Below are 114,405 nucleotides of genomic sequence, written 5' to 3' on the forward strand. Positions count from 1 at the left end.
TGTTGTTTGATTTACTTTTGACTCTGTTATCTAGTTTTGAAGGAATAACATTCCTTTATATGTCTGGTAATGATGGCGAAGAGGCCACACCCGTTCCCATTCCGAACACGGAAGTTAAGCTCTTCAGCGCCGATGGTAGTTGGGGGTTTCCCCCTGTGAGAGTAGGACGTTGCCAGGCAACACAAAGATCAGCGATTGCGCTGGTCTTTTTTTGTTTTGTCCGTTATGAATGGCAAATGCATACCAGATTAGAGTGGAAAATTTGGTTTAAGGGAAGAGAGGCAGGGTATATATCCTATAGTATCTTTTTTTATAAAGGAATGCCCTTTAGAATAAAGTTTATTTTCGTGTTTTATATTGCCTATATATTGGAAAAAATAGAGATAAGAACAAGCACCTAAGTTGCAAATCGGTGTTTTTTCTCATATAATTAAAGTCAAATATAGTCAAAGTCAGTATGTGATTTTCTTTACCTTAAGTCAGATTGGAGGAGGGAAGATGAAGAATATATCTGACATAATTGAAAACTACTTAAAAAGCGTACTAAATCAAAGCGAGAAGGATATTGTCATGATAAAGCGGAGTGAAATTGCCGATAAATTTCAATGTGTTCCTTCTCAAATCAATTATGTCATTAACACCAGATTTACGACTGAAAAAGGATATGTTGTCGAGAGCAAACGCGGAGGCGGCGGTTATATTAGAATTACAAAGGTTCATTTATATGACCATGCCCATGTGATTGATCAGCTACTCGACTTAATCGATCAGAAACTTCCACAGCAAATAGCTGAAAATATGATATATAGACTTGTTGAAGAGGAGATCATCAGTCGAAGGGAAGCAAAAATTATGCTGAGCGTCATTGACCGTTCTGTCATAATGATCGAACTGCCCCATCGTGATGAATTGCGTGCAAGAGTCATGAAGGCCATGCTCACAAGTTTAAAGTATCAATAATATAGTAAGAGGTGACTCGGAATGCTTTGTCAGGAGTGCAAACAAAATCCGGCGACCCACCATTTTAGAAAGATTATTAATGGGGAAAAAAAAGAGGTCTATTTATGTGATCAATGTTCACAGGAAAAAAGTGAGATGTTTATGTTGAGCGGCAATCCATATTTTTCATTAAATAGCCTTTTAGCCGGGTTATTAAATATAGAACCAGCTTATCCAAATGCACAACAGAATGCTTTTGCAAACAGTGTTGATGATATTCGGTGCGATCATTGCCAAATGAGCTATAAAGAATTTGCCCGTATAGGCCGCTTTGGATGCTCACATTGCTACACTTCTTTTGAAAAGCAATTAGAGCCAATCCTTAAACGATTGCATGGCGGGAACTCTACTCATGTCGGTAAAATACCTGAAAGAATCGGCGGAGGCATTTCATTAAGAAAGCGAATTAATCATTTAAAGGCAGATTTGCAGGAAAGCATCCAAAAAGAGGAATTTGAAAAAGCTGCTGTAATCCGTGATGAGATCCGCGCCCTTGAAAAAGAAAACGGCGATTCTAAAGAAGGGGAGGATCGCGAATGAGCCTAAAACATTTCATCGATAATGCTTTGAGTTCGTGGATGGATGAAACAGGACCTGAAGCTGATATCGTATTAAGCAGCCGAATTCGCCTTGCCAGAAATTTAACGGATTATGTATTTCCAACTTTATTGAAACAGGAAGAGGGAAATGCAGTTGTCCGTGAAATTGAAAAACAATTATTCTCCTTACACGATAAAGAAGGATTCGAATTTATAAAAATGGCCGATATTCAGCCGCTGGAAAAGCATATTCTTGTTGAAAAGCATGCAATCAGCCCTTTGTTGGCCGAGGATTCTCCATATGGTGCATGCCTGATTTCCCAAGATGAAAAAATGAGCATCATGATAAATGAAGAGGACCATATACGGATTCAATGTATGCTATCCGGCTTGCAATTAAATGAAGCCTTAAAGCTGGCTAATGAATTGGATGACCAGATTGAAGACCGGCTTGATTATGCATTTGATGAGAAAAGAGGATATTTGACCAGCTGCCCTACAAATACAGGAACAGGTTTACGGGCATCCGTTATGATGCATTTACCTGGTCTTGTCTTAACCCAGCAAATGAAAAATATTGTCCCAGCTATCAATCAGCTTGGTTTAGTTGTAAGGGGCATATATGGGGAAGGCAGTGAAGCGTTGGGCGACATATTCCAAATCTCAAACCAAATTACACTTGGTAAATCCGAGATAGATATAGTTGAAGACCTAAAAAGTGTTGTGGTACAAATAATCACTCAAGAAAGATTGGCCCGTGAAGCATTAGTGAAGACATCAAACATACAATTAGAAGATAGAGTCTACAGATCATGGGGCGTTTTAACAAACGCCAGAATGATTGATTTAAAAGAAGCAGCCAGATGTCTTTCGGATGTTAGATTGGGCATAGATTTAGGGTATATCCCTAATGTGTCAACCACCATCCTTAATGAATTGATGATTTTGACGCAGCCTGGTTTTCTGCAGCAATACGCTGGAGGAGAGATGAAGGCAGAGGAAAGAGACCAACGCCGAGCCTCATTCATAAGAGAACGGCTTAATATGGAAAAAGATAAAGCATAAGGAGGCTATATATATGATGTTCGGAAGATTTACTGAAAGAGCCCAAAAGGTATTGGCATTAGCACAGGAAGAAGCAATCCGTTTAGGTCATAACAATATTGGAACTGAACATATTTTATTAGGACTTGTGCGTGAAGGAGATGGCATCGCTGCCAAAGCTTTGTACGCTTTGGGTCTTGGAGCTGATAAAATCCAAAAAGAAGTGGAAAATCTAATCGGAAAAGGGCAGGAAACGGCACAAACGATCCATTATACGCCACGTGCGAAGAAAGTCATCGAACTTTCCATGGATGAAGCACGCAAGCTTGGCCATTCCTATGTAGGAACAGAACATATCTTGCTTGGGTTAATCCGTGAAGGAGAAGGAGTTGCCGCGAGAGTACTTAATAATTTGGGAGTAAGTTTAAACAAAGCCCGCCAACAAGTTCTACAGCTGTTGGGAAGCAATGAATCCGCCGGACACCAAGGAAATACAACTTCTGCAGCAAGCACGCCTACCTTGGATAGCCTTGCTCGTGATTTGACAGTAACTGCCCGTGAAGGAAGCTTGGATCCGGTAATTGGAAGAAGCAAAGAAATCCAACGTGTTATCGAAGTGCTTAGCCGCCGTACAAAGAATAATCCTGTTTTGATTGGTGAGCCTGGCGTCGGTAAAACCGCAATTGCTGAAGGGCTTGCACAACAAATCGTCAATAATGAAGTGCCGGAAATCCTGCGCGACAAGCGGGTGATGACACTTGATATGGGTACTGTTGTTGCAGGCACGAAGTATCGTGGCGAATTTGAGGACCGATTGAAAAAAGTGATGGATGAAATTCGGGCAGCCGGAAATATTATTCTTTTCATAGACGAGTTGCATACTTTGATTGGCGCAGGAGGAGCAGAGGGTGCCATAGATGCATCCAATATACTGAAACCATCTTTAGCACGCGGCGAACTTCAATGCATTGGTGCCACTACATTGGATGAATACCGTAAATATATAGAAAAGGATGCAGCTTTGGAACGACGCTTCCAGCCAATCCAGGTGGATGAACCGTCTGTTGATGAATCCATCCAGATCCTTCAGGGCCTCCGTGACCGCTATGAGGCTCACCACCGCGTATCTATTACGGATGAAGCAATTGAAGCTGCTGTCAAAATGTCTGACCGGTATATATCCGATCGCTTTTTACCGGATAAAGCAATTGATTTAATCGATGAGGCGGGTTCAAAAGTGCGTCTTCGTTCTTATACCACTCCGCCAAATCTAAAAGAGCTTGAAGTGAAGCTTGAGGAGGTTAGGAAGGAGAAGGATGCGGCTGTCCAAAGCCAGGAGTTCGAAAAAGCAGCTTCCCTTCGCGATTCGGAGCAGCGTTTACGTGAGAAACTTGAAAATACGAAAAAAACATGGAAAGAGCAGCAAGGGAAAGAAAACAGTGAAGTGACAGTGGATGATATTGCGACTGTGGTATCCAATTGGACCGGAGTTCCAGTCACTAAATTAGCTCAAACAGAAACGGAAAAATTACTTAAAATGGAGGAAATTCTTCATGAGCGCGTCATCGGCCAAGATGAAGCCGTTAAGGCTGTTGCTAAGGCTGTGCGCCGTGCACGGGCTGGGCTGAAAGATCCGAAGCGTCCGGTTGGATCCTTTATTTTCTTAGGACCAACAGGTGTAGGTAAGACAGAGCTTGCAAGAGCATTGGCAGAATCTATGTTCGGTGACGAGGATGCTATGATTCGCGTAGATATGTCCGAATATATGGAGAAACATTCTACATCCAGACTGGTTGGTTCACCTCCAGGTTATGTAGGGTACGACGAGGGCGGCCAATTAACAGAGAAAGTTAGAAGAAAACCGTATTCTGTTGTTTTGCTGGATGAAATTGAAAAAGCGCATCCGGATGTGTTCAATATCCTATTACAAGTGCTGGAAGATGGGCGCTTGACTGATTCTAAAGGAAGAACTGTTGATTTCCGAAATACAATCTTAATTATGACTTCCAATGTTGGGGCTTCTGCTTTGAAGAACAACAAATATGTCGGCTTCAATGTACAGGAAGATACAGAAGCTGATTATAAGGATATGAAAGGAAAAGTGATGGAAGAATTGAAAAAAGCCTTCCGTCCGGAATTCCTGAATAGAATTGATGAAATGATTGTTTTCCATGCATTGGAGAAGAAACATTTGCAGGAAATCGTGGTCTTAATGGCGAACCAACTATTGAAACGGTTGAAGGAACAAGAAGTGTATGTTGAACTTTCTGATGCAGCCATTGCTAAAATTGCCGAAGAAGGCTATGACCCTGAATATGGGGCACGTCCATTGCGTCGCGCATTGCAAAAACATGTGGAAGATAAGCTCTCTGAAGAATTGTTAATGGGCAATATCCAGAAAGGCCAACACATTAAAATCGATTTCGCTGATGGCGAATTTCAAGTTAAGCCTGTCGAGGTAGCTTCCTTGAGTAAATAAGCTTGTACATCGGCACAGAGCTTTAACGGCTCTGTGCCTCTTTTTACATAGAATATAGAATAAGGAATCGGCCTGTCATTAGGTTGACTGACATCTAAAATTGTGTAAACTTAATCTTATTTTAAGAAAACTTTCCTATACTAGTATGGGAAAGTAAATAATGGAACTTACTATATTTTTTTATTCATAGATGAAATAGACTAGTTGAAAAGGGGGGAGAACTGTTGGCAAAGAAGAAAACAAAATTTATTTGCCAATCCTGCGGCTATGAATCGGCAAAGTGGATGGGCAAATGCCCAGGATGCGGCGAATGGAATAAGATGACGGAAGAAGTGGAATTCGTCAAGCCGGCCCGAAAAGGAGCCTTTACACATAGCGATGCCGGCGGGAGCACTGTACGTGTAAAAGCGGCACCAATCACTTCCATACAAACATCACACGAGACTCGTATGAAGACAGATTTAAATGAGCTTAATCGAGCTTTGGGCGGTGGGATTGTCTATGGTTCCCTTGTGTTGATTGGAGGAGATCCTGGCATTGGGAAATCGACGCTATTGTTGCAGGTGTCGGCGCAATTGGCCCAAAAGGAACAAAAGGTCCTTTATGTATCAGGCGAAGAATCCGTAAAGCAAACGAAGCTGCGCGCCGATCGTTTAGGCACGGTTTCCGAGCATTTGTACGTTTTTTCTGAGACCGATATGGATTTCATAGAACAAGCTATCGAAGAAGTCCAACCTAATCTAGTGGTGATCGACTCCATTCAGACTGTGTTCCAGCCGGAGGTAACATCTGCGCCGGGAAGTGTTTCCCAAGTGCGCGAATGTACCGCTACATTAATGAGAATTGCTAAAACAAAGGGTATAGCCATTTTCATCGTTGGTCATGTTACAAAAGAAGGCAATATAGCAGGCCCTCGATTGCTTGAGCATATGGTGGACACGGTTCTTTACTTTGAAGGTGAAAGACACCATACGTACCGAATTGTAAGAGCGGTAAAAAACCGATTTGGCAGCACGAATGAGATGGGGATCTTCGAAATGAAGGAACATGGGCTGGAGGAAGTAGAGAATCCATCTGAAATTTTCCTAGAGGAGCGTTCACAGGGCGCTGCAGGCAGCACGGTGGTTGCTTCAATGGAAGGTACACGGCCTGTACTGGTAGAAATACAGGCTTTGATTGCGCCGACTAGCTTCGGAAATCCCCGCCGAATGGCAACCGGAATCGATTATAACAGGGTGCCGCTTCTAATGGCAGTACTGGAGAAGCGAGTAGGGCTCCTGTTGCAGAACCAGGATGCTTACCTAAAAGTAGCTGGAGGCGTTAAATTGGATGAACCGGCCATTGACTTAGCGATTGCGGTATCAATTGCATCCAGTTTCAGGGACCAGCCGACAAAGCAGACGGATTGTATTATTGGTGAGGTTGGTTTAACAGGAGAAGTTAGACGGGTATCTAGAATAGAGCAACGTGTCCAAGAAGCTGCTAAGCTTGGGTTCGAACGCATTATTCTGCCAGAAAATAATATTGGAGGCTGGAAGGTGCCAGAGGGTGTGGAGATTGTTGGAGTTTCCACGGTAGCCGACGCGCTTCGGGCAGCGTTAGGAGGTTAAAGATGAGCGAAAAAAGGGCTGATAAAACAAAATCTGAAATATTGCAGCTTGTATCTCCCGGTACGCCCTTACGTGATGGAATAGACAATGTCCTAAGAGCGAATACAGGCGGTTTGATCGTTGTAGGCTTCAATGAGAAGATGAAGACCATCGTAGAGGGCGGATTTAAGATCGGTTGCCCCTATTCTCCAAGTTCTCTATATGAGCTAGCCAAGATGGATGGAGCAATCATCCTGAATGAAGCAGCGGATAAAATTCTGCTCGCAAACGCTCAATTGGTACCGGATACTACTTTTTCATCAAGTGAAACGGGCATGAGGCACCGCACGGCTGAACGGGTGGCCAAGGAAACAAAGGCACTGGTTATCGCCATTTCCCAACGGAGAAATATCATTACCGTTTATCAGGGCAATTTCCGTTATTCACTGAAGGACATGGGCGTCATTCTGACAAAAGCGAACCAGGCTGTCCAAACACTTGAAAAGTATAAGGTTGTCCTTCACCAAAGCATCAGCGGACTCGGTTTGATGGAGTTCGAGGAATCAGTCACTTATTCCGATGTTATTCGCGTTTTACATCGTTTCATTATGTTCATACGCATCAAGAACGAGTTGCTTGCCTATTTAACCGAGCTTGGCGTAGAAGGCCGCCTGATCAGGCTGCAAATGAATGAGGTGATCTCTTCTCTCGAGGAAGAAGGGGAATTGATTATAGAAGATTATATGTGCCCTGAAGACCAAAATGCCAAGGATATTGTTCAAAAGCTGCACGAACTTTCCCAACAGCAATTGATTGAGGATAATACGATCTTGAAGGCCCTGGGTTATAATGGATATGTCCAGCTGGATGAAGTCATTTTTCCAAGAGGCTATCGATTGCTCCATAAAATTCCGCGCCTGCCAGCTTTGATCATTGAAAATCTTGTGCAATCTTTTGAAAATTTCACGGCCATCATGAATGCTTCTGTTGAAGAATTGGATGATGTAGAAGGAATCGGTGAGGTAAGGGCGAAAAAGATAAGAGAAGGCTTGAGGATGCTCAAGAACCATCTCCATGCAGAAAGAATGATGTAACACAGAGTTAACAATCGTTTCTATTCTGTGACAAATCCCCATCAATTCAGTTTGGCCGCTTTAATACGTATATAATGAGAATGAAAGGGAGGTGAAGGGATGTTAAAACGAATTATACAAGCATGTTTCATTATATTTGGTGGAACGTTAGGGATGTTCCTCATTCCTAAATTATTAATACTAATAAATGCTGATGATATCAATTATATTAACAATCCTTATGTAACAGCTATTTTAGGTGCAATCATATTTTATATTTTTACTTTTTGGACAATCGATTATGTCGTTAATTTTGTAAAATGGATTGAAGAAAGATTGGTGAAAGCCCCCATTACCGATTTGATTTTTGGTAGCTTAGGGCTAATTGTCGGCTTATTTGTAGCCTTTTTGATCAGCTTTGCTATATCCTCTATTTCTTGGCCGATTGTGAATACAATTGCGCCTATCCTAATCACGCTTTTATTTGGCTATTTAGGATTCCAGGTCGGGTTTAAAAAACGTGATGAACTCCTTGGCTTGATTCGTGCAGGCAAGAAGAAAAACGCTGTAGAGGAAGATAAGGCAGAGGAACCTGAACATACACCTTCGACGTATAAGATTCTTGATACAAGCGTTATTATAGATGGAAGAATTGCGGATATTTGCCAAACAGGCTTTATTGAAGGCACTTTGGTCATCCCTCAATTCGTTTTGGAAGAGCTGCAGCATATTGCCGATTCCTCTGATGCATTGAAGAGAAACAGAGGGAGACGAGGCTTGGATATACTCAACCGCATTCAAAAGGAACTGGCTGTTAAAGTCCAATTCTATGAAGGCGATTTTGAAGATATCCAGGAAGTGGACAGTAAATTGATTAAGTTGTCTAAAGTCATGAACGGTGTACTTGTAACCAATGACTTTAATCTAAATAAAGTGTGTGAATTCCAAAACGTACCTGTTCTGAATATCAATGATTTGGCGAATGCCATCAAACCGGTTGTCATTCCCGGTGAAGAGATGAATGTTCTTGTCATTAAGGACGGTAAGGAGCAAAATCAGGGTGTCGCCTATTTGGATGATGGCACGATGATTGTAGTTGAAGAGGGGCGCAATTATATCGGCAAGCAAATTGATGTTATTGTTACCAGTGTTCTTCAGACATCGGCAGGCAGAATGATTTTTGCCAAGCCTAAATTGCTTGAAAAAGCATTATAAACTATAGGTATCCAGAGATAGGCGGACTTTATATGAAGATATAGTCCGTCATTTCTCTGTTTAAGGGTACAGACATAAAGAAAGATGGGAAAGAAAAGTGACTAGTATTTCTTATGACGTTATCGTGCTTGCGGCAGGGCAAGGAAAAAGAATGAATGCCGGTAAAAATAAGGTGTTTTTAGAATTGGACGGGATACCCCTTATTATCCGTACTCTCGATGTCTTTGCTAAAGATTTGCGCTGCAGCCGCATTATCTTGCCGATTAATCCGACTGAACAGCCTCTATTCGAGGAAATGATAGCCGGCTATGAGCTAGAAGGGCGCATTGAATTTACAGCAGGAGGCAAAGAGAGGCAGAATAGTGTTTTCAGTGGATTGCAGCAAATACCTCGGGAAGAGGGGAAAATCGTTCTTGTCCACGATGGGGCAAGGCCTTTTGTATCCAGTGCCACAATAGATGCACTGCTGGCTGAAGTAAAAGAAAGCGGGGGTGCTATCCCCGGGGTGCGGGTCAAGGACACAATTAAAAAGGTGACCGACGGCCGGATTGAAGAAACGGTCGAACGTGCGAATCTTTGGGCCGTTCATACTCCACAAGCCTTTCAATATGATATTCTGAGAAAAGCGCATGAGCAAGCAGAGGCTGATTCTTATTTGGGAACGGATGATGCAAGCCTTGTTGAAAGATTGGGATTACCTGTTTCAATGGTGGAGGACGAGTATACAAATATTAAAATCACTACACCTGAAGATTTGGATGTAGCAATGGCCATCTGTAGAAGACATAAATAAGGACAAAGGAGAATAAAGAAATGTATCGAATTGGACAAGGTTTTGACGTACATCAATTGGTGGAAGGCAGACCATTGATAATGGGCGGGATTACAATTCCATTTGAAAAGGGATTGCTCGGGCATTCAGATGCAGACGTTCTTTTGCATACTGTTGCCGATGCATGCCTTGGGGCAATTGGCGAAGGAGATATCGGCAAGCATTTTCCTGATACAGATCCGTCATTTAAAGATGCTGATTCTGCTATATTAATGGAACACGTTTGGAAAATCGTAAAGGATAAGGGGTATGAATTAGGTAATATAGATTGCACGATTATCGCCCAGCGTCCGAAAATGCTTCCGTACATACCTGAGATAAGAGAAAAAATTGCGCAATTATTGGAAGCTGATGTCGCCGATGTCAACGTAAAGGCAACGACGACTGAAAAGCTTGGATTTGCAGGCCGTGAAGAGGGCATAGCCGCCCAAGTGGCCGTTTTGCTCAAGAAAATATAGGAAGCAGGATGCGGCTCTCTTTTTTCCTCTAGCCTGTAGTGGTAAAATGATAAGATATGTATGAACTAATTAAGAAAAACAGTATTCATTGCTTAGGAGGCATTTAGAATGAGCAATCAAATAAGGGTCCGTTATGCACCGAGTCCAACTGGGCACTTGCACATCGGGAACGCTCGGACGGCATTATTCAATTATTTATTCGCACGACACAAAGGCGGGAAATTTATTATCCGCATTGAGGATACAGACCAAAAGAGAAATATTGCTGACGGTGAAGAAAGCCAATTGAAGTATTTGAAATGGCTTGGAATGGATTGGGATGAAAGTGTGGATTGTCCTGGAGAGTATGGACCGTACAGACAATCTGAACGGAACGATATTTACCGTAAATATTACAACGAACTATTGGAAAAAGACCTTGCCTATAAATGCTATTGTACGGAAGAGGAGCTTGAAGCGGAGCGTGAAGAACAAATGTCACGCGGCGAAACTCCGAAGTACTCTGGCAAATGCCGCCATTTGACAGCGGAAGATCGTGAAAAGCTTGAAAGTGAAGGGCGTAAGCCTAGCATCCGCTTTGCAGTGCCGGAAGGAAAGACATTTACATTCAATGATATGGTTAAAGGAGACGTTTCCTTCGAATCGGACGGAATTGGCGACCATGTAATTGTTAAGAAAGATGGCATTCCAACGTATAACTTCGCTGTTACAGTAGATGATTATTTAATGGAGATTTCCCATGTGCTGCGCGGAGATGACCATATTTCCAATACGCCTAAGCAATTAATGATTTATGAAGCTCTAGGCTGGGAACCGCCCGTCTTTGGCCACATGACGTTAATCGTAAACGAAAGCCGCAAGAAGCTAAGTAAACGCGATGAGTCCATCATCCAATTTATAGAGCAATACGCGGAATTAGGCTATTTACCGGAAGCTATTTTTAACTTCATAGCCTTATTAGGCTGGGCGCCAGGTGGAGAAGAAGAATTGTTTACAAAAGAACAATTTATTGAACTGTTTGACGAAAACCGTTTATCTAAATCGCCGGCATTATTCGACACTAATAAGTTAACGTGGATGAATAATCAGTACATGAAAAATATTGATATTGATCGCCTTACTGATTTATCATTGCCACATTTAATAAAAGCTGGGCGCATCACTGAACCTGTAACAGAAGAAAAAATGAAATGGGTCCATGACTTATTGGCTTTATACCAAGAAAAAATGAGCTTTGGCGCCGAGATTGTCCCATTATCTGAAGTGATCTTTAAAGATGAAATTGAATTCGACGATGAAAGCAAAGAAATTATCGGAGAAGAACAGGTTCCTGAAGTTTTGTCCGCTTTCCTTGAAGAGTTGAATGCTCTTGAAGAATTTGAGGCAGCAGGTATTAAAGCCGCTATGAAAGCTGTACAGAAAAAGACAGGCCACAAAGGCAAAAAGTTGTTTATGCCGATCCGTGTAGCCGTTACCGGACAGATGCATGGCCCTGACCTTCCTCAAGCGATCGCTTTAATTGGCAAGGAAAAAATAAAAAATCGTTTAGCAAGTATTTTAGATTAACAAAAAGTATAAAATGTAATATAGTAATAATTAATTATGTATATGAAGCGTTGATGGAGAGAAGTACAAGAATGAGGCTTTTAAGAGAGAACCACCGCTGGCTGAAAGTGGTTTAAGCTTCTTCATTTTTGGAAATGCACTCTGGAGCCTTATGCCGAACTTCCAGTAGGTATAAGCGGTCTCATACCGTTATAATGACAAGTTGGGAAAAGATAGCCATTTGGCATCTATCCAAACAGAGTGGAACCGCGCGGGAATAAAGCGTCTCTGTCATTAGACAGAGACGCTTTTTATATACAGAAAAAAAGTATTTTGATATAAGTTTATGTGTGTAACAGGGGGAAAGGTGCATTGGTAAATTATGCATTTGAGATGGGGGGATTCAAATGTTTAGGGTTTTAAAAGAGGATATAGACGTTATATTTGATCAAGATCCAGCCGCAAGAAGCTATATTGAAGTGATACTCACGTATGCCGGGCTTCATGCTATCTGGTCACACCGGCTCGCACATTTTTTCTACAAGAAGAAGCTATACTTCATTGCGCGGTCCATTTCGCAGATCAGCCGTTTTTTTACAGGGATTGAGATACATCCAGGTGCTAAAATCGGACGAAAGTTTTTTATTGACCATGGAATGGGAGTTGTGGTTGGAGAAACGTGCGAAATTGGGGACAATGTGACGGTTTATCAAGGAGTTACACTGGGCGGAACCGGGAAAGAAAAAGGGAAACGCCATCCGACAATCGAGAATAACGTGTTGATTGCTACAGGTGCAAAAGTACTCGGGTCTATTGTAGTCGGGGAAAATTCGAAGATTGGCGCCGGTTCGGTCGTCTTGAAAGAGGTGCCTCCTAATTCTACGGTCGTAGGCATACCGGGAAAGGTCGTTATCCGCGATGGCGTGAAATTAAAGAAAGATTTGAACCATTGCGATCTGCCCGATCCTACCGGGGACCGCTTCAAGAAACTGGAGAAAGAATTGGAACGAATGAAAACGGAAATAGATAGCTTGAAGAAGGAAAGGAGTCAAAGAAATGACTATCAAAATTTATAATACATTGACTCGTCAAAAAGAGGAGTTCATTCCTTTGGAAGAAGGAAAGGTAAAAATGTATGTGTGCGGACCAACCGTATACAACTTTATCCATATTGGGAACGCCCGTCCGCCTATTGTGTTTGATACTGTCCGCAATTATTTGAAATACCGAGGATATGATGTGAAGTATGTATCGAATTTCACGGATGTAGATGATAAGTTGATCCGGGTTGCAAATGAACTGGGTACAGATGTACCGACTGTGGCACAGCGCTTTATTGATGCTTATTTCGAAGATGTCCATGCGCTTGGGTGCCACTCTGCCGATATACATCCACGGGTAACAGAAAGCATGGATATTATCATTGAGTTCATTCAAACCTTAATTGATAAAGGGTATGCTTATGAATCAGAAGGGGATGTGTATTACCGTACACGCAAGTTTGATGGGTACGGGAAATTATCGCATCAATCGATTGATGAGCTGCGTGCAGGTGCACGGATTGAAGTAGGCGACAAAAAGCAAGATCCACTTGATTTTGTCCTTTGGAAGAGTGCAAAAGAAGGAGAAATCTTTTGGGAAAGCCCATGGGGCAAAGGCCGTCCAGGCTGGCATATTGAATGCTCGGCGATGGCTAAGAAATATTTAGGTGAAAGCATTGATATTCATGCAGGTGGGCAGGATTTATCATTCCCTCACCACGAAAATGAAATTGCCCAATCTGAAGCTTATACAGGTAAGCCTTTTGCGAAGTATTGGATGCATAATGGCTATATTAATATAGATAATGAAAAAATGTCTAAGTCCTTGGGCAATTTTGTCTTGGTACATGATATTATTAAACACCATAATCCACAGGTACTGCGTTTCTTCATGCTGTCTGTCCATTACAGACATCCGATCAACTACAGCGAAGCATTGCTTGAGAATGCAGCTACTGCATTGGATCGTTTGAAGACTTCTTATCATAATTTGCAGCACCGCTTGGATACAGCGACTGACCTTACAGATACAAATGAAGAATGGCTGACAAAAATCGACGAAATCCACAAACAATTTATTATTGAAATGGATGATGATTTTAATACGGCAAATGCTATTTCTTTATTATTTGAACTATCAAAGCAGGCTAATTATTATTTGATGGAGTCGCATACACATGCAGATGTATTGAACGCTTTTATCGATGAGTTCAAAGTGCTGTTCACTGTCCTTGGTTTATCGCTTGACGAGGAGCAACTGCTTGACGAAGAAATCGAGCAATTGATCGAGGAGCGCAACCAGGCGAGAAAAGACCGCAATTTTGCACGCTCAGATGAAATACGCGATGAATTGAAGGCACAGAACATCATCCTCGAAGACACGCCTCAAGGTACAAGATGGAAAAGAGGATGAGCATGGCCGAATACAAACAAATTAAACCGATGGAGCTAAATAGCTTAGCTTTGGCGTACATGGGGGATGCTGTATATGAAAAATATATACGGCATCACCTTCTCTTAAAGGGAGGGGTAAAGCCAAACCAATTGCATCGGGAGTCGACGCGCTTTGTTTCGGCAAAAGCACAGAGCAAAGTCATTCATTTTTTTTTGGACGAGGCATTGCTTTCTGAAGAAGAAGAAGGCGTTGTTAGAAGAGGAAGAAATGCCAAATCGGGCTCAGTCCCTAAAAATACAGATGTCCAAACATACAATTATTCGACAGCATTCGAGGCGCTGATCGGTTATCTGTATTTAAGCGACCGAAATGAACGTATGGAAGAACTGATCCAAAAAAGCATTGAATATACGGAAGAACTAATAGAGAAGAGGTGAGACGCTTCATGAGTGAAGAATTTATTATTGGAAGGAACCCCGTAATTGAGGCGTTAAAGTCGGAGCGGGACATTAATAAGATATGGATAGCGGAAGGTTCGCAAAAGGGATCGATGGGCCAAGTCATTAATTTGGCCAAGGAAAAAAAGGTCATGACACAAATCGTGCCTAAAAAGAAAATCGACGGAATGGTGGAAGGCATCCATCAGGGTGTTGTGGCAGCTGTGGCAGCCTACCAATATGCAGACCTGGAAGATCTATTTGCCCTTGCAGAAAAGCGGAATGAGTCCCCTTTCTTTTTGATATTGGATGAGCTGGAAGACCCGCATAACTTGGGATCGATTATGAGAACGGCCGATGCAACGGGAGCGCATGGAATCATTATTCCTAAACGCCGATCTGTAGGCTTAACAGCAACTGTTGCTAAAGCTTCGACCGGGGCGATTGAATACATCCCTGTGGCGCGGGTGACAAACCTGGCCCAAACGATAGAAAAGCTGAAAGAGCGGGGCTTATGGATTGTAGGCACAGATGCTAAGGGCAGTGATGATTACCGCAATTTAGATGGAAATATGTCTGTAGGCATTATCATTGGAAGCGAAGGAAAAGGGATGGGCAGATTACTGAAGGATAAATGTGACTTCCTTGTCCATATGCCAATGGTGGGTAAAGTAACATCGCTGAACGCATCTGTAGCAGCAAGCCTTTTGATGTATGAAGTATACCGAAAGCGACATCCACTGGGTCGATGAGTGATGAAAAATATCCTGTTAGTGGATGGCTATAATATAATCGGGGCTTGGCCGGAATTGAAACGTCTAAAGGAACGGGATTTATCGGCTGCGCGTGATCGACTAATAGAAATCATGGCTGAATATAAAGCTTATACGGGCTATCAGGTGATTGTGGTTTTCGATGCTTATTTTGTCCAGGGCTTGGAAAGGAAGTTCAACAACTATAAGATCGATATTATTTACACGAAAGAAAATGAAACGGCGGATGAGCGGATTGAGCGGATGGCGATCGAGCTGAATAATATCAAGACGCAAATTCATGTCGCTACATCGGATTTTACGGAGCAGTGGGCTATTTTTGGCCAGGGGGCGCTCCGGAAATCTGCCCGTGAATTATTGAATGAATGCCAGCATATTGAAAGAGAGGTAACTAAAGAAGTCAGAGGACAGACTGATAGAAAGCCAACCTCACGTATTCCCTTATCTGAAGAAGTGGCCGAAAAATTCGAAAAATGGCGAAGAGGGCAATTTTGACATATTGACTACAAAAATTTTCCTGCTGTATAATAACGGTATCTTTGTTTCGGTCAGGGGGTTAAAGATGGCTGCAGATTATGGACATAAGGTAAGCGAGAAGTATTTACTGCTTGAAGATGATGCACTGGTGGAACTTGTTCATAAGGGTGAAAGCGAAGCTTTGGAATTCCTTATCCATAAATACAGGAATTTTGTGCGTGCAAAAGCCCGAACGTATTTTTTGATCGGCGCGGATAAGGAAGATATCGTTCAAGAAGGAATGATTGGACTATATAAAGCCATAAGGGATTTCAGGGAGGATAAATTAACTTCCTTTAAAGCATTTGCCGAACTATGCATTACAAGACAAATCATTACCGCTATAAAAACAGCTACAAGACAGAAACATATTCCGTTGAATTCTTATGTGTCATTGGACAAGCCCATCTATGATGAAGAATCAGACCGTACCCTACTGGATGTGATTATCGGGGCTAAAGTTATGAATCCAGAGGAGCTGATCATCAACCAGGAAGAGTTTGATGATATTGAAATGAAAATGGCGGAATTGCTTAGCGACCTTGAACGAAAAGTGTTGGCTCTTTATTTGGACGGGCAGTCCTATCAGGAGATTTCGGAGGAATTAAATCGCCACGTTAAATCGATTGATAATGCCCTTCAGAGAGTGAAGAGAAAACTTGAACGTTATTTGGAAATCCGGGAAATTTCTTTATAGCTTAGGATGTTCGAAAGCCTCTATAACACCTTCCAAAAATTTCAAAGTGCCACATTGTCCCGTTGACATTACTAGATTTGCATGATAAGGTTTTATGGACATATTTTTAATATAAGCAGGTGACTGACATTGAGAAGCAAAGTAATCCTTGCTTGTAAAGACTGTGGTTCAAGAAACTACTCGACTGTGAGCAATACCGCGTCTAAGGCAGAGCGTCTTGAGATCAAGAAATTTTGCAAAACATGTAATGCTCATACTCTTCACAAAGAAACAAAATAATTATTAGATAAATCAGATGCACTTATTTTAGCTGGAGGTTAGGAACATGCGACGCATAACCGATTTTTTTCGCGGCGTAGTACGCGAAATGAAGAAGGTAAGCTGGCCTAAGAGAAAAGAGCTTACTAGTTACACAATCATTGTTCTAACTACTGTTATCCTCATGAGCTTATTCTTTACTGTCATTGACCTTGGAATTTCAGAGTTAATTCGATGGGTGGATAAATAATCCTATTAACATTCATATTTTCCAATGAATAAGTTATTCGTAAAAGTGACATAATAGTGATAGAATAGAATGGATAAAAAAGCCCGGTTAGCGGCTTTTTTAATTTGGAAAAAAATAGATATACTAACGGTTTAGAAGTGCATGATTCAGATAATGCAAGATAGGGAGGGAAGGACATTTCGTCCTAACGAATGGAAAAGAATTGGTATGTTGTACACACTTATTCCGGATATGAAAATAAAGTAAAAGCAAACTTAGAAAAACGGGTGGAATCCATGGGGATGCAAGATAAAATCTTCCGTGTGGTCGTGCCTGAAGAAGAAGAAACAGAAATCAAAAACGGCAAAAAAAAGGTCGTTAAGAAAAAAGTATTCCCAGGCTATGTATTGGTTGAAATTATCATGACAGATGATTCATGGTATGTTGTCCGCAATACGCCGGGTGTTACAGGCTTCGTCGGTTCATCAGGCGGCGGCTCCAAACCGACCCCGCTATTGCCTGAAGAAGTTGTAAACTTGCTGAAACAAATGGGCATGGAAGAAAAACGTTTCGATGTCGACTTCGAATTGGGTGAATCAGTGACAATCAAGGAAGGTCCGTTTGCTTCCCATTCGGGTACGATTGAAGAACTTGATCCTGACAAAGCGAAAGTTAAAGTATTGGTTAATATGTTCGGAAGAGATACGAAAGTGGAATTGGATTTTACACAGGTAGAAAAATTATAATCCAAAAAAACTTGAAATGCGGCCGGATAAATGATAAAATTTCCTAGGTCAGTATGTCTCAATGTTTAGAGACCTGAACATTTGTTTAGTTCTTTATTCGATATATAAAGAATTCTATGAGTGGGAGGGGAACGAGCCCCTATTACCACATCACGGACTTTAAGGAGGTGTGTCTCGTGGCTAAAAAAGTTATTAAGATTGTAAAACTTCAGATCCCTGCAGCTAAAGCTAATCCAGCTCCACCAGTTGGACCGGCACTAGGTCAAGCAGGTGTTAATATCATGGGTTTCTGTAAAGAGTTCAACGCTCGTACTGCAGAACAAGCTGGTCTTATCATTCCTGTTGAAATTACGGTTTTCGAAGACCGTTCATTTACATTCATTACGAAAACTCCACCTGCTGCTGTATTGCTTAAGAAAGCGGCTGGTATCGAGTCAGGTTCTGGTGAACCGAATCGTAAGAAGGTTGCAACAGTTAAACGCGACAAAGTGCGTGAGATTGCTGAATCAAAAATGCCTGATCTAAACGCTGCAAACGTTGAGTCTGCAATGCGTATGGTTGAAGGTACTGCACGTAGCATGGGTATTGTCATTGAAGACTAATCCTTGCAAATAAGTTAGACGTTTCTACGGGGTTGCGAAGTTCATAAGACTATTCGCAACCTTTTTCGTGGGAGGTAATACCGTTAAAACCACATTATTAGGAGGATTTAAAATGGCTAAGAAAAGTAAAAAATATGCAGAAGCTATTAAGCTTGTTGACCGTTCAAAAGCTTACTCTGTTACAGAGGCAATTGAACTTGTTAAAAAAACAAATTTCACTAAATTCGATGCAACAGTTGAAGTTGCTTTCCGTTTAGGCGTTGACCCTAAGAAAGCTGACCAACAAATCCGTGGAGCAGTTGTTCTTCCAAACGGAACTGGTAAAACTCAACGTGTATTAGTATTCGCTAAAGGTGAAAAAGCAAAAGAAGCAGAAGCTGCTGGAGCTGACTACGTAGGCGATACTGATTACATCAACAAAATCCAACAAGGTTGGTTCGAGTTCGACGTAATCGTTGCTACACCTGACATGATGGGTGAAGTTGGTAAATTGGGCCGCGTATTGGGACCAAAAGGTTTAATGCCAAACCCTAAAACAGGTACAGTTTCATTCGACGTTACTAAAGCTGTTAATGAAATCAAAGCTGGTAAAGTTGAATACCGTGTAGATAAAACGGGTAACGTACATGTGCCTATCGGTAAAGTATCTTTCGAAGACAGCAAGCTAGTTGAAAACTTCACTGCTATCTACGAAACAATCGTGAAAGTTAAGCCATCAGCTGCTAAAGGAACTTACATCCAAAACCTAACTGTAACTTCTACAATGGGACCTGGTGTTAAAGTTGACACAGCTACTTTCACAGCTACTAAAAACTAATTTTAAAAAAGAATTGACTTTCTGCTGAAGACTGTTATATAATTCTTTTTGTTGAAAAATGAATACCATTTGTACCATAGACAGCAGGGGCTAATAAAGCTTAATCTTCCTGCCGAGGTAATTTCGATATATATAGTCTTTGACTATGACTTGGAATTTACTGCCCTCACGTCTGCTTGATTTGAGGGTTTTCTTTTTGACCGGTATAAATGTGTTTCGAGCAAATATACAGGAGGTGTAAAACATGAGTAGTGCTATTGAAGCAAAAAAACAAATCGTGCAAGAAATTGCCGATAAAATGAAATCTAGTAAATCAACAATCGTTGTTGACTACCGTGGACTTAACGTTGCTGAAGTAACTGAACTTCGTAAACAACTTCGTGAAGCGGGTGTAGAATTCAAAGTTTACAAAAACTCACTTTCTCGTCTAGCAGCGGATTCACTTGAGCTTAGCGAATTGAACGCAGCTTTAACTGGTCCGAACGCAATCGCATTCTCTAACGAAGATGTAGTTGCACCTGCTAAAATCCTTAATGATTTCGCTAAGAAACACGAAGCGTTGGAAATTAAGGCTGGTGTTATTGAAGGTAACGTATCAACTCAAGAAGAAGTTAAAGCTCTTGCTGAACTTCCATCACGCGAAGGTCTTCTTTCTATGTTGCTTAGCGTACTTCAAGCTCCAATCCGCAATCTTGCACTTGCTACTAAAGCAGTTGCAGATCAAAAAGAGGAACAAGGCGCTTAATTGTTGCATTGTAACTTAAACTGTTTTGACCATAAATCTAATTAAACATTTCAAGGAGGAACAATATAATGACTAAAGAACAAATCATTGAAGCAGTTAAAAATATGACTGTTTTAGAACTTAATGACCTTGTAAAAGCAATCGAAGAAGAGTTTGGTGTAACTGCTGCTGCTCCTGTAGCTATGATGGGTGGAGCTGCTGGTGGAGACGCTGCTGCTGAGAAAACTGAATTCGACGTAGTTCTAGCATCTGCTGGAGACCAAAAAATCAAAGTTATCAAGGTTGTTCGTGAAATCACTGGCCTTGGACTTAAAGAAGCAAAAGAAATCGTTGATAACGCTCCTAAAGCACTTAAAGAAGGTGCTTCTAAAGAGGAAGCTGAAGAAATCAAAGCTAAACTTGAAGAAGTTGGAGCTAACGTTGAAGTTAAGTAATGTTGCTTAAAAAAAGCTCGCTGGTCACAGCGAGCTTTTTTTGCCTTAATAGGCATTAGACTGTTAAAATGAATAACAGTTATCCTCAAATGGATACTTCTTCTATAAAAAGACTTCGATTATATTCCTTTCATAAAGGAGGGTGCCCTATGACGAATCACTATTATTCCAAGAATCCGAATGCCGATAGCAACCCGGTATTTTGGGAATTTACGTTAAGAGGAAAGGCTTTCAAGTTCAAGACGGATAACGGCGTTTTTTCAAAAAAAGAAGTAGACTTCGGATCAAGAGTCATGATCGAAGCATTTACTGAGCCCACAATTCCGGGCCCAATCCTTGATGTCGGCTGCGGTTATGGTCCAATTGGTTTAAGTATAGGATATTCATTCCCGGACCGGACGATTGAAATGGTGGATGTAAACGAGAGAGCAATTGAGTTGGCGAAAGAAAATGCGGCCAACAATCATATTTCGAACACCACTGTTTATGAAAGTAACGTTTTCTCGAATGTAAAAGGGACTTCATACGCGGCAATAATGACCAATCCGCCAATCCGTGCAGGAAAAAAGATTGTCCATGAAATACTTGAAAAAAGCTACGGCCATTTATCGCCAGGTGGCGAACTGTGGGTAGTCATCCAAAAGAAACAGGGTGCGCCATCTGCAATGGAAAAGATGGAAACTGTATTTGGGAATGTGGAAGTAGCCTGCAAGAAAAAAGGTTATTACATTCTTGTATCTAAAAAAAATTGACTCTAAAATAGTGCTATGTTAATATTATAAAATGCATATATATGATTTCCGCATGGATTCTTTTTGAAACCACGTATAAATACGGAATTAGCGGGAAAGATATATAAAATAATAGTTCGTTTTTTGTGAATCGTGGTTTTAATTTAATATAAAACCATTTTCTTTTTGTCCAATGAAACATTCTATGGATTATTGGATGATAGATCCTTATAACGCTTGATTTGAGGGGTGAATCTGTTGACAGGTCAACTTGTTCAGTATGGACGACACCGCCAGCGCAGAAGTTATGCACGCATTAGCGAGGTGCTAGAATTACCAAATCTTATTGAAATCCAAACAGCTTCTTACCAAAATTTCTTGGATGAAGGATTAAGAGAAATGTTTAAAGATATTTCTCCAATCGAGGATTTCACAGGAAACCTTTCGCTGGAATTTATTGATTACAGTTTAGGAGATCCAAAATACTCTGTTGAAGAGTCAAAAGAGCGCGATGTAACATACTCAGCGCCTCTACGGGTTAAAGTCCGTCTTGTTAATAAAGAAACAGGGGAAGTAAAAGACCAGGATGTATTCATGGGCGATTTCCCATTAATGACGGAAACAGGTACATTCGTTGTGAACGGGGCGGAACGTGTTATCGTTTCCCAGCTAGTGCGTTCTCCAAGTGTGTACTTCAGCAAGAAAATCGACAAAAATGGTAAAAAAGGCTTTACTGCAACTGTTATTCCAAACCGTGGTGCATGGCTGGAATATGAAACAGATGCAAAAGATGTTGTGTATGTAAGAATCGATCGTACAAGAAAACTTCCTGTAACGGTACTTCTACGTGCACTAGGTTTTGGTTCAGACCAAGAAATTCTTGATATCGTTGGAGACAATGAATATCTTCGCAATACGCTTGAGAAGGACAACACTGAAAGCACTGAAAAAGCTCTTATCGAAATCTATGAACGTCTAAGACCAGGCGAGCCGCCAACGGTTGAAAATGCTAAGAGTCTTTTGGTATCGCGTTTCTTCGATCCGAAGCGTTATGACTTAGCAAATGTAGGACGCTATAAAATAAATAAAAAGCTTCATATTAAAAACAGACTGTTCAACCAACGTATCGCTGAAACTTTGGTAGATCCTGAAACAGGTGAAATCCTAGTTGAAAAAGGTACATTATTGGACAGACGTACACTTGACCGCATTCTTCCTTTCTTGGAAGAAGGAATCGGCTTCAAGACATTAAGACCTTTCGGCGGAGTTGTGGAAGATGATGTACTAGTTCAGTCCATCAAAATCTATTCCGCTACCGAAACAGAAGGCGATAAAGAAATCAATGTTATTGGTAACGCCAATGTGACAGAAGAGATTAAGAATATCACTCCTGCCGACATCATTGCATCCATTTCATATTTCTTTGACCTGTTGCATCAAGTAGGGGATACAGATGATATCGACCACTTAGGTAACCGTCGTCTGCGTTCAGTTGGAGAGTTGTTGCAAAACCAATTCCGTATCGGGCTTTCCCGTATGGAACGTGTAGTTCGTGAAAGAATGTCCATTCAGGATACGAACACAATCACTCCACAACAATTGATCAATATTCGTCCTGTCATTGCATCTATTAAAGAGTTCTTCGGAAGCTCTCAATTATCGCAATTCATGGACCAAACAAACCCATTGGCAGAATTGACCCACAAACGCCGTCTATCAGCATTGGGACCTGGTGGTTTAACACGTGAACGCGCTGGCTTTGAAGTGCGTGACGTTCACTATTCCCACTATGGCCGCATGTGTCCGATTGAAACGCCAGAGGGACCGAATATCGGATTAATCAACTCTCTATCCAGCTTTGCGAAAGTAAACCGCTTTGGCTTTATAGAGACTCCTTATAGAAAAGTAGATCCGGAAACAGGAAAAGTAACCAGCCATATTGATTACTTGACTGCCGATGAAGAAGATAACTACGTAGTAGCGCAAGCGAATGTACTTCTTTCAGACGAGGGTGCCTTCATCGAGGATGAAGTAGTAGCCCGTTTCCGTGGTGAAAACACTGTAGTTCCGCATGATCGCGTCGACTACATGGATGTATCGCCTAAACAAGTTGTATCAGCAGCGACAGCATGTATTCCTTTCCTGGAAAACGATGACTCCAACCGTGCCCTAATGGGAGCGAACATGCAACGTCAAGCTGTACCTTTGATCCAGCCTCAAGCTCCACTTGTTGGTACAGGTATGGAATATGTTTCTGCGAAAGACTCCGGCGCTGCAATCATTTGTAAGCATGAGGGTATTGTGGAACATGTTGAAGCACGCGAAGTTTGGGTGCGCCGCATTACCAACGTAGATGGACAGGAAGTCAAAGGCAACCTTGATAAATACCGACTGTTGAAATTCAAACGTTCAAACCAAGGTATGTGCTATAACCAACGTCCGATTGTTGCAGTGGGCAACCGTGTAACAAAAGGGGAAATCCTTGCTGATGGACCTTCTATGGAACTTGGCGAATTAGCTCTTGGCCGCAACGTATTGGTTGGATTCATGACATGGGATGGCTACAACTATGAGGATGCCATCATCATGAGTGAGCGCCTTGTTAAAGACGATGTGTACACATCCATCCATATTGAAGAATATGAATCAGAGTCCCGCGACACGAAGCTTGGACCTGAAGAAATTACACGCGATATCCCGAACGTAGGTGAAGATGCGCTTAGAAACCTTGACGAGCGCGGAATCATCCGTATCGGTGCTGAAGTGAAAGATGGAGACTTGCTTGTAGGTAAAGTAACACCTAAAGGGGTTACAGAACTGACTGCAGAAGAACGTCTGCTTCATGCCATTTTCGGTGAAAAAGCACGTGAAGTCCGCGATACTTCATTAAGAGTACCTCATGGCGGCGGCGGAATCGTCCTTGATGTGAAGGTATTCAACCGTGAAGATGGCGATGAGCTTCCACCAGGAGTAAATCAACTGGTTCGTGCTTATATCGTTCAAAAACGTAAAATCCATGAAGGCGATAAGATGGCCGGACGACATGGTAATAAAGGTGTTATCTCCCGTATTCTACCGGAAGAAGATATGCCTTACCTGCCAGACGGCACACCAATCGATATCATGTTGAACCCATTGGGCGTACCTTCCCGTATGAACATCGGACAGGTGCTGGAACTGCACCTTGGAATGGCTGCCCGTCAGCTTGGAATCCATGTTGCATCACCAGTATTCGATGGAGCGACTGAGGAAGACGTTTGGGAAACAATCGAAGAATCAGGCATGGCCAGAGACGCCAAAACTGTATTGTATGACGGAAGAACGGGTGAACCATTCGATAACCGTGTATCAGTTGGTATCATGTATATGATCAAACTTGCCCACATGGTTGACGATAAGTTGCATGCACGTTCAACTGGACCATACTCACTTGTAACTCAGCAACCACTTGGCGGTAAAGCTCAGTTCGGTGGACAGCGTTTCGGTGAGATGGAGGTATGGGCACTCGAAGCATACGGTGCTGCTTACACTCTACAAGAAATCCTTACAGTCAAATCCGATGACGTGGTTGGCCGTGTGAAAACATACGAGGCAATCGTCAAAGGTGAGAATGTACCAGAGCCTGGCGTTCCAGAATCATTCAAAGTATTAATCAAAGAATTACAATCCCTGGGCTTAGATGTGAAAATCATGTCCAGTGATGATAAAGAAATCGAAATGCGCGATATGGAAGATGACGAAGAAGCCAATCAATCCGAAGCGCTGTCACTTGAGTCAGATGCAAAAGTAGAAACTGTTGAAGAAACAGAAGTTAATACTACAAAGTAATCTATTCTTCCAAGAGCCTGAGCGAAAAGGGTAAAACCTGGAATCTAAAAGGGAGGTCGGCCCCTTGCTGGATGTAAATAATTTTGAGTATATGAAAATAGGTCTAGCATCACCGGATAAGATCCGTTCTTGGTCTTTCGGTGAAGTGAAAAAACCAGAAACAATTAACTATCGTACGTTAAAACCTGAGAAAGACGGTTTATTCTGTGAGCGCATTTTCGGTCCTACTAAGGACTGGGAATGTCATTGCGGAAAGTACAAACGTGTTAGATATAAAGGCGTAGTCTGCGATCGTTGTGGAGTAGAAGTAACGAGAGCAAAAGTTCGCCGTGAACGTATGGGCCATATTGAATTGGCAGCACCTGTCTCTCATATATGGTACTTTAAAGGAATTCCTAGCCGCATGGGACTTGTCCTTGACATGTCACCGCGTGCACTTGAAGAAGTTATCTACTTTGCATCGTATGTAGTAACGGATACTGGTGCTACTTCTCTTGAGAAGAAGCAACTTCTTTCTGAGAAAGAGTACAGAAGCTACCGTGAAAAATACGGCAATAAGTTCCAAGCTTCCATGGGAGCTGAAGCAATCCGTAAGCTTCTTCAAGATATCAACACGGAAAAAGAAGTGGATATGCTGAAAGAAGAGCTTAAAACAGCACAAGGACAACGCCGTACGCGTGCAATTAAGCGTCTTGAAGTACTTGAAGCATTCCGTAATTCAGGCAATGAACCATCATGGATGATTTTAGAAGTTCTTCCGGTTATTCCACCGGAATTGCGACCAATGGTTCAACTTGATGGCGGACGTTTCGCCACTTCGGATTTAAACGATCTATATCGCCGTGTGATCAACCGTAACAACCGTTTAAAACGTTTATTGGACCTTGGTGCTCCAAGCATTATCGTACAAAACGAAAAACGTATGCTTCAAGAAGCTGTCGATGCGTTGATCGATAACGGCCGTCGCGGCAGACCGGTCACTGGACCAGGTAACCGCCCATTGAAATCTTTGTCGCACATGCTTAAAGGGAAACAAGGCCGTTTCCGCCAAAACCTATTAGGTAAACGTGTTGACTACTCTGGCCGTTCTGTTATTGTCGTAGGCCCTAACTTAAAAATGTACCAATGTGGTCTTCCTAAAGAAATGGCTATCGAATTATTCAAGCCATTTGTTATGAAAGAACTAGTTGGCAGAGGCCTTGCGCATAACATTAAATCTGCCAAACGTAAAATTGAACGCCTTCAACCTGAAGTGTGGGATGTTTTAGAAGAAGTCATTAAGGAGCATCCAGTTCTTTTGAACCGTGCCCCTACATTGCATAGATTGGGTATCCAAGCATTCGAACCAACATTAGTAGAAGGCCGTGCCATCCGTCTTCATCCGTTAGTATGTACAGCTTACAACGCTGACTTCGACGGTGACCAAATGGCCGTGCACGTTCCTTTATCAGCTGAAGCGCAAGCAGAAGCAAGATTGCTTATGTTGGCTGCACAGAATATCTTGAACCCTAAAGATGGTAAACCGGTAGTAACACCTTCACAGGATATGGTTTTAGGTAACTATTACCTGACTCTTGAGCGTGAAGGAGCCGTTGGTGAAGGTATGGTATTCAACGACACAAGCGAAGCATTATTAGCATACCAAAATGGTTATGTTCATTTGCACTCACGTGTAGCTGTAGCTGCTGCATCATTGAATAACCCGACATTTACCGAAGAACAAAACAAACAACTTCTAATTACGACAGTAGGTAAATTGGTATTCAACGAAATTCTGCCTAAGACTTTCCCGTATATCAATGAACCGACTAAAGAAAACTTGGAAGTGAAAACACCTGAGCGTTTCTTTATTGAAAAAGGAGCCAATGTTATTGAAGCGATCAAAGCGCAAGAAATCATTGACCCATTCAAGAAGAAAATTCTTGGAAATATCATTGCGGAAGTGTTCAAACGTTTCAAGATTACAGAAACGTCCAAAATGCTTGATCGCATGAAGGACCTAGGATTCAAGTATTCCACTAAAGCTGGTATCACTGTTGGTGTTGCCGATATCGTGGTACTTGAAGAGAAGACTGATATCATCCATGAAGCTCAGCATAAAGTGGATAACGTATTGAAACAATTCAGACGTGGTTTGATTACGGAAGATGAGCGTTATGATCGTGTTATCTCAATCTGGAGTGCCGCTAAAGATGAAATTCAAGCGAAACTGATGAAATCATTGGATCGCCGAAACCCAATCTTTATGATGAGTGATTCCGGAGCCCGTGGTAACGCATCTAACTTTACGCAGCTTGCTGGTATGCGTGGTCTGATGGCCAACCCGGCTGGCCGTATCATTGAATTGCCAATCAAATCAAGTTTCCGTGAAGGTCTAACGGTACTTGAATACTTCATCTCTACTCACGGAGCGCGTAAAGGTCTTGCCGATACAGCCCTTAAGACAGCTGACTCAGGTTACCTGACTCGTCGTCTTGTAGACGTTGCGCAAGATGTTATCGTCCGCGATGATGATTGTGGAACTGACCGTGGACTTCTTATCACTGCTCTTAAAGATGGTACTGAAATCATCGAGAGCCTTGAGGAACGTCTGATTGGCCGATATGCAAGAAAATCAATCAAACATCCTGAAACAGGTGAAGTGATTGTTCCAGAAAATGGCTTAATAACAGAAGATCTTGCTCTTTATATCGAAAGTGTCGGTGTAGAAGAAGTTTGGATCCGTTCTGCATTCACATGTAACACTCGCCATGGTGTATGTAAGAAATGTTATGGCCGTAACTTGGCGACAGGCCAAGAAGTTGAAGTTGGTGAAGCAGTCGGTATTATTGCTGCTCAATCCATCGGTGAACCAGGTACTCAGTTAACAATGCGTACGTTCCATACAGGTGGGGTTGCCGGGGATGACATCACTCAAGGTCTTCCGCGTATCCAAGAAATTTTCGAAGCGCGTAACCCGAAAGGTCTATCGCATATTTCTGAAATTGACGGGGTAGTTATAGCCATAAATGAAGCAAAAGACAAACAACAAGAAATCGTTGTACAAGGAGAAGTGGAAACACGCTCTTACACGGTTCCATATACAGCCCGCCTGAAAGTCGGCGTTAACTCGCCTGTTGAGCGCGGACACGAATTGACAGAGGGTTCAATCGACCCTAAAGAACTATTGAAAGTAAAAGATACTCTTGCAGTCCAAGAATATCTGCTTAAAGAAGTTCAAAAAGTTTACCGTATGCAGGGTGTTGAAATTGGTGATAAGCATATCGAGGTAATGGTACGACAAATGCTTCGTAAAATCCGCGTTATCGACGCTGGAGATACAGAAGTATTGCCTGGCACATTATTGGATATCCATCAATTCACTGATGCCAATACTGCAGCACTCCTTAGCGGCAGAACTCCGGCTACCGGCCGACCAGTACTGCTTGGTATCACTAAGGCTTCCCTTGAAACAGATTCATTCTTATCAGCAGCATCATTCCAAGAAACAACAAGAGTTCTTACTGATGCAGCGATCAAGGGAAAACGCGACGAACTGCTTGGCCTTAAAGAAAATGTTATCATCGGTAAGTTAGTCCCTGCCGGTACAGGAATGCCTCGTTACAGAAAGGCTGTCCCTGTATTCGCAGAGGATACTGAACAAGAAACTCAACCGGTGGAATAATGAAGATTGCGGCCAGTAATGCACATACATTACTGGCCGTCCATCTTCATGAAAAAATTAATTTCAGAACTATAGTTGACATCTATTTGATAAAAGTGCTATTATAGCAAAGGTGCTTCTATTGATTGCCTCCAGCCATTACGGATGAAAGAAACCGTATAACCGAGACTGGCAGCGCAAATGACATCAATGCATTAAGCATTGACTGGGGCATTTTTATTTTTATTAAAAGTAAAACGGTTTTTGTAGTTTTTCTGCAAGAACTTTGTTTTTGCTCATTTATGAACCACCTGGATGTGTGGGACTAGAATTAAGAAGTGAAGGGAGGAAATATCAATGCCTACTATTAATCAATTAGTGCGTAAAGGCCGTGAGTCAAAGGAAACTAACTCTAAGTCACCAGCACTTAACAAAGGCTACAACAGCTTCAAAAAAGCTCAAACAAATGTATCATCTCCACAAAAACGCGGTGTTTGTACTCGTGTTGGTACGATGACACCGAAAAAACCGAACTCAGCGTTACGTAAGTATGCTCGTGTACGTTTAACTAACGGAATCGAGGTAACTGCTTATATTCCTGGTATCGGACATAACCTACAAGAACACAGTGTTGTTCTTATCCGTGGCGGTCGTGTAAAAGACTTACCGGGGGTACGTTATCATATCGTCCGTGGTGCTCTTGATACTGCTGGAGTAAACAATCGTATGCAAAGCCGTTCTAAATACGGTACTAAGCGTCCGAAAGCAGCTAAGAAATAATAAAACAAAAACTAAAATAACTCTTCGTTGAAAGGAGGAACAAACATGCCTCGTAAAGGTCCTGTTGCAAAAAGAGATGTATTACCAGATCCATTATATAATTCAAAATTAATTACACGTCTAATCAATAAATTGATGATCGACGGTAAAAGAGGTACAGCACAACAAATTTTATACTCCTCTTTTGATATTATTAAAGAACGTACTGGCAAAGAGCCGATGGAAGTATTCGATCAAGCTCTTAAGAACATCATGCCTGTATTAGAAGTTAAAGCGCGTCGTGTAGGTGGTTCTAACTACCAAGTACCAGTTGAGGTGCGCCCAGAACGCCGTACAACTCTAGGTCTTCGTTGGTTAGTTAACTACACTCGTCTTCGTGGTGAAAAAACGATGGAAGAGCGTTTAGCTAACGAAATTCTTGATGCTGCCAACAACACTGGTGCATCTGTTAAGAAACGCGAAGATACACACAAAATGGCTGAAGCTAACAAAGCATTCGCTCATTATCGTTGGTAAGATTAAAGCTATATTCCTAAAAATATATGTACAAAAGGAAGGAGAAAGACCAAATGGCAAGAGAGTTCTCCTTAGCAAAGACACGTAATATTGGTATCATGGCACACATTGATGCTGGTAAAACTACCACTACTGAACGTGTTCTTTACTACACAGGTCGTATCCACAAAATTGGTGAAACACATGAAGGTGCTTCACAAATGGACTGGATGGAACAAGAACAAGAACGTGGTATTACAATCACTTCAGCTGCTACAACAGCTCAGTGGAAAGAACACCGCGTAAACATCATCGACACACCAGGACACGTAGACTTCACAGTTGAAGTTGAACGTTCACTTCGTGTACTTGATGGTGCAGTTGCAGTACTTGATGCACAGTCAGGCGTTGAGCCACAAACTGAAACAGTTTGGCGTCAAGCTACAACTTACGGTGTACCACGTGTAGTATTCGTAAACAAGATGGATAAAATCGGAGCTGATTTCCTATATTCTGTAGGAACTCTACACGATCGTCTTCAAGCGAATGCACACCCAATCCAATTACCGATTGGTGCAGAAGATGAGTTCAATGGAATTATCGACTTAGTAGAAATGAAAGCTATTATGTACGGTAATGATCTTGGAACTGACATCTCAGTTACAGAAATTCCTGCAGATTATCAAGATCAAGCTGAAGAGTACCGTGAAAAGTTACTTGAAGCAGTTGCTGAACTTGATGAAGAATTAATGGAAAAATACCTTGGTGGCGAAGAAATCACTATCGATGAGCTGAAAGCAGCAATTCGTAAAGGTACTGTTAATGTAGAATTCTATCCTGTAATCTGTGGATCTGCATTCAAAAACAAAGGTGTTCAGCCAATGCTTGATGCTGTAATCGACTACCTTCCATCTCCACTGGATGTACCAGCTATCAATGGTACTTCACCAGATACAGATGAAGAACTAGTTCGTCATTCAAGCGACGAAGAGCCTTTCTCTGCTCTAGCGTTTAAAGTTATGACTGACCCTTACGTTGGTAAGTTGACATTTTTCCGTGTGTACTCTGGTACATTGAGCTCAGGTTCATATGTACAGAACTCTACTAAGGGTAAACGTGAACGTGTAGGCCGTATCCTACAAATGCACGCTAACTCTCGTCAAGAGATCGACATGGTATATGCAGGGGATATCGCGGCTGCAGTAGGTCTAAAAGATACTACTACTGGTGATACTCTATGTGATGAAAAGAGTCTTGTTATTCTTGAGTCTATGGAATTCCCAGAGCCAGTTATCTCTCTATCTATCGAGCCAAAATCAAAAGCCGACCAAGATAAGATGACAACTGCCCTTCAAAAACTACAAGAAGAAGATCCTACATTCCGTGCGCATACTGACCAAGAAACTGGTCAAGTAATCATCGCTGGTATGGGTGAGCTTCACTTGGATATCCTTGTTGACCGTATGCGTCGCGAATTTAAAGTGGAAGCTAACGTTGGTGCTCCTCAGGTTGCATACCGTGAAACTTTCCGTCAATCTGCACAGGTTGAAGGTAAATTCGCTCGCCAGTCTGGTGGACGTGGTCAATACGGACACGTTTGGATCGAGTTTGCTCCAAACGAAGAAGGAAAAGGATTCGAATTTGAAAATGCTATCGTTGGTGGTGTAGTTCCACGTGAATACATCCCTGCTGTACAAGCTGGTCTAGAAGACGCTCTTGACCGCGGTGTACTTGCTGGATTCCCACTAGTTGATATTAAAGCTAAACTTTATGACGGATCTTACCATGATGTTGACTCATCTGAAATGGCGTTTAAAGTAGCTGCATCTCTTGCACTTAAGAATGCTGCTTCTAAATGTAAACCTGTTATCCTTGAGCCAGTCATGAAAGTTGAAGTTGTAATGCCTGAAGAGTATCTTGGAGATATTATGGGTAACATCACTTCTCGTCGTGGACGCGTTGAAGGTATGGAAGCTCGCGGTAACGCACAAGTTGTTAAAGCGTTCGTTCCACTATCTGAAATGTTCGGATATGCAACTACATTACGTTCTGCAACACAAGGTCGCGGTACGTTCTCAATGCACTTCGATCACTACGAAGAAGTACCTAAAACAATCTCTGAAGAGATCATCAAAAAAAATAAAGGTGAATAATTGATTTTCACACTTTGTTGAAGTATAACTACTAATGTAAGCCGTTGAGGAAGAAATTTCTTCCTCAATAGCACATATACTTATGTTTCAAAAAAATCTAATTTTATAATTTCGAGGAGGAAATTCCTAATGGCTAAAGCTAAATTCGATCGCTCTAAACCACACGTTAATATCGGAACAATCGGTCACGTTGACCATGGTAAAACAACTCTAACAGCTGCTATCACTTCTGTACTTGCAAAAGTAGGTGGAGCTGAAGCTCGCGCTTACGATCAAATCGATGGTGCTCCAGAAGAAAGAGAACGTGGTATCACAATCTCTACTGCACACGTTGAGTACGAAACTGCTAACCGTCACTATGCACACGTTGACTGCCCAGGACACGCTGACTATGTTAAGAACATGATCACTGGTGCTGCTCAAATGGACGGCGGTATCCTAGTAGTATCTGCTGCTGACGGCCCAATGCCACAAACTCGTGAGCACATCCTTCTTTCTCGTCAAGTAGGTGTTCCTTACCTAGTTGTATTCATGAACAAATGCGACATGGTTGATGACGAAGAATTGCTTGAACTAGTTGAAATGGAAATTCGTGACCTTCTTTCTGAATACGATTTCCCTGGCGATGATATCCCAGTAATCAAAGGTTCTGCTCTTAAAGCTCTTGAAGGAGAAGCTGAGTGGGAAGAAAAAATCAACGAGCTTATGGCTGCTGTTGATGAGTACATCCCAACACCAACTCGTGACACTGACAAGCCATTCATGATGCCTGTTGAGGACGTGTTCTCAATCACAGGTCGTGGTACTGTTGCTACTGGTCGTGTAGAACGTGGACAAGTTAAAGTCGGTGACGTAGTTGAAATCGTAGGTATCACTGAAGAAGCTAAATCAACAACTGTTACAGGTGTTGAAATGTTCCGTAAACTTCTTGACTATGCTGAAGCTGGAGACAACATCGGTGCTCTTCTTCGTGGTGTAGCTCGTGAAGACATCCAACGTGGACAAGTTTTGGCTAAGCCAGGCTCAATCAACCCACACTCAAAGTTCAAAGCTGAAGTTTATGTTCTTTCAAAAGAAGAAGGTGGACGTCACACTCCATTCTTCTCTAACTACCGTCCTCAGTTCTACTTCCGTACAACTGACGTAACTGGTATCTGTAATCTTCCTGAAGGCGTAGAAATGGTTATGCCTGGAGATAACATCGAAATGACTGTTGAGCTAATCGCTCCAGTTGCTATCGAAGAAGGTACTAAGTTCTCTATCCGTGAAGGCGGACGTACTGTAGGCGCTGGCGTAGTTGCTACTATCACTGAGTAATTATCGTATGTGACTATATAAAAAGCAGATGGATCTAATCCATCTGCTTTTTTTGTTCCAATTATTTACTATAGGAAAATGACGAGATTTGTACTAAAATAAACAAGCAGCCAAGATACGATCTACAAATTAAAGAAACACTCTCTTAAAAAAGACGGGTTTCTTCTATATATACTGTTCATTAATTTAAGCAGATATATCACTTGAAACTTGAACTTGATTAATGGGTAAAAACTATGTATAATAGACAAAGTGTGCTACAGAATTAACTTCTAGAGAAAATGTTGCATTTTGCTTAGAGGTTAGGTATAATAGACAATGTTGGTCTTTGGCCGCGATGATGTGGGAGGTTGCTGATACACCCGGCCGCTTTGCCATGGCGCGTGTATGGGAAATTTCCACGGAGTAAATGTCTATTTCTGAAAATAGGCGAAAAGGAGGGAAAATAATGGCAAAACAAAAGATTCGTATTCGTTTAAAAGCATATGATCACAGAATTCTTGATCAATCTGCTGAGAAAATCGTTGAAACTGCAAAACGTTCTGGTGCTGCTGTATCTGGTCCGATTCCATTACCAACTGAAAGATCAGTATACACAATCCTACGTGCGGTTCATAAGTACAAAGATTCTCGTGAGCAATTCGAGATGCGTACACATAAACGTCTAATCGACATCGTGAATCCAACTCCACAGACAGTTGATTCATTAATGCGTTTGGATCTTCCATCTGGTGTTGATATCGAAATCAAACTATAATTCATAAATATAAATTTTCAGGAGGTGTGACTCATGACCAAAGGAATCTTAGGAAAGAAAATCGGTATGACGCAAGTATTTGCTGAAAACGGTGAGCTTATCCCTGTAACAGTAATCGAAGCTGCATCTAACGTTGTTCTTCAAAAGAAAACTGTTGAAAACGACGGTTACGAAGCAATTCAAATCGGTTTCTCTGACAAGCGTGAAAAACTTTCAAACAAACCGGAACAAGGGCATGTAAGCAAAGCAAACACTGCACCTAAGCGCTTCATCCGCGAATTCCGCGGCGTTAACCTTGGAGAATACGAGGTTGGTCAAGAAGTCAAAGTTAGTATTTTCGCTGAAGGCGATACTGTAGACGTTACAGGAACATCTAAAGGTAAAGGATTCCAAGGCTCAATCAAGCGCCACGGACAGTCTCGCGGACCAATGTCTCACGGTTCTCGTTACCACCGTCGCCCTGGTTCAATGGGACCTGTTGCTCCAAACCGCGTATTCAAAGGTAAATTGCTACCTGGACGCATGGGTGGAGACCAAATCACTGTTCAAAACCTAACTATCGTTAAGGTTGACGTTGAACGTAATCTTCTTCTTATCAAAGGTAACGTACCTGGAGCGAAGAAATCACTAATTAAAGTGAAAACAGCTGTTAAAGCTAAATAAGTTTAACAAGAAAGGAGGAGCATTGGAAAATGCCTAAAGTTACATTATTTAACCAAGCAGGTTCTAACGTTGGAGAAATCGAACTAAACGAATCTATTTTTGGTATCGAACCTAACCAAAGCGTATTATTCGAAGCAATCGTTATGCAACGCGCTTCACTACGCCAAGGAACTCATAAAGTTAAAAATCGTTCTGAAGTAGCAGGCGGTGGACGTAAACCATGGCGCCAAAAAGGAACTGGCCGTGCACGTCAAGGTTCTATCCGCTCTCCACAATGGCGTGGCGGTGGTACTGTATTCGGACCACAACCAAGATCTTACAGCTACAAGTTGCCTAAGAAAGTACGTCGTCTAGCACTTAAGTCAGCACTTGCTTCTAAAGTACAAGACGAAAACATTCTAGTTCTTGAAAGCTTATCTTTCGAAGCTCCAAAAACTAAAGAATTCGTATCATTCTTAAAAGGTCTATCTGTAGACACTAAAGCACTTATCGTAACAGATGCTCTTGATGAAAATGTTGCATTATCTGCACGTAACATCCCTGGTGTTACTGTTCTTGATGCTGCTGGTTTGAATGTTCTTGATCTTGTAGGACATAACAAACTTATCATGACTAAAGCAGCTGTTGAAAAAGTAGAGGAGGTGCTTGCATAATGGATGCACGCGATATCATTAAGCGCCCCGTAATCACAGAAGCTTCTTCTGATGCTATGGCAGAGAATAAATATACGTTTGAAGTTGACGTTAGAGCTAACAAAACTCAAGTCAAAGATGCTGTTCAAGAAATTTTCGGCGTTACAGTTGAAAAGGTGAACATCATGAACTATAAAGGTAAATTCAAACGCATGGGTAAACATGCAGGTTACACTAACAAGCGCCGTAAAGCGATTGTTAAACTAACTGCTGACAGTAAAGAAATCGAAATCTTTGAAGCGTAAGCTTAGAATATTAGAGAAGGAGGGAACTACACATGGCGATTAAAAAGTATAAACCTACCTCTAATGGTCGACGTAACATGACTGCTTCTGATTTTGCTGAGATCACTACTAGCAAACCAGAAAAATCATTGCTTGCTCCTTTAACTAAAAAAGGCGGCCGTAACAACCAAGGTAAGTTAACAGTTCGTCATCAAGGTGGCGGTCACAAGCGTCAATATCGTATCATCGACTTTAAACGTACTAAAGACGGTATACCAGGACGCGTTGCTACTATTGAATACGATCCAAACCGTTCCGCAAACATTGCACTAATTAATTATGTTGATGGAGAAAAACGTTACATCCTAGCTCCTAAAAACCTAGAAGTAGGTATGGAGATCATGTCTGGCGTAGATGCTGACATCAAAGTAGGTAACGCTCTTCCACTTCAAAACATTCCAGTGGGTACAGTTATCCACAATATCGAGTTGAAACCTGGTAAAGGTGGACAATTAGTTCGCTCTGCTGGTACTTCTGCTCAATTACTTGGTAAAGAAGGACGCTACGTATTAGTACGTCTTAACTCTGGAGAAGTTCGTATGGTTCTTTCTACTTGCCGCGCAACTATCGGTCAAGTTGGTAACGAACAACACGAATTGATCAACATCGGTAAAGCTGGTAGAAACCGTTGGTTAGGCAAACGCCCAACTGTACGTGGATCTGTAATGAACCCAGTAGATCACCCACACGGTGGTGGTGAAGGTAAAGCTCCTATCGGACGCAAATCACCTATGTCACCTTGGGGCAAACCAACTCTTGGTGCTAAAACACGTAAGAAGAAAAATAAATCCGACAAGTTTATCGTACGTCGTCGCAAAAAATAACGGGGTTGAGCTACGGTTCAGTAACCGAACCGTAGGACAATCACGAAGGGAGGTACACTCATGGGTCGTAGCCTAAAAAAAGGACCTTTTGTTGATGATCATTTAATGGTAAAAGTAGAGAAGTTAAATGAAACTGATAAGAAACAAGTAATTAAAACTTGGTCTCGTCGTTCTACAATCTTCCCACAATTCATCGGTCACACTATCGCGGTTTATGATGGACGTAAACACGTTCCTGTATATGTAACTGAAGATATGGTTGGACACAAATTAGGTGAGTTCGCACCAACGCGCGCTTACAAAGGTCACGCAAGTGACGATAAGAAAACAAGACGTTAACGAGAGGAGGGCATCTCATGCAAGCTAAAGCTGTTGCTAATACAGTTCGTATCGCTCCTCGTAAAGTTCGTTTAGTAATTGATCTAATTCGAGGAAAGCAAGTAGGCGAAGCAATCGCAATTCTTCGTCATACTCCAAAAACTTCATCACCAGTAGTAGAGAAACTATTGAAATCTGCTATGGCGAATGCTGAGCATAACTACGAAATGGATGTTAACAATTTAGTAGTAAGCCAAGCTTATGTAAACGAAGGACCAACACTTAAACGTTTCCGTCCTCGTGCTATGGGCCGTGCTAGTGCAATCAACAAACGCACATCACACATTACTATCGTGTTATCAGAAAAGAAGGAGGGATAATCTGTGGGTCAAAAGGTAAATCCAATAGGATTGCGTGTCGGCATCATTCGCGACTGGGAATCAAAATGGTTCGCTAACGATAAAGACTATGCAACTCTTTTACATGAAGACTTAAGAGTTCGTGAATATATCGCAAAACGTTTGAACGATGCTTCTGTATCAAAAGTAGAAATCGAACGTGCTGCTAACCGTATCAACATCTCTGTACACACTGCGAAACCAGGTATGGTTATCGGTAAAGGTGGCACAGAAGTTGAAGCTCTTCGCAAAGCGTTGAACCAACTAACTGGCAAACGCGTACACATCAATATCATTGAAATCAAGCGTGCGGATCTAGACGCTAAACTAGTTGCTGAGAATATTGCTCGTCAATTAGAAAACCGTGTATCTTTCCGTCGTGCTCAAAAACAATCTATCCAACGCACAATGCGCGCTGGTGCTCAAGGTATCAAAACAATGGTTTCTGGTCGTCTTGGCGGTGCCGACATCGCTCGTTCAGAACACTATAGCGAAGGAACAGTTCCACTTCACACACTTCGCGCTGATATAGATTATGCACACGCTGAAGCTGATACTACTTATGGTAAACTTGGCGTTAAAGTATGGATCTATCGTGGAGAGGTTCTTCCTACTAAGAAGAAATCCGAGGAAGGAGGAAAATAATCATGTTAATGCCTAAACGCGTTAAATATCGTCGCGAACACCGCGGTAAGATGAGAGGCCGTGCCAAGGGTGGCCAAGAAGTTCACTTCGGTGAATACGGCTTACAAGCTCTTGAAGCATCTTGGATCACAAACCGTCAAATCGAAGCTGCTCGTATTGCAATGACTCGTTATATGAAACGTGGCGGTAAAGTTTGGATTAAAATTTTCCCAAGCAAGCCTTACACAGCTAAACCTCTTGAAGTCCGAATGGGTTCTGGTAAAGGGGCTCCTGAAGGATGGGTTGCTGTTGTTAAGCCTGGCAAAGTAATGTTCGAAATCTCCGGCGTATCTGAAGAGATCGCTCGTGAAGCATTACGTCTTGCAATGCACAAGCTTCCAATCAAATGTAAGTTTGTGAAACGAGAAGAAATTGGTGGTGAATCAAATGAAAGTTAATGAAATTAAAGACCTAACCACTGCTGAAATTGAACAAAAAGTAAAATCGCTTAAAGAAGAGTTATTTAACCTTCGTTTCCAGTTAGCTACTGGACAACTTGAAAATACTGCACGTATTCGTGAAGTACGCAAATCGATCGCTCGTATGAAAACAGTTGTTCGTCAAAGAGAGATCAGTGCCAACAATTAATAATCGAGAGGAGGTTTGCTGAATGAGTGAACGTAACCAACGCAAAGTCTACACTGGACGTGTAGTATCTGATAAAATGGATAAAACTATCACTGTTCAAGTAGAAACGTATAAAACACATTCTTTATACGGTAAACGCGTGAAATACTCTAAAAAGTTTAAGGCTCATGATGAGAAGAACGAAGCAAAAGTAGGCGATATCGTTAAGATCATGGAAACTCGCCCTCTATCTGCAACAAAACGCTTCCGTCTATTAGAAGTAGTCGAAAAAGCTGTTATCATTTAATATTATTCTGTTCGGATAATTTATATTCCGAAAGGAGGTCTCGTACATGATTCAACAAGAATCACGTCTAAAAGTTGCTGACAATTCAGGTGCACGTGAAGTTTTGACAATTAAAGTCCTTGGCGGTTCAGGCCGTAAAACTGCTAATATTGGTGATGTTATTGTTTGTACAGTAAAACAAGCAACACCAGGTGGCGTTGTTAAAAAAGGTGAAGTTGTTAAAGCCGTAGTTGTACGAACTAAATCAGGCATGCGCCGTAATGATGGTTCATACATCAAATTCGACGAAAATGCATGTGTAATTATCCGTGACGATAAAGGTCCTCGTGGGACTCGTATCTTCGGACCAGTTGCCCGTGAACTTCGTGACAACAACTTCATGAAGATCGTTTCATTAGCTCCAGAAGTATTATAAGAAAAACTCGTAAAGGCCTTTCAAGGAGGTGCGAAACGCATGCATGTTAAAAAAGGTGACAAAGTCGTAGTCATCTCAGGTAAAGACAAAGGGAAACAAGGTGTTATCCTAGAAGCTTACCCGAAGAAGGACCGTGTATTGGTTGAAGGTGTTAACATCGTTAAGAAGCATTCAAAGCCTTCTCAAATGAACCCTCAAGGTGGAATCATTTCTCAAGAAGCAGCTATTCACGCTTCAAACGTAATGCTAATTGATCCTAAAACTGGAAACCCAACTCGTGTTGGCTACAAAGTTGTAGATGGCAAAAAAGTCCGTGTTTCTGTAAAATCAGGTGAATCTTTAGATAAATAAGTTATAAATGAAGGGAGGTACTATACATGAACCGCCTAAAGGAAAAGTATACAAAAGAAATCGTTCCTGCTCTTGTGAGCAAGTTCAGCTATAAATCTGTAATGCAAACTCCTAAGATTGATAAAATCGTTATTAACATGGGTGTTGGTGATGCTGTTGCAAACGCAAAAGCGCTTGACAATGCAGTGGAAGAATTAAGCCAAATCACTGGTCAAAAACCAGTAATTACTAGAGCTAAGAAATCTATCGCAGGTTTCCGTCTACGTGAAGGCATGCCGATCGGTGCGAAGGTAACACTTCGTGGTGAGCGTATGTATCAATTCCTAGACAAATTAGTTTCAGTATCTTTACCACGTGTACGTGACTTCCGTGGTGTTTCCAAGAAATCATTCGATGGTCGCGGAAACTACACTCTAGGTGTAAAAGAACAATTGATCTTCCCTGAAATTGATTACGATAAAGTAAGCAAAGTTCGTGGAATGGATATCGTTATCGTTACTACGGCAAATACTGATGAAGAAGCTCGTGAACTACTTACTCAATTAGGAATGCCGTTCCAAAAGTAATTAAAAATAAGAGGGAGGCGTAAACGTGGCTAAGAAATCTATGGTCGTAAAACAAAAGCGCGGACCTAAGTTTAAAGTACAAGAATATACACGTTGTGAACGCTGCGGTCGTCCACACTCTGTATATCGCAAATTTAAGCTTTGCCGTATTTGTTTCCGTGAACTTGCATATAAAGGACAAATTCCTGGCGTTAAGAAAGCTAGCTGGTAAAACCCGATTTTGGGAAGGAGGTAAATATAAATGGTCATGACAGATCCAATTGCAGATATGCTGACACGTATTCGTAACGCCAACATGGTGCGTCACGAGAAGCTTGAGCTTCCTGCTTCAAAGATTAAAACAGACGTTGCTGAAATCTTAAAACGTGAGGGCTTCATCCGTGATGTAGAACTTATCGAAGACAACAAGCAAGGTATTATCCGTATCTTCTTAAAATACGGTTCAAATAATGAACGTGTAATTACTGGTCTTAAACGTATCAGCAAGCCTGGTCTACGTGTTTACGCGAAAGCTGGAGAGGTTCCACGCGTACTTAACGGACTTGGTATCGCTATCGTTTCAACTTCTCAAGGCGTTGTAACTGACAAAGAAGCACGCGCTAAGAAAATTGGCGGAGAAGTATTAGCTTACGTTTGGTAATTATTTTTAAAGCGAATGGAGGTGCACTAAATGTCTCGTATAGGTAAAAAACCAATTGAGATCCCATCAGGTGTTTCTGTAACAGTTGATGCGGAAAACAATGTTACTGTAAAAGGACCGAAAGGCGAATTATCTCGTTCTTTCAATACAGAAATGAAAATCAGCCAAGAAGAGAACGTGATTACGATCACTCGTCCTTCCGATGAGAAAGCACACCGTGCATTGCATGGTACTACTCGTGCTGTCCTTTCAAACATGGTTGAGGGTGTTTCAAAAGGTTTCGAAAAATCTCTTGAACTAATCGGTGTCGGTTACCGTGCCCAAAAACAAGGAACTAAACTAGTTCTTAACGTTGGGTACTCTCACCCAGTAGAAATCGAACCAGAAAAAGGAATCGAAATTGAAGTTCCTTCAAATACAAAAGTCATCGTAAAAGGTGCGAGCAAAGAACGTGTTGGTGCATTGGCTGCTAACATCCGTGACGTTCGTCCACCAGAGCCTTACAAAGGTAAAGGTATTCGTTACGAAGGCGAATATGTACGTCGTAAAGAAGGTAAAACAGGTAAGTAAGCCACATATGTAGAACGAAAGGAGTGACATAAATGATCACGAAGCTTGACAAAAATTCAGTTCGTTTGAAAAGACACGGACGTGTTCGTGCGAAACTTTCTGGAACTGAAAGTCGTCCTCGTTTAAATGTGTTCCGTTCTAACAAGCACATTTATGCACAACTAATTGACGATGTGAACGGTGTAACACTTGCAAGTGCATCAACTATTGATAAAGACCTAGGTCTTGACAGCACTAGCAACATCGAAGCTGCGCAAAAAGTTGGCGAAAACATCGCAAAACGCGCTGTAGAAAAAGGATACAGCTCAGTGGTATTTGACCGCGGAGGATATCTATTCCACGGCCGTGTAAAAGCATTAGCAGATGCTGCTCGTGAAAACGGCTTAGAATTTTAATGTAAAAAGGAGGGACATATAAACATGCGTCGTATTGATCCTAATAAATTAGAACTTGAAGAACGCGTAGTTACCGTTAACCGTGTAGCTAAAGTTGTTAAAGGTGGACGTCGTTTCCGCTTCACTGCTTTGGTAGTGGTTGGTGACAAAAATGGTCATGTAGGTTTCGGTACTGGTAAAGCTCAAGAAGTACCAGATGCAATCCGTAAAGCTATTGATGATGCTAAGAAAAACTTAATCGAAGTACCAATGGTTAATACAAGTATCCCACACCAAGTAATCGGCAGATTCGGTGCTGGTAACATCTTGCTTAAACCAGCTGCGGAAGGTACTGGAGTTATCGCTGGTGGCCCAGTCCGTGCTGTATTAGAGCTTGCTGGTGTTGGTGATATCCTTTCTAAATCACTTGGCTCTAACACGCCTATTAACATGGTTCGCGCTACTGTAGACGGATTAAATCAATTAAAACGTGCTGAAGACGTAGCTAAATTACGTGGTAAATCAGTAGAAGAACTGTTAGGATAAGGAGGGAAAATCAATGGCAAAAAAATTAGAAATTACCCTCACTCGTAGCTTGATTGGTCGTCCTGAGGACCAACGTGTGACTGTAAACACATTAGGTCTACGTAAAATGCATCAAACAGTTGTTCTTGATGATAATGCTGCTATCCGCGGTATGGTAAATAAGGTTTCTCATCTTGTTACTGTCAAAGAACAATAATTCTACTTTTTTTCTTAACAAGGAGGTGCCAATATGAAACTTCATGAATTAAAACCTGCTGAAGGATCACGTCAAGAACCTAAACGTAAAGGACGTGGTATCGGATCTGGTAATGGTAAAACAGCTGGTAAAGGTCATAAAGGTCAAAATGCTCGTTCAGGTGGCGGCGTTCGTCTAGGATTTGAAGGTGGTCAAACACCATTGTTCAGACGTTTGCCAAAACGTGGTTTCACGAACATCAACCGTAAAGACTACGCTGTTGTAAACCTTGATACTCTTAATCGCTTCGAAGACGGAACAGAAGTAACACCAGAACTTCTTATCGAAACTGGTGTTGTGAAAAACCAAAAAGCAGGAATCAAAATTCTTGCTAATGGTAAAATCGAGAAGAAATTGACTGTTAAAGCTCAAAAATTCTCCTCTGCCGCAAAAGAAGCGATCGAAGCTGCAGGCGGTCAAACTGAGGTGATCTAATGTTTCGAACAATCTCCAACTTTATGCGCGTACGTGACATTAGAAATAAAATTCTATTCACATTGTTGATGCTGATTGTTTTTCGTATCGGTACATTTATTCCTGTACCGCACGTAAACGCCGATTTCCTGAAAGCACAGGATGAAATGGGTGTGTTTGGAGTATTGAACACATTCGGTGGCGGCGCGCTTAAAAACTTCTCCATTTTTGCTATGGGCATCATGCCTTACATCACGGCATCCATTATCATTTCTCTCTTGCAAATGGATGTTGTGCCTAAGTTCACTGAATGGTCTAAGCAAGGAGAAGTGGGTCGCCGTAAATTAACTCAGATTACACGTTACGGCACGATTGTTCTAGGTTTCATCCAAGCACTTGGTATGTCATTTGGGTTTAACAATCTAGCTGGCGGTAATTTGATCAGTAACCCGGGGATTACAACATATTTGTTGATTGCAGTCGTTTTAACTGCAGGTACGGCTTTCTTGATGTGGCTTGGTGAACAAATCACAGCCAAGGGCGTAGGCAATGGTATCTCCATTATCATCTTTGCAGGGATTGTAGCTAATTTTCCTAACATGTTTAATCAGATTTACGCCCAGCAATTTGAAGATGCGGGAGATGCGTTATTCCTTCGTATCGTAACTATGGTTCTAATCGCTATTGCAATTATTGCGATCATTGTTGGTGTTATCTTTATCCAACAAGCATTGCGTAAGATTCCTATCCAGTATGCTAAGCGTACGAGTGGGCGCGCAATGGTTGGAGGACAATCGACTCACCTTCCATTGAAAGTAAACTCTGCCGGTGTTATTCCTGTAATCTTTGCTGTATCATTCATTGTGACTCCGCAAACTATTGCTGGATTCTTCAAACAGAATGATGTCACGCAATGGATTATTAATACTTTTGACTATACAAAGCCTGTTGGTATGATTTTGTATGTTGCATTAATCATTGCATTCTCATATTTCTACGCTTTCGTTCAGGTAAATCCAGAACAAGTTGCTGAAAATTTGAAGAAGCAAGGTGGTTATGTGCCTGGGATCCGTCCTGGTAAAAATACAGAAGATTACTTAAAACGCGTATTGTCCCGCCTTACACTAGCTGGAGCTCTCTTCTTGGCTGTCATTGCTGTGTTGCCAGTGTTCTTCGTTAAGTTCGCCGGCCTTCCCGCATCTGTCCAAATCGGAGGAACAAGTCTCCTGATCGTTGTCTCGGTTGCCCTTGACTCGATGAAGACTCTTGAAACCCAGCTTGTTAAGCGACATTACAAAGGCTTTATTAAATAATTGGTTTGGGAACACTATCGTTCCCAACACCTATTATAGAGTTTGAGGGGGAAGATGAATGAATCTTGTTCTAATGGGGCTTCCGGGTGCCGGTAAAGGTACTCAAGCTGAAAAAATTGTAGAAAAATATAACATCCCTCATATCTCGACTGGAGATATGTTCCGCGCTGCTATTAAGGCTCAAACGGAACTTGGCTTAAAAGCTAAATCATTCATGGATAAAGGCGAATTAGTTCCTGATGAAGTAACTATCGGCATCGTCCGTGAAAGACTTAGCCAAGATGATTGCAAACAAGGCTTTCTTTTAGATGGTTTTCCACGTACAGTGGCACAAGCTGAAGCACTGGAAAATATCCTTTCCGATCTTAGCCGTCCAATCGACTACGTAATCAATGTAGACGTGGATAAAGAGATCTTAATGGAAAGATTAACTGGAAGACGAATTTGTAAGGAATGCGGAGCTACTTATCACCTTGTTTTCAATCCTCCTGCAAAAGAGGGCGTTTGTGATCGATGTGGCGGTGAGCTTTACCAACGTGCTGATGATAATGCCGAAACGGTCCAAAACCGTCTTGACGTTAACTTGAAGCAGACAAAGCCTCTTTTATCCTTCTATGAAGATAAAGGAACACTACGCAACGTAAACGGACAACAAGATATTAATGTAGTCTTTGAAGATATCGATCAACTCCTTGGGGGCTTATAAGATATGATCATTTGTAAAACCCCACGCGAAATTGACATCATGCGTCATGCCGGCCAGATAGTCGCTATCACCCATCAGGAGCTGAAGAAGCATATCGAACCAGGCATTACTACGAAAGAGCTGGATAGAATTGCTGAAAGTATCATTCGTAAACATGATGCAATCCCTTCTTTTAAAGGGTATAATGGATTTCGCGGCAGCATCTGCGCTTCCGTTAATGAAGAACTCGTTCACGGAATCCCAGGCAAGCGCGTTTTGAAAAATGGTGATATTATAAGTATCGATATCGGTGCTAAATATAATGGTTACCATGGAGATTCCGCTTGGACATATGCTGTAGGTGAAATTGATGAAGAAACACAGAGGCTCTTAGATGTAACGGAAGAGTCTTTATATAGAGGGTTGGAAGAAGCTAAGCCAGGCGTACGTCTCTCCAACATCTCCCATGCTATTCAAACATATGCTGAGGCAAACAAGTTCTCCATTGTCAGAGAGTATGTTGGTCACGGAGTTGGTCAAGACTTACATGAGGATCCTCAGATCCCTCATTTCGGTCCTCCCGACAAAGGTCCTCGATTAAAGCCTGGAATGGTGCTGGCTGTTGAGCCTATGGTGAACGCAGGCAGCAGATATGTTAAGACTTTAGAGGATGACTGGACAGTTGTTACTCAAGATGGGAAAATGTGTGCCCACTTCGAACATACAATAGCGATTACTGATTCTGGTTATGAAATACTAACAAGGTTATAATGGTTATTGTGCGCGAAAGACAGTGGTGATTGAATATAACTAATAAGGCAATTGCCTTAAGAGAAGGGAGATTAAACTTCGATGGCTAAAGATGATGTAATTGAAATTGAAGGTACAGTCACTGAGACTTTGCCTAATGCAATGTTCAAGGTAGAATTAGAAAACGGTCATACTATATTAGCTCATGTATCAGGTAAGATTCGCATGCACTTTATTCGTATTCTGCCTGGCGACAAAGTTACTGTCGAGCTTTCACCGTATGACTTAACTCGCGGACGAATCACTTACAGATTCAAATAATCTAAGTTACACTCCGATCTATATAAGGAGGTTAGGTACTAATGAAAGTGAGACCATCAGTTAAACCTATTTGTGAAAAATGTAAAGTTATTCGCAGAAAAGGCAAAGTAATGGTTATTTGTGAAAACCCTAAGCATAAACAAAAACAAGGCTAATTAAGAAGGAGGTGCGCACCATATGGCACGTATTGCTGGTGTTGATATTCCACGTGACAAACGTATTGTCATTTCATTAACATACATTTACGGTATTGGTAAACCAACTGCACAACAAATTTTGAAAGATACTGGTATCTCTGAAGATACTCGTGTTCGCGACCTTACGGAAGAAGAAGAAAACAAAATCCGTGAAGCGATCGATAAATTGAAAGTAGAAGGAGACCTTCGCCGTGAGATCTCATTAAACATCAAACGTTTAATGGAAATCGGTTGCTACCGTGGCCTACGTCACCGTCGTGGTCTACCTGTTCGTGGACAAAATACTAAAAACAACGCTCGTACGCGTAAAGGACCTCGTCGTACTGTAGCGAACAAGAAAAAATAATTAATTTGTAAAGGAGGTTACTATTCATGGCACGTAAGACAAACACTCGTAAACGTCGTGTGAAAAAGAATATTGAAACTGGTATTGCACATATCCGTTCAACTTTCAACAACACAATCGTTACAATCACTGATGCACACGGAAACGCAATTTCTTGGTCAAGCGCTGGTTCACTTGGATTCAGAGGATCACGTAAATCAACTCCATTTGCAGCTCAAATGGCAGCTGAAACTGCGGCAAAAGCTTCTATGGAGCACGGTTTAAAAACTCTTGAAGTAACAGTTAAAGGACCTGGTTCAGGCCGTGAAGCTGCTATTCGTGCACTTCAATCTGCTGGTTTAGAAGTTACTGCTATCAAGGACGTAACTCCAGTTCCACATAACGGATGTCGCCCACCAAAACGTCGCCGTGTTTAATTTTTCTGTATAGAAATTGTATACATGTCTATAATGGGATATGATACAATCAAAATGATTTACAGACAAAATTAACTCAGTTGTTGCGCGCAGTCGGGAACAATTACATGGGGAATTTCGGTTAGGACGCATAATGTGTTACTTCTAGCCGAGGTTTTGACGTTTTGAAGGAGGGTTTATTAATGATTGAAATAGAAAAACCAAAAATCGAAACGGTTGAAATCAGCGATGACACCAAGTATGGAAAATTCGTCGTCGAGCCACTTGAGCGTGGATATGGTACAACTTTGGGTAACTCCTTGCGTCGTATATTACTATCCTCACTACCAGGTGCCGCTGTCACATCTATTCAAATAGATGGAGTAATGCATGAGTTCTCAACAATTGAAGGCGTAGTAGAAGATGTGACTTCTATTATTCTTAATGTGAAAAAACTAGCGCTTAAGATCTACTCTGATGAAGAGAAGACGCTGGAAATTGATGTTCAGAGTGAAGGAGCTATTACGGCAGCTGACATTACGCATGATAGCGATGTAGAAATCCTTAACCCGGATCTACACATTGCGACTGTAGGCAAAGGCGGTCATATGCGTATGAGATTAACTGCACGTCGTGGACGTGGTTATACTCCTGCTGACCAAAATAAAAGAGACGATCAACCAATCGGTGTGATCCCTATCGACTCTATCTACACTCCTGTTGCACGTGTTTCTTACCAAGTAGAAAACACACGTGTAGGACAAATGACTAACTACGATAAGCTTACACTTGATGTTTGGACTGATGGAAGCACTGGTCCTAAGGAAGCAATCGCCCTTGGATCAAAGATTTTAACAGAACATCTAAACATCTTCGTTGGACTTACTGATGAAGCTCAAAATGCTGAAATCATGGTTGAAAAAGAAGAAGACCAAAAAGAAAAAGTTCTTGAAATGACTATTGAAGAATTGGATCTTTCTGTTCGTTCTTACAACTGCTTGAAGCGTGCGGGCATCAATACTGTCCAAGAGCTTGCTCATAAGACTGAGGAAGATATGATGAAAGTACGTAATCTAGGCCGTAAATCACTTGAAGAAGTGAAAGCGAAGCTGGATGAATTAGGTTTGGGTCTTAGAAAAGACGACTGATTATAGAAACAAGAGCGATCTTCGAACTATAACAGGAGAGCCGACTAAATAGATTATTATTTCAACAAAGGAGGGAATCTCTCAATGGGTTACAGAAAGTTAGGACGTACTAGTTCTCAACGTAAAGCGTTACTTCGTGATTTGGCTACTGACCTAATCGTGTTTGAACGCATCGAAACGACTGAAGCAAAAGCTAAGGAGCTACGCTCTGTAGTAGAAAAAATGATCACGCTTGGTAAGCGCGGTGATTTGCATGCTCGTCGTCAAGCTGCTGCATACATTCGTAATGAAGTAGTTGCTGAAAGCGAAAATGGTCAAACTGCACTTCAAAAACTATTCAGTGATATCGCACCTCGCTATGAAGAGCGTCAAGGCGGTTACACTCGTATCATGAAAATGGGACCTCGTCGTGGAGACGGAGCACCAATCGTAGTGATTGAATTAGTATAATATTGACAATAAGAAGGGTGGGGACAGTTGAGAACTAACTAGTTCTCGCCCTTTTTTTACAATCGTACATAGTAAAAAGATTCTTACAGATTTGATTTACATTGTACGGAGGCTTTAAACTGAGAAATCGCACATAGAGCGTTATGATGGTTGTCTGGGGGCTTTCCCAGGCTCCACGTCTAGCTCTCGCACCCTTCCTGGCTCCTTTAGGGGTTAAATGGATTACAAGTTATACGCTGCTATTCGACTAAGGAAAGAAATTTCCTTCAGGAGGGGTGCAGCGTTTTTTTATATCTATAAAGAAGGGTTTCGGAATAATTCGGTATCTTTCTTCCATTTTGGTTCCGTAGATATTCAATAGGTAGGGAATGGGATGTTATACTGATTAAAACATCCTATTAAATTAGCATAGCTGAGTATAGCTGAGAAAAGCAGAGATTAGGGGGAATCCAACATGAGCGAGGAATTAGTATGTGTGGATCATGTTTCATTCACGTATGAAGGGCAGGAACGGCCTGCACTGAATGATGTAACCCTTTCAGTAAAGAGAGGGGAATGGCTTGCCATTGTCGGACATAACGGGTCAGGAAAATCAACATTGGCCAAGCTATTGAACGGCCTTCAATTCCCGGAATCGGGTGAGATAAGAGTAAAAGAATATACCCTTTCTGAGGAAACCGTTTGGGATGTCCGAAAAGAAATAGGTATGGTATTTCAAAATCCGGATAATCAATTCGTAGGGACAACCGTACAGGATGATGTGGCTTTTGGTTTAGAAAACCACGGTGTACCGCGTGATGATATGGTGAAACGAGTGAATTGGGCTTTAGAGAGAGTGAACATGGAATCCTTTCTTGATCAAGAGCCGCACCATCTATCAGGTGGACAAAAGCAGAGGGTAGCCATTGCTTCGGTTTTGGCGCTGCAACCAAGTTTAATTATTTTGGATGAGGCAACCTCTATGCTGGATCCCCGGGGCAGGGAAGAAGTATTGGAGACTGTCCGCGAATTGAAGCAGGACCAGGAATTGACCGTTGTTTCCATCACACATGATTTGGATGAGGCGGCAAAAGCCGACCGCATCATTGTGATGAATGGCGGGCAAGTGTATAAGGAAGGAACACCCAGCGATATTTTCAGGCTGGATGAAGAGTTAACAAGGATTGGGTTGGATTCTCCTTTTTCGATTAAGCTTTCCCAGGAGCTTGCTGATTTAGGAGTGCCGCTAAGTGATCGGTATCTATCATATGAACAGTTGGTGAAAGAGTTATGCGCATTGAACTTAAAAATGTAGAATACCGTTATCAGGTAAAGACGCCATTTGAACGCCGTGCCATTTATGATATTAACATTGATTTTCCGTCTGGGAGTTATACAGCTATTATTGGGCATACAGGCTCAGGCAAGTCGACTTTATTGCAGCATTTGAATGGGCTTGTACGCCCTTATAACGGGGAAGTTGTAATTGGCGACCAAATAATCACTGGCCAAAAGAAAAATAAAAATATCAAATCAGTCCGTAAGAAAGTAGGAATTGTTTTTCAATTTCCTGAACACCAATTGTTTGAAGAGACGGTGGAAAAGGATATTTGCTTTGGGCCAATGAATTTTGGCGTGTCTGAAGAGGCAGCAAAACAGAAAGCACGAGAAGCGATCAAACATGTCGGATTAGCAGAGGATATACTGGAAAAATCGCCTTTCGATTTATCGGGAGGGCAGATGCGGCGGGTAGCGATAGCCGGTGTACTTGCAATGGAGCCTGAAGTCATTGTTCTGGATGAGCCTACTGCAGGTTTGGATCCGCGGGGCCGAAAAGAAATCATGGATATGTTCGCGGATCTCCATAAGACGAGAAAGCTATCGACGATTTTGGTGACTCACAGTATGGAAGACGCCGCAAAGTATGCCGACGAAATTGTCGTCATGCATAAAGGGACTGTCTATCAGAAGGGTACGCCTTTGTCTATATTCTCTGAACCGGAGCAACTGATGGAGTTAGGATTGGACGTTCCTGAAACGGTCCGGTTTCAAATGCTGATGCAGCGTAAGGCCGGTATGGCATTTGAGAAGCCGTGCCTTTCTATTGATTCGTTGGCTAAGCAATTGGCTGAACAAGTGAAAAGAGGTGAAGGCCGATGATGGACAGCTTATTGATCGGAAGATATGTGCCTTCAAACTCAATTATGCATCGGATGGATCCACGTTCGAAGCTGCTGCTTGTTTTCTTATTTGTCTGTATTGTGTTTTTGGCGAACAATGCAATTACGTACGCAATTCTGGGCATGTATACAATCCTGCTTATTATGCTTTCAAAAATTCAGCTGCGATTTTTGATTAAAGGATTGAAGCCGGTTCTATTCCTGATTATTTTCACCTTCATTCTGCAAATTTTCTTCACGAAGGAAGGGGATGTCGTGTTTAGTCTCGGTTCGCTAAAAATACATGAAGAAGGCTTGCGGCAGGGGATTTTTATTTCACTGCGCTTTACGTATTTAATTGTTATCGCTACCCTTTTGACTCTATCAACGACACCGATTTCATTGACAGATGGCTTGGAGCAGCTGTTAGGGCCATTCAAAAAAATAAAGCTGCCTGTCCATGAATTGGCATTGATGATGTCGATTTCACTGAGATTTATCCCGACGCTAATGGACGAGACCGGCAAAATCATGAAAGCCCAGGCGGCACGCGGCGTTGATTTCAGCTCTGGACCGATTAAAGATCGGATCAGTGCAATTGTTCCCTTGCTTGTCCCATTGTTCGTCAGCTCATTCAAAAGAGCTGAGGAATTGGCAGTCGCTATGGAAGCGAGAGGCTACAGGGGAGGCGAAGGAAGAACGAAATACCGGCAGCTGCACTGGGGAATGTGGGATACACTCCTTTTATTGTCCCTTGTAGTGCTAACAGGTATTCTTATCTATTTTAGAGCGTAGGAGTTTGGTAAGATGCAAAGAATTAAATGTACCATCTCATATGATGGCTCCGGTTTTTCAGGATATCAGGTGCAATTGGAGAAACGGACAGTGCAGCGCGAACTCGAGCGTGTGCTTGCTATTATGCATAAGCGGGAAATTCGGGTGACGGCATCCGGGAGAACCGACGCAGGCGTGCACGCAATCGGCCAGGTTATCCATTTTGACAGTGAACTGGATATCCCTCCAGAACGTTGGATTAAGGCAATGAATACGATGCTTCCTGGCGACATAGCTGTCAATACGGTAGAATTTGTGGATGACGGCTTTCATGCGCGGTTTAATCCAAAAGGGAAGGAATACCGTTATATCGTGGATATAAGCGATGTACGCAATCCGCTGGCCCGCCATTATCGCTACCACTATCCATATCCTCTAGACGTGGAACGGATCAGAAAGTCCTTTCCTTATGTGGTCGGTACACATGACTTTACTTCATTCTGTGCAGCCAACACAGATGTAAAAGATAAAGTAAGGACAATCCACCATTTGGAATGCAAGGTGGAAGGCAATGAACTGATGTTTATTTTTAGGGGCAACGGCTTTTTATATAATATGGTACGTATTCTGGCCGGGACATTCATTGAAATCGGTTCAGGTAAAAGGGAACCGGAAGAAATGAAGGAAATGATTGATAAAAAGGACCGTAGCGCTGCCGGAAAGACGGCTCCTGCACAAGGGCTTTACCTGTGGGAAGTCGTTTATTGATGGCTAAGGCCGTGACGTTGAGTTTGTAAACAATTGCAAAATTAGGGGATAGGGACTTGACATTAAGTCCTGTAGCGGCTAATATAATATGGTATGTATTTTATTTAATCCCACGATGAGCCCCGGAAGAGTTTTTCGTGATTGTAAATAAATTAATTGATAAATTTTTAAAAGTACTAGGAGGTAAAATAATGCGTACGACATTCATGGCGAAAGCAAATGAAATCGATCGTAAATGGTACGTTATCGACGCGCAAGGCCAAACTCTTGGACGTCTTGCTAGTGAAGTAGCTTCCATCTTACGTGGTAAACATAAACCGACTTACACACCACATGTTGACACTGGTGATCATGTGATTATCATCAACGCTTCAGAAATCCACCTTACAGGTAAAAAGTTGACTGACAAGATCTACCGTCGTCACACTATGCACCCAGGCGGATTGAAAGAAAGAACTGCTCTTGAAATGAGAACAAACTACCCTGAGAAAATGTTAGAGCTTGCTATCAAAGGTATGCTTCCTAAGAATTCTCTTGGACGTCAAATGTTTAAAAAATTACACGTATACGCTGGCGCTGAGCACCAACAACAAGCTCAAAAACCAGAAGTGTACGAATTACGCGGATAATTTTTAGAGGAGGTTATTATCTTGGCACAGGTTCAATATTATGGCACAGGTCGTCGTAAAAGCTCTGTAGCTCGTGTACGTCTAGTACCGGGTGAAGGACGCATCGTTATCAACGGTCGTGAAATCAACGAATATTTCCCATTTGATACATTAATTCTAGTTGTTAAACAACCACTAGTAGCTACTGAAACTACAGGCAGCTATGATGTGCTTGTTAACGTTTCTGGCGGTGGATTCACTGGTCAAGCTGGTGCAGTACGTCACGGTATCGCTCGTGCATTGCTTCAAGCTGATCCAGAATTCCGTCCAGCACTTAAATCTGCAGGTCTATTGACTCGTGACGCACGTATGAAAGAGCGTAAGAAATACGGTCTTAAAGGTGCTCGTCGTGCGCCTCAGTTCTCAAAACGTTAATTGCGATTTTCGTTTACAAAGGCTCTCAACCACTTGGTTGGGGGTCTTTTTTATGTAAAAAATGTTTTTTCTTATTTAACTGCCATGCTTGAAAAGCGGTGGTATTTTCATATGTAGAGCTGTAAGTGCCAGTCCTTCGAAGCCTTAAGCCTAAACCAAATTCCAGCCTCTCAGCAATGCTATCTAAAGCTAGTCGGGGTCAGACGTTGCTTTCTGTTTTAGTCGTCAGATCAACCCCTAGTCACTTTCCTCCCATCTTCTACGAAAAGCCATAAGCGCAACGATTTATTTTTTTTCTCCTGTGATATGTCTCTCTAGACATGGTATGTGATGCCTTTCTAGTTATTTCCCTTTGTCTTCTTCTGTTACTAATCAAATTGCCCTAGAAAGTAAACATCTGCTGATAGATATTAGTGGAATTTGCAGAAATAAAGCAAATGCTTGGTTCAATAACATGAGATGGCACATATACATGTACTACATATCAATTAACTTTTTAGAGAGGGGATTTATAATGGATAAATTGAGCCGCCTATCATCTATGATAGGGAAAACAGTCCGCTTGGACAGAGGTGGCCCTGAGTCAAGAACTGGCCAGGTATTATCTGTACAAAAGGATTTTCTAGTGCTGTATAACGAAAAAGAGGGGGTCATCTATTACAAAACAGATCATATTAAAAGTGTAAGCGTTGATGCAAAGGATTACTCCGATTTAACGCCGCCTACTGATGATTTTGTTCCTCCTTCTTTCATACAAACGGATTGCTTTACTTCTGTTCTAGACAATATGAAGCACCGCTGGGTTAAAATCAATCGCGGAGGCCCTGAATCAGTAGAAGGTTTATTGACTGAAATCTTCGACGACCACCTACTGCTGATTATTAATAATGAGCTTGCCAGTGTATTCAATTTTCACATTAGGAGTATTAGCTATAGCTCAGAGGCTGAAAAACAAGAAAAATCTAAGGATAAGAGTAAAAAGAAATAATCGTAAAGCAACTAGTCTGTTTTTATACTGGAAGTGCTTGATAGAAAAGAGAAGATCCAAATCTCTGTCTATGATACATGGACTGGATTTGGATCTTTTCTTTTGGACAAACGTGGATTTTCATAGAATAAGGTGAAAACATTAGTACTTAGAGATGTATCCTTACATATCATGCAGTAACAAATACCTTTCGTTGATAGATGCCAGGGAAATAGCTGCAAGCTGATTCGAAATAATAGATTAAGGAGGCGCAATAATCTCTCTTGAAAATGCTTTATTCTTTAACTCTTGACTCACAAATAAGTAACTAGAATTGAAAGGGGGCGAAAAAATGTTAATTGGCTCCATTCTATTTTTATGTGGGTGTTTATTATATGTTTTCATTAAACCGGCAACTGACAATCGGACAGAAGAAATTACCGCTGTAAATGAAAAAACGTTCGATGGGCTTTTGAAATATCCAAGCTTGAAGAGAAGCGCTAGTTTAGTACTCCCTCATGGTATTCCGCCTGCATCTACGCACAGTATAGATGGGGAGGTGAAGTGAAATGCTTGATCTCCAGTTTGTCCTGACAATCTTGGTTTTTGCCGTTACCGTTTTATTTATTCTGTGGAGGCCATTTGGGATAAATGAATCATTGCCTACCATAGTCGGTGCAGTGGTTTTGCTTGCAGCAGGAATCGTTCCGCTAATGGATGCCTGGGGAATATTGGGGATGATCAGTGGGGCAACAATCACAATTCTCTCGACGATTGTGATGTCAATTGTACTTGAGAGCATCGGTTTTTTTCGTTGGGCAGCTTTTAACCTTGCGAAGAAAGCAAAAGGCTCTGGAATCAGGCTTTACTGGTATATAAATTTACTGTGCTTTTTAATGACGATGTTTTTTAATAATGACGGCAGTATTCTCATCACAACTCCAATCATCATACAAACCCTTACACTCTTAAAAATGAAGCCTCATCAAAAAATCCCTTATTTGCTTTCCGGGGCATTGATTGCCACATCATCCAGTGCTCCAATAGGTGTCAGCAATCTCGCTAATCTGATTGCCCTCAATATTGTAGGCCTCGACTTGAACACATACGCTGCATTCATGTTTGTTCCGTCCATGCTTGGAATAGTGGCGATCACCTTTTTATTTTATCTTTATTTTAAAGAGAAGGTCCCCAAAAAGATCCCTGAATTATCAAACAGAGAGCTGGAACACATCATATCAACCAATAATGGTGATAAGCCCTATCATCCCTTATCTACACAAACAAATGAAAAACCATTTATTGATTGGAAAATGTTTAGGATATGTATAACGGTCGTGGTATTGACAAGAATCAGTTTCTTTGTGCTTGCTCCATTCCATATACCTACTGAATATCCCTCCATCATAGGAGCTGTGCTGCTCATACTATTACGATGGTTCCGCAAAGGAATAGGAATCAAAGACATCCTCAAAAAGACACCTTGGCATATCGTTTTTTTCGCGTTTGGGATGTATGTCATTATTTTTGGGCTGCACAATACAGGATTAACCTCTATGATTGTGGAGCGGCTTGGATCATTGGTTTCAGAAAATCACTTTAATGCTATTTTTATCATGGGTATACTGCTTTCAGTTATGTCAAATCTTTGCAACAATTTGCCATCCGTTATGATAGGCACTATGTCGCTTACAGAGATGGGGCTTGATCACCATACTTTGCAAGTTGCCTACTTGGCAAACGTGATTGGCGCAGATATAGGTTCATTGCTTCTGCCAATGGGGACTCTTGCCTCATTGATATGGATGTTTATCCTGAAGCAGAATAAGATTCCTTTTACGTGGGGCCAATATTTAAAAGCGACCATCCTGGTCATCCCAATTGGTCTGTTGATTAGTCTTTTTAGCTTGTATGTCTGGACCGAATGGTTACTACGCTGAGTAAAGGGGGGCAAACTAATGACTTTGCTGGATCAATATCATGGAAAAGAAATTGAAATTGAAATTTCGGGTGATAACAAGCACAGAGGAGTGCTGATTGATTCTGGGTTGGATATCATGGTTCTTTTCAATGGGACCGATTTTATCTATATTCCTATAAACCATTTAAAGAACTTCAGGCTATCTGTGGAAAGTGAGCAGGAAATTTCGTTTATCCCGGATATTCCTATTATGAATGATCGGGATATTTCGTACCGAAAAACACTTACAAATGCTAAAGGGGTTTTTGTAGAAATTTTTGTTGCCGGGAGGCTGTCATTGCATGGATATATTACAGGCATCCTTACGAATTATTTTGTTTTTTATTCCCCGGTCTATCAAACGATGTATATTCCTTTCTTTCATTTAAAATGGCTGATTCCTTATCCTTTTAATCAAACGCCGTATTCTATAGATAAGAAGCTGCTGCCGGTCAATCCTGCAGAAATGCCGCTTGCTCGTACTTTTGAAGAACAGATAAAAAAAATAGTAGGGAAAATTATCGTGATTGATTCGGGAGCTACCAGAAATAAAATCGGACTGCTAAAAAACGTAGAAAATAATATGATAGAGCTTATAACCGCAGAAGGGGACAAGCTATATTGCAATATCCAACATATTAAAACCGTCCATTATGTATAGATGGCTATACCTCCTGTATAAGAGGAGTAAAGGGTCTGTTTTCATGGGACAAGCATAGTGAATACTCGCATAAAAATCTCTCAACCATTTGGTAGGGAGACTTTTTTATATGTCCGAGTGGCTTCGCTTGCCATGCGTAAACATAACAAGCGAAGTAAGATCATTATTGGCTCAAATATCCTGTTAATCGTGAAGGAGGCTGGCTAAAACCAATCGGCAGCTGAATAAGGCTAGTATCATCCAATTTATCCATCTGATAAATGGAATTGATTGAATGAACGTCATATCCTAGCAGAGGATGCCCGCTTAAACCGAGAGATGAAGCAATAAGTAATAAGGATTGAGACAGAATGCCTGCTTCCATTTGCTGAATGCGGTATCCTCTATAGCCAAACATGTTGAAATAATGGTCCTGATCCCCGGCAATAGTAAAGGCTAAAGGAATTTGCTGCATATTGACAAAATCGGCGAATAGCGCTGTTTGCATTTGATAGCGATAGTCGCCCGTCTTGACAGTACATAAGGCGTGGGCCTTTGAATCATAGACATATGCACCATCCTTTACTCCATCCACATGATAGAAGCAGCCATATAATGAAGTCCGGTCTAACGTTGCGTTAATGCCATTGTCAATATCATTTCGATAGGATAGCATGCTATATGCTTCGTGCAGAAGGATGGATAATTCTTCCTTGCGGATATATTTTAGTATGAATTCTGTCCCGGGCGAATGGCGGTCTCGGCTGGCAGCGGCGAAGTCGTACGAATGACCGGCCACTTCAGGCAAGGGGAAGGAAGGGAATACGTCTGTTTTTTTTGTGCGTGTTGTTTTTTTCTGCGCCAATCGAATTGTATCCATCATACAGGCTTCATTCATTTCCACCAACGCAGGATAGTCGCGAATCTCTTTTGAATGCTGATAAACGGAATGTGTAAGAGCAGGAAGATCCTTGCATGTATCCACACTACTATGTGTAGGGGGGATTCGGAACCATTCCATTTCCGAATCGACGGAAAGAGGTATCATTGCATAGACACTTTCCTCATGTCCGGATAAACCCAACAAGTGATTGACAGCACGATCAGTAAATTGGTAATAGACGCCTGTTCTGAAACCGAATTGTTTCCCGGTCTCAAGCAGTTGGCCGAGAGCGAAGCCTGCGTCCAACCCCTGAAGCCGGTATGAAAAATCATGGTATTTAAAGAAGTTCTTCCAAAATACAGTCGATATAAAAAGCACACCGAAGGAACGGGCTAATTCACATCGGTCGCCTAATGCGGCAGAGATATATGGCTCCATATTTCCTTCCCGCACCATTTCCAGAGAGTGGTGTGCAGGATCATAATGATAGATTCCTTCTGCGATTCCCGCTGTCTTTACATACATATATAATTCGTTCGGATATAAACCGCCCCCTGAAGGGAAAAAACGGCGGTATGTCGCTCCAGGTTCCAGGTAGTCGCCGTTATACAGAGTTTGCGTCATATGGGTAAGGCCGAACGAATACCAAAGGAAATAACTGATTGTTTCAAGAGAAGGAGCGATATCAGGTGTACTTGGTATTTCCTTTGGGATGGAATATGGTAAAGGGATGACTGGCAAGTTCTTGTATATCTTATATGGCAATGGAGCATCATCCCAATTGACGGTCCAATCTTCAGGCCGGCTCGTTCCGGACTCATATTGAAGATTGTATAAAAATGTGTCTAAATCCATCGTGTTGCCCTCCTTTTAAGGAAATGGATGCGGATTGGCATTTAACTGGCTGAATGTCAATGGCTCCTTCACGTACCCTAAATCTCTAGGAACGTTCAGTAAACGGTCCAATCCTTTCAGGCGGGTCAGATGGTGGCCGAATGTCATCGGAATCATGCCGGGAATAAAGACCTTGACGCAATATAATGAGTTTCTCTTCAATTCGGGAGATGTTTGATCTACTACAATAACCTCCATTTTTAACTGGCGAAATCGTTCAAGCAATTCCAAAAGATCATCTTTTAAGTTTGTTGCTGCAATGGCTGGTTTGAATGCCTGTGAAAAAGAAATGGGGGATTTGTTGTTTTCGAGCAGGAAGGCCAGGCGATGTTCCGCTTCAGGCAGGCCGTACAGCAGGGAATGGTCATCCATATGCCTGACAAAAGATGAGTCTTCGTACATTTTCCTGTAACTGTCTTTATGCTCATCGAGCTTTTCATCCATGCTTAGGAGCATGCCTGCCAATTCCTGGACCGCTCCTTTCGCTGCTTTTACCGGGTCCAGGTGGGCTCCGGCAGCGCAAAGCAGGTTCAGCCCTTTCCCTTTCGTATTTTTGGCAAGGGACCAAATACTTGGGATGCCATTTTCTGTTGTGGAATTAAATAAATACACATCAAATCCGGCAACTTCCTTCAACCTTTGAACCATCAATTGCAATTCCGTGCTCGCTGCTGTGCCGGGTTCCAACCGTTGCAGTGGAAGCTGGCCGTACCATGTCATTAAAAAGGCGTCGCGTTCCACGATTTCGAAAATGCCGTATAAAATGGCTTCTTCCATTGAACCGCCTAAAGCACAGCCATTCGACGTTTCATAAACGAAACCATCATTGCCGCCCATACTATAAAAGGCGAGGTTTCGAGGCACCAGCAGAGGCTTTTGTCCGGATAAGGAAAAGCCCCAGACCCAGTCCCTTGATTGATCTGGATCAAATGCCTGGAAAGGGAAGCCAGGAAGACTGTATTGTTCATCTGAATGAACACCTATTGAATAAGGGTTCATTGCCTGGTTTTCAAATTGCCGGTAGGAACCATGGACGATCATTTTTTTTCCTCTAGGATCGTAGCCGCAGTATCGTTCTAATGCTTCAAGTATAGCGGCCGATTCGCTTTCCTTGTATGAATTGGTTCGGCCGGCAGTCGTTTCGTTGCCTGCCAGCAACGGCAAATTGGCAATTGTGTCTGCGAAAGGAGAAACAAGATCTAAGCGTTTGCTGTTGATCAACCCTGTTCTTATATCAAAGTAATCTTCCAGCAGCGTATCCGCCAGTTCGTCGATTGATCGGGTACGGTAGCTATCAGGCTTGGATTTCGGCGTCTTCTTTAATTGGATTTCGGCGTTTTCTTCCGTATCCACCGGTAATGTGCTGCATACGCGGCAATTAGGGTTCGGCAGGAAAAAATGACGGGAGATTGTTAATGAATTCAATGGTATAAGGATAATTTGGTTTCTTTGCTGTTCACCTTTTTGAAAAAATAAGCGAATTTGATCTTCCAGCAAATAAATGGCATGCCATAAGCCGAAAGAGGAAGACCATGGATCATTCATATTCGTAGCGTATGTTTGCAAATGGAACAGTTCTTTACGGTCAGGGCCGGCCATGATTTTGCGGAAGTCAGCGCATTGGCTGCAGCCGGCTCGGCCAGGAAAGACAAGAGGACCGATGACCGCTTCACCAAAGCTGATGGAGCCATGCAGTAGGGGAGCCCCAGCGGCGGTAAAGATTTCATCTGCTTTCCGATGCTCGGACGGACACCATCCATCAGTCAGTAGCAGAGCTATATCATAGGCTGCGTATATACTTGCTTGGATTTTTTCAGACTTTGTAATGGAATAGGATTCCCTCAAATGCTGATAAGCGAGTTCAGCCAATCGCCCGTTTCCGATTAGGAGTATAGAAGATTTCATTCACGTTCAACTCCTTCTATATAAATGCCATATATGCCGGGCAATACTTTTTCGAATAACGGTTCAGCATGCAATTCATAGGTGTGAATGGTTTTTTTCTGCAGCTGGAAATTCTTGCTGATCGATGCCAATAGTTCACTATGAGTCAGATTTCCATCGTCCGGCTGGAGGTTGACTTTGTTTTTTTCGATTGTAAGGTTCGAAGATACAACGCCATAAGAGGCATTTACTGATTCTTTATTTTGTGCAGCCATGACCGCTAATTGTAGGGCTCTCTTTACAGCAAGCGTGCCAGTAAAGCCGGGACAGCCATAATACGTATGGCGGGAGCGGACCCAGGCGACCGGAAATCCAAGGAAAGACGGGCCAATAAAAATGTTTGGTTCAGCCTCCATCGTTATAAGCGCCTCATATAAATAGGAGGATGTGCTATCGTTTAACTCAGTATCATTAAGAAGGCTGGCTGAAATGCTGTTATGTTGTTGATGCTGGCGGAAAGCCAAATCGAGCCAATTTTGCAATGCTCTATATATACCTTCCTCCGCTGTTTCACCCGTTCCTATTCCAAGTATGTCTGTATTCAAATGAAACAGGCTGCTATAGCCTTTCATATAGTGTTCTATCCCGGACAAGCCTGCTTCCTTTCGCGCTTCTTCGTGTGTAAGTGCGGCATGGATTATGGTTGGCAATAGGTTTGCCGGCCCTTTAGATAAAGGATCAATCGTTTGCACTTTACATTGCGAAAGAGGTAATTGATTGAGTTCCGCTTCTTCCCAAAGATGAAAAATGCCGGCTGTCCGGGATGTTAGGCTATCAAAGACCTCATGGAGTGGAGTGGGGCATGCTTCTTTTCCTGCAAATAGGAGTCCTTGGTTAATAGGGACAGCAAATAGATCGCCGGTAATGGAAGGCGGCGGAACGAAAGTGTGCCATTTCCCTTCCAATGTCTGTCCGCTCAAGAGAAAAAATTGATTTTCTTTATCTGGTTCTTTAATGTCTGTAATAGCTTTGAACAGTTCAAATCCGGCGATGTTGGCCGAAATGGCCGAAGTTGAAGCTGGATAGGCTGGAGAGTTTGGCCGATCTGAATCATGAAGCCTTTTAAATGCCGATTCCCACTTCGAGTGGGAAGATGGGGCAATGATTGGGCCGATTAATGTGTCTCCCTTTAAAGTGACAATGGGGAGAAACCATTTTTTATTTTTTTTGCAAATGGATTGGATAAGCTTTAATGGGGCATCCTGATTGCCCTTTCCCCCATACATGACAGAATCGTATGGCGCTAAGGCGGATGTCCAGGCGCGTTCATTGTACTCCGGAAATTCAATGGCTGTAATGGCGGCCTCTGCTTCTGTTTTCTTAGCTTCATTAACCAGTTGTTCAATTCGATGCTGGTCTGTGCGCTGTTCATTGCTGCAAAAAACAGCAACATGAGGCATACCGGAATGGAATAATGACTGGATGAGAGAAAGAAGAAGAGGCCCTTCACCGATGATGGCAACCTTTGCTTCACGCCAAACTTGAAAGCGAAATCCTCCTGATCCCCCCATACTGTCTAAGAATTCGATTTGTGGTGCGTATTGGTCAAGCAGTTGTTCTGAAAGATCATGTGCCTTATCCGCACTTACATCCCGCAGAAATCCGTTATCCAATAAAATTTGCGCAATTTCATATACACGGTTTTGATAGGGTACTGTAAGGCCGGCTGTAATCGTTTGAAGACTGTGCAAGCCATTGAAAGCAGGCGTTAATTTTTCAAGCCACTGGTCAATGGTCTGTCCCTCCAGCCGAAGTGAAGTCAAATTATTGCGGATGTAGACACCTTTGTTTGGTTCAGGAAGGAAAAAAGTATCTTTGTTGAGCTTGAGTCGCATCGTAGGTATCAATGCTGTCATCATATTCCTCCTTGTATGACAGAATAAATGATAAAGCCGTCATACAATTGTATGGATGAAGCATGTCCATTATGCCAGTGTATGTAAGCCCTGCTAAAGCAGGGCTAAACGAATAATTTATCTTTTTATCAATGGCCACCGCATCGGCCGCCACAACCACCGCACCGGCCGCCACAACCGCCGCACCGGCCGCCGCAGCCGCCACAACGGCCGCCGCAACCGCCGCAGAAACCACAGAAGCCGATACAGAAGCCCACACAAAAGCCAACAAATAATTGGCGGGAATCTGTAGAAATATAAGGGTCTTGCTGTGTATACCATGGTGTCACGTTACTCACATTTAAGTCGCCTACGCTCAAGCCTTGCAAGTCAGTGTTAATGAATGGATCCAAAAGAAAAACCTCCTTATTTATCTGAAGAATGGAAGGCTGGGCAAACTGCCGCCTGCCATCCCCTATTACAACGTATGAATGGTAACAATATCAGGTAACTTGTACGTGAACCCATCTCTTTTATATCTGAAATTTGTTTCTTATTCAGTTGATTGATTACAGGACTCACATAAAAAGGCAGGATTTAAAACAGGATTTCTTCCAGACACTAGGGATATGCAATGATCCATAGGTAAGAAATCAGAAGGGGGTAAAGCCTCCGGTACAAAAAAGAGGTGATTTGGATGGGAATGGTCATCCATTCGTTTACAGATAAACGGAAAGAAAGGCAGATAGGGTATGAGCGGAAGGTATTGAAGGAAATCACGCCAAAGGCATTAAAGGCCCGTTTTCAGGCTCTTTTGAATAAACAGCACGGTCTTGGAATCACACATTCGCAAGTGCTGGAGGAAGGATGCTATGATGTGGCAATCGAATCTTATTTACTGGGGGCTAATTTCAGTAAATTTGGTTTTTACGGCGAAACATATGAGGATGTGAAAGCAAGGTGCAGCCACGAAGAAAAGCATTTAATAGATACACTCTTCAATTTTATTCTCTATTGGGGTAAAATCAGCGACTTCGATCTGTATAATGATTCTTTGTATTATGAATGTGAACAGTATGTTAGCGATTGGTGGGCGGAAGGCTTCCATAAAGGAGCGAAGCGTTATCGGATGCGCCTGCATTAAAGGTTCTAAATCCTTTGCTCGTCCCATAATGTATCTGTAGGATGAGCGGGAGGGATACGGACATGTGGAGCAGATTAAAATATACAGGCTTAGCTATCACGATTGTGGCAGTATTTTTATTAGTGACATTTCGTTTTGTTGGCGAATACTCTTGGAACGCCTGGAACTTGCCTTTATCGGGAAAGGTGATCGTCTTAGACGCCGGGCATGGCGGCCCTGATGGGGGAGCGGCAGTAAAGGGCGTAGTGGAAAAGGATATTTCCTTGCCCATTACGAAAATGGTACGTGATTATTTGCAGGAGCAGGGTGCCATTGTTATTATGACAAGGGAAAAAGATAAAGATTTGGCAGGCGATACTGCCGGGTACAGAGCGCGCAAAAGGGAAGACCTGAAGAAAAGGGTGGAACTGATCAATAATTCCCAAGCCGACCTTTTTTTGAGTATCCATTTGAATGCATTTCCTTCCAGTAAATATAGCGGGGCACAAACATTTTACACGATGCGCTATAAAGAAAATAAAGCAGCGGCCACATTTATTCAGCAGGAATTGAAGTCTAATCTCGAAAACACCAATAGAGAGGCGAAATCCATCGATCATGTCTATTTGATGAAGCATTCAATGAAGCCTGGCGCCCTTGTGGAAGTGGGCTTTCTTTCAAATGACCAGGAACGTGAACGATTAAAACAAGCTGCTTACCAAGATAAAGTAGCCGCTTCTATATATAAAGGCATCATGCGTTATTTTACGGAAGATCCCTTGGAAGAAAAGGAATAAGAGCGCTTCTGGATAAGTTAATCTAATTAACGATTATTTACTTATATGGCAAGACCCCATCCTTAGTCGGTGAAAATAATTATGGTATACTGTTGATGAAAACGAAATCAAAAGAGGGGTGCGATAATGGTTACTGAGCAACAAGTGAAAGAATTAGTTGGGAATCTTAAGGATCCTATTCTACATATAAGTTTGGCGGAATCCAACGGGATTGACGAGATAAAAATCAAGCCTGAAAAAAACCATGTCAGTGTAAAACTTTTATTGGCTAAAACAGGGACGCCTGAGCAATTGCAGCTGCAAATGCAAGTTGTCAATATGCTGAAGGAAGCTGGAGCTGAATCTGTAGGGATTCGCTTTGGGGAATTACCTGAGGAAGAATTGCAGAAGCATAGGGTAAACCCGAATGAAGATGGATTGGGATTGCTTTCGCCGAATTGCAAAACTAAATTCCTTGCCATCGCCAGCGGAAAAGGCGGAGTAGGAAAGTCGACTGTTTCTGTAAACTTGGCTGTCTCATTGGCCCGTCTTGGCAAAAAGGTTGGCTTGATTGATGCAGATATCTACGGATTCAGTGTGCCTGACATGATGGGTATCACAAAACGCCCGGTTGTTCGTTCTGAAAAAATCATTCCTGTTGAACGTAAAGGTGTTCAAGTTATTTCTATGGGCTTCTTTGTAGAAGACAATGCGCCAATCATCTGGAGAGGACCAATGCTTGGCAAAATGCTGACAAGCTTCTTTACTGAAGTGGAATGGGGCGATTTAGATTACCTATTGCTGGATTTACCTCCAGGAACAGGTGACGTTGCTTTGGATATCCACAGCAAACTGCCTGCATGCAAAGAAATAATCGTAACCACACCGCATCCTACTGCTGCATTTGTTGCCGCCCGTGCCGGCGCTATGGCGCTTCAAACAGACCATGAAGTCATCGGTGTAGTGGAGAATATGTCTTATTTTGAAAGCAAAGTGACCAAAGAGAAGGAATACGTTTTTGGTTCAGGCGGCGGAGAAAAACTGGCTGAAGAATTGCGGACAGTCGTTCTTGGAAAATTGCCTTTGCAGCAGCCTGATTGGAATGAAGAAGATTTTGCACCATCCATTTATGAGCCCGACCACAAAGTCGGAAGCGTTTATATGGATATCGCCAAGAAAGTGGCTGCTATTCTCGATAAAGAATAAAATAAGAAAACAAGATATATGGCATACCTTGTTGAATGAAATAAAAAGGAGCAGACGCATCAACGCATCTGCTCCTTTTCTGTGTAAGCGGGATGAGCTTGTACGGTTTAACCGCCGCTTTTCTGTTATTCCCCACTCGATTCTTTTTGGCTGCTGCCTTTGCTTGCGGATGAGTTGTCCTGGCTGGAGCCATCGCCGGCTTTTTTCTTAGATTCCGCCGGCAGTTCCTCGGCAGCTTTGATGAGCAACGTTTCCAATTTTGCTTTTACTAATGGACTATCCATCGTTTCCAGCAACACCTTTTTCACTTCATCGCGCATTTTGCTACTTTTTAAAAGCGACAATAATTCTTTTTCCATTTCGGGATCTTTCCACATTTGCATGAGCAATTTTTGATAATCAGGATCTTTCATTAAATCCTTTAATACTTTTTTATGCTCCGTTTCGAGCCCTTTGGCATAGCTGCTCACGAATTTGGGGTCTTTGAACATCTTCTCCCAAAATTTTTTTGCTTTGTCGGAAGTAAGGTTTTGTTCTATAGCTTCTTTTACTGTTTTCTGATCCATCACCATTTCATTTTTGACTTTGTCACTGGAAAGAACGTCTTGGATGGCTTTTTTACCATCATCTGTTTTCAGTATATCGACAACCATTTTTTTGGTTTCTTCATAATCCATTTTATTATCTGTTTCCGTTTGTTTTCCGGAGCAGCCTGACAAAACCAATACTAATAAAAAGGGCAGGACTGTGAATGTATATTTCATGATGCGGTCTCCTTTATATGCAAATTACTATAGTTAATATGAGAATAATGAAGAAAATTATTCATTCAGTCGGGAAGTTGTGGTATTTTCTACAAGCAATTGGTACAATTATTCATTATAGCAAAATATTGGAGGAACAAAGGTGAGTAGTCGTAATCTAGTACGTTTGTTTTTAACAACTCTGTTGCTGGGTGGATTATCTACAGGAATTATTGGCTTTGTGGTCAGATGGGATAAGTATCAAGATATTTTTGCTGCCGGCGCGATTGGTGACATTATTGCTGCGTTTATTTGGTTTATTGGTGTAGGATTGATTTTCAGCGTAATTAGTCAAATGGGCTTTTTTGCTTATCTGACTGTTCACCGTTTCGGATTGGGCCTGTTCAAGAGTTTATGGAGCCCTGTTCAAGTTATCCTGACTATACTTGTTGTTTTTGATTTGATTTATTTTCGGTTTCTCAGCTTTGGGAAGGATGACGGTGTCATAAAGTACGCCATTTTAGGAATTTCTTTATTGGTGGTCGGATTCATCATCGCACTTATTAAAGCGAAGATAACCAATAAAAAGGCATTTATTCCTTCTTTATTTTTTATGGTCGTTGTGACTGTTATTGAATTGGTGCCTGTATTGCGGGTAAATGCAAATGATTGGCTGTATTTTATGATTATTCCATTGGTTATATGCAACAGTTATCAGCTCTTAATCCTTCATAAAATAAATAAAAAGTCAGAAGAAGAACTGGCAGCCAAACGGGGAAAGGCTAGCCAAACAGTTAAGAATAAAGTGCAAAAAGCATAAAGAAAGAGAGGCTGAGATGATCAGCCTCTCTTTCTTTATGCTATTTTACTTCTTCCGTTTTGACAGATGAATTTGAGAGCATTTCAGATACAGTGACAATCTTAAGCCCTTTGTCCCTAATGCTAGACAGAATTTCAGGGAGAGCTTTAGCTGTTTGTTTGGCAGAGTCGGAGGCGTGGAACAATAGTATGTCCCCCTGCTTTGTTTCATCGATATTTTTTACAATGCGGGCAACTCCTGGATTGGTCCAATCTTTTGAATCAATGCTCCAATGTACAATGGTAAAGCCGAATTTTTCACTGATATTTAATAACCGTTTATCGAAATGCCCAGTAGGAGCACGTAGATAGTTAATGTCTGTTATGCCTAATTTGCGGAAGGCTTCTTTGGCTTTCATAATATCACGGGTAATTTCTTCACTTTCTGCCTGGGAGTAATCAAGATAATTATAGCCAAGCATTCCTACTTCATAGCCTTGGTCGATAATTTGTTCCAAAATGTGCGGGTGCCGCTCTGCCCAGGAACCTGATAAAAAGAAGGTTGCATTTCTTACATTATTGTTTTTCAGTGTTTGTAAAATAGCAGGCGCTTTTTCATCGCCCCAACCGATATTGAATGTTAGTGCAACATTCCTTTCACCTTTATAAATAGCTTTAGGTCCACTTTTGGTAGAAAAGACCGGGTTACCAGGACCGTACTGTACATATAGGAACCAGGCAGTGACAAATGCAAGTGCAAGAAAAAAAAGATACTTTTTCACTTTCTTGGCCTGAATAGTCATAAAAAAATTCACAATCATCCCCCCATCAAACTCTATATAAAAAGGGTATGCTTGTACGTTTCCTATATGACACTCCATGTACATATTTTTGGAGCGATTGGAGCAGGATATAGGAATCTGTTCGGAAAGTGAGGGCTTAAATGGATGTTAGGATTGTTGATCAGCCAAAAAGAGCGTGAGGAAATAGAGTATCTTCTTAAAAGGGAGTTGGATGAGTTATTATATGATTTTAAGGATGAGCGCCTTGAGGGGATTGTCAGGCGCGCCATGGAAGAACGCTATCACATCTTGTTCCGGCTCTTTATGAAAGTGGCTCCGCCGCAAGTATGTATGAAGTACGCAAGATCTAGAAAATAAAATGTATGATTCTATTTAAAAAAGTGATTGACTTCGTTATATTCTCTTGGTATATTTATAAACGTCGCTGAAACAACTAAACAAACGCTTTGAAAAAACAGTTGAAAAAGTTGTTGACAGTGAACTTCCTAAAATGTTATATTAATCAAGTCGCTGCTGAGCGGCATGAAAACATTTTTCAAAAAAAGATTGACACAAAAAAGAAGCTATGTTAAAATAAAAAAGCTTCTTATGAGCAATCAATAATGTTCTTTGAAAACTAAACAAGACAACACGTCAACGTTAATTCTAAACGAAGTTCCAACAGAGTTGGAACAAACAAGTTTTATTTTATGAGCAAGTCAAACACTTATTGGAGAGTTTGATCCTGGCTCAGGACGAACGCTGGCGGCGTGCCTAATACATGCAAGTCGAGCGGACAGAAGGGAGCTTGCTCCCGGAAGTCAGCGGCGGACGGGTGAGTAACACGTGGGCAACCTGCCTATAAGACTGGGATAACTCCGGGAAACCGGGGCTAATACCGGATAGTTTCTTCCTCCACATGGAGGAAGAGGGAAAGATGGTTTCGGCTATCGCTTATAGATGGGCCCGCGGTGCATTAGCTAGTTGGTAAGGTAACGGCTTACCAAGGCAACGATGCATAGCCGACCTGAGAGGGTGATCGGCCACACTGGGACTGAGACACGGCCCAGACTCCTACGGGAGGCAGCAGTAGGGAATCTTCCGCAATGGACGAAAGTCTGACGGAGCAACGCCGCGTGAACGAAGAAGGCCTTCGGGTCGTAAAGTTCTGTTGTTAGGGAAGAACAAGTACCAGAGTAACTGCTGGTACCTTGACGGTACCTAACCAGAAAGCCACGGCTAACTACGTGCCAGCAGCCGCGGTAATACGTAGGTGGCAAGCGTTGTCCGGAATTATTGGGCGTAAAGCGCGCGCAGGCGGTCCTTTAAGTCTGATGTGAAAGCCCACGGCTCAACCGTGGAGGGTCATTGGAAACTGGGGGACTTGAGTACAGAAGAGGAAAGCGGAATTCCAAGTGTAGCGGTGAAATGCGTAGATATTTGGAGGAACACCAGTGGCGAAGGCGGCTTTCTGGTCTGTAACTGACGCTGAGGCGCGAAAGCGTGGGGAGCAAACAGGATTAGATACCCTGGTAGTCCACGCCGTAAACGATGAGTGCTAAGTGTTAGAGGGTTTCCGCCCTTTAGTGCTGCAGCAAACGCATTAAGCACTCCGCCTGGGGAGTACGGTCGCAAGACTGAAACTCAAAGGAATTGACGGGGGCCCGCACAAGCGGTGGAGCATGTGGTTTAATTCGAAGCAACGCGAAGAACCTTACCAGGTCTTGACATCCTCTGACACTCCTAGAGATAGGACGTTCCCCTTCGGGGGACAGAGTGACAGGTGGTGCATGGTTGTCGTCAGCTCGTGTCGTGAGATGTTGGGTTAAGTCCCGCAACGAGCGCAACCCTTGATCTTAGTTGCCAGCATTCAGTTGGGCACTCTAAGGTGACTGCCGGTGACAAACCGGAGGAAGGTGGGGATGACGTCAAATCATCATGCCCCTTATGACCTGGGCTACACACGTGCTACAATGGATGGTACAAAGGGCAGCGAAACCGCGAGGTTTAGCCAATCCCATAAAGCCATTCTCAGTTCGGATTGCAGGCTGCAACTCGCCTGCATGAAGCCGGAATCGCTAGTAATCGCGGATCAGCATGCCGCGGTGAATACGTTCCCGGGCCTTGTACACACCGCCCGTCACACCACGAGAGTTTGTAACACCCGAAGTCGGTGGGGTAACCTTTATGGAGCCAGCCGCCTAAGGTGGGACAGATGATTGGGGTGAAGTCGTAACAAGGTAGCCGTATCGGAAGGTGCGGCTGGATCACCTCCTTTCTAAGGAAATTAGAAGAATGTTACGTGACTGTCTTGTTTAGTTTTGAGAGAGCATCATCTTTCTCAAAACTCAGTTGGATCAGCTTAGGCTGGCCGACAACATTGTTCCTTGAAAACTAGATAACAGTAAAGTAAACAAACACACCAAGTAACACCATCATTTCTTGCGAAATGATTTGAAGTACGCTTTGTACAACAAAGCGCCACTGACCATAATGGTTAAGTTAGAAAGGGCGCACGGTGGATGCCTTGGCACTAGGAGCCGATGAAGGACGGGACTAACACCGATATGCTTTGGGGAGCTGTAAGTAAGCTTTGATCCAGAGATTTCCGAATGGGGAAACCCACTGTTCGTAATGGAACAGTATCCTTACCTGAATACATAGGGTATGGAAGGCAGACCCGGGGAACTGAAACATCTAAGTACCCGGAGGAAGAGAAAGCAAACGCGATTTCCTGAGTAGCGGCGAGCGAAACGGAAGATAGCCCAAACCGAAAGGCTTGCCTTTCGGGGTTGTAGGACACTCTATATGGAGTTACAAAGGAACGGGGTAGATGAAGAGGCATGGAAAGGCCTGTCAAAGAAGGTAACAACCCTGTAGTCGAAACTTCGTTCCCTCTTGAGTGGATCCTGAGTACGGCGGGACACGAGGAATCCCGTCGGAAGCAGGGAGGACCATCTCCCAAGGCTAAATACTACCTAGTGACCGATAGTGAACCAGTACCGTGAGGGAAAGGTGAAAAGCACCCCGGGAGGGGAGTGAAATAGACCCTGAAACCGTGTGCCTACAAGTAGTCAGAGCTCATTTATGAGTGATGGCGTGCCTTTTGTAGAATGAACCGGCGAGTTACGATTACATGCAAGGTTAAGTTGAAGAGACGGAGCCGCAGCGAAAGCGAGTCTGAATAGGGCGAATGAGTATGTGGTCGTAGACCCGAAACCAGGTGATCTACCCATGTCCAGGGTGAAGTTCAGGTAACACTGAATGGAGGCCCGAACCCACGCACGTTGAAAAGTGCGGGGATGAGGTGTGGGTAGCGGAGAAATTCCAATCGAACCTGGAGATAGCTGGTTCTCTCCGAAATAGCTTTAGGGCTAGCCTCGATTGTTAGAGTCTTGGAGGTAGAGCACTGATTGGACTAGGGGCCCTCATCGGGTTACCGAATTCAGTCAAACTCCGAATGCCAAAGACTTATCATCGGGAGTCAGACTGCGAGTGATAAGATCCGTAGTCAAGAGGGAAACAGCCCAGACCACCAGCTAAGGTCCCAAAGTATACGTTAAGTGGAAAAGGATGTGGAGTTGCTTAGACAACCAGGATGTTGGCTTAGAAGCAGCCACCATTTAAAGAGTGCGTAATAGCTCACTGGTCGAGTGACTCTGCGCCGAAAATGTACCGGGGCTAAACGTATCACCGAAGCTGTGGATGCATACCGTATGGTATGCGTGGTAGGAGAGCGTTCTAAGTGCTGTGAAGTCAGACCGGAAGGACTGGTGGAGCGCTTAGAAGTGAGAATGCCGGTATGAGTAGCGAAAGAAGGGTGAGAATCCCTTCCACCGAATGCCTAAGGTTTCCTGAGGAAGGCTCGTCCGCTCAGGGTTAGTCGGGACCTAAGCCGAGGCCGAAAGGCGTAGGCGATGGACAACAGGTTGATATTCCTGTACCACCTCTTTATCGTTTGAGCAATGGAGGGACGCAGTAAGATAGAGTAAGCGCACTGTTGGATATGTGCGTCTAAGCAGTTAGGCTGGCAATGAGGCAAATCCCATTGCCGTGAAGGCGGAGCTGTGATAGCGAGGGAAATTTAGTACCGAAGTTCTTGATTCTACACTGCCAAGAAAAGCTTCTAGCGAGATAAAAGGTGCCCGTACCGCAAACCGACACAGGTAGGCGAGGAGAGAATCCTAAGGTGTGCGAGAGAACTCTCGTTAAGGAACTCGGCAAAATGACCCCGTAACTTCGGGAGAAGGGGTGCTCTGGTAGGGTGCAAGCCCGAGAGAGCCGCAGTGAATAGGCCCAGGCGACTGTTTAGCAAAAACACAGGTCTCTGCGAAGCCGCAAGGCGAAGTATAGGGGCTGACGCCTGCCCGGTGCTGGAAGGTTAAGAGGAGAGGTTAGCGCAAGCGAAGCTTTGAATCGAAGCCCCAGTAAACGGCGGCCGTAACTATAACGGTCCTAAGGTAGCGAAATTCCTTGTCGGGTAAGTTCCGACCCGCACGAAAGGCGTAACGATCTGGGCACTGTCTCAACGAGAGACTCGGTGAAATTATAGTACCTGTGAAGATGCAGGTTACCCGCGACAGGACGGAAAGACCCCGTGGAGCTTTACTGCAGCCTGATATTGAATTTTGGTACAGCTTGTACAGGATAGGTAGGAGCCTTTGAAGCCGGAGCGCTAGCTTCGGTGGAGGCGTCGGTGGGATACTACCCTGGTTGTATTGAAATTCTAACCCGCACCCCTTATCGGGGTGGGAGACAGTGTCAGGCGGGCAGTTTGACTGGGGCGGTCGCCTCCTAAAATGTAACGGAGGCGCCCAAAGGTTCCCTCAGAATGGTTGGAAATCATTCGTAGAGTGCAAAGGCATAAGGGAGCTTGACTGCGAGACCTACAAGTCGAGCAGGGACGAAAGTCGGGCTTAGTGATCCGGTGGTTCCGCATGGAAGGGCCATCGCTCAACGGATAAAAGCTACCCCGGGGATAACAGGCTTATCTCCCCCAAGAGTCCACATCGACGGGGAGGTTTGGCACCTCGATGTCGGCTCATCGCATCCTGGGGCTGTAGTCGGTCCCAAGGGTTGGGCTGTTCGCCCATTAAAGCGGTACGCGAGCTGGGTTCAGAACGTCGTGAGACAGTTCGGTCCCTATCCGTCGCGGGCGTAGGAAATTTGAGAGGAGCTGTCCTTAGTACGAGAGGACCGGGATGGACGCACCTCTGGTGTACCAGTTGTCTTGCCAAAGGCATCGCTGGGTAGCTATGTGCGGACGGGATAAGTGCTGAAAGCATCTAAGCATGAAGCCCCCCTCAAGATGAGATTTCCCATAGCGTCAAGCTAGTAAGACCCCTGAGAGATGATCAGGTTGATAGGTTCGAGATGGAAGTGTGGCGACACATGGAGTTGACGGATACTAATCGGTCGAGGACTTAACCAAATTGTTGTTTGATTTACTTTTGACTCTGTTATCTAGTTTTGAAGGAATAAATTTCTTCTTGAAACATTTATAGAGCATATTATAATAGATATTGTCCTGTAAATGAAAAAGCAATAGGCTCAATTGTCTGGTAATGATGGCGAAGAGGTCACACCCGTTCCCATTCCGAACACGGAAGTTAAGCTCTTCAGCGCCGATGGTAGTTGGGGGTTTCCCCCTGCGAGAGTAGGACGTTGCCAGGCTCATATTGTTCCGCAGTAGCTCAGTGGTAGAGCACTCGGCTGTTAACCGAGCGGTCGTAGGTTCGAATCCTACCTGCGGAGCCATTTATTGCTTCCATAGCTCAGCAGGTAGAGCACTTCCATGGTAAGGAAGAGGTCACCGGTTCGAGTCCGGTTGGAAGCTTCATTCAACGAGATCTTCATAATTTGGCCCGTTGGTCAAGCGGTTAAGACACCGCCCTTTCACGGCGGTAACACGGGTTCGAATCCCGTACGGGTCACCATTTAAAATATATTTTTTTGGAGGATTAGCTCAGCTGGGAGAGCATCTGCCTTACAAGCAGAGGGTCGGCGGTTCGATCCCGTCATCCTCCACCATATTTTTCTTACAATGCCGGTGTAGCTCAGTTGGTAGAGCAACTGACTTGTAATCAGTAGGTCGGGGGTTCGACTCCTCTTGCCGGCATCTTCAACTTAATATCGGAGGGGTAGCGAAGTGGCTAAACGCGGCGGACTGTAAATCCGCTCCTTTGGGTTCGGCAGTTCGAATCTGCCCCCCTCCACCATTTTTTTAGTGGACAAGTTATATATTATCTTGATGAAGGATACTATAAACTTACCACCTATTTTTATGTTATAATCTTTGGGCTATAGCCAAGCGGTAAGGCAACGGATTTTGATTCCGTCATGCGAAGGTTCGAATCCTTCTAGCCCAGCCATTTTTATGAGCCATTAGCTCAGTTGGTAGAGCATCTGACTTTTAATCAGAGGGTCGAAGGTTCGAATCCTTCATGGCTCACTCTTTATACAATATTGGGGCCTTAGCTCAGCTGGGAGAGCGCCTGCCTTGCACGCAGGAGGTCAGCGGTTCGATCCCGCTAGGCTCCACCATTACACTACATACTATTATTCAGTGTTAGCCTTTCAAAGGTTTAACACTTTTTTTTATGAAAAAAAGTGGTTCTTTACTAAATGTAAGGGTGTCCCAAACATGATAAGCGATTATCTTTTCAAGCTATATTAAGCAATATATAGGAAATAACTCATATGAAGGAATAGAGTAGATAGATGAGCGAGGGTACCCTTTATGTCCCGCTTGTATAAAGAGGAACTGGCCATCTGCTTTGATGGAATACATAGAAAATGAACAACTATAGCTAGTAAATACAGTCGAATCGCGCACCGGATGGTTCCAAAAATAGGCATTCGCACGCAATCTAGACTGGGAATAGAAAAAAACCACTATTGATGATGGAGCATAGTTTCCAATACTTACTACTTTTTTACTACATGTATAAAATATTGAATAAATTTATGATCCATAGCAATATGAGGCTTTTGTGCGTGAGTAAATATACAAAATAATGCAGAGTTGAGTCATTTGTTCCATATACGATAAAATATGTATATAACGTTTTGAAAGGGGTTTCATATGAAAAGGGAGATTTCAATTATAGGGGTACCGATGGATTTGGGGCAAAGTCGCCGTGGAGTGGATATGGGTCCAAGTGCTATCCGCTATGCAGGTGTAATTGATCGACTTGAAAGATTGAATTATACAGTTGAAGATTTAGGGGATATAGCTATACCATCAAGGGAAAATAAAATAGATGCAGATGGCAGCGGCATAAAAAATTTGGAACAGGTTAGTGAAGCAAGCTGGAATATTGCTAAGGCCGTGGATGAGGTATTGGTGAAAGAAGGGTTTCCTTTATTGCTTGGCGGAGACCATAGCATGGCTATGGGAAGCATAGCAGGGATAGCTAAGCATTATAAACAATTAGGCGTTATTTGGTATGATGCCCATGGAGATTTAAATACATTGGAAACCTCTCCTTCCGGAAATGCACACGGTATGCCATTAGCAGCAAATCTTGGTCTGGGGCATCCGAAATTGACCAATATTCTAAATTACAGCCCAAAGTTAAAGCCAGAGAATATTGTAATCATTGGAGCCAGATCGTTGGATGAAGGGGAAAGGCAGCTTATAAAGGAAAAGAACATAAAAGTATATACGATGCACGAAATTGACCGTAAGGGAATGACGGCTGTGATGGCTGAGACAATCCAGTATTTGAAGGAAAGGACTGACGGGGTTCATTTATCGCTTGATTTGGACGGTTTAGATCCAGATGATGCACCAGGAGTCGGAACACCGGTTATGGGAGGCATATCATACCGTGAGAGCCATTTAGCGATGGAGATGTTGGCTGAATCCGACATAATCACTTCTGCGGAATTTGTAGAAGTAAATCCGATTTTGGATGAACGGAACAGAACAGCTGCCACTGCTGTAGCATTAATGGGATCTTTATTCGGGGAAACATTGTTATAAGGGAAAAATAAGAAGCAGGGCTTAAATAAGCTACTGCTTTTTTGTTAGGTGTAAATATTTAATAATGAGATTATCTAATTCTGTACTGATCTGGACAACTTGGTGATCGTTAAAAGAAGTAGCAGCAGCAAGGAATATCATTCTCTCTCTAGTAGTTTCAATAGTGTTTAATAACTGGCTCACTTCGGCGGGCATAAGTAAGTCCTCCTTCTGGAAATAAATGTTTCCACGGTATTTACCCAGTGTTTTTATATATTAAACCTAAAATGTGAAAAAATGATAAAATAAAAGAAATATTTATTTGAAACCTTTATGCATGGCATTCGTAAATAACGTATAGCCGCATAGGGCGGAGGTTAAGTGGGAAATGGAATTACTCGTAAAACAAAGGATTAAGGATGTCTTAAAGGGAGATCATAATGCCTTCGGTGAAGTGGTTGAAATCTATAAAGATAAAGTTTTTCAACTATGTTATCGAATGCTCGGGAATCGGCATGAAGCCGAGGATATGGCCCAGGAAGCTTTTGTGAGGGCTTTTGTCAATATCCATAGCTTCAATATCAAACGTAAATTTTCTACGTGGCTTTACCGAATTGCCACTAATTTGTGCATTGACCGGATCAGGAAGAAGAAACCTGATTATTATTTGGATGCAGAGATAGCCGGAGCAGAGGGGCTTAATATGTATTCCCAGGTTGCATCAGATACGAAGATGCCCGAGGATGAAGTCGAAAGCTTAGAACTCCAAGATCGAATTCAAAAAGAAATCCTTAAACTTCCGGAAAAGTACCGTACAGTTATTGTCCTTAAATATATAGAAGAATTATCGCTAAAGGAAATCGGAGAAATTCTTGATTTGCCCATCGGCACTATTAAAACCCGTATCCATCGTGGGCGGGAGGCATTAAGAAAGCAATTAAGCAATTTATAAAAGAGCAGGTGACAATTAATGAAATGTTCAGATGAAATCATCGAATATATGCATGAATACCTAGATAATCAGATAAGCACAGAACATGAAAGCATATTGCGCCATCATCTGCAGGATTGTGTAGATTGCCAAAATCATTTTCATGAACTGAAGAAGGCGATCCTCTTTGTACAGAGTTCATCTCATATAAATGCTCCTTCCGATTTTACACAGAAAGTAATGGCAAGTTTGCCTAGAGAAACGAAAAAAGCAGGTGCCAAGCGCTGGCTGAAAAACCACCCGCTCCTTACCGCCGCTTCGTTATTTATCGTATTGATGGGCGGGTCACTATTTTCCAATTGGAAGGAAGACTATCAGTTTTCTTTTTCGAAGCAGCCTGATTTAGTGGTTGATAATAATACGGTCATTGTGCCTGAAGGAAAGACCATATCAGGCGATGTGGTGGTCAGGAATGGCAATATTAAAATCGAAGGAAAAGTAGACGGCAATGTGACTGTCATAAACGGTGATAAATATATGGCATCAGCAGGGCATGTTTCTGGCGATATCGAAGAAATCGATGAGATGTTCGGGTGGCTCTGGTACAGCATCAAAGATACGTTTAAGCAGGCTATGAACGCCATCACAGGAGATAAGCAAGAACCTCAATCATCCAAATGACCATTGGATGATTTTTCTCGTTGGCAGGCAGCAGCGGAGGATTATAGGCTTTTAATTGGTGTTGGGTAAATATGTGGTATAATGGTAAAGTTAAATTGCAAATTAAAAGGTAAGCATATACCCAAATGGAGGAAGTAACATGATGTCATTATCCAACTTTACTTTCTTTGACATTATTACGAATGTTGTAGATATAATCCTAGTATGGTTTGTTATATATAAAACACTGATGGTTATTAAAGGGACAAAGGCCGTTCAATTATTGAAGGGGATCTTTGTTATTATAGTTGTGAAAAGCTTGAGCGGCCTTTTTGGGCTGAATACGCTCGGATGGCTGATGGAGCAGGCGATGAGCTGGGGATTCATAGCGATTATCGTCATCTTCCAGCCAGAGTTGAGACGTGCATTGGAGCAGTTAGGGCGCGGAAAACTCTTTACCAGGGGCATGGCGCAGGAAGAGAACGAAACAGAGCAAGCCGTCGAAGCGATTTCAAAAGCTGTTTCTTATATGGCTAAACGTAGAATAGGCGCCTTGATTTCAATCGAACGTGAGACAGGTTTGACAGAGTATATAGAAACAGGAATTCCGCTTGATTCAAAGATATCGGCTGAATTGTTGATCAACATATTTATCCCGAATACGCCGTTGCATGATGGGGCTGTTATTCTTCAAAAGAATAAGGTAGCCGCTGCTGCGTGTTATTTACCGTTATCGGAGAGCCCTTTCATCTCTAAAGAATTAGGTACAAGACACAGGGCTGCGCTTGGAGTCAGTGAAGTGACAGATTGCCTGACTGTCGTTGTGTCAGAAGAAACTGGAGGAGTCTCACTAACCCGGAATGGTGATTTGCATAGGGACTTGACCCCGGAAGAATTCAAAGAGATGCTAACGAAAGAGCTATCGAATGCTTTCAAAGCGACAGCTCCTGCTCGATGGAATTGGAGGGGAAAGAAAAATGGATAAGCTGATAGAAACCCCATGGTTTGTAAAGGTCGTGGCCCTATTATTGGCAGCCCTTCTATATATTTCGGTTAATTTCGAGCCGAACAACCAAGCCGGCAGCTTCAATACGCCATCCCAGAAGGATAAGGTGATAGTGGATTCCGTTCCGGTCGAGGTTTATTATGACAGAGATAACTTGGTCGTAACAGGTGTCCCAAAAACGGTGGATGTAACCTTATATGGACCAAAGAATTTGATTTTGCCAGCTAAAAGTTCACGCGAGTTTAAAGTGTATCTGGACCTTTCTGATCCTGAAATACAATTGGGCAAGCGTAAAGTAGCATTAAAAGTAAGAGATTTAAATGATAAGATCAAAGCAACGATCACTCCTGATTACGTGGATATTTCCATCCAGGAAAAAGTAACTAAAGAATTCTCAGTAGAACCGGAATTCAACCGTACGTTGCTTGATAACGGCTATATTGTCGACAAATCCAAACTGAAGATAAAGCCCGAGCATGTCAAAATTACAGGTGCGAAAGATGTCATTGAACAAATCGCTTACGTGAAGGCAGTCATCAATTTGGATGATGGGGTAAAAGATACGGTCAATGTAAAAGCTAAAGTACGGGCGTTGGACAAAAATCTAAATAAACTGGATGTTTCGATTGATCCAGGCTATATCAATGTGGAAGTACCAATCGAAATTCCAAGCAAAGAAATGTCGGTTTTGCCGGTTGAATCCGGCAAACCCAAAGATGGGATAACAATCGGAAAGCTGAAGGCTGACCCTTCGAGGGTGACTCTCTATGGGAAACAATCGATTTTGGATGCAATGGACCAACTTCAGATCCCTGTCGATATAAGCAAAATTGATGAATCGACCACCATAGAGGTTCCAATCGATTTGCCTGAAGGAGTAAGCGCTTCTTCCGTGCAAAAGGTGAAGGTTACGATAGAAGCGAAACAGGCATCCGCAACAGAGGATAATGAGAATAATAAGGATGAAGAAACAACGCCGGACGATAAGCCAACGAACACAGATCCGCCGGCAACAGACGATAAGCAGCAGGACATTACGAAAACCTTCCAGAATGTGAAGATAAGGTATAATGGTTTGGGAGAAGATATGGATCTCGCCTTCTTATCACCGGGCCAGGGAATGACAAGCATCACTGTTACCGGTCCACAAAATGATATCAACAATCTGAAATCTACAGATTTACAGGCATTCATTAATGTGGCTGAGCTGCTCGAGGGAGAGCATTCCGTACCTGTTTCTGTGAAGCTGCCTAACAGCCTGAAAGGGCAAGCAGGAGATTCATCCGCAAAAGTTTCAATCACTAAGAAAAACGTAGAAACCTCGGGAAGTAATTCAAAAGATCCCTCTGAGACATGAGGGATCGGGCTTCCTCAAAAGGCCTGCCTTATAGTCAGAGAGGTTCACATAAATAATCAGTCTACTATACACTGATATATGGTTGACTTTATTGTGCTTAATCACAATAAAACACATGAAGGAGAGATATTTTAACATGGGTAAATATTTTGGAACTGATGGAGTAAGAGGTGTGGCTAACAGTGAATTAACACCTGAGTTGGCCTTTAAGCTGGGCCGTTTTGGCGGATATGTGCTGACTAAGCATACAGACCGTCGACCAAAGGTGCTAATTGGCCGTGATACCAGAATTTCAGGGCATATGCTTGAAGGTGCCCTTGTGGCAGGCCTATTATCCATCGGAGCAGAAGTAATGCGGCTTGGTGTAATTTCAACACCGGGAGTGGCATACTTAACAAAAGCGTTAAGTGCTGAAGCTGGCGTCATGATTTCAGCATCGCACAACCCAGTTGCAGATAATGGCATTAAATTCTTCGGGAACGACGGCTATAAGCTTTCTGATGAGGAAGAAGAAGAAATAGAACAATTAATGGATCTTGAGGAAGATACACTGCCTAGACCGGTAGGGGCAGATTTAGGGCAAGTGAATGATTATTTCGAAGGAGGACAGAAATACCTGTCTTACTTGAAGCAATCAGTCGATGAAGATTTCACAGGATTGCATGTAGCTCTTGATTGCGCACATGGAGCTACATCATCATTGGCAACACATTTATTTGCAGACTTGGATGCCGATATTTCAACGATGGGGTCTTCTCCAAACGGATTGAATATCAATGACGGAGTGGGATCGACTCATCCAGAAGCGCTGTCGTCATTCGTAAAAGAAAAAAAAGCCGATGTAGGCCTTGCTTTTGATGGCGATGGGGACAGGATCATTGCGGTGGATGAAAATGGGGAAATCGTCGATGGCGACCAAATCCTTTATATATGCGGCAAGTATTTAAGCGAGCATAACCGCTTGAAGCATAATACGGTGGTATCAACTGTTATGAGTAATCTTGGCTACTACAAAGCGCTTGAAGCACATGGCATTCAATCTGCACAGACTGCCGTAGGCGACCGCTATGTTGTTGAAGAGATGAAGAATAAAGGATATAACCTTGGAGGAGAACAATCCGGCCATATTATTTTCCTTGATTACAATACAACAGGAGACGGTATGCTGACAGGACTGCAGCTCGTCAATATTATGAAAATGACGAAAAAGCCTCTTTCTGAATTAGCGAGTGAAATGAAAAAATTCCCGCAAAAGCTTGTGAATGTGCGTGTGACGGATAAACATCATGTGACGGAAAACGAAAAGGTGGCTGCTGTCATCGCCGATGTGGAAAAAGAAATGGATGGCAACGGGCGCATCCTAGTTCGCCCATCGGGAACAGAACCATTAGTTCGTGTTATGGCAGAAGCTCCATCACAGGAACAATGTGACCAATATGTACATCGAATTTGTACAGTTGTTGAAAGCGAAATGGGATTAAAAGAGTAATAATAGGGTATTTCATATGCATAAGAAGCACACATTCCGCTTCTTATGCATATTTTTATAATAAGACATCTTTTTGCCAGAGGTTGACAGCGTTTGGTAAAGATAACCATGGTTGTTGACGTATTCACAATCATAGGTTATGATTATTCTGCTTTCATAAAAAAGCATGTCTACTCCAATTATGAAGGAAAGGTGGGTACAGACTACTATCGGAAAATGAAAGCGTTAAGAAGTGAACAAAGCGCCAGAACTAGACCGGGGAGTGGTTTAGTTGACGAGGTGGAGGTTTATCGATCATTCGGCGGGTACCTCCCAGTTGAAGTGCACAACTGTCTATTTCTTCTCCAAAACAGTAGGGCAACCTACTCGACAAAGAGTTGAAAATGCACACACTTAAATGAAAATAATTAGAGATAAGGGGACAGGAATGTCCCCGGACATTCTTGTTCCCTTCTTTTACTCAATAGGAGGAACAGGATATGTGTGGAATCGTTGGATATATAGGAAACCTAGATGCAAAGGGAATTTTGCTGAAAGGACTTGAGAAACTTGAATACAGAGGCTATGATTCAGCCGGCATTGCTGTCATGAATAACGGGGGCGTGCATGTATTCAAGGAAAAGGGACGCATTGCCGATTTACGCAAAATCGTTGACTCAAATGTATTCGCACAGACAGGGATCGGACATACAAGATGGGCGACCCACGGTGTGCCGAATCATGAGAATGCGCATCCCCACCAAAGCACAACTGAACGTTTTACGCTTGTGCATAATGGTGTGATCGAGAACTATGAAATCCTTAAAAAAGAATATTTGGCGGATGTTTCCTTCAAAAGTGATACAGATACAGAAGTGATTGTAGAATTGATCGAGCATTTCGTCTTAACAGAAGACCTTTCCGTCGAAAAAGCATTCTGCAAAACACTTTCTTTATTGAAAGGTTCCTATGCAATCGCTCTTCTGGATGAGCAAAACAATGGCACTATTTTTGTAGGTAAAAATAAAAGCCCATTACTTGTAGGAGTGGGAGATACATTCAATGTGGTTGCTTCCGATGCGATGGCGATGCTTCAGGTGACTGACCAATTCATCGAATTAATGGATAAGGAAATTGTGATTGTCACACATGAACATGTCACAATCAAAAAACTCGATGGCACCGAGGTTTCACGCGATCCGTATACAGCCGAGCTGGATGCGGGAGATATCGAAAAAGGGACATATCCTCACTATATGCTGAAGGAGATCGATGAGCAGCCGCTCGTAATTCGTAAGATCATCCAATCTTACCAAAATGACAACGGAAGTCTGACCATCGCAGAGGATATTTTAGAAGCGATGAAGAGTTCAGACCGAATCTATATTATCGCTTGCGGAACAAGCTATCATGCAGGTTTAGTCGGTAAGCAATTCATAGAAAAGTTGGCCGAAATTCCTGTAGAAGTACATGTGGCTTCCGAGTTTAGCTATAATATGCCATTGCTGTCCAAGAAACCATTGTTCATCTTCATTTCACAAAGTGGCGAAACAGCTGATTCACGGGCTGTACTTGTAGCCATCAAAGAATTGGGCTATAAGGCGTTAACTATTACGAACGTGCCGGGTTCTACATTATCCCGCGAAGCGGATTACACTTTATTGCTTCATGCAGGCCCTGAAATTGCTGTTGCCAGCACTAAGGCTTATACAGCGCAAATTGCCGTGTTGTCCATCTTAGCCCAGGCAACTGCCCAATCTAAAGGCATGGAAGCGAAACTGGATCTTGTCCATGAGCTTGGCATTATTGCTAATGCAATGGAAGTGCTTTGCGGCAGCAAAGAAGACTTTGAAAGCATAGCACGTGAATTCTTGTCTGTAACACGCAACTGCTTCTTCATCGGCCGCGGCATCGATTATTTCGTTTGCTTGGAAGGTGCCCTTAAATTGAAGGAAATCTCTTATATTCAAGCAGAAGGCTTTGCCGGCGGTGAATTGAAGCATGGCACAATTGCCTTGATTGAAGAAGGGACTCCGGTAGTGGCGCTTGCGACACAGGAAGCGGTAAACTTAAGCATCCGCGGTAACGTGAAGGAAGTCGCTGCACGCGGCGCACATCCATGCATCATCAGCATGAAGGGCTTGGAACAAGAGGGAGACAGCTTTGTCATACCAGCCGTGCATGATTTATTAACACCTCTTATCTCTGTTATACCAACACAATTAATTGCTTACTATGCTGCTTTACACCGCGACTGCGATGTTGATAAACCAAGAAACTTGGCTAAGAGTGTGACGGTTGAATAAGTGATTAAAAAAGATACACTTTAAATTATAGTTATACCATCAAAAACCAACCTTGATACAACCTAAATACATGGTGTATCAAGGTTTTTTTTATTTTATTTCCTTTTTATTGGAAAGAAAAAAGACCACATCAAATGTGATCAATGACATTAAACATTATTCGTCATCCCATAAATCATCCCTGATATATAAGGAATTAACCATAATAACCAAACAATAATACTGAATTTGTGGAATTTCCCCATCATGTCTTTATCCTTTTTAATCAACACAATTGTAGCCCAGATAGCATGGAATAACATTAATAAAATGGCTAATAAACCAGTTATTCCGTGGAAACTAAATAAAGATCCTTCTGCTGCCATTTTTTCCATTATAGTTGTTCCGATCGTGTCGAAAACTAATCCAAACCAAAAAATGATGACATGCCATGGTTTTAATATATGTTGGAATTTCTCAGACCATACTCCTACAGAATAAAATAATAATGCTGCCGTAATACATATAATGGCTAATCCAAGCATTGAAATCACTCACTCTCTTTTTTAATCAGTGTTGCCTTTAAGCAAATAAATTATTGCTTGAGCCCAGTATATAAAACGAACATGAACGGCAGATGAACAGTGTATGTTCAGTAGTCTGGATGTTAGGGGATGGGATTTGGGACAACTTCTTAATTTGAAATAAGCCCTGTATTTTTATATGGAGGTTAGATGAGTGAAGGTATATACCAAAAGGAAAGCACATATTAGATAGGGCTCTAATATGTGCTTTTTTTTAAATTCTTAATCGTTGTTAACAATTAAATGCCAGTCAGTGGTCGTTGTATTCTTTCATACATTATAGTCTAATCTTAACTTCAGTACCGTCCTTAGCTTTGACATCCACGAGCACGATTCCCTTATATTTCTTCAGCTCCATGACGATCGGTTTTAGCGTTTTTTTATCTATGAGTGGAAAGGTAAAGTCTAGTTTTTTTCTTTCAAAGAACTCTTTTGTCCAATTGTTTAATTTTTGCTGTAAAAAGGTTGAAGACAAAATAGAAATAGCAATGTGTAACATCGCATATGGGACAGCGATTTTAAACCGAACGTCTTTTGCTTTCACTTTTACATGTATCATGCCGATCACTAATCAATAAAGACAGAAACGGTATCCCCGTTCGCTGATTTAACGTCGATGATTTGGCCGTCTAATTCGTTTTCAATGGCCTCAATAATAAGGTTTATGTCTATATCTTTTACGTATTTTTCCGATTGGGGAATGCTTGCTGCGATGCTGTGCCCAGCCATTAATACGACCTTGACCAGTTTTATAGGAAGATTAATTGTAACGTTATCATTTTCTGTTGATATAACACGTATTTTTAATGTTTTATCTAAATAGCCGGCTGGTTTTTCAACATTCCTAGTATTCATTTCTTCTTTCTCTTTTAATACTTGGATCAGTTCAGCGCCCTTATCCGCATCAATTTTACCATCCTGAACCATTTTTAACACTTTTGCTATTTCCTCTTTCATGAAAGCTACCTCCTTATTCTTCTTTTAAAAGCTTAATCGCTTCTTCAGGTGTGATTTCCCCATTTTCTAACATGGTGACCACTTTTTTCTCATCAACTTCATTTTTCTTTTTTTGCTCATATCCAAGGGATGAGATAATGTTTGTTAGTTTGCCGCGAACCGTAGGATATGATATCCCCAGTTCTTTTTCAACTTCTTTGATATTTCCTCTGCACGCTAAAAAGACTTCCACAAAATGAAGCTGATCCTTTGATAAGGATGCCAGCTTCGATAATTCAAACTCATTTTCAATCGTAGTATGACAATGAGAGCACTGTAACTTGGTGATTTTCAATGTTTTACTACATACAGGACAATTTGTAATTACTGGATAAGCCATATTGAACTTCCTTTCTGTTCGTTAATTCGATTATACATCAATTAATTGAAAGGTAAAATGTTAAATTTTAATTTTTTAAACCATAAAAGTAAAATATTTTAATTCTTTATTTAATATTATTGAACATTTTCTTGGTTTGTTTTTATTTTGGCCAGTATGTTTGAATTTTAGATATATTAGTGGTCATCCATGAGGATTGGACAATAATTATTTATCTGTTGATATTATGGGAGAAGGGCATATCCTCACTATCTCTAACAGTACATAAAGCAAAATAAGTTGGAATCTGCCAGCAATATTCATAAATTCTTAATGTTTTTATATAGTAGTTTTTTAAAATTGGCTTGTAGACTAAATGATATAAGACATTATAAGGTGGCGGCAGATATGAAAAAAACAATACACATCCTGTATTGGATTATTTTATGCTTTTATCTCTTTTTATTGGTCGATACTGTTTTTTTTGCAAGAGATAGTATGCGAAGTGTCAATTTCGTTCCTTTCCATATGATTTCACAAAATATACTGGTTGACGATGGCGTACAGTTTAAATGGGCCGATATGAATGTCTGGGGCAATATTTTGATGTTTGTTCCGGCCGGCATATATATAATGCTTCACGGTAAATCGCTGTCTGTTTGGAGAAATCTGCTCCATATCATTGGGTTAAGCATTACGATAGAAGTCATTCAGTTTATTTGTGCAAGAGGGGCAACGGATATTGATGATGTGATTTTAAATGCAATAGGCGGATTCCTTGGCATTATTGTTTATATGGTTTTTGCAAAGGTATTCAAATCAAGAGAGAGAATTAAAATGGCCATTGCTGTACTGTCGTTGATCGTAGGTATTCCGATAGTGATACTTACAATCATTTTAGCGATTGCCAATTAAAGAAGGTATTCAGTTTTCTTGGGAAAAACCTGTAACGTAAGGATGCCAATAAAAGCCTGTATTGAACAAACGGATGTTTAATGCAGGCTTTTATTGATTCTCTTCGATGATTAAATGATGGGAACGCAGATTTCACATTCGTGTTTGGAAACCATCTCTTCCGTATATCTTTCAAAAATAGGACGCTCGTCTATTCGATATCCTCTGTCCGCTAATTCGGCAAATAGGCTCCCCCATGCTTTTTGAATATCATCCGCTGTGTGCTTGACCATAAGGATGGCATATTTTCCGCCTGGAAGTTTGGTTTCTGCAACGATATGATCAAGTTGATACCCATCCGAGACAACAATGCCTGCGTCATACCGGCAATGTTCAGGCAAAGTTGTTTCAGGGTTATCATGGGAAATTCCTATGATGATGGTTGTCCGGGTAAGTAGATTGTTGGCAGCGCCCCATTTCTTCATTTGTTCCATTGTTTGAATGTTGGCTGGTCCATAAGGCCCAATCTGCCGAATATAGGCGATACGGTAAACTGGAAGAGATTCAATTCTTATTTCCATAACGGGATCTTCCTTTCTGCTTCATTAATGTCTACAACCTGAATGCTATCATGAACTAAAAAAAGAATCATGATCATTTTTAAAAAATTGCATTCAATCATTTGGTAACAATTGAATGGTGAGTCGAAAAAGAATCGATTTATGACCATTCCGCTGAGCAATCATAGCCTACTGTAAAAGGTTTAGCGAAAGGATGAATCGAAAAAGAATCATCGAGTCGGAATTGTAGGATAGGGAATAGAGATATTTGATCCTGAATGCAAGCTACACCTGCAGTTCTAGCTTGGTACAAATTTTGCATCATGTTTTAAGGGAAGAACATAAACAATTATATGACGACAAGGGGGATACAGCGGATGAAACGTGAAAACTTGGAACTGGCAAAACAATTGCGCCATGAATTACACCAACACCCAGAGCTATCTAATCAGGAGGTTTGGACCAAACAACATTTAATTGATTTTATTAAAGCGCATACAAAATTAGAGGTTGTTGACCGCGGCAAATGGTTCTATGCTATTTATCGAGCTGGTGAAGGCAAAAGAAATATTGCTTTCCGCGCAGATTTTGATGCGCTGCCTATACCGGAAACGATTGATTTGGAGCATGGCTCTCAATTTCCGGGAATTTCGCATAAATGCGGCCATGATGGCCATTCTGCAAGCCTTGCCGGATTTGCGTTGGAGATTGACCAAAACGGTGCCGATCAAAATATTTTTTTCCTTTTCCAGCATGCTGAGGAAACGGGCGATGGAGCGGCTGAATGTGTTTCATTTATTGAAGAGAATAAGATTGATGAAATCTTTGCTTATCATAATATGAGCGGTATGGCCTTGAAATCTGTCAATGTCATTGATGGTACAGCGCACTGTGCATCAAAGGGCATGAGCATCCATATGGTTGGTTCGCCTGCCCACGCCAGTCAGCCTGAAGATGGAGCTAACCCTTCATTTGCGATCGCGCAAATCATCAATGCCATTCCTGATTTCATTTCACCGGAAAAAAATAGAGGCATTGTGCTTTGCACAGTTGTTCAAGTGGACATTGGCGAAAAAGCATTCGGGATTTCAGCAAGCAAGGGAGATTTACGGTTGACCATCCGTGCTCTTTACGAGGAAGAATTGGATCAACTCCAGAAAAATCTTGAGGATTTTGCTTCGGCTCAAGCTGAGCTTCATCATCTTCAAGTAAGCTTTTCTTATAATGATGCTTTCCCCGAGACAGTCAATGCGAAGGAAAGCTCTGATAAAATCAGGAAGGTATGTGTGGATAAAGGATTCCAGTTGGTTGAAATGCAAGAAGCATTCAGGGGGTCGGAGGATTACGGACATTTCTTGAAGCTGACAAAAGGGGCTATGTGCTATATCGGAAATGGCGAGAATTATCCGAATGTACATACATATGAATATGACTTCTGTGATGACATAATCGAAACAGCTGTTGACCTTTTCAAAGGGCTAGTTGCCAAATAAATGATAAAAAGCGTATGCTGAAACATTTTTCAGATACGCTTTTTATTTTTGTGGAACATAGATTTATAAAGCAAGAAGCATCTTATTGGACTTGAAAAAGAGTGTGGGGGTATTATTACCAATGAAAAAAAGATTATAATCTATTCATATGGTATATACTGTATTATTAAAAAATATACTGTATTCTACATAAACAGAATTAAAGGAAAAGGAAGATGGGAAATGAGTAAGGAACAGTTGGGACATCTTTGTAAAGTTGCTAACGGATTAGGGGCCAACGTCTTGTTTACGGAGGATAAAAAGTTATGCTTCAATAGTGAAACGCTTATGATTACAGCGCCATTCAAATGGGACATTGAGGATTTATATGGATTGGCCCATGAAATTGGCCATTTAAAAGACCACTTGGAACAAGAATTGGATTATGATTTGTGGAGAAATAACTCTGCATATAGATTGAACGTGGAAATGAAAGCATGGACACATTCCTATGGTATTTTAGTTGAAGCGGGCATTGATACATCTTGCTGGAACAGTCACGTGAATCAAAAATTATCTTCCTATTTGAATTTTGCCTATCAATCATTGGATGCTCTAGAAACGGCAATGTAAGGATAACTTAAAGATAAAGGCAAGAATGCGGGCGAATTAGCATTCTTGCCTTTTGTCTTTATTGTATGGGGTATGAAAAATATGTTTGATTACATATGCAAAGATAGTTTTAGAATTGAAAAAACCCCCTTCCTGCAGAATGTGCGGGAAGGGGATTGAAAGGTTCATCTGAATCGATTATTGAGCAGAGTATCCGCCATCGATTACTAGTTCTCCGCCTGTGATGTATGATGCTTCATCAGAAGCCAAGAATAGAATGGCGTTGGCTACTTCTTCAGCTTTACCAAGGCGTTGCATAGGAGTAGCTTTAACTAGCATTTCCATAGCACCTTTATATTGAGTAAGGTTAGCTGTCATTGGTGTTTCGATGACACCTGGGAATACAGTGTTTACACGGATGTTGAATCGGCCAAGTTCTGCAGCGGCTGCACGTGCAATTGCACGCAAGGAACCTTTAGAAGCAGAATAATGGTTGAATCCTGATCCGATGATAGCTGTATAGGAAGATGTATTGACGATAGCGCCTTTACCTGCTTCCTTCATATATTTAGATGCATGTTTGATTCCTAAGAATGGTCCGAATGAATTGATTTTGTGCAATAACGCCCAGTCCGCTTCTGTGATATCGTCTGGTGCTTTTTCAGAAGAAATACCGGCATTGTTGATCAAAATATCGATACGGCCGTATTTGTCTACAACTGCTTTTGTTACTTCAGCCCAGTTTTCATCAGAAGAAACGTCTAGTTTCATGCCTTCGACGTTATCTAATTCAGCAATTTTTGCCAAGTTGTCCTCATTGATATCGGCAGCGATTACAGTAGCGCCTTCACCGGCAAATAATTTGGCCATAGCGGCACCCATGCCTGATGCTCCACCAGTAATAATAGCGATTTTATTTTCTAAACGTCCCATTATAATTCATCCCCTTATTTTTCTTATTCCTATGATATTAAATAGTTTAATACTAAAATATTTAAAAATAAAGTAATTTGCCTATGAATCTAAAAAAGATTGAAAAGGCTTTCTTTGACCGGTTTAAAAATAGATGAAGCCGGTATTGAACCGTTTGAAAATCCTTATTTTTCAATGGTTTCATACATCTATCGGCTGAAAGATATGATTTAAACCAGTTTGTAAATGGAAAAGAATAAGGATCCACCTAGATATATGTTTTTCTAGTTATTTCCCGTATGAATAGGAATAATGGGGGGATTCTATTTTTTTGGAAGTGGTGCATATGTCCCTTTAAAAGATGTGCTGGCCTATCAGGAAATCGGTGTATTCTACAGTCGTTGATCGCGTAGTTGGTTTTTAAGCTTAAGCTTATATGGTTTGGATAAGCTGCTTTTAGAGGGCTAAAGCTTTTAGGTGTGAGGTTAATGCTGGAGATGTTATTGTATGTTAATAGGAAGAGTACGATTTTGCAGTAATGAAAAAAGCATGAACATGCGAGAAATGGGAGAGAGACTAGTGAAAGCATACCAAACGTTATTATTTGATGTGGATGATACTCTGTTGGATTTTGGGGCAGCTGAACAAACAGCGCTCCGTTCTCTTTTTGACCATCAACAGTTGTTGTTTACTTCAGAAATGGAAAGCCGTTATAAGGAAATCAATCAAGGCTTATGGAGATTGTTCGAACAAGGGGAAATTGGAAGGGATGAGGTAGTCCATACTCGCCACTCCAGTTTATTCCGGGAGTTTGGCAGGGAGGTTGATGGTGTTTTAATGGAGAAGGTCTACCGAGGATTCTTGGAGCAAGGCCATCAGCTTATGAATGGCGCTATGGAGTTGATTTCCGAATTGAATCAGCAGCAATACGATTTATACATAGTGACGAATGGAGTATCGAGCACTCAGAATAGAAGATTGCGCGATTCAGGCTTGTTTCCATTATTTAAAGATATTTTTGTTTCGGAGGCCACCGGATTTCAGAAGCCGATGAAAGAGTATTTTGATTATGTATTTGCCCGTATTCCTGATTTTAGGGAAGAGCAAGGGCTGATTATAGGGGATTCCTTAAGTGCCGATATTAAGGGCGGACAAGCTGCAGGACTTGATACCTGCTGGTTTAACCCGAAGATGAAAGCCAATGATACAGAGATCGTGCCAACTTATGAAATACATAGCTTGGAAGAGTTGTACGCAATACTGAAAACAGAAAAGAATTGGCATGCCGCTAGCGAGTGTTCCTGATAAAGAAAAGGTCCTTTCCATTAAAAAGGACCTTTTTCTTCCTATCTTCGGTCATCATGGTGCCACAATTTCTACTTTTATGCGGTCGGGATCTTCAAAATAAACAGCATAATGCCCGTTTCCTCCGGCATACGGGTGCTTGTCTTTATAGAGGAGGGGGATTCCCCGGTGTTCTAATTGTTTAGCGATGGCATCGACTTGTTCTTTTGATTCTGCGTGAAAAGCTAAATGGTTTAGGCCTGTTTGGCATCGATGGTAGTGAGCGTTTAGATACCGTTCTTCTGTTTGGCAAAAAACGAGGTAGGAATCATTCAGTTTCCAGCTTCGGCCTTTGCCCCATTTTTGAAACATTTCATAACCTAATTCATTCTCGAGCAGCCATTCCCAAAACCGGCATGATTTTTCCAGGTTGGATACGTTGACTTCAATATGGTGGATCAATCCTTTCTTTACTGCCATTTGCATAGCTCCTTTCCGTTTGGGATTTTATCCCTTTATTATTTGGTGCGATAAATGGAAAGTCAATGACAATCAAGTGTAAAGCCGAAGGATCAGAGGTTTTATTTTTGATAGATTGAAAATAGATTTGTATGATGGAAAGAGCGAAAATCATCTATTTTAGGCTGTTTTCTAAGAGATTGTTGTTTTTATAGAATTGGTGTTCTATTAGGTACATAAAAATGGACATCCTATAGCTGTCCTTGCCGGTCCAAAGCAACAATGTTTGCGAAAATAGCTTTTTTAAAAGGAGCCAAAAGAATGAAAGAAACAAATAAGAAGATGGTGACGATTGGCCTGTTGCTTGCATTGTTCATTGGGGCAGTCGATTCGACAGTTGTAAGTACTGCGTCACCGAGCATTATTAAGGATCTCGGCGGTTTGAGCCTAATGAGTTGGATATTTTCTATTTATACACTAACAACGTGTATTGCTACACCGATTTTCGGCAAGCTCGGTGATTTATTTGGGCGTAAGCTCGTGTTTGTGGCAGGCTTGCTTTTATTTGCCGGAGGTTCTGTGTTATGTGGACAGGCCGGATCGATGGAAGAGTTGATCTGGTTCAGGGCGATCCAAGGTATTGGAGCAGGAGCGCTTACGCCGATTACGTTTACGATTGTCGGTGATTTATATCAAGGAAGAGAACGGGGGAAAATGCAAGGCGTCTTTTCATCCGTTTGGAGTATTGCCGGTTTAGTCGGACCATTGGTCGGGGGATACTTCGTCGACCACATTTCTTGGAGATGGATCTTTTATATCAATGTACCGTTTGGCCTTATTTCTATCCTTCTAATTGTGCTATTTTTGCATGAGCATTTCGAAAAGGAAAAAACGAAAATCGATTATATAGGGGCTTTAACATTTACAGTAGGGATGTCCAGTCTTCTGTTTGCCCTTTTGACAGGCGGGGAAACATATAGCTGGAATTCTCCGCAAATCTATGGTTTTTTTGCTGGCGCGGTCATTTTTCTTTGGCTTTTCTATGTGGCTGAACGAAGGGCGGAAGAACCGATGCTGCCTTTAGCTCTATTTAAGGAACGTACATTGGCCATTCCATATATAATTGGATTCTTATCGCGCTGGATTGTGATGGGGGTATCCATTTATTGTGCTTTATGGATCCAGACAGTGTTTGGCTATAGTGCGACAAGTGCAGGCCTAGCACTGTTGCCGATGTCACTCGCTTGGCCGCTCGCTTCCAATATCTCTGGCCGTTTCATGTACAGTTTCGGCCCAAAGAATTTCATGGTTCTTGGTTCAGTTATCATAGCGGCGGGAAGTCTTTGGCTTTCATTTCTGAATGTCGGATCTTCGTATTGGGTTATTGTTGCTGTTTTAATTATTATCGGATTGGGGATGGGGTTCATTACGACACCGACTGTTGTAGTCGTCCAATCCACTGTCAGCATGAAGATGAGGGGGGTCGCTACATCGACGAATTCATTGATGAATTTCCTTGGGCAGACCGTTAGTGCAGCTGTCTTCGGCTTATTATTCAATTCTGCGGTGGCATCCGATTCGGTAAGTGAAATGGCAAATGGCATGCATATTGTATTTATAGCCATGTTGGCCATTTGTATAATCAACTTGTTGATTTCATTTTTGTTGCCGGGCAATTCTAAGATGATGGCCCAGCATACATGAATAAATGCTATTAATCAAACGTTTGATTAAATGATCAAATGGCCGATCAATGAAGTGTTATAGACAAGGTGGAACGGATCCAATCATGTGGATCCGTTCTTTTTTGCTGCCTTTTTATAATGGTGCATACCCTGTTAACCCATTTTACTGACTGTTAAACCTCTTTAGCTAAAAATGCTGTTTTGTTACGCAAAATGTATCAGGTTCCAGCTTTATACGGTCTGTATCTAAAGGCCCGCAACCTATTTCCTGAGAGGAAAGCCTCCTTTATACTTTAGATGTAGCAAGCAATACAGGTATATGCTCAATGAATCACAACTATGATAACGGGGTGAATTGGAATGATTAAAGATTTTATTGATACGAAGGATTTTACTAAAGAAGAGATTGTTTACATGATTGAATTGGGATTGACTTTGAAAAAATCGATTAAAAATGGTTTTTATCCGCCAATCCTTAAAAATAAAACACTCGGCATGATTTTCGAACAATCATCCACTCGTACAAGAGTCTCATTCGAGACAGCTATGACTCAGTTAGGCGGCCATGCTCAATATCTGGCTCCTGGCCAAATCCAACTGGGCGGCCACGAAACCGTAGGGGATACAGCGAGAGTGTTATCGCGCCTTGTAGATATCCTGATGGCCCGTGTTGAAAGACATTCAACTGTAGTGGAGCTAGCCGAAACAGCTACGATCCCAGTCATTAATGGTATGTCCGATTACAATCATCCTACTCAGGAGCTAGGCGATGCCATCACTATGTTCGAGCATCTTCCGGAAGGTAAAAAGATTGAAGATTGCAAAATTGTGTTTGTCGGGGACGCTACTCAAGTATGTGCATCCACTTTATTCATGGCGACAAAACTTGGCATGGATTTCGTCCAGTACGGTCCTAAAGGGTTCCAGCTAAGAGAAGAACACTTGAAAATCGCGGAAGAAAATTGCAAGGTGTCCGGAGGAAGCTACCTTGTCACTGAAGATCCGGAAGTTGCTCTAAAAGATGCCGACTTCATCTATACAGATGTATGGTATGGCCTGTATGAAGCAGAGCTTTCAGAAGAGGAACGGATGAATACATTCTTCCCTAAATATCAGGTGGATACTGAAATGATCAAGATGGCAGCGCCCCATGTTAAATTCATGCACTGCTTGCCGGCAACACGGGGAGAAGAAGTGACAGATGAAGTATTGGATGCCGATTATTCAGTTGTTCTGGATGAAGCTGAAAACCGTCTGACTGCAATGCGTGCCTTGCTTGTTTATTTCATGAATCCGTCCATGCATGATGATATTCCATTGGTTCATTAATCATGGATTGAATGGCCAAACATCATAAGATCAAACAAATTAAATGAGGAGAGGGAAGCAGGATGCTTCCTTCCCCCCACTTAAACAGAGGAGTGGGCATTGTGCAAAAGAAAAAGTTCAAATTATTTGATGCTGTGCTGATGGCAGTCTGTGTCATATTGGTTGTTGAATCAGCGGCCCCGGCAGCGGCAATTGGGTCCTCGCAATTTTTCTGGTGGATATTATTAATGGTTTTATTCTTCTTGCCGTACGGGCTTATTTCAGCGGAGCTTGGTACCACCTATAATGATGAAGGCGGTATTTATGATTGGGTAAAACGGGCTTTCGGCAGACGCTGGGGAGCTCGTGTAGCGTGGTTATATTGGATCAACTACCCAATTTGGATGGCCAGTCTCGCCGTTTTGTTTGTTCAGGTATTCACACAAATATTCTCTATGTCGTTAAGTACGCCGGTATCCATAGCCATTCAATTGGCATTTGTCTGGGCAGTGGTACTCATCAGCTGTTATCCAGTCAGTGACAGTAAGTGGATCTTGAATCTTGCTGCTATTTGTAAAGTGGCCATTATGCTTTGCCTGGGCGGCCTAGGTATTTATTTTGCTGCTACAAAAGGCTTGGCAAATGATTTTTCAGGAGCAGCGTTACTCCCCGAGTTCGATTTGAAAAGTCTTTCTTTTATTTCGATTATTCTCTTTAACTTCCTTGGGTTTGAAGTGGTCACAACACTGGCAGGCGACATGCATAATCCGAAGAAGCAAATTCCGCAAGCCATTATTTATGGCGGTCTGCTAATTGCATTCTTTTATCTATTAGCGGCATTCGGTATGGGGGCAGCTATCCCTACAAGTGAATTGTCCACTGCAAATGGGTTGGTCGATAGTTTCATTATTTTGGTGGGCGGCATTAATCCGTTTGTCATTGTCATGGGATTGATGTTTATGTATACATTGGCGGCCAACTTGATATCATGGGCGCTTGGCGTTAACTATGTGGCGATGTATGCATCACGGAACAATGATCTTCCGCGTGTATTCGGAAAGGCCAATCCTAAAAATGACATGCCTGTAGGCACTAGTGTGCTGAATGGGGTTGTGGCGACCGTACTGGTTATAGTAGGGCCGATGATCCCGAATGAAAATATTTTCTGGGCATTCTTTGCACTGAATGTAGTGGCACTTCTTGCTTCCTATATCATGATGTTCCCTGCATTCCTGAAGCTTCGTAAAATCGATCCGGAGCGTGAGCGTCCATTTAAGGTTCCAGGAGGGCAGCTCCTGCTTCGTCTGATGACATTTGTTCCGATGTCATTGTTGATTATTACCCTTATTTTCACAGCAGTTCCGTTGAATGGATCATCTTCTGAATTGAATGAGAAGATACCGATTCTGTTAGGCAGTGTTTTCGCCTTTATTGTAGGTGAAATTTGTATTGTCATGGCTGGAAAGAAAAAGAAAAACAGCGAGAGTGAAAGCACATCTAAAGGAGAGATCAAGCATGAAAGTCATTGATAGCACATCCAAGAAAGACGGCTTCAGAATGCCGGGAGAGTTCGAAAAGCATAGCGGTTGTTATATTATTTGGCCGGAACGCCCAGATAACTGGCGCTTGGGCGCAAAACCTGCCCAAAAAGTATTCGTCGATGTCGCTACTGCGATTTCTGAATTCGAGCCTGTTACAGTCGGGGCTTCGCCTGAACAGTATGTAAATGCGCGCCATATGCTTCCTGACCATATCCGTGTCGTTGAAATCGCCAATGATGATTCATGGGTACGGGACAGCGGCCCCACATTCGTTATCAATGATAGTGGCGATGTCCGTGGTGTCGACTGGTCCTTCAACTCATGGGGAGGATTAGTGGATGGATTATATTTCCCTTGGGATAAGGATGACCAGGTTGCACAGAAAATCTGTGAAATTGAAATGAAGAATCGCTACCGTTTATCCAATTTTGTACTTGAGGGCGGTTCGATCCATGTTGATGGCGAAGGTACTTTGATTACGACAGAAGAATGCCTGCTTTCGGAAGGGCGGAATCCACAGCTGTCCAAAGAGCAAATTGAGGAAGTGCTCAAGCAGTATTTGAATCTCGAGAAAATTATTTGGCTGAAACGAGGCATTTATTTGGATGAGACAAACGGCCATGTCGACAATATTGTCAATTATGTGGCGCCTGGCGTCGTGGCACTTGCCTGGACAGATGATGAAAATGATCCGCAATATGAGATTTCAAAAGAATGCTATGACATTTTAAGCGAGGCAACTGATGCAAAAGGCCGTAAGCTGGAAGTGCATAAAATCTATGTTCCGTCTCCTATTCTGATTACGGAAGAAGAAAGTGAAGGAGTGGATGCAGTGGAAGGGACACTTCCAAGAGAAGAAGGCGATCGCCTTGCCGCCAGCTACATTAACTATTATACAGCGAACGGAGGCGTTGTTTTCCCATTATTCGATGACCCGAATGATGAGAAGGCCCGAGCTAAATTGAAGGAATTGTATCCTGACCGTGAAGTGGTCGGCGTGCCAGCAAGGGAAATCCTGCTTGGCGGCGGCAATATCCACTGTATTACTCAGCAAGTACCGGTAGGTGAATAGTTGAAAGAGGATGAATAGGCATTTGTTGAGTGGAGCCATTCAAAACATGCTGCATATAATCGGGAAAAAGACACTAATTATAGTGTCTTTTTTCATCAAATCACCACAATTTCTAAGGGAAAAAGAATTATGATTAATGTAACTGATTATTCGGGTGTCACGGAAGGAGCTTTATGAATGAAACTGCGAGATAGCACACCTAAAAAAGATGGATTCAGAATGCCGGGCGAGTTTGAGGAGCATGAATCATGTTACATCATCTGGCCCGAACGACCGGATAATTGGCGGTTGGGAGGAAAACCTGCGCAGCAATGCTATGTGGAGGTTGCGAACGCTATTAGCGAATTCGAACCGGTGACCGTTTTGTCTTCTCATCGCCAGTACTTTAATGCAAGGAATATGCTGCCTGAGCATATCCGCGTAGTGGAAATGACGAATAATGACGCCTGGATCCGCGATTATGGCCCAAGCTTTGTTATTGACGGCAATGGGTCACTTCGAGCAGTGGATTGGCGGTTCAATGCATGGGGAGGATTATTGGACGGTTTATATTTTCCATGGGACAAGGACGATGCGATGGCACAAAAAATATGTGAACTAGAAGGCATTGATTTTTACCAGCTGGAAAATTTCATTCTCGAAGGGTGTTCAATCCATGTCGATGGTGAAGGGACACTGGTGACGACTGAGGAGTGTCTGCTGTCTGAGGGCAGGAACGGGCAGTTGTCCAAAGAGCAGATTGAAGTCGTCCTGAAGGAATACTTCAATGTTGAAAAAGTAATCTGGCTCAAGCATGGTTTTTATTTGGATGAAACCAATGGCCATATTGATAATATCTTCAATTTTGTAAGGCCTGGAGAAGTGCTGTTATCCTGGACCGATGACCCGAGCGATCCCCAATGGGAAATATCCCGGGAATGTGAAGAAATCCTGTTGACTGAAAAAGACGCAAAAGGCCGTTCTTTTATCATTCATCGCATTCATTGTCCGAAGCCGGTATTGATTACAAAGGAAGAAAGTGAAGGCGTTGATGCGATTAATGGAACCTTTCCGAGGCAGCCTGGAGATCGGCTGGCGGCAAGCTATGTCAATTACTATACAGCCAATGGCGGGATTATCTTTCCATTGTTTGATGATCCGAAAGACGAAGACGCCAAAAAGTTGTTGGAGAAAGTGTATCCAGATCGTAAAGTCATCGGCATTCGGGCAAGAGAAATCCTGCTTGGAGGAGGCAATATTCATTGCATGACCCAGCACGTGCCTAAACGGGCAAGGTAAGCAATGAACTGCAGGGATGGGAGAAATTACGTCGAGAGGAGATGTGATAATGGATTTTTTTGAAATATCAAGCCAGCATGTGTCGACCTTAACAAGAAATGAACGCATTCTCTTTGACTTTGTTGTGAAAAATATGGACTCGATTAAGAATCAAAGCATTCGAGAAGTATCGGCCGAATGTTTTGTATCCACTACTACCTTTCTCCGTTTTGTGCGCAAGATCGGATTTACGGGCTACAGTGAATTTACGACTGTTCTGAAGTTCACTCTTTTTAATAAAGTTGAGCTCAACCCATCGCCATTTGTTGTGGAACAGAAAGATTATCGGGAGGAGTATCTCAAGAATATAGCAGAATCTATCCGCGTTCTGGAACCAGCCAAAATAGACCGGATCTCAAAGAAGCTGCGATATCAGCCGAAAATTTTTATATTTGCCAAAGGATTGAGCAAGCACGTAGCTCAGTATATTAAATATTTGTTCACGATGAGCGGCTTTCTGGCCGTCGTACCGGAGGACTACCAGTATCGGCAGGCAGTCGCTTCCCATATAAAGAAGGAAGATATGGTTTTTATCCTGACATACGGAGGCCATGATATTGAATTGATTCAGCTGGCACAGGAACTGAAAACAATGAAGCACCCTCCCTTCCTCATATCGGTGACAGGAGCAGATAATAATATTATCCAAAATTTGAGCGATATTAATTTATATATATTTACGGACGAAATTGAACTGGATCAATTCGATATGACATCTAGAATATCGACAATCGCTATTATGGAGTTAATTTTGTATCAATTCATGGAAGACCATAAGCAATTTCTTTGAAAAGTGCTCCCTTTACCTGGATAGTATGATATTCTTTTAGTCTATTTTGTATAAAAATCACAGAATGTGTATAAATCCACAAAAATAATAGCCGTTATTGTTATTTTATAAATAGTCAATTCAAATCTATTATGCGGCTCAATGCATATGGATTTGAAAATGAGTTTAATTGCCATTCTGATTCTAGTAAAATGGGCATCTGCTGGGAGGACAGGATACAGTCAAAGCGTTGATTCATGAATAGGATGTAGAATGGAAAAGCTCTTTTGGATGAAAAGAGCTTTTTGAAACGGAAAATCACTTTTTTAGGATAAAAAAGACTCATTTTGTTAGAAAGAGGGTATTTAATCTATATGCATGCTGTTGGCGCATGCTTTTTTTGACTGATGCAACTTTTTTTTGAGTGTGCCATTTATATAAAACCGCGCAAAAAGATTGCTGTAGACCCACCCGTTATCGGCTTGTTATGATATTTTAGGAACAAAAAGGAGGTGCAATCTGTTGGACGAACAAAAGTATAAAGACCTGAAGTTAGGCGAAAGAGGGGCTATGATCAGTATCATCGCCTATATTGTGCTGTCTTTTTTGAAATTATTCATTGGTTACATAAGTGATTCCGAAGCACTGAAAGCCGATGGTTTAAATAATACAACTGATATTATCGCTTCTATTGCCGTATTGGTGGGACTCAGGATTTCACAGCGTCCGCCTGACCATGACCATGCATACGGCCATTGGAAGAGCGAAACGATTGCGAGTTTGATTGCCTCCTTCATTATGGTTGCAGTCGGGATCCAAGTATTGGTCGATGCTGTCACTTCCATATTCCAGGGAGGCAAGCAATCGCCTGATATGATTGCCAGCTATGTCGGATTATTTTCCGCTGTTATGATGTATTTGGTATATAGATATAATAAAAGACTGGGTGAAAAAATTAACAGCCAATCTGTTATGGCTGCCGCCAAGGATAATTTATCCGATGCGTGGGTTTCTATCGGGACAGCGATCGGAATCATTGGCTCACAGTTGAATATGCCTTGGCTCGATACAGTGACAGCATTGATTGTCGGATTGCTTATCTGTAAGACTGCTTGGGATATTTTCAGAGAAGCTTCCCATGACCTGTCAGATGGCTTCGATGAAAATAAGCTGGCCGAGTATCAGGCGATCGTCCAAACAATCGATGGCGTCAAAGGAATAAAAGAAATAAAGGGGAGAAATTACGGGAATAATACAGTTCTTGATTTGGTGATCCTTGTGAAATCCACTCTAAGCATCAGTGAAGCGCATGATATTTCCACAGTGGTTGAAGATGTCCTCAAGGAACAATATGATGTATATGATGTCCATGTCCATGTGGAGCCCAATTGAATAAAAGGGGTTCCATTTTTGGTTTGCAGACATGTTATCCTTAAAGAGGTATAAGGGGATAGGTATATTGTTTAGTAGGAAGGAGAAAGAGAAAATGAAGCGTATTTTAGACTGCAGGGGATCTGACTTTTTCAATATGGCAAAGGATGAACTTAAGAATGCAATCAGGGCTGCAGAAGGAAGAACGGTCATTGCTGAGACTGTGGTAAGCTCCCAGCCATTATTGCCGGAGGTTTCAAACCCGGAAATTATGAAGGCTTTCGGAGCAGATATGATTTTGTTAAATGTTTTTGATGTATTCAATCCCCGTGTGAATGGCATCCAATCGACGAATGTATTCCAACCTACGGAAGCAGAGCCTGTTGCCGATCTGGATGTGATTAAACAGGTGAAAAGACTGACAGGTTTGCCGGTTGGCATTAATTTAGAGCCGGTGGATACATCGGCAGAGGCATTGGAAAGCTTATATGAATTGCCGGAGGGACGGACTGCAACAGCCAAGTCATTGGCACAAGCGAAGCAATTGGGCTGTGATTTCGTCTGCCTAACGGGAAATCCGAAAACAGGTGTAACAAATGAGAAAATTGAACAGGCGATATCACTTGCCGCAGAGCATTTCCAAGGGTTGATCATTGCAGGGAAAATGCATAATGCCGGAACAAGCGGCAATGTGATGGATCTTGATGCGGCAGTCCGTTTTGTTGATGCTGGAGCTGATATCGTTCTTCTGCCAGCTCCAGGAACCGTACCGGGCATACGGGAAGAAACATTGGCCATGGCAGTAGAAGCCGTTAAAGCAAAAGGCGGTTTGGCATTAGCGGCAATCGGAACAAGCCAGGAGGGAGCGGATGAAGAGACAATCCGCAACATCGCATTAAGCGCCAAGCGGGCAGGAGCCGATGTTTACCACATTGGCGACGCCGGTTTTTCAGGAATGGCGGTACCGGAAAATATACAGGCCTTATCAATTGCTATCAGAGGAAAACGGCATACCTATATTCGAATGGCAGCCTCCGCATTAAGATAAATGTGCCCGGAGGGAAAAGGACCGCCAGTGGATGGCGGTCCTTTTTTTCATGCCTATAAACATGGCTTTAGAGGCAATCAGGATTTTGCATGCGCATATCCCAATCTATTTGAAATCTGCCGTGCAGCTTCTATGACTCTATCTTTCAGAAATTCAAGCCTCTCATCGTCTAAATTGATATCGACCACTCCAATGCTGACTGCTCCGATCAATTCGTGAAGATGATTAAAAATAGGTGATGCAATGGATGTGGTGCCGTTTGTTCGCTCACCACGGCTGATGGCATATCCTTTTTGCTTGATGATAGCAAGCGTGTTTCGGAAGCGTTCCTGTTCCTCTGCAGGAATGGCCTTGTTAATGATTGCTGCAGCTTGCTGTTCTGGGATATTCGCCAACATTGTTTTATTGGCAGCGCCTATATGTAAAGGAATGCGGATACCAAGCTGGTCATTGATCCGGATTGGATTATTCAGGCAGTCTATCCGTTCTACTACCATAGACTCGTCCCCTATCGGTTTGCTGTAATAGACGCTTTCTTGGACGACATGCATTAATTTCTCCAATTCAGGACGTATGAGGCTGACAAAATCCATGCTGTCATACATTTGCAGGCCATACTCCATCCATGTATTCCCTAATGAATAAAGTTTTGTATCTTGATCCTGTTGAATCAGCCCATGCTTAATCAGTGCTTGCAGCAAGCGGTGCATACTGCTCATGGGGAGACCGCATTCTTTGGATAATTCGGAAATCGAAAGCCACCTTTTCATTTCGTTGGCTGACAGAATCCTGGCAACCATCATGGCTCTATCTATTGTTTGCACATATATCACCACCTAATTCACATTCATTATAACGTATTTGCCAAATGAATAAACACTAATTATTTTCTAATAATTTTAAAAATATTGACAATGCAACGATACGGTTATAAAATTCAATTATATTTCCTTATAAAGGAATTAAATTCCGTTATGTGGAATAATGAAATGCGCCAATACAGAAAGGAGAGAAACATTTGTTGAAAACGCTTTCTATAAACGAGTTGTATCAATGGGCTGTTGAACAAAGAAGGCATTTGCACATGAACCCGGAATTATCGGGAAAGGAATTCAATACATGCTCGTTTATCAAACAAGCATTACAGACATTCAAGATTGATATTTTAGATATACAAGAGCCAAGCGTTGTGGGATTTATAAAAGGAAAAGCCGGTGGAAAAACCATAGCATTGAGAGCAGATATCGACGCTTTGCCGATTCCTGAAGAAGGGGAAAAAGTCTATAAATCAAAGGTTCATGGTGTCAGCCATGCTTGCGGGCATGATGGGCATACCGCAATTCTGCTTTCGGTCGCACGCTGGCTTTCCGAACATCGCGAAGAACTCAAGCATAATGTGGCTTTGATTTTTCAATCAAGTGAAGAAATGATTCCTAGTGGAGCGGAAATTCTAGTGAAACAAGGGATAATGGATGAAGTGGACGCCGTTTTCGGGCTTCATTTATTTCAGACGATCGAAAAAGGCAAAATCGGCATCAATCATGGGCCGATCATGTCGGCGGCAGACGATTTCAACATCCGAATACAGGGGAAGGGCGGACATGGCGCTATGCCCCAGGACTCAGTCGACCCTACATATATTGCAAGCCATGTCATTCAGGCGCTGCAGTCTATTATCGGCAGACGGATGCCGGCTGCGGAACCGGCTGTTATTTCAATCGGCAGAATGGAAGCTGGTTCTGCATTGAACGTGATTCCGGATACTGCTACTTTAAGCGGAACAATCCGAACTGTATCACAGGAAACTAGGACATTTGTCAGCAATGAAATGAACAAATTAGTGGAAGGCATTTGTACGGCATTTGGAGGAAGCGGAACAGTTGAATTTGGCTGGGGAGCCCCTCCGGTCGTCAATGATAAAGAAATGAGCGAGCTGGTCGAACGAGCCATTCTCCATAATTTCGGCCAGGAGGCAATCTGCTATGTGGAGCCCAATATGGGCAGTGAAGATTTTTCATTCTATTTGGAAGAGAAGAAAGGCGCCTATTTCTTTATCGGCATGGGAGGGGAACATAGCCAATACCCGCATCATCACCCTAAGTTTGATATTGATGAAGAAACGATCCCGACAGCAATTGATATGTTTTTAGAGATCATAAAGCAATTTGAATAATCACACTGCCTATTCGGGGAGGAATTATATTGAAGAAACTGCTGATGCTGTTAAGCCTAATACCTGTAATTGGTTCTCTTGTCGTTATTAATAGAGAAGAACCATATATTCTGGGTATGCCTTTTATTTTAGCATGGTTAGTATTTTGGTTGGTTATGGCATCTGTGATTATGCTCATTGTGTATAAGCTCGACCCTGATCGCGAAGAAGGCGGGGATGACCTATGAATAGTTCTTTGATTATCATATTCGGCTTTTTGCTATTCGCCATTTACTTAGGGATCAGAGCAAAAAAAGGAAAGACAATGAATTTGGAAGAATGGTCGGTAGGGGGAAGAAAGCTTGGTACGGTCTTTGTTTTTTTCCTTATGGCCGGCGAGGCTTATACGACTTTCACTTTTTTGGGAGGCAGCGGTTTTACATACGCTGCGGGTGGCCCTGCTTTTTATATCTTTAATGCAGCTTATTTCGTCCTTTCCTATTGGCTGTTGCCTCCTATCTGGAAATATGCCAAAAAGCATAAGCTGCTTTCTCAGTCAGATTTTTTTGCCCATAAATATGATAGTACTGCATTGGGTGTATTGGTTGCCGTTGTAGGCGTTGTCGCTATGATTCCATATATCATCCTTCAATTGAAAGGGCTTGGCATTATTGTATCAGAAGCCTCGTACGGAGCGATTTCCTCCACTGCAGCCATATGGATCGGTGTTATCTCAGTCACAATTTTTGTGGTAGTTTCAGGAATTAATGGATCGGCTTGGACAGCTGTATTGAAAGACATCTTGATTGTGCTGGTAGTTGTCTTTATTGGCTTTTATTTACCGTACCATTACTACGGGGGATTGCGGCCAATGTTTGAGGCGGTAAGTGAAGCAAAATCGAATTTCATTACGTTGCCGGATCAAGGACTGAGTACCTCCTGGTTCGTTTCCACACTTATTCTTTGGACGCTGGGAGCCTATATGTGGCCGCATATATTCGGGGCAGTCTATTCATCGAAAAGTAGCAATGCGTTAAAGCGCAATGCCATTATTATGCCGCTATATCAGATTATTCTGGTTCTGATTATTTTTGTAGGGTTTACTGCCGTTCTTCAAGTTCCAGGCTTAACAGGTTCTGATACTGATTTGGCATTATTCAAGATTGTTAAGAAAACCTTTGATCCATGGTTCGTAGGGGTAATAGGAGCAGCGGGCGTATTGGCGGCATTGGTGCCAAGCTCTGTCCTTCTCTTATCTTCAGCGACCATCATAAGCAAGAATATCGTTAAAGTCATGAAGCCATCGACAACCGAGGATGCGCTGAATAAGTCTACGCGTTATTTGGTAGTTGTGGTAGCTGCAGTGGCGCTCTTCTTTACATTTAACGGAGCGAATACGATTACGACGCTATTATTAATGGGCTATAGTCTGGTTACTCAGCTATTCCCTGCTTTGATATGCAGCCTATTAAAGAACAACCCTGTAACGAAACAGGGGGCGATGGCCGGAATGGTTGCAGGTGTTGCAACAGTTGCCTATATATCCATTTCAGGAATGACCATCGGCACGATATTCCCTTCATTGCCGCAAGTGATTAAAGATTTTGATGTAGGCATTGTTGCCTTGTTGGTTAATTTTATATTCACGTTTATTGTCAGTATGCTGACCAAAGCAAGAGTGAGCAGAAGCAGCAATGCAGAAATCAGCAGTTGAATAAACCAGTGATAACATTAAAGGAGGAAAACAGTATGTTTAAACATGTCATCGTAAAAAATATCGGTAAGAGCTTTGTAGGAGGATTAACGACTTCTGATTTGGGTGTTCCTGATTTTAATCAAGCATTAATACAGCATCAGGCATATATAGACGCACTAAAGGCATGTGGAGTGGAAATCACTGAGCTGGGTGCGAACGAGGAATTTCCGGATTCCTGTTTTGTGGAGGATACGGCGGTATTGACTGAAAAATGTGCAATTATCACCAATCCAGGCGCAGAAAGCAGAAACGGTGAAAAGGACTTGATGGCTCCCGTAGTCAAACAATTTTACAGTACGATTGAATATATCCAATCTCCAGGCTGCTTAGATGGGGGAGACGTCCTTCAGGTGGAGGACCACTTCTACATCGGCTTGTCCGACAGAACGAACGAAGAAGGAGCACAGCAATTAAAAGCCATTTTGGAAAAATATGAGTATACGGCGGAAATCGTTCCTTTAAAGCAATTTTTCCACTTGAAGACGGGGATTGCATACCTTGGAAACAAGGATTTGGTCGTGGCAGGCGAATTCATTGAAGATGAGCGCTTTGCCGGGTTCAATAAAATAATCATCCCCGCAGAAGATGAATATTCTGCTAATTGCATCAGAGTCAATGATTATGTCATTTTGCCAAAAGGCTATGAAAATACAAAGAAAAAGATTGAAGAGGCCGGCTATTCCACCATTGAAGTGGATATGACGGAATTCAGAAAGCAAGACGGCGGATTAAGTTGTTTGTCTTTGAGATTTTAATGCGGAGGGAGACTGGGATGATGGAGTACGGTTGTCAATCGATGGTGGGAAGAATAGAACGTATTTTAATCAAGCATCCGGAAGATGCCTTTATCAGCCAAGAGCATTTGAACCGAAATTGGCAGGATTACTATTATGTATCTTGCCCAGACTACGAAAATGCGCTTCGTGAATATAGTGCTTTTGAAAAAATACTGAAGGAATATGTACCTGATGTCCGCTATTTACCTAAGGATGGGTCTGTCGGCTTGGATTCCATTTATACGCATGATTCTATGAAAATTACCAGTAAAGGCGCTATTCTATTACGCCCTGGAAAGGTATTGAGACAAGGGGAGCCGCAAGCATGCGAAAAATACTTGGATGAACTGGGAATCCCTATCCTTGGCAGCATTACAGGTGATGGAAGAGTAGAAGGCGGAGATCTTGTATGGCTGGATGATAAGACATTGGTTGTCGGCCATGGTTACCGGACTAATCCTGAAGGGATACGTCAACTGAAGGAAATAACCAAAGGTATCGTCGATGATTTTATTGTTGTGCAATTGCCCCACGGAAACGGCCCCGATGAATGCCTGCATCTGATGTCAGTCATCAGCATGGTGGATAAGGATTTAGCGGTTGTCTATTCCAAGTTGATGCCAGTGGCTTTGCGTGATTTGCTGCTTGAACGGAAGATTGCTTTGCTTGAAGTGCCGGATGATGAATACGATCGTTTGGGCTCCAACGTCCTTGCTTTAGCGCCGCGCAAATGCCTGATGCTTTCGGGAAACCCGATAATCCAGGCACTTTTGGAAAAGGCAGGCGCCGAGGTCCATTTATATGAAGGAAATGACATTTCATTTAAAGGCACAGGAGGTCCAACCTGCTTAACCAACCCGATTTACCGTATGTAACGAAGGCTTCAGAGAGGTGAAAAGCAGAGGGCACAATCATTTGAGAAGTTGGGGGAGTATTGTTATGTATTTACAGAAGTACGGAACTGCAGAGGAATTGCAAAATTTGCTGAAAACACTTGTTGCTATACCTAGCATTTCCCAGAGTGAAGGGGAAAAGATTTTTCCGGTTGTCGTTCAGGGATTGTTGAAGGAATGGGATTATTTCAAGGAACATCCAGGACAGGTGCATTTGGGCGATGCAGCCGGAGATACCAAATTCCTGTCGGCCTTCTACCAATCGCATGAAAGTGCAAAAACGATTGTCTGCATCAGCCATTTCGATGTGGTAAGTGTGGAGGAGTTCGGGGAATTTGAACAGCTAGCATTCGATGTAGATGGATTATCAAAGGCATTCACGGAACATGCGCATCGCTTCAAGGAGACTATCAAAGAGGATATCCTTTCAGGCGAGTATCTATTTGGAAGAGGCTCCATGGATATGAAAGCAGGCTTAACCATCCAAATGGGCTTGCTGGAAAAAGCGATCCTAGAAAAATGGCCGGTCAATATAGTGTTATTGACGGTTCCTGATGAAGAAGTGAATTCAGCCGGCATGCGGGCTGCGGTTGATCATTTGGTAGAATTGCAGGAAACGCATAAACTGGACTTTTTATGCTTCTTGAACAGTGAACCCGTATTTCCGCAAACACCGGATGATACTAACTACTATATTTATTCCGGTTCAATCGGCAAAATAATGCCTTGCGCGCTTTGCTACGGGAAGGAAACCCATGTAGGGGAGCCGTTGGCGGGAATGACATCCAATTACATGGCATCATTTGTGACAAATCAGATAGAATTCAATCCTGCATTCACCGAAAGCAACAACGGCGAAAAAACGCCACTGCCGGTTTCTTTATTCCAAAAGGATTTGAAATATGAGTATTCAGTCCAAACCCCTTATCGTTCAGCTTCTTTGTATAATGTATTTCTGTTCGAGCGATCAGCAGAAGAAATATTCTCCATCTTCGAAGCAGAGGTGAATGAGGCAGCGAATCGCTTAAATACCCATTACCAGCACATTTGCGAAAGGGAGAATGTGAGTGGCATCGGACATGTGAAGGTTATGAGATATGAAGAATTGGAACGCCATGCAGCTGCTAAACATGGTACTGAAACTATTTTGGCATGGAAGGAAGAAGTTGCTGCTAGGGCTGACCTAGACGACCGTGAAAAATCAATCCGAATGACAGACAGATTAATGCTGAATTGCCAGGAGATTGGACCTTCAATCGTCATCTTTTTTGCTCCGCCATATTATCCGGCTGTTGCATCAGAACAGACAGAAGTGTTCCGTGATTGGGTTCACTCTATCAAGGAAGAAGCCTCATCCGAATTCGGGTTGAATGTTCAGGAAATCCGTTATTTCAATGGTATTTCAGATTTAAGTTATGTAGCCTATGAGGACAAAACGGGAATGGGTTGGAAAGCATATGAACAGAACACGCCCGTATTTGGATTAACCTATACGATACCCTTTAAAAACATGAGTAAATTGCAGGCGCCTGTCATTAACATTGGGCCATTCGGGAAAGACCCGCACAAAGTGTCGGAGCGCCTGAATAAAAGAAGTGCATTTATCGAAACACCTTATTTGATCGAGAAGTACATTAAGAAGGCTGTTCTGGAACCGTTATCCTGCGAATAAGCTTAAAGCCTGTTAGGCATTTCTGCATCTGGTATTCTATAATAGATGATATAACTCATTTAGTAGATGAAAGAGGCGAATGCAAAGTGTTCAAGGATATAACAGTAGAAGAGTTGGTGGCCGAAAAAGACAGCGGCAGCTATGTCATCATTGACGTGCGCTCGCCATCTGAATATAGAGAGTTTTGCATTCCTGGTTCTATTAATATCCCTATTTTCAGCGATCAAGAAAGAGCAGAGATTGGAACCCTGTATAAACAGGTCAGTGTTCATGCTGCGAAAGAACGGGGGCTTGAAGTTGTATCTGCCAAGCTTCCTGAGTTCGTAAAGGAATTCGCCCAGTTAGAGAAAGAGAGAATCGTTTATTGCTGGAGAGGCGGTATGCGCAGTAAAACAACAGCAACGGTCCTGGATTTGATGGGCATTCATACGCATCGGCTTGTCGGAGGAATCCACGATTACCGTAAGTGGGCTGTACACCGCTTGGAATCCTATCCGATGCATCCCGAAGCCCTCGTTCTTAACGGATACACAGGGGCAGGAAAGACCCTGATTTTGCATCAGCTTGAGAATGAGGGATACCCTGTTTTGGATCTGGAGAGAATGGCCAATCACCGTGGATCGATTTTCGGCCAAATCGGGCTCCGTCCCCATAATCAAAAAATGTTTGATGCTCTTTTGCTTGACCGTTTGGATCAGTTGAATGGGCAACCTTATGTGTTATTTGAGGCCGAGAGCAAGAGAATCGGGAAGGCGGTTCTTCCAGAGTTCCTGACGGTGAAGAAAGAAAACGGCTTCCAGTTGTTTATTGATATGCCTATAGAAGAGCGTGTGCAGCATATTTTGGACGATTATCAGCCGTGGGGCCATCATGAAGAATGCCTAAGCGCCTTCAGGAAAATACAGAAAAGAATCCATACACCAATTGCAGCTGATATTACCCGCCATCTGGAGATCGGCGAATTCAGGGAGGCGGTCGAACTGCTTCTACTGTATTATTATGATCCCTTATATACGCATACAGCTGAGCAATATCCGGTTGATCGGCGATTGACACTAAGAGTGAAAAATACGGATGATGCAGTCGAACAAGTGAAGCAAATTTTACAGGATCAATTCCATACAGTCCCTTTAGGGTGATACAAATAAGCACTGATTAGCTATCAGTGCTTATTTGTGTAGGTATAAATGGTCTATTTTCCATAAAAATTTCAGCGCGGCATAGAAGAATCGTGTCCTTTTCAGTTATAATGAAGGATATTAAGTTGAAAAATTTACAATTTTATCTTTTTAATGACTATTTTTATAGGTATATTATCACTTGAATAAGCCTTTAAAAATGGAAATGTATGACGATAGTATCAATAGGTTGTCAACAGGAAGCAGGCAGCCTTTTGGGCTGCCTTGTACAGGATATGATTTTTTAGAAGCGTCCTATATCGAATCGGAGAGGAAATCGTGAAAGATATGAATGATCTGGAAACAAAAGAAATGTCGGTGTTAGATGCATTTGTTATGGTAGCTCCTTATTTAAATAAATTGATGCAAGATGATATCTCAGTTAGCGTTTATGATACAGAAAAGCTCTTGGTATCTGTTCCGGCGAAATCATTCTCACTGAATCTGCAGCCCGGGGAACCGTTGAGAGATGGAGATATTTTAACTAAAGCCATCCAACAGGATAAGGAAATGACAGGAATGGTATCGGAAGAATTGTTCGGTGTTCCTTTTTCCAGCAAGGTGCTGCCAATAAAAGACCAGAATGGCCAAGTGGTTGGGGGAATAGGGGTAGGGTCAAGCCTTGAGCATCTTAACCAATTGAATTCTGTGGTGGAGAATTTATCATCCATAGTGGGGGAAACGGCTGCATCGCTTGAAGAGATTACAGGTTCAGCTGCCACATTGGCTGAACGGATGGCTGATATTTCGAATCAAATAGGAGAAGTTAGCTCAGGTGCAGAACAAATCGGCCTCATTTCAAAAGTGGTGAAAGCAGTCTCCGACCAGAGCAATCTGCTTGGCCTGAATGCGGCAATCGAAGCCGCCCGCGCAGGGGAAGCCGGACGCGGTTTTTCAGTAGTGGCAGATGAAATTAGAAAGCTTGCCACGAATTCAAAGGAACAGGTTATACAGATTGATTCCATTACAAAGAATATCCAAAAAGCCATCGAAAATCTGGATGCCGCTTTTGCAGGCATAAATGATTTTACTGGACAGCAAGCAGTGGCCATTGAGCAGATTTCGCAAACCGTAAAGGAAATCAGCGCCAATGCAGATAATCTATCCTATTATGTCGTCAAGAAACTGGATTCATCCTTGTAATGCCATTCACTTCATTAGATATGGGTAAAACTGCGGGAACCGAAAATAATAAGGTTGCCGCAGTTTTTTTGTGGAAAAAACACGAAGGAAAAACGATGATTTTCTTCAAGGACATCTGTCCGTGTTTGTAGATGAATTTCGTTGGATTAAGATGGTTTTTACATATAGTCTGAGACGGATGTCCTGTAAGCGCACACATAAAAAATACTATACTAGAGGTGGGCCCGATGGAGATTCAGATGATTATACACATACTTGAAAATAATAAAATCATTTTTAACCTATTGAAAAGCTGTCCATATGAAATTTTAAGACAGTGGAAGACAACTGAATATGAAAGCGGTGCCACTATCTTCTGCCAGGGGGAAAAAGAACACCATTTTAATCTGATTGCAAGCGGTACGGTAGATATTTCTGTAACAGGTGAAAACGGGAAAAGCTATTCGCAGGCCACCTACCACACAGGAGACATGATTGGGGAGCTTGAAATATTCAATGACGTCCCTTATCTAAGCACAGTGAAGGCTATTACAGATGTAACGATCATTTCATTGCCGAGGGAGTATTTTCTCCAATGGCTCCAGGTAGATATCGAATTCAACCAACGCTTCATGAGACAGGTCGTTCATTTATTTTACAGCATCGTCAAAAAGGAAGGGGACAACACATTGTACTCCCTTCGCAGCAGAGTCTGCGCATACTTGAAAGATGCGGGAAACACAGGGAAAAAAAGGGCCGAGGGAATCGAGGTTTATGTGAACAAGCAAGAACTAAGCCAGTTGTTTGCGGTTACACAGCGAAGCATTAATCGCATTCTATCGGAACTGAAGGATAAAGGAATCATCTCTTTGAATAAGCAAAGGGTAATCATTAAGGATTATGAAAAGCTGGCTGCCTATCTTAAATAATGTGGCCGGCACTTAAAGAAAAGGAGCGTTAACTGTATGATTAAACATCCGATGTTCGTTATATTATCCAGCATTTTATGCGTAGTGGCCGGATTTTTAATGAAGTCTTCGTATATCGAAATAGTTGCATCAATTGTAGGGATTATAAACGTGTGGTTTCTGGCCAGACAAAATGTGATTAATTTCTTCTTCGGCATCATAACCGTCGCATGTTTCATGTATATTTACTTCCAAACTGGCTTGTATGCGATGGTTATATTAAGTTTCATTCAACTATTGTTCAATGTCTATGGCTGGTATTACTGGGTGAAAAACAAGGGGGAGGAAGATGTCCTGCCCACTAAGATTCTTTCTGTCCAAGGCAAATTCATTTGGGGGGGCGTCATACTGATTGGAACAATGGTATGGGCTTTCTTCCAAATCCAATATACGGATGCCGCAAGCCCATACCTCGATTCATTAGTAGCGGTAATGGGATTAGTCGGACAATATCTATTGAGTAAAAAATTATTGGATAACTGGTATTTGTGGATTGCCATGAATATCATCCTGACTATCGTTTATGCAACAACAGGACTGTATGTCATGATCATCCTAAGCTTGATCAATTTGCTTATTTCCATCGACGGCATGCTTGAATGGAAACGCAATTACGAGCAGCATCAGGAAAAGTCAGTGGGATTGGATCAGCTGGAAAGAATGTAAGGATAATCCCTAGAAGGAGGAAATGAGGATGAGTTTTCATATTGCAGCAAAGAATGGCGACATCGCAGAGACAGTCCTTTTGCCGGGAGACCCTTTGCGCGCTAAATATATAGCGGAAAATTATTTGGATCATGCGGTTTGTTACAATAAAATCCGCGGCATGTTCGGATACACCGGCACCTATAAAGGCAAGCGCGTATCTGTGCAGGGAACCGGAATGGGGATGCCTTCTATATCCATCTATTCAAATGAATTGATGGAGGAATATGGAGTAAAGAACCTGATACGGATCGGTTCCAGCGGTACGAGCCATCCGGATATTAAGCAAATGGATATCGTGCTTGCGATGGGCGCATGTACGAATTCATCGATGTACACCCATTTATTTGGACAGTATTCGTATTCGCCAGTAGCTCATTTTGATCTATTGAGAACGGCCTACGATACAGGAATGGCTTTGGGCAAGCCTGTAAAAGCAGGGCTTGTTGTAACAGATGACCATTTTTATGATTTAGACGGCAATAAACAAAAGCTGACGGATTATCAGGTTCTGACAAGCGATATGGAAACAGCGGCTCTATATACAGTTGCGGCTAAGCATAAAAGACGCGCCCTATCTATTTTGACCGTGACAGACCACGATTTGACCAATGAAACGATTACGGCGGAAGAACGGGAGAAGTCGCTTCATGATATGATGGAGCTTGCTTTGGAAACGGCATTAAAACTATAGCTGAGGGGATACCCTCAGCTTTTTTCAATGAAAGCAGCAATTTAGGTAATACTGTTGGAGAGTTGAGCGATTCGGACAAGGATGACCGTTTGGCTTTCCCATGCTACGATAGCGAAAGAGAACCCGATAGGAGGGCATCGTTAGTATGAAACAGAGATTTACAATTGGAGAGACGGCCAAGCTGCATAATATACCGGAGTCGACTCTAAGATATTATGATCAAAAGGGCATTTTCCAACCGAAAATGGTCGATCCCCAAACAAAGTACCGGTATTATACAATCGACCAATTTTCTATGATAGAAATCATTAAATTCTTGCGCCATTTGGATATTCCATTGGATGAAATAAAACAATTTGCCGAAAGGAGAAATCCGGCCAGCGCTATGGCGTTGCTTAAGAAGCATACAATAGAGCTGCAGAAAAGGGAAAAAGAAATCCAAGCTATGATGTCTATGATCCAGCAGAAAATGAACATGATTCAGGAGGGGTTGGAGATAGAGAGCAATAAAGTAACGTTTACTTACCTTTCCAAACGGCCGATCAGATTCATGAAAGTAGATAGATTTGTTTCCGATGATGAATTCACCATGCATTTAAATCAATTGCAAAAGGAATCGCATATCGATACGCCTGCGCTTCTCTCGGCCAACATCGGCACCTTTACATCACTGGAGGGGTTGAAACGAGGCGATTATCTGGATATAAGCGGTTTGTTCA

The 114,405-nt window shown here is 42.2% G+C and carries 121 protein-coding genes, 9 tRNA genes, 5 rRNA genes and 2 other annotated features (2 of these 137 only partly in view); of the genes, 120 read left to right on the forward strand and 15 right to left on the reverse strand.

All coding sequences use genetic code 11. The features are described from left to right. The 72 genes from ABC357_RS21090 to ABC357_RS21445 all read left to right on the forward strand — a co-directional run. Nucleotides 1-25 (forward strand): 23S ribosomal RNA (locus ABC357_RS21090); it begins 2,172 nt to the left of the window's first position. Nucleotides 26-62: 37 nt separating this feature from the next. Continuing rightward, nucleotides 63-178, forward strand: a 5S ribosomal RNA gene (gene rrf / locus ABC357_RS21095). 320 nt (nucleotides 179-498) lie between these two features. Further along, nucleotides 499-960 carry a CtsR family transcriptional regulator gene (locus ABC357_RS21100; protein WP_412889511.1) on the forward strand — a complete coding sequence of 154 codons (462 nt, stop codon included), beginning with the start codon at nucleotides 499-501 and terminating at the stop codon, nucleotides 958-960. Nucleotides 961-981: 21 nt separating this feature from the next. Next, nucleotides 982-1,539, forward strand: coding sequence for a protein-arginine kinase activator protein McsA (gene mcsA / locus ABC357_RS21105; protein WP_412889512.1), 558 nt, complete (start codon nucleotides 982-984; stop codon nucleotides 1,537-1,539). Further along, a complete protein-coding gene (gene mcsB, locus ABC357_RS21110; RefSeq protein WP_412889513.1) occupies nucleotides 1,536-2,603 on the forward strand; it encodes a protein-arginine kinase McsB in 1,068 nt (355 codons plus the stop codon). Before mcsA ends, mcsB begins: the two co-directional genes overlap by 4 nt. A 13-nt stretch (nucleotides 2,604-2,616) precedes the next feature. Then, a complete protein-coding gene (gene clpC, locus ABC357_RS21115; RefSeq protein ID WP_412889514.1) occupies nucleotides 2,617-5,061 on the forward strand; it encodes an ATP-dependent protease ATP-binding subunit ClpC in 2,445 nt (814 codons plus the stop codon). Nucleotides 5,062-5,285: 224 nt separating this feature from the next. Further along, nucleotides 5,286-6,671: a DNA repair protein RadA gene (gene radA / locus ABC357_RS21120; protein ID WP_412889515.1), complete on the forward strand. Its 1,386-nt coding sequence runs from the start codon at nucleotides 5,286-5,288 to the stop codon at nucleotides 6,669-6,671. Between the two features lie 2 nt (nucleotides 6,672-6,673). After that, on the forward strand, nucleotides 6,674-7,744 hold the full coding sequence (gene disA, locus ABC357_RS21125; protein ID WP_412889516.1) for a DNA integrity scanning diadenylate cyclase DisA: 1,071 nt from the start codon (nucleotides 6,674-6,676) through the stop codon (nucleotides 7,742-7,744). 99 nt (nucleotides 7,745-7,843) lie between these two features. Next, nucleotides 7,844-8,938: a PIN/TRAM domain-containing protein gene (locus ABC357_RS21130; RefSeq protein WP_412889517.1), complete on the forward strand. Its 1,095-nt coding sequence runs from the start codon at nucleotides 7,844-7,846 to the stop codon at nucleotides 8,936-8,938. A 106-nt stretch (nucleotides 8,939-9,044) separates the two neighbouring features. Further along, on the forward strand, nucleotides 9,045-9,731 hold the full coding sequence (gene ispD / locus ABC357_RS21135) for a 2-C-methyl-D-erythritol 4-phosphate cytidylyltransferase (RefSeq protein ID WP_412890093.1): 687 nt from the start codon (nucleotides 9,045-9,047) through the stop codon (nucleotides 9,729-9,731). A gap of 20 nt (nucleotides 9,732-9,751) precedes the next feature. Further along, nucleotides 9,752-10,228, forward strand: a complete 477-nt coding sequence (gene ispF, locus ABC357_RS21140) for a 2-C-methyl-D-erythritol 2,4-cyclodiphosphate synthase (protein WP_412889518.1) — start codon at nucleotides 9,752-9,754, stop codon at nucleotides 10,226-10,228. A 108-nt stretch (nucleotides 10,229-10,336) separates the two neighbouring features. Beyond that, nucleotides 10,337-11,794: a glutamate--tRNA ligase gene (gltX, locus tag ABC357_RS21145; protein ID WP_412889519.1), complete on the forward strand. Its 1,458-nt coding sequence runs from the start codon at nucleotides 10,337-10,339 to the stop codon at nucleotides 11,792-11,794. A 41-nt stretch (nucleotides 11,795-11,835) separates the two neighbouring features. Beyond that, nucleotides 11,836-12,066 (forward strand) — a binding site (T-box leader). A gap of 114 nt (nucleotides 12,067-12,180) precedes the next feature. Next, nucleotides 12,181-12,849, forward strand: coding sequence for a serine O-acetyltransferase (gene cysE / locus ABC357_RS21150; RefSeq protein WP_412889520.1), 669 nt, complete (start codon nucleotides 12,181-12,183; stop codon nucleotides 12,847-12,849). Next, nucleotides 12,830-14,227 carry a cysteine--tRNA ligase gene (gene cysS / locus ABC357_RS21155; RefSeq protein ID WP_412889521.1) on the forward strand — a complete coding sequence of 466 codons (1,398 nt, stop codon included), beginning with the start codon at nucleotides 12,830-12,832 and terminating at the stop codon, nucleotides 14,225-14,227. The genes cysE and cysS overlap by 20 nt, the downstream gene beginning before the upstream one ends. Nucleotides 14,228-14,229: 2 nt before the next feature. Beyond that, nucleotides 14,230-14,646 (forward strand): Mini-ribonuclease 3, encoded by a 417-nt coding sequence (locus ABC357_RS21160; RefSeq protein ID WP_412889522.1) that lies wholly within the window; start codon nucleotides 14,230-14,232, stop codon nucleotides 14,644-14,646. 8 nt (nucleotides 14,647-14,654) lie between these two features. Next, the gene (gene rlmB, locus ABC357_RS21165; RefSeq protein ID WP_412889523.1) at nucleotides 14,655-15,398 is read left to right on the forward strand and encodes a 23S rRNA (guanosine(2251)-2'-O)-methyltransferase RlmB; all 744 of its coding nucleotides are present in this window, start codon (nucleotides 14,655-14,657) and stop codon (nucleotides 15,396-15,398) included. 3 nt (nucleotides 15,399-15,401) lie between these two features. After that, nucleotides 15,402-15,914, forward strand: coding sequence for an NYN domain-containing protein (locus tag ABC357_RS21170; RefSeq protein ID WP_412889524.1), 513 nt, complete (start codon nucleotides 15,402-15,404; stop codon nucleotides 15,912-15,914). A 67-nt stretch (nucleotides 15,915-15,981) separates the two neighbouring features. After that, nucleotides 15,982-16,632, forward strand: coding sequence for an RNA polymerase sporulation sigma factor SigH (gene sigH, locus ABC357_RS21175; RefSeq protein WP_412889525.1), 651 nt, complete (start codon nucleotides 15,982-15,984; stop codon nucleotides 16,630-16,632). 129 nt (nucleotides 16,633-16,761) lie between these two features. Beyond that, nucleotides 16,762-16,911 carry a 50S ribosomal protein L33 gene (rpmG, locus tag ABC357_RS21180; protein ID WP_412889526.1) on the forward strand — a complete coding sequence of 50 codons (150 nt, stop codon included), beginning with the start codon at nucleotides 16,762-16,764 and terminating at the stop codon, nucleotides 16,909-16,911. Nucleotides 16,912-16,957: 46 nt separating this feature from the next. After that, nucleotides 16,958-17,140 carry a preprotein translocase subunit SecE gene (gene secE, locus ABC357_RS21185; protein ID WP_412889527.1) on the forward strand — a complete coding sequence of 61 codons (183 nt, stop codon included), beginning with the start codon at nucleotides 16,958-16,960 and terminating at the stop codon, nucleotides 17,138-17,140. A 191-nt stretch (nucleotides 17,141-17,331) separates the two neighbouring features. Further along, nucleotides 17,332-17,865, forward strand: coding sequence for a transcription termination/antitermination protein NusG (gene nusG, locus ABC357_RS21190; protein ID WP_412889528.1), 534 nt, complete (start codon nucleotides 17,332-17,334; stop codon nucleotides 17,863-17,865). 176 nt (nucleotides 17,866-18,041) lie between these two features. Then, nucleotides 18,042-18,467, forward strand: coding sequence for a 50S ribosomal protein L11 (rplK, locus tag ABC357_RS21195; protein WP_412889529.1), 426 nt, complete (start codon nucleotides 18,042-18,044; stop codon nucleotides 18,465-18,467). 112 nt (nucleotides 18,468-18,579) lie between these two features. Next, nucleotides 18,580-19,284: a 50S ribosomal protein L1 gene (gene rplA / locus ABC357_RS21200; RefSeq protein ID WP_412889530.1), complete on the forward strand. Its 705-nt coding sequence runs from the start codon at nucleotides 18,580-18,582 to the stop codon at nucleotides 19,282-19,284. A gap of 56 nt (nucleotides 19,285-19,340) precedes the next feature. Beyond that, nucleotides 19,341-19,487, forward strand: a sequence feature (ribosomal protein L10 leader region). A gap of 41 nt (nucleotides 19,488-19,528) precedes the next feature. Then, the gene (gene rplJ, locus ABC357_RS21205) at nucleotides 19,529-20,029 is read left to right on the forward strand and encodes a 50S ribosomal protein L10 (protein ID WP_412889531.1); all 501 of its coding nucleotides are present in this window, start codon (nucleotides 19,529-19,531) and stop codon (nucleotides 20,027-20,029) included. Nucleotides 20,030-20,097: 68 nt separating this feature from the next. Then, nucleotides 20,098-20,463 (forward strand): 50S ribosomal protein L7/L12, encoded by a 366-nt coding sequence (rplL, locus tag ABC357_RS21210; protein WP_412889532.1) that lies wholly within the window; start codon nucleotides 20,098-20,100, stop codon nucleotides 20,461-20,463. 149 nt (nucleotides 20,464-20,612) lie between these two features. Then, nucleotides 20,613-21,215 carry a class I SAM-dependent methyltransferase gene (locus ABC357_RS21215; protein ID WP_412889533.1) on the forward strand — a complete coding sequence of 201 codons (603 nt, stop codon included), beginning with the start codon at nucleotides 20,613-20,615 and terminating at the stop codon, nucleotides 21,213-21,215. A 237-nt stretch (nucleotides 21,216-21,452) separates the two neighbouring features. Further along, the gene (gene rpoB / locus ABC357_RS21220) at nucleotides 21,453-25,022 is read left to right on the forward strand and encodes a DNA-directed RNA polymerase subunit beta (RefSeq protein WP_412889534.1); all 3,570 of its coding nucleotides are present in this window, start codon (nucleotides 21,453-21,455) and stop codon (nucleotides 25,020-25,022) included. A 64-nt stretch (nucleotides 25,023-25,086) separates the two neighbouring features. Continuing rightward, nucleotides 25,087-28,686 (forward strand): DNA-directed RNA polymerase subunit beta', encoded by a 3,600-nt coding sequence (gene rpoC / locus ABC357_RS21225; RefSeq protein WP_412889535.1) that lies wholly within the window; start codon nucleotides 25,087-25,089, stop codon nucleotides 28,684-28,686. Between the two features lie 336 nt (nucleotides 28,687-29,022). Next, a complete protein-coding gene (gene rpsL, locus ABC357_RS21230) occupies nucleotides 29,023-29,445 on the forward strand; it encodes a 30S ribosomal protein S12 (protein WP_050613627.1) in 423 nt (140 codons plus the stop codon). 45 nt (nucleotides 29,446-29,490) lie between these two features. Next, nucleotides 29,491-29,961, forward strand: a complete 471-nt coding sequence (gene rpsG / locus ABC357_RS21235) for a 30S ribosomal protein S7 (RefSeq protein ID WP_412889536.1) — start codon at nucleotides 29,491-29,493, stop codon at nucleotides 29,959-29,961. Nucleotides 29,962-30,014: 53 nt separating this feature from the next. Continuing rightward, nucleotides 30,015-32,093, forward strand: coding sequence for an elongation factor G (gene fusA, locus ABC357_RS21240; protein WP_412889537.1), 2,079 nt, complete (start codon nucleotides 30,015-30,017; stop codon nucleotides 32,091-32,093). Between the two features lie 129 nt (nucleotides 32,094-32,222). Continuing rightward, nucleotides 32,223-33,410, forward strand: coding sequence for an elongation factor Tu (gene tuf, locus ABC357_RS21245; protein ID WP_412889538.1), 1,188 nt, complete (start codon nucleotides 32,223-32,225; stop codon nucleotides 33,408-33,410). Nucleotides 33,411-33,858: 448 nt separating this feature from the next. Beyond that, entirely contained in the window at nucleotides 33,859-34,167 is a 309-nt protein-coding gene (gene rpsJ, locus ABC357_RS21250) for a 30S ribosomal protein S10 (protein WP_019244375.1), read from the forward strand. Nucleotides 34,168-34,200: 33 nt separating this feature from the next. Next, nucleotides 34,201-34,830 (forward strand): 50S ribosomal protein L3, encoded by a 630-nt coding sequence (rplC, locus tag ABC357_RS21255; protein WP_412889539.1) that lies wholly within the window; start codon nucleotides 34,201-34,203, stop codon nucleotides 34,828-34,830. A gap of 29 nt (nucleotides 34,831-34,859) precedes the next feature. Then, complete coding sequence (gene rplD / locus ABC357_RS21260; RefSeq protein WP_412889540.1) at nucleotides 34,860-35,483, forward strand: 50S ribosomal protein L4; 624 nt, start codon at nucleotides 34,860-34,862, stop codon at nucleotides 35,481-35,483. After that, entirely contained in the window at nucleotides 35,480-35,767 is a 288-nt protein-coding gene (rplW, locus tag ABC357_RS21265; RefSeq protein WP_412890094.1) for a 50S ribosomal protein L23, read from the forward strand. Before rplD ends, rplW begins: the two co-directional genes overlap by 4 nt. A gap of 32 nt (nucleotides 35,768-35,799) precedes the next feature. Next, nucleotides 35,800-36,630, forward strand: coding sequence for a 50S ribosomal protein L2 (rplB, locus tag ABC357_RS21270; protein ID WP_412889541.1), 831 nt, complete (start codon nucleotides 35,800-35,802; stop codon nucleotides 36,628-36,630). A gap of 60 nt (nucleotides 36,631-36,690) precedes the next feature. Beyond that, a complete protein-coding gene (rpsS, locus tag ABC357_RS21275; RefSeq protein WP_412889542.1) occupies nucleotides 36,691-36,969 on the forward strand; it encodes a 30S ribosomal protein S19 in 279 nt (92 codons plus the stop codon). Between the two features lie 17 nt (nucleotides 36,970-36,986). Further along, on the forward strand, nucleotides 36,987-37,328 hold the full coding sequence (gene rplV, locus ABC357_RS21280) for a 50S ribosomal protein L22 (RefSeq protein WP_412889543.1): 342 nt from the start codon (nucleotides 36,987-36,989) through the stop codon (nucleotides 37,326-37,328). 3 nt (nucleotides 37,329-37,331) lie between these two features. Continuing rightward, entirely contained in the window at nucleotides 37,332-37,991 is a 660-nt protein-coding gene (gene rpsC, locus ABC357_RS21285; protein WP_412889544.1) for a 30S ribosomal protein S3, read from the forward strand. Nucleotides 37,992-37,993: 2 nt separating this feature from the next. Beyond that, nucleotides 37,994-38,428, forward strand: coding sequence for a 50S ribosomal protein L16 (gene rplP / locus ABC357_RS21290; RefSeq protein WP_412889545.1), 435 nt, complete (start codon nucleotides 37,994-37,996; stop codon nucleotides 38,426-38,428). Continuing rightward, nucleotides 38,418-38,618 carry a 50S ribosomal protein L29 gene (gene rpmC, locus ABC357_RS21295; protein WP_042353171.1) on the forward strand — a complete coding sequence of 67 codons (201 nt, stop codon included), beginning with the start codon at nucleotides 38,418-38,420 and terminating at the stop codon, nucleotides 38,616-38,618. Before rplP ends, rpmC begins: the two co-directional genes overlap by 11 nt. 22 nt (nucleotides 38,619-38,640) lie before the next feature. Continuing rightward, on the forward strand, nucleotides 38,641-38,904 hold the full coding sequence (rpsQ, locus tag ABC357_RS21300; RefSeq protein ID WP_412889546.1) for a 30S ribosomal protein S17: 264 nt from the start codon (nucleotides 38,641-38,643) through the stop codon (nucleotides 38,902-38,904). Nucleotides 38,905-38,950: 46 nt separating this feature from the next. Next, nucleotides 38,951-39,319, forward strand: coding sequence for a 50S ribosomal protein L14 (gene rplN, locus ABC357_RS21305; protein WP_412889547.1), 369 nt, complete (start codon nucleotides 38,951-38,953; stop codon nucleotides 39,317-39,319). A 39-nt stretch (nucleotides 39,320-39,358) separates the two neighbouring features. Then, entirely contained in the window at nucleotides 39,359-39,670 is a 312-nt protein-coding gene (rplX, locus tag ABC357_RS21310) for a 50S ribosomal protein L24 (RefSeq protein WP_412889548.1), read from the forward strand. A 26-nt stretch (nucleotides 39,671-39,696) separates the two neighbouring features. Beyond that, nucleotides 39,697-40,236: a 50S ribosomal protein L5 gene (rplE, locus tag ABC357_RS21315; protein WP_412889549.1), complete on the forward strand. Its 540-nt coding sequence runs from the start codon at nucleotides 39,697-39,699 to the stop codon at nucleotides 40,234-40,236. A gap of 25 nt (nucleotides 40,237-40,261) precedes the next feature. Next, complete coding sequence (locus ABC357_RS21320; RefSeq protein WP_050613643.1) at nucleotides 40,262-40,447, forward strand: type Z 30S ribosomal protein S14; 186 nt, start codon at nucleotides 40,262-40,264, stop codon at nucleotides 40,445-40,447. Nucleotides 40,448-40,477: 30 nt separating this feature from the next. Next, nucleotides 40,478-40,876 (forward strand): 30S ribosomal protein S8, encoded by a 399-nt coding sequence (gene rpsH, locus ABC357_RS21325; protein WP_019244390.1) that lies wholly within the window; start codon nucleotides 40,478-40,480, stop codon nucleotides 40,874-40,876. A gap of 30 nt (nucleotides 40,877-40,906) precedes the next feature. After that, nucleotides 40,907-41,446 (forward strand): 50S ribosomal protein L6, encoded by a 540-nt coding sequence (gene rplF / locus ABC357_RS21330; RefSeq protein WP_412889550.1) that lies wholly within the window; start codon nucleotides 40,907-40,909, stop codon nucleotides 41,444-41,446. 32 nt (nucleotides 41,447-41,478) lie between these two features. Next, nucleotides 41,479-41,841 (forward strand): 50S ribosomal protein L18, encoded by a 363-nt coding sequence (rplR, locus tag ABC357_RS21335; protein ID WP_412889551.1) that lies wholly within the window; start codon nucleotides 41,479-41,481, stop codon nucleotides 41,839-41,841. Between the two features lie 24 nt (nucleotides 41,842-41,865). Next, nucleotides 41,866-42,366, forward strand: coding sequence for a 30S ribosomal protein S5 (gene rpsE / locus ABC357_RS21340; protein ID WP_412889552.1), 501 nt, complete (start codon nucleotides 41,866-41,868; stop codon nucleotides 42,364-42,366). Between the two features lie 13 nt (nucleotides 42,367-42,379). Then, the gene (gene rpmD / locus ABC357_RS21345; RefSeq protein WP_412889553.1) at nucleotides 42,380-42,562 is read left to right on the forward strand and encodes a 50S ribosomal protein L30; all 183 of its coding nucleotides are present in this window, start codon (nucleotides 42,380-42,382) and stop codon (nucleotides 42,560-42,562) included. 33 nt (nucleotides 42,563-42,595) lie between these two features. Then, nucleotides 42,596-43,036, forward strand: coding sequence for a 50S ribosomal protein L15 (gene rplO, locus ABC357_RS21350; protein WP_412889554.1), 441 nt, complete (start codon nucleotides 42,596-42,598; stop codon nucleotides 43,034-43,036). Beyond that, on the forward strand, nucleotides 43,036-44,328 hold the full coding sequence (gene secY / locus ABC357_RS21355) for a preprotein translocase subunit SecY (RefSeq protein WP_412889555.1): 1,293 nt from the start codon (nucleotides 43,036-43,038) through the stop codon (nucleotides 44,326-44,328). The genes rplO and secY overlap by 1 nt, the downstream gene beginning before the upstream one ends. Before the next feature lie 58 nt (nucleotides 44,329-44,386). Further along, nucleotides 44,387-45,034: an adenylate kinase gene (locus tag ABC357_RS21360; protein WP_412889556.1), complete on the forward strand. Its 648-nt coding sequence runs from the start codon at nucleotides 44,387-44,389 to the stop codon at nucleotides 45,032-45,034. 3 nt (nucleotides 45,035-45,037) lie between these two features. Continuing rightward, nucleotides 45,038-45,784 (forward strand): type I methionyl aminopeptidase, encoded by a 747-nt coding sequence (map, locus tag ABC357_RS21365; protein ID WP_412889557.1) that lies wholly within the window; start codon nucleotides 45,038-45,040, stop codon nucleotides 45,782-45,784. Nucleotides 45,785-45,865: 81 nt separating this feature from the next. After that, nucleotides 45,866-46,084, forward strand: coding sequence for a translation initiation factor IF-1 (gene infA, locus ABC357_RS21370; RefSeq protein ID WP_019244399.1), 219 nt, complete (start codon nucleotides 45,866-45,868; stop codon nucleotides 46,082-46,084). Between the two features lie 41 nt (nucleotides 46,085-46,125). Beyond that, on the forward strand, nucleotides 46,126-46,239 hold the full coding sequence (rpmJ, locus tag ABC357_RS21375) for a 50S ribosomal protein L36 (protein WP_003156543.1): 114 nt from the start codon (nucleotides 46,126-46,128) through the stop codon (nucleotides 46,237-46,239). Between the two features lie 22 nt (nucleotides 46,240-46,261). Then, nucleotides 46,262-46,627 carry a 30S ribosomal protein S13 gene (gene rpsM, locus ABC357_RS21380; RefSeq protein WP_412889558.1) on the forward strand — a complete coding sequence of 122 codons (366 nt, stop codon included), beginning with the start codon at nucleotides 46,262-46,264 and terminating at the stop codon, nucleotides 46,625-46,627. A gap of 26 nt (nucleotides 46,628-46,653) precedes the next feature. Continuing rightward, nucleotides 46,654-47,043: a 30S ribosomal protein S11 gene (rpsK, locus tag ABC357_RS21385; protein WP_412889559.1), complete on the forward strand. Its 390-nt coding sequence runs from the start codon at nucleotides 46,654-46,656 to the stop codon at nucleotides 47,041-47,043. A gap of 182 nt (nucleotides 47,044-47,225) precedes the next feature. Then, nucleotides 47,226-48,170, forward strand: coding sequence for a DNA-directed RNA polymerase subunit alpha (locus tag ABC357_RS21390; RefSeq protein WP_050613656.1), 945 nt, complete (start codon nucleotides 47,226-47,228; stop codon nucleotides 48,168-48,170). Between the two features lie 84 nt (nucleotides 48,171-48,254). After that, nucleotides 48,255-48,620 (forward strand): 50S ribosomal protein L17, encoded by a 366-nt coding sequence (rplQ, locus tag ABC357_RS21395; protein WP_412889560.1) that lies wholly within the window; start codon nucleotides 48,255-48,257, stop codon nucleotides 48,618-48,620. A gap of 454 nt (nucleotides 48,621-49,074) precedes the next feature. After that, on the forward strand, nucleotides 49,075-49,914 hold the full coding sequence (locus tag ABC357_RS21400; RefSeq protein ID WP_412889561.1) for an energy-coupling factor ABC transporter ATP-binding protein: 840 nt from the start codon (nucleotides 49,075-49,077) through the stop codon (nucleotides 49,912-49,914). Continuing rightward, entirely contained in the window at nucleotides 49,890-50,759 is an 870-nt protein-coding gene (locus ABC357_RS21405; RefSeq protein WP_412889562.1) for an energy-coupling factor ABC transporter ATP-binding protein, read from the forward strand. The genes ABC357_RS21400 and ABC357_RS21405 overlap by 25 nt, the downstream gene beginning before the upstream one ends. Next, nucleotides 50,756-51,553 (forward strand): energy-coupling factor transporter transmembrane component T family protein, encoded by a 798-nt coding sequence (locus ABC357_RS21410; RefSeq protein ID WP_412889563.1) that lies wholly within the window; start codon nucleotides 50,756-50,758, stop codon nucleotides 51,551-51,553. Before ABC357_RS21405 ends, ABC357_RS21410 begins: the two co-directional genes overlap by 4 nt. A 12-nt stretch (nucleotides 51,554-51,565) precedes the next feature. Beyond that, nucleotides 51,566-52,300 carry a tRNA pseudouridine(38-40) synthase TruA gene (gene truA / locus ABC357_RS21415; protein ID WP_412889564.1) on the forward strand — a complete coding sequence of 245 codons (735 nt, stop codon included), beginning with the start codon at nucleotides 51,566-51,568 and terminating at the stop codon, nucleotides 52,298-52,300. 191 nt (nucleotides 52,301-52,491) lie between these two features. Beyond that, on the forward strand, nucleotides 52,492-52,929 hold the full coding sequence (gene rplM, locus ABC357_RS21420) for a 50S ribosomal protein L13 (protein ID WP_412890095.1): 438 nt from the start codon (nucleotides 52,492-52,494) through the stop codon (nucleotides 52,927-52,929). Between the two features lie 21 nt (nucleotides 52,930-52,950). Next, nucleotides 52,951-53,343 carry a 30S ribosomal protein S9 gene (gene rpsI / locus ABC357_RS21425; protein ID WP_019244409.1) on the forward strand — a complete coding sequence of 131 codons (393 nt, stop codon included), beginning with the start codon at nucleotides 52,951-52,953 and terminating at the stop codon, nucleotides 53,341-53,343. Between the two features lie 514 nt (nucleotides 53,344-53,857). Beyond that, nucleotides 53,858-54,331, forward strand: coding sequence for a hypothetical protein (locus ABC357_RS21430; protein ID WP_412889565.1), 474 nt, complete (start codon nucleotides 53,858-53,860; stop codon nucleotides 54,329-54,331). 331 nt (nucleotides 54,332-54,662) lie between these two features. Continuing rightward, nucleotides 54,663-54,878, forward strand: coding sequence for a hypothetical protein (locus tag ABC357_RS21435; RefSeq protein WP_412889566.1), 216 nt, complete (start codon nucleotides 54,663-54,665; stop codon nucleotides 54,876-54,878). Between the two features lies 1 nt (nucleotide 54,879). Then, entirely contained in the window at nucleotides 54,880-56,250 is a 1,371-nt protein-coding gene (locus tag ABC357_RS21440; RefSeq protein ID WP_412889567.1) for an arsenic transporter, read from the forward strand. An 18-nt stretch (nucleotides 56,251-56,268) separates the two neighbouring features. Beyond that, nucleotides 56,269-56,931: a DUF2642 domain-containing protein gene (locus ABC357_RS21445; protein WP_412889568.1), complete on the forward strand. Its 663-nt coding sequence runs from the start codon at nucleotides 56,269-56,271 to the stop codon at nucleotides 56,929-56,931. Between the two features lie 163 nt (nucleotides 56,932-57,094). Here ABC357_RS21445 and ABC357_RS21450 read toward each other — a convergent pair whose 3' ends face one another. From ABC357_RS21450 to ABC357_RS21465, 4 genes are read right to left on the reverse strand one after another with little or no spacing between them, the layout of a single operon-like run. Beyond that, entirely contained in the window at nucleotides 57,095-58,648 is a 1,554-nt protein-coding gene (locus ABC357_RS21450) for a SagB family peptide dehydrogenase (protein ID WP_412889569.1), read from the reverse strand. Nucleotides 58,649-58,663: 15 nt separating this feature from the next. Continuing rightward, nucleotides 58,664-60,592, reverse strand: coding sequence for a TOMM precursor leader peptide-binding protein (locus tag ABC357_RS21455; RefSeq protein WP_412889570.1), 1,929 nt, complete (start codon nucleotides 60,590-60,592; stop codon nucleotides 58,664-58,666). After that, nucleotides 60,589-62,487: a bacteriocin maturation protein gene (locus ABC357_RS21460; protein WP_412889571.1), complete on the reverse strand. Its 1,899-nt coding sequence runs from the start codon at nucleotides 62,485-62,487 to the stop codon at nucleotides 60,589-60,591. Before ABC357_RS21460 ends, ABC357_RS21455 begins: the two co-directional genes overlap by 4 nt. After that, nucleotides 62,426-62,746, reverse strand: a complete 321-nt coding sequence (locus ABC357_RS21465) for a hypothetical protein (protein ID WP_412889572.1) — start codon at nucleotides 62,744-62,746, stop codon at nucleotides 62,426-62,428. The genes ABC357_RS21460 and ABC357_RS21465 overlap by 62 nt, the downstream gene beginning before the upstream one ends. A gap of 417 nt (nucleotides 62,747-63,163) precedes the next feature. Between ABC357_RS21465 and ABC357_RS21470 the strand changes: the two genes are divergently transcribed. The 3 genes from ABC357_RS21470 to ABC357_RS21480 all read left to right on the forward strand — a co-directional run bounded on the left by ABC357_RS21470 (nucleotide 63,164) and on the right by ABC357_RS21480 (nucleotide 65,571). Beyond that, the gene (locus tag ABC357_RS21470; protein ID WP_412889573.1) at nucleotides 63,164-63,610 is read left to right on the forward strand and encodes a DUF2521 family protein; all 447 of its coding nucleotides are present in this window, start codon (nucleotides 63,164-63,166) and stop codon (nucleotides 63,608-63,610) included. Nucleotides 63,611-63,672: 62 nt separating this feature from the next. Further along, nucleotides 63,673-64,386: an N-acetylmuramoyl-L-alanine amidase CwlD gene (gene cwlD / locus ABC357_RS21475; protein ID WP_412889574.1), complete on the forward strand. Its 714-nt coding sequence runs from the start codon at nucleotides 63,673-63,675 to the stop codon at nucleotides 64,384-64,386. Nucleotides 64,387-64,512: 126 nt separating this feature from the next. After that, nucleotides 64,513-65,571, forward strand: a complete 1,059-nt coding sequence (locus ABC357_RS21480) for an Mrp/NBP35 family ATP-binding protein (protein ID WP_412889575.1) — start codon at nucleotides 64,513-64,515, stop codon at nucleotides 65,569-65,571. A gap of 125 nt (nucleotides 65,572-65,696) precedes the next feature. Here the strand turns inward: ABC357_RS21480 and gerD are convergent, their stop codons facing one another. Continuing rightward, a complete protein-coding gene (gerD, locus tag ABC357_RS21485; RefSeq protein ID WP_412889576.1) occupies nucleotides 65,697-66,335 on the reverse strand; it encodes a spore germination lipoprotein GerD in 639 nt (212 codons plus the stop codon). A gap of 142 nt (nucleotides 66,336-66,477) precedes the next feature. On the opposite strand from gerD, the gene ABC357_RS21490 reads away from it, so the two are divergent. Next, on the forward strand, nucleotides 66,478-67,134 hold the full coding sequence (locus tag ABC357_RS21490; protein ID WP_412889577.1) for a KinB-signaling pathway activation protein: 657 nt from the start codon (nucleotides 66,478-66,480) through the stop codon (nucleotides 67,132-67,134). 40 nt (nucleotides 67,135-67,174) lie between these two features. Here ABC357_RS21490 and pdaB read toward each other — a convergent pair whose 3' ends face one another. Beyond that, nucleotides 67,175-67,927 carry a polysaccharide deacetylase family sporulation protein PdaB gene (gene pdaB, locus ABC357_RS21495; protein ID WP_412889578.1) on the reverse strand — a complete coding sequence of 251 codons (753 nt, stop codon included), beginning with the start codon at nucleotides 67,925-67,927 and terminating at the stop codon, nucleotides 67,175-67,177. A gap of 132 nt (nucleotides 67,928-68,059) precedes the next feature. On the opposite strand from pdaB, the gene ABC357_RS21500 reads away from it, so the two are divergent. From ABC357_RS21500 to rocF, 14 genes are all read left to right on the forward strand, one after another. Then, the gene (locus ABC357_RS21500; RefSeq protein ID WP_412889579.1) at nucleotides 68,060-68,272 is read left to right on the forward strand and encodes a hypothetical protein; all 213 of its coding nucleotides are present in this window, start codon (nucleotides 68,060-68,062) and stop codon (nucleotides 68,270-68,272) included. Between the two features lie 349 nt (nucleotides 68,273-68,621). Further along, nucleotides 68,622-70,172, forward strand: a 16S ribosomal RNA gene (locus ABC357_RS21505). Between the two features lie 217 nt (nucleotides 70,173-70,389). Continuing rightward, nucleotides 70,390-73,325, forward strand: a 23S ribosomal RNA gene (locus ABC357_RS21510). A gap of 126 nt (nucleotides 73,326-73,451) precedes the next feature. Continuing rightward, a 5S ribosomal RNA gene (rrf, locus tag ABC357_RS21515) occupies nucleotides 73,452-73,567 on the forward strand. Together the 16S, 23S and 5S rRNA genes with 9 tRNA genes alongside form the textbook arrangement of a ribosomal RNA operon. A 9-nt stretch (nucleotides 73,568-73,576) precedes the next feature. After that, a tRNA-Asn gene (locus tag ABC357_RS21520) sits at nucleotides 73,577-73,651 on the forward strand. Between the two features lie 6 nt (nucleotides 73,652-73,657). Further along, a tRNA-Thr gene (locus ABC357_RS21525) sits at nucleotides 73,658-73,730 on the forward strand. A 25-nt stretch (nucleotides 73,731-73,755) separates the two neighbouring features. Next, nucleotides 73,756-73,830, forward strand: a tRNA-Glu gene (locus ABC357_RS21530). 18 nt (nucleotides 73,831-73,848) lie between these two features. Continuing rightward, nucleotides 73,849-73,924, forward strand: a tRNA-Val gene (locus ABC357_RS21535). Between the two features lie 15 nt (nucleotides 73,925-73,939). Beyond that, a tRNA-Thr gene (locus tag ABC357_RS21540) sits at nucleotides 73,940-74,012 on the forward strand. A 16-nt stretch (nucleotides 74,013-74,028) separates the two neighbouring features. Next, nucleotides 74,029-74,112: transfer RNA gene (locus tag ABC357_RS21545), tRNA-Tyr, on the forward strand. A 78-nt stretch (nucleotides 74,113-74,190) separates the two neighbouring features. After that, a tRNA-Gln gene (locus ABC357_RS21550) sits at nucleotides 74,191-74,265 on the forward strand. A gap of 7 nt (nucleotides 74,266-74,272) precedes the next feature. Beyond that, nucleotides 74,273-74,345 (forward strand) — tRNA-Lys (locus ABC357_RS21555). A gap of 16 nt (nucleotides 74,346-74,361) precedes the next feature. After that, nucleotides 74,362-74,437: transfer RNA gene (locus tag ABC357_RS21560), tRNA-Ala, on the forward strand. Between the two features lie 541 nt (nucleotides 74,438-74,978). Next, entirely contained in the window at nucleotides 74,979-75,881 is a 903-nt protein-coding gene (gene rocF / locus ABC357_RS21565) for an arginase (protein WP_412889580.1), read from the forward strand. Nucleotides 75,882-75,911: 30 nt separating this feature from the next. On the opposite strand, the gene ABC357_RS21570 is transcribed toward rocF, so the two are convergent. After that, the gene (locus tag ABC357_RS21570) at nucleotides 75,912-76,076 is read right to left on the reverse strand and encodes a Spo0E family sporulation regulatory protein-aspartic acid phosphatase (protein ID WP_412889581.1); all 165 of its coding nucleotides are present in this window, start codon (nucleotides 76,074-76,076) and stop codon (nucleotides 75,912-75,914) included. A 172-nt stretch (nucleotides 76,077-76,248) separates the two neighbouring features. Here ABC357_RS21570 and sigW point away from each other — a divergent pair, with 172 nt between their 5' ends. The 6 genes from sigW to glmS all read left to right on the forward strand — a co-directional run bounded on the left by sigW (nucleotide 76,249) and on the right by glmS (nucleotide 83,588). Then, on the forward strand, nucleotides 76,249-76,812 hold the full coding sequence (gene sigW / locus ABC357_RS21575; RefSeq protein WP_412889582.1) for an RNA polymerase sigma factor SigW: 564 nt from the start codon (nucleotides 76,249-76,251) through the stop codon (nucleotides 76,810-76,812). Nucleotides 76,813-76,830: 18 nt separating this feature from the next. Further along, entirely contained in the window at nucleotides 76,831-77,472 is a 642-nt protein-coding gene (locus ABC357_RS21580) for a zf-HC2 domain-containing protein (protein WP_412889583.1), read from the forward strand. Between the two features lie 142 nt (nucleotides 77,473-77,614). Continuing rightward, nucleotides 77,615-78,436 (forward strand): diadenylate cyclase CdaA, encoded by an 822-nt coding sequence (gene cdaA / locus ABC357_RS21585; protein WP_412890096.1) that lies wholly within the window; start codon nucleotides 77,615-77,617, stop codon nucleotides 78,434-78,436. Next, the gene (locus ABC357_RS21590) at nucleotides 78,429-79,814 is read left to right on the forward strand and encodes a CdaR family protein (RefSeq protein ID WP_412889584.1); all 1,386 of its coding nucleotides are present in this window, start codon (nucleotides 78,429-78,431) and stop codon (nucleotides 79,812-79,814) included. Before cdaA ends, ABC357_RS21590 begins: the two co-directional genes overlap by 8 nt. A 136-nt stretch (nucleotides 79,815-79,950) precedes the next feature. Further along, on the forward strand, nucleotides 79,951-81,303 hold the full coding sequence (glmM, locus tag ABC357_RS21595) for a phosphoglucosamine mutase (protein WP_412889585.1): 1,353 nt from the start codon (nucleotides 79,951-79,953) through the stop codon (nucleotides 81,301-81,303). A gap of 479 nt (nucleotides 81,304-81,782) precedes the next feature. After that, nucleotides 81,783-83,588, forward strand: a complete 1,806-nt coding sequence (gene glmS, locus ABC357_RS21600; protein ID WP_412889586.1) for a glutamine--fructose-6-phosphate transaminase (isomerizing) — start codon at nucleotides 81,783-81,785, stop codon at nucleotides 83,586-83,588. Between the two features lie 149 nt (nucleotides 83,589-83,737). Here the strand turns inward: glmS and ABC357_RS21605 are convergent, their stop codons facing one another. The 4 genes from ABC357_RS21605 to ABC357_RS21620 all read right to left on the reverse strand — a co-directional run bounded on the left by ABC357_RS21605 (nucleotide 83,738) and on the right by ABC357_RS21620 (nucleotide 85,487). Beyond that, nucleotides 83,738-84,112 (reverse strand): HsmA family protein, encoded by a 375-nt coding sequence (locus tag ABC357_RS21605; RefSeq protein ID WP_412889587.1) that lies wholly within the window; start codon nucleotides 84,110-84,112, stop codon nucleotides 83,738-83,740. 316 nt (nucleotides 84,113-84,428) lie between these two features. Next, entirely contained in the window at nucleotides 84,429-84,710 is a 282-nt protein-coding gene (locus ABC357_RS21610) for a hypothetical protein (protein WP_412889588.1), read from the reverse strand. A gap of 8 nt (nucleotides 84,711-84,718) precedes the next feature. Then, nucleotides 84,719-85,108, reverse strand: a complete 390-nt coding sequence (locus ABC357_RS21615) for an SHOCT-like domain-containing protein (RefSeq protein ID WP_412889589.1) — start codon at nucleotides 85,106-85,108, stop codon at nucleotides 84,719-84,721. A gap of 13 nt (nucleotides 85,109-85,121) precedes the next feature. Next, the gene (locus tag ABC357_RS21620) at nucleotides 85,122-85,487 is read right to left on the reverse strand and encodes a DUF2089 domain-containing protein (RefSeq protein ID WP_412889590.1); all 366 of its coding nucleotides are present in this window, start codon (nucleotides 85,485-85,487) and stop codon (nucleotides 85,122-85,124) included. A 387-nt stretch (nucleotides 85,488-85,874) separates the two neighbouring features. Here ABC357_RS21620 and ABC357_RS21625 point away from each other — a divergent pair, with 387 nt between their 5' ends. Then, on the forward strand, nucleotides 85,875-86,381 hold the full coding sequence (locus ABC357_RS21625; protein WP_412889591.1) for a VanZ family protein: 507 nt from the start codon (nucleotides 85,875-85,877) through the stop codon (nucleotides 86,379-86,381). Between the two features lie 110 nt (nucleotides 86,382-86,491). On the opposite strand, the gene ABC357_RS21630 is transcribed toward ABC357_RS21625, so the two are convergent. After that, nucleotides 86,492-86,941: an AraC family transcriptional regulator gene (locus ABC357_RS21630; protein ID WP_412889592.1), complete on the reverse strand. Its 450-nt coding sequence runs from the start codon at nucleotides 86,939-86,941 to the stop codon at nucleotides 86,492-86,494. Nucleotides 86,942-87,297: 356 nt separating this feature from the next. On the opposite strand from ABC357_RS21630, the gene ABC357_RS21635 reads away from it, so the two are divergent. Further along, entirely contained in the window at nucleotides 87,298-88,413 is a 1,116-nt protein-coding gene (locus ABC357_RS21635; protein ID WP_412889593.1) for a M20 metallopeptidase family protein, read from the forward strand. Nucleotides 88,414-88,635: 222 nt separating this feature from the next. Next, nucleotides 88,636-89,025, forward strand: a complete 390-nt coding sequence (locus ABC357_RS21640; protein ID WP_412889594.1) for a hypothetical protein — start codon at nucleotides 88,636-88,638, stop codon at nucleotides 89,023-89,025. A 177-nt stretch (nucleotides 89,026-89,202) separates the two neighbouring features. Here the strand turns inward: ABC357_RS21640 and ABC357_RS21645 are convergent, their stop codons facing one another. Next, on the reverse strand, nucleotides 89,203-89,937 hold the full coding sequence (locus ABC357_RS21645) for an SDR family NAD(P)-dependent oxidoreductase (protein ID WP_412889595.1): 735 nt from the start codon (nucleotides 89,935-89,937) through the stop codon (nucleotides 89,203-89,205). Nucleotides 89,938-90,495: 558 nt separating this feature from the next. Here ABC357_RS21645 and ABC357_RS21650 point away from each other — a divergent pair. Beyond that, nucleotides 90,496-91,221, forward strand: a complete 726-nt coding sequence (locus tag ABC357_RS21650; protein WP_412889596.1) for a YjjG family noncanonical pyrimidine nucleotidase — start codon at nucleotides 90,496-90,498, stop codon at nucleotides 91,219-91,221. A gap of 54 nt (nucleotides 91,222-91,275) precedes the next feature. Here ABC357_RS21650 and ABC357_RS21655 read toward each other — a convergent pair whose 3' ends face one another. Continuing rightward, nucleotides 91,276-91,680, reverse strand: coding sequence for a VOC family protein (locus tag ABC357_RS21655; protein WP_412889597.1), 405 nt, complete (start codon nucleotides 91,678-91,680; stop codon nucleotides 91,276-91,278). Between the two features lie 300 nt (nucleotides 91,681-91,980). On the opposite strand from ABC357_RS21655, the gene ABC357_RS21660 reads away from it, so the two are divergent. From ABC357_RS21660 to ABC357_RS21695, 8 genes are all read left to right on the forward strand, one after another. After that, nucleotides 91,981-93,363 carry an MDR family MFS transporter gene (locus ABC357_RS21660; protein ID WP_412889598.1) on the forward strand — a complete coding sequence of 461 codons (1,383 nt, stop codon included), beginning with the start codon at nucleotides 91,981-91,983 and terminating at the stop codon, nucleotides 93,361-93,363. A 341-nt stretch (nucleotides 93,364-93,704) separates the two neighbouring features. Then, nucleotides 93,705-94,673, forward strand: a complete 969-nt coding sequence (ptcA, locus tag ABC357_RS21665) for a putrescine carbamoyltransferase (RefSeq protein ID WP_412889599.1) — start codon at nucleotides 93,705-93,707, stop codon at nucleotides 94,671-94,673. Nucleotides 94,674-94,771: 98 nt separating this feature from the next. Next, nucleotides 94,772-96,181, forward strand: a complete 1,410-nt coding sequence (locus tag ABC357_RS21670) for an APC family permease (RefSeq protein ID WP_412890097.1) — start codon at nucleotides 94,772-94,774, stop codon at nucleotides 96,179-96,181. Next, a complete protein-coding gene (gene aguA / locus ABC357_RS21675) occupies nucleotides 96,168-97,265 on the forward strand; it encodes an agmatine deiminase (RefSeq protein ID WP_412889600.1) in 1,098 nt (365 codons plus the stop codon). Before ABC357_RS21670 ends, aguA (ABC357_RS21675) begins: the two co-directional genes overlap by 14 nt. A gap of 177 nt (nucleotides 97,266-97,442) precedes the next feature. Next, entirely contained in the window at nucleotides 97,443-98,543 is a 1,101-nt protein-coding gene (gene aguA / locus ABC357_RS21680; protein ID WP_412889601.1) for an agmatine deiminase, read from the forward strand. Between the two features lie 49 nt (nucleotides 98,544-98,592). After that, nucleotides 98,593-99,372, forward strand: a complete 780-nt coding sequence (locus tag ABC357_RS21685) for a MurR/RpiR family transcriptional regulator (protein ID WP_412889602.1) — start codon at nucleotides 98,593-98,595, stop codon at nucleotides 99,370-99,372. Nucleotides 99,373-99,873: 501 nt separating this feature from the next. Continuing rightward, complete coding sequence (locus ABC357_RS21690; protein ID WP_412889603.1) at nucleotides 99,874-100,743, forward strand: cation diffusion facilitator family transporter; 870 nt, start codon at nucleotides 99,874-99,876, stop codon at nucleotides 100,741-100,743. 94 nt (nucleotides 100,744-100,837) lie between these two features. Then, nucleotides 100,838-101,770: a DUF7916 family protein gene (locus ABC357_RS21695; protein WP_412889604.1), complete on the forward strand. Its 933-nt coding sequence runs from the start codon at nucleotides 100,838-100,840 to the stop codon at nucleotides 101,768-101,770. 77 nt (nucleotides 101,771-101,847) lie between these two features. On the opposite strand, the gene ABC357_RS21700 is transcribed toward ABC357_RS21695, so the two are convergent. Beyond that, on the reverse strand, nucleotides 101,848-102,594 hold the full coding sequence (locus ABC357_RS21700) for an IclR family transcriptional regulator (RefSeq protein ID WP_412889605.1): 747 nt from the start codon (nucleotides 102,592-102,594) through the stop codon (nucleotides 101,848-101,850). Nucleotides 102,595-102,788: 194 nt separating this feature from the next. Between ABC357_RS21700 and ABC357_RS21705 the strand changes: the two genes are divergently transcribed. From ABC357_RS21705 to ABC357_RS21760, 12 genes are all read left to right on the forward strand, one after another. Further along, entirely contained in the window at nucleotides 102,789-103,943 is a 1,155-nt protein-coding gene (locus ABC357_RS21705; protein WP_412889606.1) for a M20 metallopeptidase family protein, read from the forward strand. A gap of 44 nt (nucleotides 103,944-103,987) precedes the next feature. Beyond that, nucleotides 103,988-104,170 (forward strand): DUF3311 domain-containing protein, encoded by a 183-nt coding sequence (locus tag ABC357_RS21710; RefSeq protein ID WP_412890098.1) that lies wholly within the window; start codon nucleotides 103,988-103,990, stop codon nucleotides 104,168-104,170. Further along, the gene (locus ABC357_RS21715; RefSeq protein WP_412889607.1) at nucleotides 104,167-105,636 is read left to right on the forward strand and encodes a sodium:solute symporter family protein; all 1,470 of its coding nucleotides are present in this window, start codon (nucleotides 104,167-104,169) and stop codon (nucleotides 105,634-105,636) included. The genes ABC357_RS21710 and ABC357_RS21715 overlap by 4 nt, the downstream gene beginning before the upstream one ends. A gap of 35 nt (nucleotides 105,637-105,671) precedes the next feature. Next, nucleotides 105,672-106,433, forward strand: coding sequence for a dimethylarginine dimethylaminohydrolase family protein (locus ABC357_RS21720; protein WP_412889608.1), 762 nt, complete (start codon nucleotides 105,672-105,674; stop codon nucleotides 106,431-106,433). A 20-nt stretch (nucleotides 106,434-106,453) separates the two neighbouring features. Then, nucleotides 106,454-107,329, forward strand: coding sequence for a dimethylarginine dimethylaminohydrolase family protein (locus ABC357_RS21725; RefSeq protein ID WP_412890099.1), 876 nt, complete (start codon nucleotides 106,454-106,456; stop codon nucleotides 107,327-107,329). 64 nt (nucleotides 107,330-107,393) lie between these two features. Beyond that, entirely contained in the window at nucleotides 107,394-109,019 is a 1,626-nt protein-coding gene (locus ABC357_RS21730) for a M20/M25/M40 family metallo-hydrolase (RefSeq protein ID WP_412889609.1), read from the forward strand. An 86-nt stretch (nucleotides 109,020-109,105) separates the two neighbouring features. Beyond that, entirely contained in the window at nucleotides 109,106-110,158 is a 1,053-nt protein-coding gene (mnmH, locus tag ABC357_RS21735) for a tRNA 2-selenouridine(34) synthase MnmH (protein ID WP_412889610.1), read from the forward strand. 774 nt (nucleotides 110,159-110,932) lie between these two features. Continuing rightward, entirely contained in the window at nucleotides 110,933-111,340 is a 408-nt protein-coding gene (locus ABC357_RS21740) for a methyl-accepting chemotaxis protein (RefSeq protein ID WP_412890100.1), read from the forward strand. Between the two features lie 227 nt (nucleotides 111,341-111,567). After that, on the forward strand, nucleotides 111,568-112,248 hold the full coding sequence (locus ABC357_RS21745) for a Crp/Fnr family transcriptional regulator (protein WP_412889611.1): 681 nt from the start codon (nucleotides 111,568-111,570) through the stop codon (nucleotides 112,246-112,248). A 36-nt stretch (nucleotides 112,249-112,284) separates the two neighbouring features. Continuing rightward, nucleotides 112,285-112,953 (forward strand): nicotinamide riboside transporter PnuC, encoded by a 669-nt coding sequence (gene pnuC / locus ABC357_RS21750; RefSeq protein WP_412889612.1) that lies wholly within the window; start codon nucleotides 112,285-112,287, stop codon nucleotides 112,951-112,953. A gap of 28 nt (nucleotides 112,954-112,981) precedes the next feature. Then, nucleotides 112,982-113,686: a purine-nucleoside phosphorylase gene (gene deoD / locus ABC357_RS21755; protein ID WP_412889613.1), complete on the forward strand. Its 705-nt coding sequence runs from the start codon at nucleotides 112,982-112,984 to the stop codon at nucleotides 113,684-113,686. A gap of 145 nt (nucleotides 113,687-113,831) precedes the next feature. Beyond that, nucleotides 113,832-114,405, forward strand: the 5' portion of a protein-coding gene (locus tag ABC357_RS21760) for a MerR family transcriptional regulator (RefSeq protein WP_412889614.1). Its footprint extends 251 nt past the window's final position; only the first 574 of its 825 coding nucleotides appear in the window; the start codon lies at nucleotides 113,832-113,834; its stop codon lies beyond the right edge, outside the window.

The sequence above is a fragment of the Bacillus kalamii genome, from assembly GCF_047238185.1.
GTDB lineage: Bacteria > Bacillota > Bacilli > Bacillales > DSM-1321 > Bacillus_AD.

What these genes read in the sequence shown, in the direction of transcription:
- ABC357_RS21100 (WP_412889511.1), top strand. Translation starts at nt 499, where the DNA reads ATGAAGAATATATCTGACATAATTGAAAACTACTTAAAAAGCGTACTA.
- mcsA (WP_412889512.1), top strand. Translation starts at nt 982, where the DNA reads ATGCTTTGTCAGGAGTGCAAACAAAATCCGGCGACCCACCATTTTAGA.
- mcsB (WP_412889513.1), top strand. Translation starts at nt 1,536, where the DNA reads ATGAGCCTAAAACATTTCATCGATAATGCTTTGAGTTCGTGGATGGAT.
- clpC (WP_412889514.1), top strand. Translation starts at nt 2,617, where the DNA reads ATGATGTTCGGAAGATTTACTGAAAGAGCCCAAAAGGTATTGGCATTA.
- disA (WP_412889516.1), top strand. Translation starts at nt 6,674, where the DNA reads ATGAGCGAAAAAAGGGCTGATAAAACAAAATCTGAAATATTGCAGCTT.
- ABC357_RS21130 (WP_412889517.1), top strand. Translation starts at nt 7,844, where the DNA reads ATGTTAAAACGAATTATACAAGCATGTTTCATTATATTTGGTGGAACG.
- ispF (WP_412889518.1), top strand. Translation starts at nt 9,752, where the DNA reads ATGTATCGAATTGGACAAGGTTTTGACGTACATCAATTGGTGGAAGGC.
- gltX (WP_412889519.1), top strand. Translation starts at nt 10,337, where the DNA reads ATGAGCAATCAAATAAGGGTCCGTTATGCACCGAGTCCAACTGGGCAC.
- cysE (WP_412889520.1), top strand. Translation starts at nt 12,181, where the DNA reads ATGTTTAGGGTTTTAAAAGAGGATATAGACGTTATATTTGATCAAGAT.
- cysS (WP_412889521.1), top strand. Translation starts at nt 12,830, where the DNA reads ATGACTATCAAAATTTATAATACATTGACTCGTCAAAAAGAGGAGTTC.
- ABC357_RS21160 (WP_412889522.1), top strand. Translation starts at nt 14,230, where the DNA reads ATGGCCGAATACAAACAAATTAAACCGATGGAGCTAAATAGCTTAGCT.
- rlmB (WP_412889523.1), top strand. Translation starts at nt 14,655, where the DNA reads ATGAGTGAAGAATTTATTATTGGAAGGAACCCCGTAATTGAGGCGTTA.
- ABC357_RS21170 (WP_412889524.1), top strand. Translation starts at nt 15,402, where the DNA reads ATGAAAAATATCCTGTTAGTGGATGGCTATAATATAATCGGGGCTTGG.
- sigH (WP_412889525.1), top strand. Translation starts at nt 15,982, where the DNA reads ATGGCTGCAGATTATGGACATAAGGTAAGCGAGAAGTATTTACTGCTT.
- secE (WP_412889527.1), top strand. Translation starts at nt 16,958, where the DNA reads ATGCGACGCATAACCGATTTTTTTCGCGGCGTAGTACGCGAAATGAAG.
- nusG (WP_412889528.1), top strand. Translation starts at nt 17,332, where the DNA reads ATGGAAAAGAATTGGTATGTTGTACACACTTATTCCGGATATGAAAAT.
- rplA (WP_412889530.1), top strand. Translation starts at nt 18,580, where the DNA reads ATGGCTAAGAAAAGTAAAAAATATGCAGAAGCTATTAAGCTTGTTGAC.
- rplJ (WP_412889531.1), top strand. Translation starts at nt 19,529, where the DNA reads ATGAGTAGTGCTATTGAAGCAAAAAAACAAATCGTGCAAGAAATTGCC.
- rplL (WP_412889532.1), top strand. Translation starts at nt 20,098, where the DNA reads ATGACTAAAGAACAAATCATTGAAGCAGTTAAAAATATGACTGTTTTA.
- ABC357_RS21215 (WP_412889533.1), top strand. Translation starts at nt 20,613, where the DNA reads ATGACGAATCACTATTATTCCAAGAATCCGAATGCCGATAGCAACCCG.
- rpsL (WP_050613627.1), top strand. Translation starts at nt 29,023, where the DNA reads ATGCCTACTATTAATCAATTAGTGCGTAAAGGCCGTGAGTCAAAGGAA.
- rpsG (WP_412889536.1), top strand. Translation starts at nt 29,491, where the DNA reads ATGCCTCGTAAAGGTCCTGTTGCAAAAAGAGATGTATTACCAGATCCA.
- fusA (WP_412889537.1), top strand. Translation starts at nt 30,015, where the DNA reads ATGGCAAGAGAGTTCTCCTTAGCAAAGACACGTAATATTGGTATCATG.
- tuf (WP_412889538.1), top strand. Translation starts at nt 32,223, where the DNA reads ATGGCTAAAGCTAAATTCGATCGCTCTAAACCACACGTTAATATCGGA.
- rpsJ (WP_019244375.1), top strand. Translation starts at nt 33,859, where the DNA reads ATGGCAAAACAAAAGATTCGTATTCGTTTAAAAGCATATGATCACAGA.
- rplC (WP_412889539.1), top strand. Translation starts at nt 34,201, where the DNA reads ATGACCAAAGGAATCTTAGGAAAGAAAATCGGTATGACGCAAGTATTT.
- rplD (WP_412889540.1), top strand. Translation starts at nt 34,860, where the DNA reads ATGCCTAAAGTTACATTATTTAACCAAGCAGGTTCTAACGTTGGAGAA.
- rplB (WP_412889541.1), top strand. Translation starts at nt 35,800, where the DNA reads ATGGCGATTAAAAAGTATAAACCTACCTCTAATGGTCGACGTAACATG.
- rpsS (WP_412889542.1), top strand. Translation starts at nt 36,691, where the DNA reads ATGGGTCGTAGCCTAAAAAAAGGACCTTTTGTTGATGATCATTTAATG.
- rplV (WP_412889543.1), top strand. Translation starts at nt 36,987, where the DNA reads ATGCAAGCTAAAGCTGTTGCTAATACAGTTCGTATCGCTCCTCGTAAA.
- rplP (WP_412889545.1), top strand. Translation starts at nt 37,994, where the DNA reads ATGTTAATGCCTAAACGCGTTAAATATCGTCGCGAACACCGCGGTAAG.
- rpmC (WP_042353171.1), top strand. Translation starts at nt 38,418, where the DNA reads ATGAAAGTTAATGAAATTAAAGACCTAACCACTGCTGAAATTGAACAA.
- rpsQ (WP_412889546.1), top strand. Translation starts at nt 38,641, where the DNA reads ATGAGTGAACGTAACCAACGCAAAGTCTACACTGGACGTGTAGTATCT.
- rplN (WP_412889547.1), top strand. Translation starts at nt 38,951, where the DNA reads ATGATTCAACAAGAATCACGTCTAAAAGTTGCTGACAATTCAGGTGCA.
- rplX (WP_412889548.1), top strand. Translation starts at nt 39,359, where the DNA reads ATGCATGTTAAAAAAGGTGACAAAGTCGTAGTCATCTCAGGTAAAGAC.
- rplE (WP_412889549.1), top strand. Translation starts at nt 39,697, where the DNA reads ATGAACCGCCTAAAGGAAAAGTATACAAAAGAAATCGTTCCTGCTCTT.
- rpsH (WP_019244390.1), top strand. Translation starts at nt 40,478, where the DNA reads ATGGTCATGACAGATCCAATTGCAGATATGCTGACACGTATTCGTAAC.
- rplF (WP_412889550.1), top strand. Translation starts at nt 40,907, where the DNA reads ATGTCTCGTATAGGTAAAAAACCAATTGAGATCCCATCAGGTGTTTCT.
- rplR (WP_412889551.1), top strand. Translation starts at nt 41,479, where the DNA reads ATGATCACGAAGCTTGACAAAAATTCAGTTCGTTTGAAAAGACACGGA.
- rpsE (WP_412889552.1), top strand. Translation starts at nt 41,866, where the DNA reads ATGCGTCGTATTGATCCTAATAAATTAGAACTTGAAGAACGCGTAGTT.
- rpmD (WP_412889553.1), top strand. Translation starts at nt 42,380, where the DNA reads ATGGCAAAAAAATTAGAAATTACCCTCACTCGTAGCTTGATTGGTCGT.
- rplO (WP_412889554.1), top strand. Translation starts at nt 42,596, where the DNA reads ATGAAACTTCATGAATTAAAACCTGCTGAAGGATCACGTCAAGAACCT.
- secY (WP_412889555.1), top strand. Translation starts at nt 43,036, where the DNA reads ATGTTTCGAACAATCTCCAACTTTATGCGCGTACGTGACATTAGAAAT.
- ABC357_RS21360 (WP_412889556.1), top strand. Translation starts at nt 44,387, where the DNA reads ATGAATCTTGTTCTAATGGGGCTTCCGGGTGCCGGTAAAGGTACTCAA.
- map (WP_412889557.1), top strand. Translation starts at nt 45,038, where the DNA reads ATGATCATTTGTAAAACCCCACGCGAAATTGACATCATGCGTCATGCC.
- infA (WP_019244399.1), top strand. Translation starts at nt 45,866, where the DNA reads ATGGCTAAAGATGATGTAATTGAAATTGAAGGTACAGTCACTGAGACT.
- rpmJ (WP_003156543.1), top strand. Translation starts at nt 46,126, where the DNA reads ATGAAAGTGAGACCATCAGTTAAACCTATTTGTGAAAAATGTAAAGTT.
- rpsM (WP_412889558.1), top strand. Translation starts at nt 46,262, where the DNA reads ATGGCACGTATTGCTGGTGTTGATATTCCACGTGACAAACGTATTGTC.
- rpsK (WP_412889559.1), top strand. Translation starts at nt 46,654, where the DNA reads ATGGCACGTAAGACAAACACTCGTAAACGTCGTGTGAAAAAGAATATT.
- ABC357_RS21390 (WP_050613656.1), top strand. Translation starts at nt 47,226, where the DNA reads ATGATTGAAATAGAAAAACCAAAAATCGAAACGGTTGAAATCAGCGAT.
- rplQ (WP_412889560.1), top strand. Translation starts at nt 48,255, where the DNA reads ATGGGTTACAGAAAGTTAGGACGTACTAGTTCTCAACGTAAAGCGTTA.
- ABC357_RS21400 (WP_412889561.1), top strand. Translation starts at nt 49,075, where the DNA reads ATGAGCGAGGAATTAGTATGTGTGGATCATGTTTCATTCACGTATGAA.
- ABC357_RS21405 (WP_412889562.1), top strand. Translation starts at nt 49,890, where the DNA reads ATGCGCATTGAACTTAAAAATGTAGAATACCGTTATCAGGTAAAGACG.
- ABC357_RS21410 (WP_412889563.1), top strand. Translation starts at nt 50,756, where the DNA reads ATGATGGACAGCTTATTGATCGGAAGATATGTGCCTTCAAACTCAATT.
- truA (WP_412889564.1), top strand. Translation starts at nt 51,566, where the DNA reads ATGCAAAGAATTAAATGTACCATCTCATATGATGGCTCCGGTTTTTCA.
- rplM (WP_412890095.1), top strand. Translation starts at nt 52,492, where the DNA reads ATGCGTACGACATTCATGGCGAAAGCAAATGAAATCGATCGTAAATGG.
- ABC357_RS21430 (WP_412889565.1), top strand. Translation starts at nt 53,858, where the DNA reads ATGGATAAATTGAGCCGCCTATCATCTATGATAGGGAAAACAGTCCGC.
- ABC357_RS21435 (WP_412889566.1), top strand. Translation starts at nt 54,663, where the DNA reads ATGTTAATTGGCTCCATTCTATTTTTATGTGGGTGTTTATTATATGTT.
- ABC357_RS21440 (WP_412889567.1), top strand. Translation starts at nt 54,880, where the DNA reads ATGCTTGATCTCCAGTTTGTCCTGACAATCTTGGTTTTTGCCGTTACC.
- ABC357_RS21445 (WP_412889568.1), top strand. Translation starts at nt 56,269, where the DNA reads ATGACTTTGCTGGATCAATATCATGGAAAAGAAATTGAAATTGAAATT.
- ABC357_RS21450 (WP_412889569.1), bottom strand. Translation starts at nt 58,648, where the DNA reads ATGGATTTAGACACATTTTTATACAATCTTCAATATGAGTCCGGAACG.
- ABC357_RS21455 (WP_412889570.1), bottom strand. Translation starts at nt 60,592, where the DNA reads ATGAAATCTTCTATACTCCTAATCGGAAACGGGCGATTGGCTGAACTC.
- ABC357_RS21460 (WP_412889571.1), bottom strand. Translation starts at nt 62,487, where the DNA reads ATGACAGCATTGATACCTACGATGCGACTCAAGCTCAACAAAGATACT.
- ABC357_RS21470 (WP_412889573.1), top strand. Translation starts at nt 63,164, where the DNA reads ATGGGAATGGTCATCCATTCGTTTACAGATAAACGGAAAGAAAGGCAG.
- cwlD (WP_412889574.1), top strand. Translation starts at nt 63,673, where the DNA reads ATGTGGAGCAGATTAAAATATACAGGCTTAGCTATCACGATTGTGGCA.
- ABC357_RS21480 (WP_412889575.1), top strand. Translation starts at nt 64,513, where the DNA reads ATGGTTACTGAGCAACAAGTGAAAGAATTAGTTGGGAATCTTAAGGAT.
- gerD (WP_412889576.1), bottom strand. Translation starts at nt 66,335, where the DNA reads ATGAAATATACATTCACAGTCCTGCCCTTTTTATTAGTATTGGTTTTG.
- ABC357_RS21500 (WP_412889579.1), top strand. Translation starts at nt 68,060, where the DNA reads ATGTTAGGATTGTTGATCAGCCAAAAAGAGCGTGAGGAAATAGAGTAT.
- rocF (WP_412889580.1), top strand. Translation starts at nt 74,979, where the DNA reads ATGAAAAGGGAGATTTCAATTATAGGGGTACCGATGGATTTGGGGCAA.
- ABC357_RS21570 (WP_412889581.1), bottom strand. Translation starts at nt 76,076, where the DNA reads ATGCCCGCCGAAGTGAGCCAGTTATTAAACACTATTGAAACTACTAGA.
- sigW (WP_412889582.1), top strand. Translation starts at nt 76,249, where the DNA reads ATGGAATTACTCGTAAAACAAAGGATTAAGGATGTCTTAAAGGGAGAT.
- ABC357_RS21580 (WP_412889583.1), top strand. Translation starts at nt 76,831, where the DNA reads ATGAAATGTTCAGATGAAATCATCGAATATATGCATGAATACCTAGAT.
- cdaA (WP_412890096.1), top strand. Translation starts at nt 77,615, where the DNA reads ATGTCATTATCCAACTTTACTTTCTTTGACATTATTACGAATGTTGTA.
- ABC357_RS21590 (WP_412889584.1), top strand. Translation starts at nt 78,429, where the DNA reads ATGGATAAGCTGATAGAAACCCCATGGTTTGTAAAGGTCGTGGCCCTA.
- glmM (WP_412889585.1), top strand. Translation starts at nt 79,951, where the DNA reads ATGGGTAAATATTTTGGAACTGATGGAGTAAGAGGTGTGGCTAACAGT.
- glmS (WP_412889586.1), top strand. Translation starts at nt 81,783, where the DNA reads ATGTGTGGAATCGTTGGATATATAGGAAACCTAGATGCAAAGGGAATT.
- ABC357_RS21605 (WP_412889587.1), bottom strand. Translation starts at nt 84,112, where the DNA reads ATGCTTGGATTAGCCATTATATGTATTACGGCAGCATTATTATTTTAT.
- ABC357_RS21610 (WP_412889588.1), bottom strand. Translation starts at nt 84,710, where the DNA reads ATGATACATGTAAAAGTGAAAGCAAAAGACGTTCGGTTTAAAATCGCT.
- ABC357_RS21615 (WP_412889589.1), bottom strand. Translation starts at nt 85,108, where the DNA reads ATGAAAGAGGAAATAGCAAAAGTGTTAAAAATGGTTCAGGATGGTAAA.
- ABC357_RS21620 (WP_412889590.1), bottom strand. Translation starts at nt 85,487, where the DNA reads ATGGCTTATCCAGTAATTACAAATTGTCCTGTATGTAGTAAAACATTG.
- ABC357_RS21625 (WP_412889591.1), top strand. Translation starts at nt 85,875, where the DNA reads ATGAAAAAAACAATACACATCCTGTATTGGATTATTTTATGCTTTTAT.
- ABC357_RS21630 (WP_412889592.1), bottom strand. Translation starts at nt 86,941, where the DNA reads ATGGAAATAAGAATTGAATCTCTTCCAGTTTACCGTATCGCCTATATT.
- ABC357_RS21635 (WP_412889593.1), top strand. Translation starts at nt 87,298, where the DNA reads ATGAAACGTGAAAACTTGGAACTGGCAAAACAATTGCGCCATGAATTA.
- ABC357_RS21640 (WP_412889594.1), top strand. Translation starts at nt 88,636, where the DNA reads ATGAGTAAGGAACAGTTGGGACATCTTTGTAAAGTTGCTAACGGATTA.
- ABC357_RS21645 (WP_412889595.1), bottom strand. Translation starts at nt 89,937, where the DNA reads ATGGGACGTTTAGAAAATAAAATCGCTATTATTACTGGTGGAGCATCA.
- ABC357_RS21655 (WP_412889597.1), bottom strand. Translation starts at nt 91,680, where the DNA reads ATGGCAGTAAAGAAAGGATTGATCCACCATATTGAAGTCAACGTATCC.
- ABC357_RS21660 (WP_412889598.1), top strand. Translation starts at nt 91,981, where the DNA reads ATGAAAGAAACAAATAAGAAGATGGTGACGATTGGCCTGTTGCTTGCA.
- ptcA (WP_412889599.1), top strand. Translation starts at nt 93,705, where the DNA reads ATGATTAAAGATTTTATTGATACGAAGGATTTTACTAAAGAAGAGATT.
- aguA (WP_412889600.1), top strand. Translation starts at nt 96,168, where the DNA reads ATGAAAGTCATTGATAGCACATCCAAGAAAGACGGCTTCAGAATGCCG.
- aguA (WP_412889601.1), top strand. Translation starts at nt 97,443, where the DNA reads ATGAAACTGCGAGATAGCACACCTAAAAAAGATGGATTCAGAATGCCG.
- ABC357_RS21685 (WP_412889602.1), top strand. Translation starts at nt 98,593, where the DNA reads ATGGATTTTTTTGAAATATCAAGCCAGCATGTGTCGACCTTAACAAGA.
- ABC357_RS21695 (WP_412889604.1), top strand. Translation starts at nt 100,838, where the DNA reads ATGAAGCGTATTTTAGACTGCAGGGGATCTGACTTTTTCAATATGGCA.
- ABC357_RS21710 (WP_412890098.1), top strand. Translation starts at nt 103,988, where the DNA reads ATGCTGTTAAGCCTAATACCTGTAATTGGTTCTCTTGTCGTTATTAAT.
- ABC357_RS21715 (WP_412889607.1), top strand. Translation starts at nt 104,167, where the DNA reads ATGAATAGTTCTTTGATTATCATATTCGGCTTTTTGCTATTCGCCATT.
- ABC357_RS21720 (WP_412889608.1), top strand. Translation starts at nt 105,672, where the DNA reads ATGTTTAAACATGTCATCGTAAAAAATATCGGTAAGAGCTTTGTAGGA.
- ABC357_RS21725 (WP_412890099.1), top strand. Translation starts at nt 106,454, where the DNA reads ATGGAGTACGGTTGTCAATCGATGGTGGGAAGAATAGAACGTATTTTA.
- ABC357_RS21730 (WP_412889609.1), top strand. Translation starts at nt 107,394, where the DNA reads ATGTATTTACAGAAGTACGGAACTGCAGAGGAATTGCAAAATTTGCTG.
- ABC357_RS21740 (WP_412890100.1), top strand. Translation starts at nt 110,933, where the DNA reads ATGGCTGATATTTCGAATCAAATAGGAGAAGTTAGCTCAGGTGCAGAA.
- ABC357_RS21745 (WP_412889611.1), top strand. Translation starts at nt 111,568, where the DNA reads ATGGAGATTCAGATGATTATACACATACTTGAAAATAATAAAATCATT.
- pnuC (WP_412889612.1), top strand. Translation starts at nt 112,285, where the DNA reads ATGATTAAACATCCGATGTTCGTTATATTATCCAGCATTTTATGCGTA.
- deoD (WP_412889613.1), top strand. Translation starts at nt 112,982, where the DNA reads ATGAGTTTTCATATTGCAGCAAAGAATGGCGACATCGCAGAGACAGTC.